This window comes from Nitrospira sp. ND1 (assembly GCF_900170025.1).
GTDB lineage: Bacteria > Nitrospirota > Nitrospiria > Nitrospirales > Nitrospiraceae > Nitrospira_A.
The window spans coordinates 788,642-903,984 of record NZ_FWEX01000005.1; the positions used below are offsets into that span (position 1 = coordinate 788,642).

110 protein-coding genes, 2 tRNA genes and 1 pseudogene (2 of these 113 running past the window's edge) are annotated in these 115,343 nt (G+C 58.5%); 38 read left to right on the forward strand and 75 right to left on the reverse strand.

Features of this window, described 5'->3' with window-relative positions; all coding sequences use genetic code 11:
* Nucleotides 1-762 carry the 3' portion of a glycoside hydrolase family 26 protein gene (locus NSND_RS03855; RefSeq protein WP_235000155.1) on the forward strand. Its footprint begins 249 nt before the window's first position, so 762 of the gene's 1,011 nt are visible here — the last part of the coding sequence; its start codon lies beyond the left edge, outside the window; its stop codon occupies nt 760-762.
* A gap of 153 nt (nt 763-915) precedes the next feature.
* Here NSND_RS03855 and NSND_RS03860 read toward each other — a convergent pair whose 3' ends face one another.
* From NSND_RS03860 to NSND_RS22050, 20 genes are all read right to left on the reverse strand, one after another.
* Complete coding sequence (locus NSND_RS03860; RefSeq protein WP_080877700.1) at nt 916-1,875, reverse strand: GDP-L-fucose synthase family protein; 960 nt, start codon at nt 1,873-1,875, stop codon at nt 916-918.
* Between the two features lie 2 nt (nt 1,876-1,877).
* Complete coding sequence (gene gmd, locus NSND_RS03865; RefSeq protein ID WP_080877701.1) at nt 1,878-2,885, reverse strand: GDP-mannose 4,6-dehydratase; 1,008 nt, start codon at nt 2,883-2,885, stop codon at nt 1,878-1,880.
* A 105-nt stretch (nt 2,886-2,990) separates the two neighbouring features.
* Nucleotides 2,991-4,001 (reverse strand): NAD-dependent epimerase/dehydratase family protein, encoded by a 1,011-nt coding sequence (locus NSND_RS03870; RefSeq protein ID WP_080877702.1) that lies wholly within the window; start codon nt 3,999-4,001, stop codon nt 2,991-2,993.
* A gap of 30 nt (nt 4,002-4,031) precedes the next feature.
* A complete protein-coding gene (locus NSND_RS03875) occupies nt 4,032-5,690 on the reverse strand; it encodes a GMC oxidoreductase (protein WP_080877703.1) in 1,659 nt (552 codons plus the stop codon).
* A complete protein-coding gene (locus tag NSND_RS03880) occupies nt 5,680-6,546 on the reverse strand; it encodes an aldo/keto reductase (RefSeq protein ID WP_080877704.1) in 867 nt (288 codons plus the stop codon). Before NSND_RS03880 ends, NSND_RS03875 begins: the two co-directional genes overlap by 11 nt.
* Nucleotides 6,524-7,675, reverse strand: coding sequence for a glycosyltransferase family 4 protein (locus NSND_RS03885; protein ID WP_080877705.1), 1,152 nt, complete (start codon nt 7,673-7,675; stop codon nt 6,524-6,526). Before NSND_RS03885 ends, NSND_RS03880 begins: the two co-directional genes overlap by 23 nt.
* Before the next feature lie 73 nt (nt 7,676-7,748).
* Nucleotides 7,749-9,089, reverse strand: coding sequence for a porin family protein (locus NSND_RS03890; RefSeq protein ID WP_080877706.1), 1,341 nt, complete (start codon nt 9,087-9,089; stop codon nt 7,749-7,751).
* Between the two features lie 54 nt (nt 9,090-9,143).
* Nucleotides 9,144-9,746: a polysaccharide biosynthesis/export family protein gene (locus NSND_RS03895; protein WP_159450622.1), complete on the reverse strand. Its 603-nt coding sequence runs from the start codon at nt 9,744-9,746 to the stop codon at nt 9,144-9,146.
* A 29-nt stretch (nt 9,747-9,775) separates the two neighbouring features.
* Complete coding sequence (locus NSND_RS03900; protein WP_080877708.1) at nt 9,776-10,780, reverse strand: glycosyltransferase; 1,005 nt, start codon at nt 10,778-10,780, stop codon at nt 9,776-9,778.
* Nucleotides 10,781-10,888: 108 nt separating this feature from the next.
* Complete coding sequence (locus NSND_RS03905) at nt 10,889-12,289, reverse strand: O-antigen ligase family protein (RefSeq protein WP_080877709.1); 1,401 nt, start codon at nt 12,287-12,289, stop codon at nt 10,889-10,891.
* The gene (locus NSND_RS03910; RefSeq protein ID WP_080877710.1) at nt 12,286-13,596 is read right to left on the reverse strand and encodes an oligosaccharide flippase family protein; all 1,311 of its coding nucleotides are present in this window, start codon (nt 13,594-13,596) and stop codon (nt 12,286-12,288) included. Before NSND_RS03910 ends, NSND_RS03905 begins: the two co-directional genes overlap by 4 nt.
* A 7-nt stretch (nt 13,597-13,603) precedes the next feature.
* Nucleotides 13,604-14,641 carry an NAD-dependent epimerase/dehydratase family protein gene (locus NSND_RS03915; RefSeq protein WP_080877711.1) on the reverse strand — a complete coding sequence of 346 codons (1,038 nt, stop codon included), beginning with the start codon at nt 14,639-14,641 and terminating at the stop codon, nt 13,604-13,606.
* A gap of 6 nt (nt 14,642-14,647) precedes the next feature.
* Entirely contained in the window at nt 14,648-15,436 is a 789-nt protein-coding gene (locus tag NSND_RS03920) for a TylF/MycF/NovP-related O-methyltransferase (RefSeq protein ID WP_080877712.1), read from the reverse strand.
* A 19-nt stretch (nt 15,437-15,455) separates the two neighbouring features.
* Nucleotides 15,456-16,688 carry a glycosyltransferase family 4 protein gene (locus NSND_RS03925; protein WP_080877713.1) on the reverse strand — a complete coding sequence of 411 codons (1,233 nt, stop codon included), beginning with the start codon at nt 16,686-16,688 and terminating at the stop codon, nt 15,456-15,458.
* 46 nt (nt 16,689-16,734) lie between these two features.
* A complete protein-coding gene (locus NSND_RS03930) occupies nt 16,735-18,120 on the reverse strand; it encodes an ArnT family glycosyltransferase (protein WP_159450624.1) in 1,386 nt (461 codons plus the stop codon).
* Between the two features lie 7 nt (nt 18,121-18,127).
* Nucleotides 18,128-19,402, reverse strand: coding sequence for a glycoside hydrolase family 26 protein (locus NSND_RS03935; protein WP_080877715.1), 1,275 nt, complete (start codon nt 19,400-19,402; stop codon nt 18,128-18,130).
* Nucleotides 19,395-20,189, reverse strand: a complete 795-nt coding sequence (locus tag NSND_RS03940; protein WP_080877716.1) for a class I SAM-dependent methyltransferase — start codon at nt 20,187-20,189, stop codon at nt 19,395-19,397. The genes NSND_RS03935 and NSND_RS03940 overlap by 8 nt, the downstream gene beginning before the upstream one ends.
* Nucleotides 20,186-22,414, reverse strand: coding sequence for a GumC family protein (locus NSND_RS03945; RefSeq protein ID WP_235000156.1), 2,229 nt, complete (start codon nt 22,412-22,414; stop codon nt 20,186-20,188). Before NSND_RS03945 ends, NSND_RS03940 begins: the two co-directional genes overlap by 4 nt.
* Before the next feature lie 5 nt (nt 22,415-22,419).
* A complete protein-coding gene (locus NSND_RS03950; RefSeq protein WP_080877718.1) occupies nt 22,420-24,153 on the reverse strand; it encodes a sugar transferase in 1,734 nt (577 codons plus the stop codon).
* A gap of 151 nt (nt 24,154-24,304) precedes the next feature.
* A complete protein-coding gene (locus tag NSND_RS22050; protein ID WP_080877719.1) occupies nt 24,305-24,580 on the reverse strand; it encodes a transposase in 276 nt (91 codons plus the stop codon).
* A 646-nt stretch (nt 24,581-25,226) separates the two neighbouring features.
* On the opposite strand from NSND_RS22050, the gene NSND_RS03960 reads away from it, so the two are divergent.
* On the forward strand, nt 25,227-25,901 hold the full coding sequence (locus NSND_RS03960) for a response regulator transcription factor (protein WP_159450626.1): 675 nt from the start codon (nt 25,227-25,229) through the stop codon (nt 25,899-25,901).
* 629 nt (nt 25,902-26,530) lie between these two features.
* Here NSND_RS03960 and NSND_RS03965 read toward each other — a convergent pair.
* The 8 genes from NSND_RS03965 to mtnA all read right to left on the reverse strand — a co-directional run bounded on the left by NSND_RS03965 (nt 26,531) and on the right by mtnA (nt 33,547).
* Nucleotides 26,531-26,605: transfer RNA gene (locus tag NSND_RS03965), tRNA-Gly, on the reverse strand.
* A 69-nt stretch (nt 26,606-26,674) separates the two neighbouring features.
* Nucleotides 26,675-27,892: a tyrosine--tRNA ligase gene (gene tyrS / locus NSND_RS03970; RefSeq protein ID WP_080877721.1), complete on the reverse strand. Its 1,218-nt coding sequence runs from the start codon at nt 27,890-27,892 to the stop codon at nt 26,675-26,677.
* Complete coding sequence (locus NSND_RS03975; protein WP_080877722.1) at nt 27,889-28,431, reverse strand: ComEA family DNA-binding protein; 543 nt, start codon at nt 28,429-28,431, stop codon at nt 27,889-27,891. The genes tyrS and NSND_RS03975 overlap by 4 nt, the downstream gene beginning before the upstream one ends.
* Nucleotides 28,431-29,852 (reverse strand): dihydrolipoyl dehydrogenase, encoded by a 1,422-nt coding sequence (gene lpdA / locus NSND_RS03980; RefSeq protein ID WP_080877723.1) that lies wholly within the window; start codon nt 29,850-29,852, stop codon nt 28,431-28,433. Before lpdA ends, NSND_RS03975 begins: the two co-directional genes overlap by 1 nt.
* 7 nt (nt 29,853-29,859) lie before the next feature.
* On the reverse strand, nt 29,860-30,246 hold the full coding sequence (gene gcvH, locus NSND_RS03985) for a glycine cleavage system protein GcvH (RefSeq protein WP_080877724.1): 387 nt from the start codon (nt 30,244-30,246) through the stop codon (nt 29,860-29,862).
* A gap of 95 nt (nt 30,247-30,341) precedes the next feature.
* Nucleotides 30,342-31,769 (reverse strand): tetratricopeptide repeat protein, encoded by a 1,428-nt coding sequence (locus NSND_RS03990; RefSeq protein WP_159450627.1) that lies wholly within the window; start codon nt 31,767-31,769, stop codon nt 30,342-30,344.
* Between the two features lie 139 nt (nt 31,770-31,908).
* Nucleotides 31,909-32,328, reverse strand: coding sequence for a nucleoside-diphosphate kinase (gene ndk, locus NSND_RS03995; RefSeq protein ID WP_013249257.1), 420 nt, complete (start codon nt 32,326-32,328; stop codon nt 31,909-31,911).
* Between the two features lie 187 nt (nt 32,329-32,515).
* On the reverse strand, nt 32,516-33,547 hold the full coding sequence (mtnA, locus tag NSND_RS04000) for an S-methyl-5-thioribose-1-phosphate isomerase (protein ID WP_080877726.1): 1,032 nt from the start codon (nt 33,545-33,547) through the stop codon (nt 32,516-32,518).
* Nucleotides 33,548-33,722: 175 nt separating this feature from the next.
* Between mtnA and NSND_RS04005 the strand changes: the two genes are divergently transcribed.
* Nucleotides 33,723-34,897, forward strand: a protein-coding gene (locus tag NSND_RS04005) for an IS3 family transposase (protein ID WP_143833382.1) whose coding sequence is annotated in 2 segments (ribosomal slippage) — nt 33,723-34,008 and nt 34,008-34,897 — 1,176 coding nt in all. Because the reading frame shifts where the segments join, the coding sequence is not laid out codon by codon here.
* A 109-nt stretch (nt 34,898-35,006) separates the two neighbouring features.
* On the opposite strand, the gene NSND_RS04010 is transcribed toward NSND_RS04005, so the two are convergent.
* From NSND_RS04010 to NSND_RS04080, 15 genes are all read right to left on the reverse strand, one after another.
* Nucleotides 35,007-36,068 carry a DegT/DnrJ/EryC1/StrS family aminotransferase gene (locus NSND_RS04010; protein WP_159450628.1) on the reverse strand — a complete coding sequence of 354 codons (1,062 nt, stop codon included), beginning with the start codon at nt 36,066-36,068 and terminating at the stop codon, nt 35,007-35,009.
* 195 nt (nt 36,069-36,263) lie between these two features.
* Nucleotides 36,264-37,445: a glycosyltransferase family 4 protein gene (locus NSND_RS04015; RefSeq protein WP_143833383.1), complete on the reverse strand. Its 1,182-nt coding sequence runs from the start codon at nt 37,443-37,445 to the stop codon at nt 36,264-36,266.
* A 426-nt stretch (nt 37,446-37,871) separates the two neighbouring features.
* The gene (locus tag NSND_RS04020) at nt 37,872-40,403 is read right to left on the reverse strand and encodes a DNA internalization-related competence protein ComEC/Rec2 (RefSeq protein ID WP_080877729.1); all 2,532 of its coding nucleotides are present in this window, start codon (nt 40,401-40,403) and stop codon (nt 37,872-37,874) included.
* Between the two features lie 26 nt (nt 40,404-40,429).
* Complete coding sequence (glmM, locus tag NSND_RS04025; RefSeq protein ID WP_080877730.1) at nt 40,430-41,779, reverse strand: phosphoglucosamine mutase; 1,350 nt, start codon at nt 41,777-41,779, stop codon at nt 40,430-40,432.
* Entirely contained in the window at nt 41,772-42,662 is an 891-nt protein-coding gene (gene folP, locus NSND_RS04030) for a dihydropteroate synthase (protein WP_080877731.1), read from the reverse strand. Before folP ends, glmM begins: the two co-directional genes overlap by 8 nt.
* A 198-nt stretch (nt 42,663-42,860) precedes the next feature.
* Nucleotides 42,861-44,675: an ATP-dependent zinc metalloprotease FtsH gene (gene ftsH / locus NSND_RS04035; RefSeq protein WP_080877732.1), complete on the reverse strand. Its 1,815-nt coding sequence runs from the start codon at nt 44,673-44,675 to the stop codon at nt 42,861-42,863.
* Between the two features lie 88 nt (nt 44,676-44,763).
* The gene (gene hpt, locus NSND_RS04040) at nt 44,764-45,315 is read right to left on the reverse strand and encodes a hypoxanthine phosphoribosyltransferase (protein ID WP_013249265.1); all 552 of its coding nucleotides are present in this window, start codon (nt 45,313-45,315) and stop codon (nt 44,764-44,766) included.
* A gap of 2 nt (nt 45,316-45,317) precedes the next feature.
* Nucleotides 45,318-46,802: a tRNA lysidine(34) synthetase TilS gene (tilS, locus tag NSND_RS04045; RefSeq protein WP_080877733.1), complete on the reverse strand. Its 1,485-nt coding sequence runs from the start codon at nt 46,800-46,802 to the stop codon at nt 45,318-45,320.
* A 3-nt stretch (nt 46,803-46,805) separates the two neighbouring features.
* Nucleotides 46,806-47,771: a bifunctional riboflavin kinase/FAD synthetase gene (locus NSND_RS04050; protein WP_080877734.1), complete on the reverse strand. Its 966-nt coding sequence runs from the start codon at nt 47,769-47,771 to the stop codon at nt 46,806-46,808.
* Nucleotides 47,768-48,751 carry a porphobilinogen synthase gene (gene hemB, locus NSND_RS04055; RefSeq protein ID WP_080877735.1) on the reverse strand — a complete coding sequence of 328 codons (984 nt, stop codon included), beginning with the start codon at nt 48,749-48,751 and terminating at the stop codon, nt 47,768-47,770. The genes NSND_RS04050 and hemB overlap by 4 nt, the downstream gene beginning before the upstream one ends.
* A gap of 7 nt (nt 48,752-48,758) precedes the next feature.
* Nucleotides 48,759-49,151, reverse strand: coding sequence for a CBS domain-containing protein (locus NSND_RS04060; RefSeq protein ID WP_013249269.1), 393 nt, complete (start codon nt 49,149-49,151; stop codon nt 48,759-48,761).
* A gap of 51 nt (nt 49,152-49,202) precedes the next feature.
* Nucleotides 49,203-50,768 (reverse strand): uroporphyrinogen-III C-methyltransferase, encoded by a 1,566-nt coding sequence (gene cobA, locus NSND_RS04065; protein WP_080877736.1) that lies wholly within the window; start codon nt 50,766-50,768, stop codon nt 49,203-49,205.
* Between the two features lie 5 nt (nt 50,769-50,773).
* Nucleotides 50,774-51,706 carry a hydroxymethylbilane synthase gene (gene hemC, locus NSND_RS04070; protein ID WP_080877737.1) on the reverse strand — a complete coding sequence of 311 codons (933 nt, stop codon included), beginning with the start codon at nt 51,704-51,706 and terminating at the stop codon, nt 50,774-50,776.
* Nucleotides 51,707-51,791: 85 nt separating this feature from the next.
* The gene (gene hemA, locus NSND_RS04075; protein ID WP_080877738.1) at nt 51,792-53,198 is read right to left on the reverse strand and encodes a glutamyl-tRNA reductase; all 1,407 of its coding nucleotides are present in this window, start codon (nt 53,196-53,198) and stop codon (nt 51,792-51,794) included.
* 1 nt (nt 53,199) lies between these two features.
* Nucleotides 53,200-54,006: a cytochrome C assembly family protein gene (locus tag NSND_RS04080; RefSeq protein WP_013249273.1), complete on the reverse strand. Its 807-nt coding sequence runs from the start codon at nt 54,004-54,006 to the stop codon at nt 53,200-53,202.
* A gap of 64 nt (nt 54,007-54,070) precedes the next feature.
* Here NSND_RS04080 and NSND_RS04085 point away from each other — a divergent pair, with 64 nt between their 5' ends.
* A complete protein-coding gene (locus NSND_RS04085; protein ID WP_080877739.1) occupies nt 54,071-54,823 on the forward strand; it encodes a 16S rRNA (cytidine(1402)-2'-O)-methyltransferase in 753 nt (250 codons plus the stop codon).
* On the opposite strand, the gene NSND_RS04090 is transcribed toward NSND_RS04085, so the two are convergent.
* From NSND_RS04090 to NSND_RS04100, 3 genes are all read right to left on the reverse strand, one after another.
* Nucleotides 54,824-55,084 carry a sulfurtransferase TusA family protein gene (locus tag NSND_RS04090; protein WP_080877740.1) on the reverse strand — a complete coding sequence of 87 codons (261 nt, stop codon included), beginning with the start codon at nt 55,082-55,084 and terminating at the stop codon, nt 54,824-54,826.
* A gap of 148 nt (nt 55,085-55,232) precedes the next feature.
* Nucleotides 55,233-56,015, reverse strand: a complete 783-nt coding sequence (locus NSND_RS04095; RefSeq protein ID WP_080877741.1) for a hypothetical protein — start codon at nt 56,013-56,015, stop codon at nt 55,233-55,235.
* A gap of 263 nt (nt 56,016-56,278) precedes the next feature.
* Nucleotides 56,279-56,365: transfer RNA gene (locus NSND_RS04100), tRNA-Leu, on the reverse strand.
* Nucleotides 56,366-56,544: 179 nt separating this feature from the next.
* On the opposite strand from NSND_RS04100, the gene NSND_RS04105 reads away from it, so the two are divergent.
* The 13 genes from NSND_RS04105 (at nt 56,545) to NSND_RS04165 (ending at nt 67,030) form a co-directional block, all read left to right on the forward strand.
* The gene (locus tag NSND_RS04105) at nt 56,545-56,826 is read left to right on the forward strand and encodes a Fe(2+)-trafficking protein (protein ID WP_013249277.1); all 282 of its coding nucleotides are present in this window, start codon (nt 56,545-56,547) and stop codon (nt 56,824-56,826) included.
* 226 nt (nt 56,827-57,052) lie between these two features.
* Nucleotides 57,053-57,508: a bifunctional nuclease family protein gene (locus tag NSND_RS04110; protein WP_143833384.1), complete on the forward strand. Its 456-nt coding sequence runs from the start codon at nt 57,053-57,055 to the stop codon at nt 57,506-57,508.
* A 2-nt stretch (nt 57,509-57,510) separates the two neighbouring features.
* Complete coding sequence (locus NSND_RS04115) at nt 57,511-57,999, forward strand: bifunctional nuclease family protein (RefSeq protein WP_080877742.1); 489 nt, start codon at nt 57,511-57,513, stop codon at nt 57,997-57,999.
* Between the two features lie 50 nt (nt 58,000-58,049).
* Nucleotides 58,050-58,481, forward strand: coding sequence for a 50S ribosomal protein L13 (rplM, locus tag NSND_RS04120; RefSeq protein ID WP_013249280.1), 432 nt, complete (start codon nt 58,050-58,052; stop codon nt 58,479-58,481).
* 42 nt (nt 58,482-58,523) lie between these two features.
* Complete coding sequence (gene rpsI / locus NSND_RS04125) at nt 58,524-58,916, forward strand: 30S ribosomal protein S9 (protein ID WP_080877743.1); 393 nt, start codon at nt 58,524-58,526, stop codon at nt 58,914-58,916.
* A gap of 112 nt (nt 58,917-59,028) precedes the next feature.
* Complete coding sequence (argC, locus tag NSND_RS04130; protein ID WP_080877744.1) at nt 59,029-60,102, forward strand: N-acetyl-gamma-glutamyl-phosphate reductase; 1,074 nt, start codon at nt 59,029-59,031, stop codon at nt 60,100-60,102.
* A 55-nt stretch (nt 60,103-60,157) separates the two neighbouring features.
* On the forward strand, nt 60,158-61,369 hold the full coding sequence (gene argJ, locus NSND_RS04135; RefSeq protein ID WP_080877745.1) for a bifunctional glutamate N-acetyltransferase/amino-acid acetyltransferase ArgJ: 1,212 nt from the start codon (nt 60,158-60,160) through the stop codon (nt 61,367-61,369).
* A gap of 229 nt (nt 61,370-61,598) precedes the next feature.
* On the forward strand, nt 61,599-62,372 hold the full coding sequence (gene rpsB / locus NSND_RS04140; protein ID WP_080877746.1) for a 30S ribosomal protein S2: 774 nt from the start codon (nt 61,599-61,601) through the stop codon (nt 62,370-62,372).
* A gap of 51 nt (nt 62,373-62,423) precedes the next feature.
* Entirely contained in the window at nt 62,424-63,020 is a 597-nt protein-coding gene (tsf, locus tag NSND_RS04145; protein ID WP_080877747.1) for a translation elongation factor Ts, read from the forward strand.
* On the forward strand, nt 63,017-63,742 hold the full coding sequence (gene pyrH / locus NSND_RS04150; RefSeq protein WP_013249286.1) for a UMP kinase: 726 nt from the start codon (nt 63,017-63,019) through the stop codon (nt 63,740-63,742). Before tsf ends, pyrH begins: the two co-directional genes overlap by 4 nt.
* 11 nt (nt 63,743-63,753) lie before the next feature.
* Complete coding sequence (gene frr / locus NSND_RS04155) at nt 63,754-64,317, forward strand: ribosome recycling factor (protein ID WP_080877748.1); 564 nt, start codon at nt 63,754-63,756, stop codon at nt 64,315-64,317.
* Nucleotides 64,318-64,343: 26 nt separating this feature from the next.
* Nucleotides 64,344-65,507 (forward strand): alanine racemase, encoded by a 1,164-nt coding sequence (gene alr / locus NSND_RS04160; RefSeq protein WP_159450629.1) that lies wholly within the window; start codon nt 64,344-64,346, stop codon nt 65,505-65,507.
* A 101-nt stretch (nt 65,508-65,608) separates the two neighbouring features.
* On the forward strand, nt 65,609-67,030 hold the full coding sequence (locus NSND_RS04165; RefSeq protein ID WP_159450630.1) for a DUF4403 family protein: 1,422 nt from the start codon (nt 65,609-65,611) through the stop codon (nt 67,028-67,030).
* 212 nt (nt 67,031-67,242) lie between these two features.
* On the opposite strand, the gene NSND_RS04170 is transcribed toward NSND_RS04165, so the two are convergent.
* Both NSND_RS04170 and NSND_RS04175 read right to left on the reverse strand, forming a co-directional pair.
* Nucleotides 67,243-67,551: an MTH1187 family thiamine-binding protein gene (locus NSND_RS04170; protein ID WP_013249290.1), complete on the reverse strand. Its 309-nt coding sequence runs from the start codon at nt 67,549-67,551 to the stop codon at nt 67,243-67,245.
* Nucleotides 67,552-67,600: 49 nt separating this feature from the next.
* Nucleotides 67,601-68,254, reverse strand: coding sequence for a precorrin-2 dehydrogenase/sirohydrochlorin ferrochelatase family protein (locus NSND_RS04175; protein ID WP_080877751.1), 654 nt, complete (start codon nt 68,252-68,254; stop codon nt 67,601-67,603).
* Nucleotides 68,255-68,428: 174 nt separating this feature from the next.
* Here NSND_RS04175 and NSND_RS04180 point away from each other — a divergent pair, with 174 nt between their 5' ends.
* Complete coding sequence (locus tag NSND_RS04180; RefSeq protein ID WP_080877752.1) at nt 68,429-68,881, forward strand: c-type cytochrome biogenesis protein CcmI/CycH; 453 nt, start codon at nt 68,429-68,431, stop codon at nt 68,879-68,881.
* Nucleotides 68,882-69,009: 128 nt separating this feature from the next.
* On the opposite strand, the gene NSND_RS04185 is transcribed toward NSND_RS04180, so the two are convergent.
* Nucleotides 69,010-69,555, reverse strand: a complete 546-nt coding sequence (locus tag NSND_RS04185) for an HNH endonuclease (RefSeq protein ID WP_080877753.1) — start codon at nt 69,553-69,555, stop codon at nt 69,010-69,012.
* A 198-nt stretch (nt 69,556-69,753) separates the two neighbouring features.
* Here NSND_RS04185 and NSND_RS04190 point away from each other — a divergent pair, with 198 nt between their 5' ends.
* Nucleotides 69,754-70,080, forward strand: a complete 327-nt coding sequence (locus NSND_RS04190; RefSeq protein WP_080877754.1) for a Rieske (2Fe-2S) protein — start codon at nt 69,754-69,756, stop codon at nt 70,078-70,080.
* Here the strand turns inward: NSND_RS04190 and NSND_RS04195 are convergent.
* Nucleotides 70,070-70,525: a hypothetical protein gene (locus tag NSND_RS04195; protein ID WP_143833385.1), complete on the reverse strand. Its 456-nt coding sequence runs from the start codon at nt 70,523-70,525 to the stop codon at nt 70,070-70,072. The genes NSND_RS04190 and NSND_RS04195 overlap by 11 nt on opposite strands.
* 190 nt (nt 70,526-70,715) lie before the next feature.
* Between NSND_RS04195 and NSND_RS04200 the strand changes: the two genes are divergently transcribed.
* From NSND_RS04200 to NSND_RS04210, 3 genes are all read left to right on the forward strand, one after another.
* A complete protein-coding gene (locus tag NSND_RS04200; protein WP_080877756.1) occupies nt 70,716-71,159 on the forward strand; it encodes a gamma-glutamylcyclotransferase family protein in 444 nt (147 codons plus the stop codon).
* Between the two features lie 43 nt (nt 71,160-71,202).
* Nucleotides 71,203-71,529, forward strand: coding sequence for a (2Fe-2S) ferredoxin domain-containing protein (locus tag NSND_RS04205; RefSeq protein WP_013249298.1), 327 nt, complete (start codon nt 71,203-71,205; stop codon nt 71,527-71,529).
* A gap of 150 nt (nt 71,530-71,679) precedes the next feature.
* Nucleotides 71,680-72,135, forward strand: coding sequence for a MogA/MoaB family molybdenum cofactor biosynthesis protein (locus NSND_RS04210; protein ID WP_080877757.1), 456 nt, complete (start codon nt 71,680-71,682; stop codon nt 72,133-72,135).
* A gap of 456 nt (nt 72,136-72,591) precedes the next feature.
* Here the strand turns inward: NSND_RS04210 and NSND_RS04215 are convergent, their stop codons facing one another.
* From NSND_RS04215 to NSND_RS04230, 4 genes are all read right to left on the reverse strand, one after another.
* A complete protein-coding gene (locus tag NSND_RS04215; RefSeq protein WP_080877758.1) occupies nt 72,592-73,026 on the reverse strand; it encodes a CBS domain-containing protein in 435 nt (144 codons plus the stop codon).
* A 50-nt stretch (nt 73,027-73,076) separates the two neighbouring features.
* The gene (locus NSND_RS04220) at nt 73,077-74,108 is read right to left on the reverse strand and encodes a zinc-binding dehydrogenase (protein ID WP_080877759.1); all 1,032 of its coding nucleotides are present in this window, start codon (nt 74,106-74,108) and stop codon (nt 73,077-73,079) included.
* Nucleotides 74,109-74,393: 285 nt separating this feature from the next.
* The gene (locus NSND_RS04225; RefSeq protein ID WP_080877760.1) at nt 74,394-75,323 is read right to left on the reverse strand and encodes a PhzF family phenazine biosynthesis protein; all 930 of its coding nucleotides are present in this window, start codon (nt 75,321-75,323) and stop codon (nt 74,394-74,396) included.
* A 228-nt stretch (nt 75,324-75,551) separates the two neighbouring features.
* Entirely contained in the window at nt 75,552-76,793 is a 1,242-nt protein-coding gene (locus tag NSND_RS04230) for a hypothetical protein (protein WP_080877761.1), read from the reverse strand.
* A gap of 82 nt (nt 76,794-76,875) precedes the next feature.
* On the opposite strand from NSND_RS04230, the gene NSND_RS04235 reads away from it, so the two are divergent.
* On the forward strand, nt 76,876-77,145 hold the full coding sequence (locus tag NSND_RS04235; protein ID WP_080877762.1) for a hypothetical protein: 270 nt from the start codon (nt 76,876-76,878) through the stop codon (nt 77,143-77,145).
* Nucleotides 77,146-77,360: 215 nt separating this feature from the next.
* Here the strand turns inward: NSND_RS04235 and NSND_RS04240 are convergent, their stop codons facing one another.
* Together NSND_RS04240 and NSND_RS04245 are read right to left on the reverse strand one after the other, a co-directional pair.
* Nucleotides 77,361-79,322, reverse strand: coding sequence for a B12-binding domain-containing radical SAM protein (locus NSND_RS04240; protein ID WP_080877763.1), 1,962 nt, complete (start codon nt 79,320-79,322; stop codon nt 77,361-77,363).
* 130 nt (nt 79,323-79,452) lie between these two features.
* Nucleotides 79,453-81,351, reverse strand: coding sequence for a B12-binding domain-containing radical SAM protein (locus tag NSND_RS04245; protein ID WP_080877764.1), 1,899 nt, complete (start codon nt 81,349-81,351; stop codon nt 79,453-79,455).
* A gap of 420 nt (nt 81,352-81,771) precedes the next feature.
* Between NSND_RS04245 and NSND_RS04250 the strand changes: the two genes are divergently transcribed.
* Together NSND_RS04250 and NSND_RS21610 are read left to right on the forward strand one after the other, a co-directional pair.
* Nucleotides 81,772-82,098 (forward strand): YnfA family protein, encoded by a 327-nt coding sequence (locus tag NSND_RS04250; protein ID WP_080877765.1) that lies wholly within the window; start codon nt 81,772-81,774, stop codon nt 82,096-82,098.
* A 1,074-nt stretch (nt 82,099-83,172) separates the two neighbouring features.
* Nucleotides 83,173-83,793 (forward strand): annotated as a pseudogene (locus NSND_RS21610) (AAA domain-containing protein); the annotation flags it as partial.
* A gap of 265 nt (nt 83,794-84,058) precedes the next feature.
* Here NSND_RS21610 and NSND_RS04260 read toward each other — a convergent pair.
* A protein-coding gene (locus NSND_RS04260; RefSeq protein WP_369974237.1) for an IS3 family transposase occupies nt 84,059-85,215 on the reverse strand; the annotation gives its coding sequence in 2 pieces (ribosomal slippage) (nt 84,059-84,951 and nt 84,951-85,215; 1,158 coding nt in all).
* Between the two features lie 338 nt (nt 85,216-85,553).
* On the opposite strand from NSND_RS04260, the gene NSND_RS04265 reads away from it, so the two are divergent.
* Together NSND_RS04265 and NSND_RS04270 are read left to right on the forward strand one after the other, a co-directional pair.
* Nucleotides 85,554-88,616, forward strand: a complete 3,063-nt coding sequence (locus NSND_RS04265; protein WP_235000160.1) for an AAA domain-containing protein — start codon at nt 85,554-85,556, stop codon at nt 88,614-88,616.
* A 253-nt stretch (nt 88,617-88,869) separates the two neighbouring features.
* Nucleotides 88,870-89,874, forward strand: a complete 1,005-nt coding sequence (locus NSND_RS04270; RefSeq protein WP_080877768.1) for a catalase family peroxidase — start codon at nt 88,870-88,872, stop codon at nt 89,872-89,874.
* Between the two features lie 71 nt (nt 89,875-89,945).
* Here NSND_RS04270 and NSND_RS04275 read toward each other — a convergent pair whose 3' ends face one another.
* From NSND_RS04275 to NSND_RS04290, 4 genes are all read right to left on the reverse strand, one after another.
* The gene (locus NSND_RS04275) at nt 89,946-90,362 is read right to left on the reverse strand and encodes a DUF1398 family protein (protein ID WP_080877769.1); all 417 of its coding nucleotides are present in this window, start codon (nt 90,360-90,362) and stop codon (nt 89,946-89,948) included.
* Between the two features lie 97 nt (nt 90,363-90,459).
* Nucleotides 90,460-90,873: a hypothetical protein gene (locus NSND_RS04280; RefSeq protein WP_080877770.1), complete on the reverse strand. Its 414-nt coding sequence runs from the start codon at nt 90,871-90,873 to the stop codon at nt 90,460-90,462.
* Between the two features lie 45 nt (nt 90,874-90,918).
* Entirely contained in the window at nt 90,919-91,182 is a 264-nt protein-coding gene (locus tag NSND_RS04285) for a hypothetical protein (protein WP_080877771.1), read from the reverse strand.
* Between the two features lie 21 nt (nt 91,183-91,203).
* Complete coding sequence (locus NSND_RS04290) at nt 91,204-91,506, reverse strand: hypothetical protein (protein ID WP_013249313.1); 303 nt, start codon at nt 91,504-91,506, stop codon at nt 91,204-91,206.
* Between the two features lie 192 nt (nt 91,507-91,698).
* Here NSND_RS04290 and NSND_RS04295 point away from each other — a divergent pair, with 192 nt between their 5' ends.
* Both NSND_RS04295 and NSND_RS21805 read left to right on the forward strand, forming a co-directional pair.
* A complete protein-coding gene (locus NSND_RS04295) occupies nt 91,699-92,217 on the forward strand; it encodes a hypothetical protein (protein WP_080877772.1) in 519 nt (172 codons plus the stop codon).
* A 112-nt stretch (nt 92,218-92,329) separates the two neighbouring features.
* The gene (locus NSND_RS21805; protein WP_255373841.1) at nt 92,330-92,452 is read left to right on the forward strand and encodes a hypothetical protein; all 123 of its coding nucleotides are present in this window, start codon (nt 92,330-92,332) and stop codon (nt 92,450-92,452) included.
* Nucleotides 92,453-92,561: 109 nt separating this feature from the next.
* Here NSND_RS21805 and NSND_RS04300 read toward each other — a convergent pair whose 3' ends face one another.
* Nucleotides 92,562-92,957, reverse strand: a complete 396-nt coding sequence (locus NSND_RS04300; protein WP_080877773.1) for a hypothetical protein — start codon at nt 92,955-92,957, stop codon at nt 92,562-92,564.
* 158 nt (nt 92,958-93,115) lie between these two features.
* Nucleotides 93,116-93,430: a hypothetical protein gene (locus tag NSND_RS21615; RefSeq protein ID WP_235000161.1), complete on the reverse strand. Its 315-nt coding sequence runs from the start codon at nt 93,428-93,430 to the stop codon at nt 93,116-93,118.
* Nucleotides 93,431-93,435: 5 nt separating this feature from the next.
* Between NSND_RS21615 and NSND_RS04305 the strand changes: the two genes are divergently transcribed.
* Complete coding sequence (locus tag NSND_RS04305; protein ID WP_235000162.1) at nt 93,436-94,524, forward strand: sensor histidine kinase; 1,089 nt, start codon at nt 93,436-93,438, stop codon at nt 94,522-94,524.
* 387 nt (nt 94,525-94,911) lie between these two features.
* A complete protein-coding gene (locus NSND_RS04310; RefSeq protein WP_080877775.1) occupies nt 94,912-95,946 on the forward strand; it encodes a methyltransferase in 1,035 nt (344 codons plus the stop codon).
* Nucleotides 95,947-96,037: 91 nt separating this feature from the next.
* Here NSND_RS04310 and NSND_RS04315 read toward each other — a convergent pair whose 3' ends face one another.
* From NSND_RS04315 to NSND_RS04325, 3 genes are all read right to left on the reverse strand, one after another.
* On the reverse strand, nt 96,038-97,213 hold the full coding sequence (locus NSND_RS04315) for a YncE family protein (protein WP_080877776.1): 1,176 nt from the start codon (nt 97,211-97,213) through the stop codon (nt 96,038-96,040).
* A 102-nt stretch (nt 97,214-97,315) separates the two neighbouring features.
* A complete protein-coding gene (locus NSND_RS04320; RefSeq protein ID WP_080877777.1) occupies nt 97,316-97,660 on the reverse strand; it encodes a carboxymuconolactone decarboxylase family protein in 345 nt (114 codons plus the stop codon).
* Nucleotides 97,661-97,691: 31 nt separating this feature from the next.
* The gene (locus tag NSND_RS04325; RefSeq protein ID WP_080877778.1) at nt 97,692-98,513 is read right to left on the reverse strand and encodes a class I SAM-dependent methyltransferase; all 822 of its coding nucleotides are present in this window, start codon (nt 98,511-98,513) and stop codon (nt 97,692-97,694) included.
* Nucleotides 98,514-98,710: 197 nt separating this feature from the next.
* On the opposite strand from NSND_RS04325, the gene NSND_RS04330 reads away from it, so the two are divergent.
* The gene (locus NSND_RS04330) at nt 98,711-99,736 is read left to right on the forward strand and encodes an AraC family transcriptional regulator (RefSeq protein ID WP_080877779.1); all 1,026 of its coding nucleotides are present in this window, start codon (nt 98,711-98,713) and stop codon (nt 99,734-99,736) included.
* Nucleotides 99,737-100,064: 328 nt separating this feature from the next.
* A protein-coding gene (locus NSND_RS04335) for an IS3 family transposase (protein WP_143833386.1) occupies nt 100,065-101,221 on the forward strand; the annotation gives its coding sequence in 2 pieces (ribosomal slippage) (nt 100,065-100,338 and nt 100,338-101,221; 1,158 coding nt in all).
* A 149-nt stretch (nt 101,222-101,370) separates the two neighbouring features.
* On the opposite strand, the gene NSND_RS04340 is transcribed toward NSND_RS04335, so the two are convergent.
* Nucleotides 101,371-101,817 carry an SRPBCC family protein gene (locus NSND_RS04340; protein WP_080877780.1) on the reverse strand — a complete coding sequence of 149 codons (447 nt, stop codon included), beginning with the start codon at nt 101,815-101,817 and terminating at the stop codon, nt 101,371-101,373.
* A gap of 242 nt (nt 101,818-102,059) precedes the next feature.
* Here NSND_RS04340 and NSND_RS04345 point away from each other — a divergent pair, with 242 nt between their 5' ends.
* Nucleotides 102,060-102,749, forward strand: coding sequence for a DUF2959 domain-containing protein (locus tag NSND_RS04345; RefSeq protein ID WP_080877781.1), 690 nt, complete (start codon nt 102,060-102,062; stop codon nt 102,747-102,749).
* A 66-nt stretch (nt 102,750-102,815) separates the two neighbouring features.
* On the opposite strand, the gene NSND_RS04350 is transcribed toward NSND_RS04345, so the two are convergent.
* On the reverse strand, nt 102,816-103,712 hold the full coding sequence (locus NSND_RS04350) for a LysR family transcriptional regulator (RefSeq protein ID WP_080877782.1): 897 nt from the start codon (nt 103,710-103,712) through the stop codon (nt 102,816-102,818).
* A 168-nt stretch (nt 103,713-103,880) separates the two neighbouring features.
* On the opposite strand from NSND_RS04350, the gene tmpT reads away from it, so the two are divergent.
* The 3 genes from tmpT to pyk all read left to right on the forward strand — a co-directional run bounded on the left by tmpT (nt 103,881) and on the right by pyk (nt 107,666).
* The gene (tmpT, locus tag NSND_RS04355) at nt 103,881-104,519 is read left to right on the forward strand and encodes a thiopurine S-methyltransferase (protein ID WP_080877783.1); all 639 of its coding nucleotides are present in this window, start codon (nt 103,881-103,883) and stop codon (nt 104,517-104,519) included.
* 2 nt (nt 104,520-104,521) lie between these two features.
* Nucleotides 104,522-105,988 carry an MFS transporter gene (locus NSND_RS04360; RefSeq protein WP_080877784.1) on the forward strand — a complete coding sequence of 489 codons (1,467 nt, stop codon included), beginning with the start codon at nt 104,522-104,524 and terminating at the stop codon, nt 105,986-105,988.
* A gap of 238 nt (nt 105,989-106,226) precedes the next feature.
* The gene (gene pyk, locus NSND_RS04365; RefSeq protein ID WP_080877785.1) at nt 106,227-107,666 is read left to right on the forward strand and encodes a pyruvate kinase; all 1,440 of its coding nucleotides are present in this window, start codon (nt 106,227-106,229) and stop codon (nt 107,664-107,666) included.
* A gap of 285 nt (nt 107,667-107,951) precedes the next feature.
* Here pyk and NSND_RS04370 read toward each other — a convergent pair whose 3' ends face one another.
* The 7 genes from NSND_RS04370 to NSND_RS04400 form a co-directional block, all read right to left on the reverse strand.
* Nucleotides 107,952-108,410: a HEAT repeat domain-containing protein gene (locus NSND_RS04370; protein ID WP_080877786.1), complete on the reverse strand. Its 459-nt coding sequence runs from the start codon at nt 108,408-108,410 to the stop codon at nt 107,952-107,954.
* Nucleotides 108,411-108,425: 15 nt separating this feature from the next.
* Nucleotides 108,426-109,742, reverse strand: a complete 1,317-nt coding sequence (locus NSND_RS04375) for a hypothetical protein (protein WP_235000163.1) — start codon at nt 109,740-109,742, stop codon at nt 108,426-108,428.
* Nucleotides 109,743-110,294: 552 nt separating this feature from the next.
* Complete coding sequence (locus NSND_RS04380) at nt 110,295-111,950, reverse strand: B12-binding domain-containing radical SAM protein (protein ID WP_080877788.1); 1,656 nt, start codon at nt 111,948-111,950, stop codon at nt 110,295-110,297.
* Nucleotides 111,951-112,108: 158 nt separating this feature from the next.
* Complete coding sequence (locus NSND_RS04385) at nt 112,109-112,342, reverse strand: hypothetical protein (protein WP_080877789.1); 234 nt, start codon at nt 112,340-112,342, stop codon at nt 112,109-112,111.
* Nucleotides 112,343-112,911: 569 nt separating this feature from the next.
* Nucleotides 112,912-113,466: a dihydrofolate reductase family protein gene (locus tag NSND_RS04390; RefSeq protein WP_080877790.1), complete on the reverse strand. Its 555-nt coding sequence runs from the start codon at nt 113,464-113,466 to the stop codon at nt 112,912-112,914.
* A 109-nt stretch (nt 113,467-113,575) separates the two neighbouring features.
* Nucleotides 113,576-114,349, reverse strand: coding sequence for a DUF1353 domain-containing protein (locus NSND_RS04395; RefSeq protein WP_080877791.1), 774 nt, complete (start codon nt 114,347-114,349; stop codon nt 113,576-113,578).
* Between the two features lie 113 nt (nt 114,350-114,462).
* Complete coding sequence (locus NSND_RS04400; protein WP_080877792.1) at nt 114,463-115,059, reverse strand: Tll0287-like domain-containing protein; 597 nt, start codon at nt 115,057-115,059, stop codon at nt 114,463-114,465.
* Nucleotides 115,060-115,301: 242 nt separating this feature from the next.
* On the opposite strand from NSND_RS04400, the gene NSND_RS04405 reads away from it, so the two are divergent.
* On the forward strand, nt 115,302-115,343 hold the beginning of the coding sequence (locus NSND_RS04405; RefSeq protein ID WP_080877793.1) for a thiol-disulfide oxidoreductase DCC family protein. It continues 393 nt past the right edge of the window; only the first 42 of its 435 coding nucleotides appear in the window; its start codon is at nt 115,302-115,304; its stop codon lies off the right edge, out of view.

Sequence of the window (115,343 nt, forward strand, 5' to 3'; positions counted from 1 at the left end):
AAGCGAGGCTTTGCGGAGTTTAACCCGTCCACGCTTCCCTACAGCGCTCTATACAGTGACATCGGAACCCCTCAAGTATGCGATGGGGTAGAACGCCTCAAAGCGGCCCAACGGTACTACTATGATTTTTTTGTTCGTCGGGAAGGTCTGAAATTTCTTACATTCGATTCGATGGGGTGGGCGGTCCACCAACTGAATCAGATCGATTATGACGTGGCGGATCTTCCGGCTACGGTCGACAAAACTTACGCGAAACAACTCCTGCAGAGCTGCCACTCCTTCGCCAATTTTTATCCGGGGGATCAATATGTGGACTGGGTCAGCCTCGACTTCTACATGATCGATTACTATGCGAAGGACTGGCCTGGGCTCACCCAAGACTATGTCATCCCCATCGACAATCACTTCGCGGCACTGGACTCGGTATTGCGAGAAGTAAAAACGGTGGCTCCAACCAAGCCGGTGTTCTTTATGGAGCTTGGATTTCCGGATGGAACTCAGCAGAATTCAAACTGGGCGGCACAAAAAATCGCCACCGGTTTGTCGCGTCTCATTGTGGGTTACCCGCAGATTAATGGGTTTACAATGTGGTCTGCACATCCGTCGTGGATGATCCCCGGGGTGTTTCCCTTCGATTGCCTGATCCGTCCAGGAACACAGCAGGCCACGGCTCTGAAAAACACGATCACAGCAAACCCAGCCATGTTTCACTCGTGTGTGTATTTGTCAGATGGGAAACTGCACCCGAACTGCGTCAATTAGCCGGCTACATTCATGACCGTGTTCGGTCGATCGCAGATATGGTTACACGGTGGCAGGTGAGGTCGTGCTTACGGCTTCACAACGAACCGCAGTCATATCCATGCTAAACGGGACGCGGCAGCTCCCGCTTAGCATGGATGCGAATCGTGAAAATTAGAACACCACCTCTCGCACCCGCGCCCGATTGGCTTGAAACCAGGAAACGGTCTTCTGAATGCCGTCCGTAAAGGCTGTAGTTGATTCGAACCCAAACAATTGTTTGGCGCGACTCACTTCCAGGCAGCGACGCGGCTGCCCGTTCGGCTTTGCGGTATCCCAGACGATCTCACCGGTAAACCCAACTGCATCGGCGATTAAATGAGCCAATGCCTGGATAGTAATCTCATGCCCGGTTCCCAAATTGATCGGCTCATTCCCGTTGTAATGCTCGGCGGCCAGCAAAATGGCGCGAGCGGCATCATCGACGTAGAGGAACTCGCGGGACGGTGAGCCGTCACCCCACAACACAACCCGGCCGTCACCTCGCTCCTTTGCTTCCATGCATTTCCTGATCAAGGCCGGAATCACATGCGAGGTCTGCATATCGAAATTGTCCCCCGGACCATACAAGTTTACCGGAAACAGAACGATCGCATTGAATCCATACTGCTGCCGATACGCCTGGGCCTGGACGAGCATCATCTTCTTGGCCAATCCATAAGGGGCATTGGTCTCTTCCGGATATCCCGTCCAGAGCTCCTCCTCACGAAAAGGTATCGGCGTATATTTGGGATACGAACAGATGGTCGCCAAGGCCACAAATTTCTCCAAGTTCCGTTGGCGCCCAACCTCCATTAACTGAGTTCCCATCATCAGGTTGTCGTAAAAAAACTGACCGGCATGGGTTTGATTCGCCCCGATCCCACCCACGCGGGCAGCCAGGTGCAACACCAAATCAGGGGTTGCGTCCGCATACAGCCGCCTGACGGCGCTCATGTCCACAAGATCATAGTCGATGCTCCGAGGGACCACGATGTTGCGACAACCCTGCTGCCGAAGCTGTGCCACCACTACCGCCCCCAAGAACCCGGCTCCACCCGTCACCACCACTCGTTTGTCCGTCCAATACGACATGATTAGCGTGCTCCCCTGGTGCCATTGAGAATGCCCCGTTCGGCGCGTAGATCACCCTCAACCATCATCACGATGAGCTCTTCGAAAGACACCTTCGGCTCCCAACCCAGGATCTTTTTCGCCTTCGTGGCATCGCCGATCAACAGGTCGACCTCGGTCGGACGGTAGTAACGCGGATCGATTTTCACGTATTGGTTCCAATCCAGGTCAAGGTAGCCGAAGGTGCGGTCGAGAAATTCCCGCACCGTATGCGTTTCGCCGGTCGCGATCACGTAGTCATCCGGTTGATCCGCTTGCAACATCATCCACATCGCCTGCACGTAATCGCCGGCGAACCCCCAGTCGCGCTTGGCGTCGAGGTTCCCGAGATACAGATCCTGTTGCACCCCCAGCTTGATTCGGGCCGCCGCTCGCGTAATTTTCCGGGTGACAAACGTCTCTCCTCGCCGGGGCGATTCATGATTGAAGAGAATGCCGCTACAGGCGAACAGGTTGTAGGCCTCACGATAGTTGACCGTAATCCAGTGTGCATAGACCTTGGCGGCGCCATAGGGGCTCCGGGGATAAAACGGTGTGCTCTCCCGTTGCGGAATCTGCTGCACCTTGCCGAACATCTCGCTGGAGGAAGCCTGATAAAACTTGGGCTGGATACCGGATTCGCGAATGGCTTCCAACAGACGGACGGTCCCCAATGCCGTCACCTCCGCAGTATATTCAGGCACATCGAAACTCACGCGCACGTGGCTCTGCGCGCCCAGGTTGTAGATCTCATCCGGCTGAATCGTACGCAGAATTTTATTGAGCGAACTGGCATCGTTGAGGTCCCCATAGACCAGCCGCAGTCTCGGTTCGGCAACATGTGGATCCTGATAGATCGCATCGATGCGGCCGGTATTGAAGGAGCTGGAGCGCCGGATAATGCCATGGACCTCATAACCCTTCGCCAACAATAACTCTGCGAGATACGACCCATCCTGCCCGCTGATGCCGGTGATCAATGCTTTCTTCACGGTGTTGCCTCACTTCATTGTTACAACTGGGATACTCGGACCCAGCCAGCCTGGGCCATCACACATTCAGTTCGCTGGATCTACCTGAGAGAACCCGGCCGCTTCCTACCGCCCTACGCTTTGAAAGACCTGGCGTTCACACCAGGCATAGGTCCGCTCAAGTCCTTCCTGTATACTCGTCGTGGGCGACCAATCGAGGATATCGCGCGCTCTGGTCCAATCGGCCGCTCGGTCGACATCACCTTCGGGCTTGCTGGTGTCGAACCGGATATCGATCTGCTTTCCAGAAATGGCACACACCAGTTCCGCGATCTCCTTGATCGAGGTGCTGTAATCGGGGCCAATCTGAATCACTCCCTGATTCATGCCTTTGGTGGCCACTGACACCAACGCGTCCACGATATCGCTTACGAACACGAACGCGCGGCGCTGCTTGCCCGATCCCCATACCACGAATTCCTCGTCGGGATGCCGGACGGCCTTACGGATCAGGGATGGAATCACCTGCGATTTTTCGGGGGACATTTCACAGTGGGGCCCGTAGACATTGTGGAACCGAAGAATTCCGATATCCAGCAGCTTCTCCTTGCGGGCCAAATCACAGCCCATTTCGCCCATCAGTTTGCTCCACCCGTAGGATGACTCCGGTGATGCGGGATAGACATCGTCTTCCTTGAAGGGCGGCGGGTTCAATTTGCTTTGGCGTTCAGCCGGATAGCTGCATGCGGTTCCCACATACACATAGGACGACACCTTGCTGGCGATGGCCGCCCGCAGCATATTGGAGTCGACGATCAGGTTCGTGTTGAACAGCGAGAACTGGTTGCCGAACACATAGTTGATGCCGGCGACCACATCGGCCAGGTGATAGACGATATCCTGCCCCTCTGTCGCCCGTTCGCAATTCCGATAGTCGCACAGATCCAGTTCCAAGAACCGGCTTTCCATGTCGATCACCGGCGCCCCGTCCTCACCGAGCAGATTCGACTTCTTTCCACGCCACAGATTGTCCACCACGGTTACCTGCGCGCCCGCAGCAGCGAGCCGCGCCACGAGATGGGACCCGATCTGACCCGCGCCCCCGGTGACAAGTACGCGTTTGTTTTTCCAATACATAGTGTTCCCCTTTCCCACAGAAATAATTTCTCAGACTCGCGTGACGCCGGAATGTATTGCCTTGAGATGATCGGCGAGCCGCAGCGCCATGGCGACGATCGTCAACGTCGGATTGGCGTGGCTGGATGTCGGAAACACCGAACTGCTGGCGACAAACAGATTCGCCACTCCATGCACACGGCACTGCTCGTCGACCACGCCCTGCGAGGGGTCTGCAGACATACGAGTGGTTCCGATGTGATGACCCAGCACCGCCTTCACGTCGCGCATCAACTGCGACACATCGTTCTCCAAATAGGTCAAGTACCCGCAATTCTGCCGGCGTAGTTCCTGATCGATAAGCTCATGCGCCCGTTGCACACTCTGCCGATCCTGCTCAGTGACTTCGAAATGAAGCCGCAACCGCGGCATGTCGAACTCGTCACGCGCATCATCCAACATCACGCGATTGTCCCGATGAGGCACCTGTTCACTCTGGAAGTAGAGGTAATAAGTGTTTGAGCGGGACCGCATGAGCAGCGAAGGAATCCGTCGACGCTGGAGCAGCCGCTTTCGACCGAACTTTGGGAGTACCGACAAGGCCTGGGGGGAACCCGCCAGGATATTTTTGATATGCCGCCAATAGAGCGAGTACTTCCCCTTCCCTAACTCCTCCTGCTGCCTCCCTCCCAACAAACGTTTGAGCAAAAACGCTGCAGAAAGGACCGCATTACCGTGGCCCGGATCCCCCACCAAGGGGCGGTCCAACAGCATGTACAGATTCAAGAGACGGTGCCGACGCTGAGCCTCTTCCGAGAACGCGATGCGACGTCTGCAGAAGACACCCTGCGGATCGGCCTCGTACCCGAACATGACATCCTGTCCTGCCGTGAGCGTGACACTCGCGATGACGCCGTGAATATGCGACATATACCCACGTCCCAACCAATCCGAATGGTTGCCGATTCCCTCCCGATGCACACGTCGAGAAGCCAACAGCAGTCGCGTCGTTTCCAACCCGCCGCCGGCCAACACCGTGGTGTGCGCGCGTACGGTAAAGCGACGGCCGCTAAAGGTTGCCACGTCGACCGAATCGATCCGCTTGCCGTCCGATGAGGGCTGTAATTCAACCGCAAGGGCGTGCAGCAGAACACGCAGATTGTCCGCACGTGTGAGAATCGGCCGATAGACCTTCCCGAATTGCGTCGGCGGACTCCATCGCTCGATGCCCGACGTATTCACATCCCCGTCCTCAAAACCAGGCAGCATCGAAGGTGGCGCACCGGGGAGCGCGGTCGACACACGGTAGTCGTACTCGCCACACTCACAATAGGAATGGGCACGTCGGTAATAGCCGTCGATCTCCTTCTGCGGAAACGGCCAGCCGCTGTGCGAGATCCACTCGCGTTGATCAAAATCGAGGGAATCGAACGGAATGCAGCGTCCACCCCACAGAGATGTCGTGCCTCCGAGTTGGCGATAACGAGCCTGATCCAACGGCAAGTGACGGACCGGATCGTTTAGCTCTCCCTGGTAGAGGCCCTGACTCGGTCCGGCTTTCGACTTCCCACCGGCTTCCAATACAATAATGGTCAGACCGGTGGCCAGCAGCTCCATCGCCAGGGTAATACCGGCGGCACCTGCGCCCACAATGCACACGTCGGCCGTGAGGGTCTCTCCGTCGGAAATCGATCGCGCATCAAGCAACATGGCTACACCTCATCGCGACGTCCATCGCACGCACATTCTCCTGCACATGCCGCCGGCAACTCATTCCCGCCAGCACGACGCCGATCTCCGCACGCTCCACCAGCGGACCTAATGCATCGGACACGGAGCCTTTGGCCAGTACATCATGCGCAAACACCTCCCGCGCGATCACGCCCACCTGTTGGGCCTGTGCGCGCTCCAACACCGGGATGGCCGCCTCGATTCGGCTGCGGTCGATCGGAATTTGGACACAAGTGACGTCCGGCTGTCCGAGCCAGACTTGGGCTTCGTCCAACGACCGACAGGACACGCCGAACTGCCGAAGTTTACCTTGCGCCATGAAACGGGTCAGCAGCTCGAACACCGCATCACGTTGCGGCACATCGACCGGGGGGTTGTGCAACAAGAACAGATCGATCCGATCCACGTTGAGCCGACGCAAGCTCCCCTCGATTCGTCCGGAAAGATAGTCCGGTTCAAAACACTGCCGTTCCTGCCGGCGACGCGCCTGCGTCGTCGCGACTCGTGCAGTCCGCCAACGCCGCAGGATTGAATTCACAACCGGCTTTGCCAGTCGTACCACAGGTTCCATCGAACCGACCGTCAACCCGGCCTTGGTACAGAGAATCATTCCTTCGCCCCCGCTCCGAAACAGCTTCCCAAGCAGGCGTTCACTATCACCCTGACCATAGACATCGGCTGTATCAAAAAACGTAATACCCGCCTCCCTGGCCTCACGAAGACTCGCCTCCACTTCGGTGCGCGAGTACCGTGTCGCCAGCGAAGCGATCATCGAGCATCCGAACCCCAGCACCGACGGCGTCAGGCCGGTGTTACCGAGCTTGCGATACTGCACAATCCGCTCCGATCCCTACGACGTCCGCGTACCGAGCCGCGGTAATCCGTGCAATCGCCTCCCACGAAATCTCCGCGGCTGCCTGCCGAACATTCGTGACCATGCGCGCATACAGCACATCATCGCGCAACAGTCGAACGATCGCCTGCGCCAGCACTGCCGGATCCTTCGGGGGCACGAGCAACCCCGTCGATTCGTCGCTCACGACCTCATCGAACCCACCCACTCGCGTGGCAATCACGGGTTTCCCGAATCCGAAGGCAGAAGCCAAGACACCGCTATTCCATCCGTTTTCGTACGGCAGCACCAAGAGCCGCGCGGCAGTAAAATAGCCGGCCATCTGCGCAAAACTCACGTACTGCGGCACCAATCGCACCCGCTCCTGCAAGCCCAAATCGGTGAGCTGCCGCTGCAACGGCGCAATGTCCATCAGCGGCTTCCCGACAATCAACAACAAGGCATCCGGCACCTGCCGAAGTACCTCCGGCGCGGCGGAGAGGAGCGTATGGATCCCTTTCCTCGGCTCAATCAATCCGAAACACAACACCACCCGTGACGCGGCAGGAATGTCCGGCGGCTCACCGGCCACGTGTTCCCGCACAAACGCCGTAAGATCGGCGATCGGAAGCACCGTGATCCGGTCACGCGGCACCGCGAAATGCTCGACGACCAGCGGCTGATTCTGTTTGGCATTGAGAAACACATGCCGCATGCGGGCATAGAGAAAACGGAACGCGCGGATATGATAGGGTCGTAATGAGTTGGGCAAGACGTCCTGGGGAGTATAGACGAACGAGGCGCTGCCCAAGAGCCGTAACATCGCCCATAGAAGAATGTACAGGGCCGGATGTTGCGCCCCCTGCAGATGGATAATCTGCGGCCGGAAAGTCAGGCAATGCCAGACAAACCGACAGAGCCGCAGCGGCCTGGGCCGATACCGATCAAAGACCTCCAACGCCTTATACTTTCTCGGATAGTCTGCCAATTCGAATCCAATACCTGTGACCAGCGTGACGCGATGCCCCCGTTCCACCAGCGCATTGGCCAAATTGTGGGTATATTGCACCGTCCCGGCACGCGGAGCCGGCGCGATAAAGAGGATACGAAGCTCGCCACTCACTGTTGCCATATTCCCTTCCACCTTACTGCTCTGCTTTCGGAGTCTCCCCGGGTTTCACCGATTCCTCAGCGTACGCACAACGTCAGAATGTCGCGATCATCCGCAGGCTGACCTTGTTCGCAAGGCGATTGGCAGACGTGCCCAAAATGTCTTCACGCTGGTCGAACATGTCGTACCCCAGTCTAGCCACAAGCCAAGATGCCGGCGTGTACGAAATGCCGACATTCCATTTCAGCGTGTGTACCGTCAAATCGTCAGATCTGGTGCTCGTGAGAATCCACGTCAGCCCGGCATCAAAGAGAAAATTATTCGCGAGGCGGATTTTGGTCGACGCGCGGATAAAATCTCCGACCAGCGGTTGACTCAGTCCCCCCGACGGAGGAAACACATCGCGCATATAACTCAGCTCATACAACGCGTCCCCGATCGACTTCTTGATTGACGCCTGTGCGAGAACTTCGACCGTCGAAGGGTTCGGCTCCACACGAACCGCGCCGATTGTTCCGCTGAGTACCAGTGTCTCCGACAGATCGATCTCCTGGGCAACCAGCGCGGAATGTGACTGAAAATCTCGCCCCTGCTGGAAATCGAAAAATCGAAACCGATACTTCACGGTGGTGCGCCCCCACTGCGTCTCACGAACTCTCGCCCCCACCTCGCCTTCATGGGTCATACTGTTGATGGCTCCCGGAGCATCGGTCGACCATAGAAAGTTGGCATAGTTAGCCAAGAGATCAACCGACGGTGTCAGACGATGGCGCATCATCAAGGCGCCGAGGTTGATCGAGGTTCGCCCGAATGCAGCCATGACTCCGGGTGTCACTTGCTCCGTAGGATCCTGAAACGATTCAAACCGCTCAAACAGCGTCAGCGTCGTCCGGTCGCTAACATTCCACAGTCCGAACAGTTCCCCGTTCTGCCGCGACACGGCTCGGTTCTGATTCGTGTTATTCGCGTAGACTCTGGACTCTACCGAATAGTCCATGGAAAGTTGTCCATCTCGTCCGAACGTCCGGTAACCCAGCCCCGGCGCAATCTTGGTGATGTAGTCCGTCCCACGATTCTGCGCCGTAAAGAAGACGTTGTCCGTATACTCTTCAGTGATGGTGAGTCGCGGCGTAAATCCCTCGCGGCGAATCGGCGCTCCTAACAATAACTTTTCCGAAACCGGTATCCGCTCATACCCCATCTGGTTCTGCCACGAGGGCAATTCGCCAAACTCACGCTGAGGCCGAACAAACTCTGCGTTGTCCGGTTCCTGCGCCGTCAAAATGGGCGGAGCCAGCCCTACGCCCGCAGCCAATGCCACCGCCGCCACCGGAAGACGCAACCAACGGAAGCCCGCCCCGGCCGGCGCTTTTCTCCCCGTCAGTCCGCTACCTCGCCCGCCCTTGTCCCCCACAGCTGTGAGCAGGCACTGCATTCTCTGTGACACGTGACTTCGCTTTCGTCCCGGATTATTAAGAGATTGCCTATGCTACGGAACGATCACGGTATCTCCCGGACGAAGCATCACATTTTGATTCGTATCTTCTCCTTGAACAAACTTGCTGTAACTGAACGGAATCCGCTGCTCGTTGCCGCGAGCGGGATTGACGATGAAAATCTTGTTTCGAGAGGCAAACGTGGTGAGCCCCCGCGCCATCGCCAAGGCCTGAATGACGGTCACTGGCCCCTTGAGATCGAAGACGCCAGGCTGCATCACTTCACCCAGGACGAAAATGCGAAAGCTGTGCGTCGCCTCCAAGATCACCGTGACTTGCGGATCCTGGATGTGCTGCTTGAGCTGCTTGTTGATCCGTTCCTCGATCTCACCCAGCGTGAGCCCCTTGGCCTCGATCTCGCCGATCAACGGATAGTTGATTTTGCCGTCCGGTCGAACGGTGACCATGGTCGACAGTTCTTTGTGCTTCCAGATGAACACATTGAGCACGTCGCCCGCACCCAATCGGAAAGGACCGCTCCAACCTGCCTCTGGGGATGGAACAGCGACCGGCTCGGTTTCGGATGCCTGCACGGCGGCCGCCAGGCACAGAACCATGAAACATACAGCCCAGCATGTGTAACGAATTCGTCGCATGACTCGCCTCCCTCTCGATAACATGAATCTTAGTTGGTCTTACTCATCAATAACGGCACGGTTCGCATCAACCCAGTTGCCATGACGGCGGCCCGGCACACCAACAGGAATGGTGCGGCCAGTCGCAATCCCGGATCCTCGCGAGGCAGTTGCCAGAGAAACGGCAACGCTGTGACCGTGAAGAGGCCACCGGCCAGTGCCGCCACATAGCTGGCATGTGGCACCAGCGGAATCAGCGCAAGCGCCCCCACACCGAGCACGACAGAGCCGATCTGAAGCTTGAGTGTTTGTGGAGTGTAGGAATCACGGATGGCCTTGCTCGGAAACCGTTTGTACACCATCACCCGCCAATAGGCCCGGCTATGTTTTTTCCGAAGATACTGTTTCAGTGTCGCAGGATGTTGATGATAGATAATCGCTGCCGGCTTGAACTTGATCTTGTAGCCGGCGGTCGCGACCCGGTAGGAGAGGTCTGTGTCCTCGTTGTCGGCGACAGGAAAACTGGTGTCGAACCCGCCGATCGTACGGAACACCTCGCGACGGAACCCCGCCGAGTAGGAAAAGACCACGTCCACATACTCGGCAGCCGCCAACTGGCGATACCGGGCCTCAAACTCGGCCTGCGCAAAGCGAGCCACAAGGCTGCGTTGTTTTGTCTTGTAGGCCCCTTTCACGGCGGCTATTCCAGGTGACTGAAACGGCGCCACCATTTCCTTAATCCAGTCAACGTGCGGCACACAGTCGGCGTCAGTGAACAGGAGAAACTCTCCTTGAGCCGCTTCTGCACCGAGGTTCCTGGCCGCCGCCGGCCCCCGATGAGCTTGGCGAAGTACGCGCACCCTCGGGTGCGCGCCCCCCCAATCCTTGACGTAGTGTTCGATATACTCTGGCGTGCCATCCGTCGATTCATCATCGACGATGATCAGCTCGACCTCGTCCGCCGGGAACGATTGCCGCGCAAATGAATCCAATCCGTCGTGAATCGTCTTCGTGGCGTTGTAAGCCGGTATGACTACTGTTACACGTATTGCCATGAGTACCTCATCTCCGTCCCGCCGCCACGCAAGCGGCTTGTACGCGTACGTCTCCGCACGTGGGACGTCCCCCCGCACCGACCCCCACTGTGCGACTTCGGCCCTATATCACGCCTCCGCCCTCGCCATGCGCCCAATCGCGATGGCCATGGGTAGCGTCAGCCAAATCTCGCGCACCATCGGTGTGATCATCAAGAATGCCATCTGCCCGAGAATGATGCTGCACATGAGGATGGCATAGGAGCGCAATTCCGGGTGACGCAGGGCGCGTTTGGCGGAGATCAAGGCCCAGCTCCACATCCCAAGAAATGCGGCGAGCGCAAACATCCCCAGTTCGCTGGCCACCTCCAGAAAGACGTTGTGAATCGTGGACGGATGGGAGGAATGGTTCGCCCACGCCGGCAAATATTTCGTATAGTGCCAAATCGACTGCCCGAACCCGACACCGAACCAAGGATTCGCAACAAAGAGCTTCCAGCCTCCGACGATCGACTCCAATCGGAATTGCCAACTCCCGCTCGCTTCATTCACATCGGCTTTTCCGAACAACCCTCCGCTTTCTACCGCCTGCACCCCTGTCGAGAAGGATTCCGAGATCGCCTGATAACTCAGGAAACCCGTAAAAACAAATACCGCCCCGATAAGCAGCAGTACACGGACGGCACGCGAGCGGAACGACAGGGCAACGACGGTCATCAGCGCAAACCCGATCATCGAACTTCGGGCAAACGTGTAAAACCAGGCGTAGCCCATCAACGCCAGGATGCCTCCCAGCAGGACCTGTATCGACGGACGTGACTCCGTCAGAAACAGAAAAGCCGTGCAGGGAATGGCCATGAGAAAGAAGCTCGCTAGCATGATCGGGTGCGAGGTCGTGCCTTCGGCTCGGATCTTGCCCTCCAGGACGGCGCTAAGAGTTCCATCCACGCCGCCTTCGCCAGGTTGCCCGAGATTCTTCCGCCAGTCGCCTGGCATCACGAATCCGTAGTGCACCTGCGCGGCAGTAATAAGCGCTTCCACGAGGCCGGTGAATGCGATGACCCAGAGCAGGCGGCGAAAGTCTTCAGGGGTACGATTGAATGTGAGGGTAAAATAGAAGAGAGCCCCGTAGACAGGAATTTTCGCCGCCTCTCCAGGCAGACCACGCAAGCCCTCAGCGAGCAGCAGGGACACTATGGACGTCAGAAAAAACATGCCGGCCAGATAACCGGCGGGCCATCGCATAATCACAGGCCAGGGGCCTCGATGAATCAGCGCATTAAAGGTCACCATCCCGATGGTCAAGGGCGTGATCAGTTTGGTAACGGTGATGCTGCTGAAGAGATCGACCTGCACCGGAATAGTCGCCACCAAAATGTAATAGGGAAACGCGACCGATGTGGCCATCGTCCCGAAGGCCGTCCCGGCGATCAGAATCGCCAACGCTTTCGTCGAGAGCGCGAGCACCGAAGCGCCCAGTGCCGCGCCGATAAGCGTGGGCGCCGCAACCGTGCCGAATGCCGGTCTCATATACCTCGTGTCCCTTCCGCCAAGGGGCTGACTCGAGGCTTAGCTGACCGCAGAAACCCCAGCGCGTGCCTCAGAATGGCGACGATGGCCAGCGATTGGAGCATACGGGCGATCAGGGTGGTCCATGCAGCTCCGAGAGCCCCGTAACCGGGAATCAAGAACCACCCGGCGATGATCCACCCGAGAAACGCCGATCCTTGGATCAGGCTGAAGAGGTGCGGGCGGTTCATCGTGTACAAGACCAAATACAAAGGATGCGTCACCAGGGTACCGAGCGTGCCGATGAACAGAATCTGAAATACCGGAATCGTGCTTTCATAAGCCGGGCCGAACAACGCAAGCACCAGCGGTCGGGCGAAGTAGAGAAAGGGAAGAAGCGCGACCGCGATGACGGCATAGACAGGGAAGGACCGCTGTACATATGACCGGCATTGTTCGAGTCCGGTTAACTGGCTGACCTTCGGGAGTAACGTCGTCAAGAGGCTGACCGTCAGGAAATCCACTCCCATCAGCAGAGAGGAACCGGCGCCGTAGAGGCCGGCCTCCCGGGCATCGGCGACATAATTCAAGACGGGGACACCCAGGTTGACTTGAAGAATGAAGAAAAGGCTGGCCATCGCCGGCCACTTACTAAACCGAAGGAGTTCGCGCAGCAATTCCTTGTCAAGCTTGAAATTTGATAGGTGGGGGCGCAGCAGCCATAGACCCCATGCGGTACACGCATAATAGAAAAAAACATGGAGACCCATAACAGGCCCCAAGGACAGCCACCCAGTCCACAGCAAGATAGGCACACCGATAACGCGTAGGAAATTGACCAACCCCACCATCAGCCCGTAGGTCCCGAACTCCTCCCTCGCCTGCCAGACCGAAAGATTGAAACTCCACAATGCCGCCCCGAATGAACCGACCATGCCCAACATCACGGGCGAGACGTACGCGTGGCTGGTAGACGCACGTTCGGCGAAATGAACTCCCACGGCCACACCTAACAACACGATCGGAATGCCGAGCAGAATCCGAAGCGCGAGCGCGTTGGTCAACACGGCAGTTGCCCTCGCGGGATCCGTCCGTCTATTCATGGCGTAGAACCGGACGACTCCTGGGTTCAGGCCGTCTCCAAGAACATCGTTGCCGAAGATGAGGATCACGATAAACAGCGAAAACAGACCGAATTCCTCAGGCCCCATCCAGCGGGCGACGATCAGGCTCATGACAAATCCCAGGCAGGCCCCCGTCATTTTCCCGGCAAACACGAGGGCGGTCTGCTGCGACAGCGCCTTTAGACCCGTCCATTTGATCTGCATGCCCGCTCTACACCAGCCCCTTCACCATTGGTTCTCCAACCCCGCCGCGCATCGCCTTCTCAGCGAATAAGGAGACGTCGGCCGACCAACGGCCCACACAATGTTCCACCCCTCTTGTGATGTCGCCCGGCTGATACGATACTAAATCCAGCAACAGCGACGTATCGGCCTGCCAGTGCTTGGGATCGCCCGGTAACTCCTTATTCAACGTCACAATGGCCTTGCGGCTTCCGACCAGACGAGTGACGATCTCCGCCATGGTTCTGACCGAGGTAGAACTCCCGGACGCTACATTCACCGCCCAGAAACCTTTCGGCTGCCGCTCGGCGATTCCAAGGAAGTATCGGCAAATATCGTCGATGTGAAGAAAATCACGCGTTTCTGTCCCTGTGCCTTGAATGGTCAGATAGGGATTGTCGTCGATCGCCTGCCGGAAAAGTTCCCACACCAGCAACCGCTGCTGAGCCGGGCCGATGGTGGAGAACAGTCTGGCGACCACGACATTCAGGCCGAAACATTGCGCATACTCCTGCGCCAGTTGCTCGCAAATGACCTTGTGAAACCCATAGGGTGATATCGGGCGCAGGCTCGCTCCCTCGGTGACCGGCAACAGGGTCGGATTGCCGTACACGGAGGCACTGGACGGAAATATGACCAACGGCTTCACGTCGGCCTTTCGAACCGCATCCAGCACCGCGCCCCACGTCTCGACGGCCTTTAAAAAATCCTCGCGGGGTTCTTGAAACGAATACCCGACCGAGGCGGAGCCGGCGGCATGCGCCACCACGTCCGGGCGGTACGCATTCACAGCGTCGATGAAATCCGGGTGCTCGAGCGCACATCGCTTGAATGCCATACCTTCGATGGGCATCCCCTGCTCCGAGCGCGCGACGCCCAAGACCTCGTGTCCGCTGCTGAGAGCGTATCGAGCCATACTGCTTCCGACGAATCCGTGGCAGCCTGTAACCAATAGTTTCATGACCGGTTCACTTCCTGTGACGAAGACCCGTCTTCCGGCGCGATCTTCAAATCGTCGCCAGACCATTCCCCATCATTTGATGATGAAGCAGCTCCCCATCGGCGTTTCATAAAAGACCGAACAGTCAGTGCCTCGCAAAAATTCATCCACGGCCCTCTTGGCGCCGGGAAACACGCTATACCCGTAGTCATCGACGACGATGACGCCGCCCGGCAACAGCCTGGGATAGAAAAATTTCAGGCTGTCCAGAGTCGGCTGGTACAAATCGACATCGACGTGCACGAAGGCAAACTTCTTACTCTCGACTTCTGGAAATCGATCCGGAATCCACCCCTTGTAGATTTCGATGAAATCGAAACCAATTAGGGCCTTCTTCAAATCGTCGATGGTGGAGGAAAACCAATTCTTCTCAAATTCGGCTTCTTCCTTGGTCTGCCGGGCATAATCGGAGACGTCTTCGCTGGTTTTGTCGGAGAGTCCGCCTTCGAACGAGTCGAAGATATGAAACGACTTCGAGAAACCATGCCGGGCGAGAATCGTCGAAATAATATAGGCCGAATGACCTTTCCAACATCCGCACTCCGCAAACTCCCCGTCGATGTTCTTGCGCGCGGCCGACTCGGCCATCTGTTGCAGGCTATACATGCGGCATTGCAGGGGGAAATTATCCACCCATTCCATGCCCGACTTGGCGAGTCCTTCCCGGTAAAGCACCATTCGCGGATGATCTTGCTGAAAATATTCCAGCGTGTTCTTGTCGAAGAAGACGATGTCGGTATCGCGTTTTTTTTTGTGAAACTCGGCTTGGAGCCCCAGCATGGAAAACCCCTTCACGAGCGATGTCTTAATGATCTGCTTCACAACAACCTCCCACCCTCATTCATAACTTACAGCCGATCTCACCGAGTTGGCGTCTGAAATGTTCCTGGACCGAGCGCGCCTTGTTCCTGTCCGGACGCATACGCACTAATCTTTCGTAGACCTGAAACGTTCGCTCAGCCATGGCGGCCAGGCTGAGGTCGTGAACGATTTTGTCTCGAGCACGCAGGCCGACTTCGGTAAGCTCCTGGGGGCTCTCCCTCAGGCGTAGCAACGTCTCCGTCAGAACCGGCACATCGTCCACAGGCACCAGGTAGCCGGTCCGGCCGTCAGTAATCATTTCGGAGGCGCCCCCTACATCCGACGCCACCACAGGCTTCCCCATAGCCATGCCTTCGAGCATCGTAAAACTGAAGCTTTCGGCAAAGGACGGCGCTACCAGTACATCCAAAGACGCAAACACGGCGGGGATCTCCGCCAAGGAGACATGCGCCATGAGAACGGCCGAACCCAGACCATGCTCGGCGATCCAATCGACAAGCGTTTGCCGATATGATTCGAATCCGGGAAGCACCGTACCGACAATCACAAATCGACTGCGAGGATAGCGATCCAAGATCGTCCTGGCCGCCTTGAGAAAGTTCAGGTGGCCTTTGACCGGATGAATACGCCCCACCATGCCGAAGACGTAGTCGCCGTCCGCGGCAAAACCGGTCACGGACGAGGGGGCGAGGGAGCGAGTGGGATCGAACCACGCCGTGTCGATTCCATTGCGAATCGCGACTACTGGGGGGTCCTGCTCGCGTAGTTTTAATTCTGCACCGATGGCCACCGAATCGGTGATCACCGCATCCAGTCGCCGGAGAATCATCCGATCGATCCAGGGATAGACCGTCGCCCGCCAGGAGCCTCTAGGAAAATTGACCCATCCGAGAAACGAGGCCAGCACTGGACGTCCCGTGAGTCGCGCACTGAGTATCCCGATCAGGTCCGAGCGATGGTCCAGAGCATGCACGACGTCGGCTTCATACGCTTTAATCAAGGAGGCGGCCTTATAGACATCGCTTAGATCGAAGGGATTCCCGATCGGAATCGTGACGTGCTCAAACCCGGTCTGCTTCAATTCCTTTAGCCAGGATGTTTCGCCTAGCGCGGGATTGACGATGCACACCAGGAGGCAGCGAACTTTCTGTGGGTCGAATCCCTTCAAGAGAGAAAGAAGATAGGTTTCCCCTCCCGTCATGCCGGTAATCCCACGGCAGTTGCGAATGATCACAACTCGAATCGGTTTCATCAGCGGTTCCTACTCTCGGCACAGCCAGTCAGCATCGCTGGCGCCGTCATAATCGAGTCTCTCGGTACGATCTTGCCGCCGCGCCGACCGGCACAGCCCGCAACCAGCGGACCCAGGACACTCCGAGCGACAAGCCCCATCGTTCGTTCAGTGTATGCACGATCGCTCGTAAGCCGGCCGCCAGCAGAATGCTCAAGACCGGAATGGTCGGAATGCTGTAGCGAATGGTGGAAAATGTCAGCGCATGAACGGCCGCAAGGAATACGACCGGCAGGATCAGCGGGAACACCGTGATCCCCTGCCGCTTCGCCTCCAGCATGCCCAGGACCGCCACGCCCAGGAAGAAGGTTTGAAACAAGACAATGTACGATTGCGCCCAGCGATTGTCGGGAAGAAAAATCCTGAGCCAGAACCTGAACAGTTTTCGGACCGTCAATAATGCAGTATCGAACGGATGGGAGCGCATTTCCCGCCAGGCGGCCAGGAAAAATGCATGATCGTCAGGGACCGAAATGTGAACCGGCTGCGTAGCCGATCGGATCGACGGATAATTCGCGACAGGAGCGAGAACCCGATCCGCCGGCTCTGTCCCCGTGATTACGGCGCCGCGCCGCTCGAACAGCTGCACCCGGGTCATTTCATCGACTTCCCAGTCCTCCTTGCCCTCACTTACCATTTGATTACCGAGCCAGAGGGCGTAGCCTCCCCCGGTTGCCACGGCCACCACTTCGCCCGTCTCGCGATAGTTCCGAAGAGCCCAGGGAGCCACCACCATCAGGCAGGCAAGGGTCAGCACAGTCGCCGCGGATAGTGCGCGACCCGGTTCGTCCCGCAACTGATATACGACGCATGTCGCAAGCAAGGGCCACAAGCCCAACGCCACCGGCTTCACCAGCGCTGCGACGGCGATCAATGCGCCTACGGCCAGGTAGGCCATGAGACGTCGGGTGGTCACCGCCGCGATCCAAGCCGCGATGACGGCCGTGAACGCCAGGGTAAAGAGCGGCTCAGACAGGAATCGGAGCGAGTAATAAGCGGAAAGTGGATGCACCGCAAAGCTCACGGCAGAGAGCAATCCGACGGTCTCACCGAACAAGCGCGTGCCCAAGTAAAAGATCAAAACGGCCGTGACCGCATCCAATGCGGATTGAGTAAGAAACACCCCTGTTTCATTCTGCTCCCCGAAGAGCGCGTAGACAGCCGCCAAAAAAGCCGGATAGAGCGGAGCGCGCCAAATGATGGGCTCACCGCCCGCTTCGGCGACAAAACCATGGCCACGCGCCAGATTCACCGCAATGTCCGAGTAAACATCCGCGCGTTTGACGACCGGCACCGTCGCGTCGATGACCCCACCGACGCCGATACGCAGGGTGAAACACAGGGCAAAAACCGCACAAAGACACAGCCATTGTGAAGATCGGTTCAGCGCCATTGCCGGCCTACTCTCCGCCCTTGAAGGAGGCTTGCTTGAGGTAACGAGGGTTCTCACGAACCGCCCGCTTCCAGGCCCCCGTTTCATCCTCGAAGGTGCCAAACCTGGGCACTTCGTAGTAATCTTCGGCAATTTTGAAATCAGCGAGCGTGATCGCCTGCACTCGAGGGAACTGCGGCAACACGTCGCGGAACACCTCCTCTATCACCCGGGCTCGACTACTTGTCTTATCTCCCAACACCCCGAACTCAGGGAGAAATAGAGGCCGATTAGTCACCGCCCCCCAGGCGGCATACCCGGGCCCCAATGCCTCCGCGACGGACGTGGCGAGTTCCTGCTGTCGAAGTTTAGGAACGGCCAGGGGATCGATGAAATACGCACTCTGCCCCACCCAGTCGATGTAGTCGTCGCCGGGATAGAAATACTGGGGATGCAGCCATGGGGAATAATCCTCATGACGGGGATTCATATAGTGAGACCCGGCGTACATGAACCAGGTCACGTTTCGCACCTCTTCTCTTCGAAACCTATCGATGACGTAAATGAAGGCGTCTCTGATGCGCTCCGGCCCGTCCGGCCATGTCGGATCCCCGTACAGCCGGCACACATGATCGACATCGTCCAACCGCGTTCCGCCCTGCTTACCGAACCCCATCATCCCCTGGTAGTTGAATTCGCTGAATAGGGTGAGCATGATCGGATGCCCGTACGCCTTGATCTGACGGGCCACGCTCGTGATGTATGAATCGAAATCACCCCGCAACAGGCGATCGACCGTCACCGTCGGTTTACGGAATCCGTACCAGAACAGGTGTGACTCCCAATCACAACACTGGATGGCCCAGGCCACCGCCAGCACGCCACCCTCGCTTCTGACCTGCTCGGCCAGCTGGAGCGGACTGAGCAGGGATGATTCCAACGGATCCGTGAAGGTCCTGAAATGCGGCGAAGATGCGGTCCAGTCGTCGTCGGAGACCCAATCGTGAAAGGTAAACACAATGGCGGGCCGATGCCCGCTCTTCGCCGTGAACCGTATCCGGTCTTCCGGGATCGTACCGATGCTGTACAAGCCGATGTAGGCACCGTTCGAGGGCGGAGTCAGGGTGACACCATCTACAGCGGAAGCACGATGGTGTTTCGGCGCAGGCGCCTCGGTCCGACAACCGGCCACCGCCTCGGTCGCCGGTGAAGACCGGGCGTCCGTCGCAGCCAATAAGAGCCCGGACAGGAGCAACACTCCACAACAAAAGCCCCGTCCGAATTTGGACGGCTTGCTACGCACGACCTGCTCCCTTATCCAGCTCGACGATCTGCAGATAGCCGTATCGACGCACGATCGGAATTGACCCGGCGAGTTGATCGCAATGTCTAAGTAGGGCCGTCATCCGTGACCAACGTTTCTTGAACACGTAGAAATCGAGCAACCGAAAGAAAAGGAAACTCGGAAAATGAATGGTGCAGGCGCCGGGAAAGACGCTCTGAAGCGTCGCAATATCGCGACGGGTAAGCGGATGCTCATGATCATCGCTGTATTGAGGCACGCCGAACCGTCCGCAGACCTTGCTTCTGGCCGCCATGAGCAACGGATTGAGCGCGGAGTTTTCGATGAACACCGCTTTCCCCCCCGGCTTCAAGACGCGAGCCAATTGCCGGCTGGCCTTGGGAAGATCCACGTGGTGCAAAACAAATGTGCCGAACACGACGTCGAAACTCTCGTCCGGAAAATCCAGTTCCTCGAAGGGCTTGCAAAGAAAGGTCACATTCACTCCGTTCGCCTTTGCCAGCCTTCGCGCCGTATCGAGTTGACCGTCCGCCGTATCGAACGCGGTGACGATCGCGCCACGTTTCGCCAGCATCACAGACGTGTGCCCGGGACCGCAGCCGCAATCCAGCAGCACCTTGTCCTTCACATCACCGAGCAGGGCCAACGCATAGGCATAGAGTTCATACAGGCCCCAGAGGGTGAGCCAATAGTCATAGGGCGCATACCAACCGTCTTCTCGAACGAACCCCTCCACCGGGGACGCCTTCTCATTCATCTGTAGTACTCCCGCGATCGAGTCACTCATACGCCCTCCCTCCCACCGGCCGCCAACCAGCGCCCGTAAATCCAGTCCGGAATGATGTATCGACGCTTGTTCAACACGAGTCCCAGCAAGTGCCCTCCTGCGGCCTCGATCGACATAGTGGTCCTGGCCGCCGCCACCGACACCGTCCGCTCAGCCTCGATCACCAGAATCGTGCCGTCGATTCCTGCGATGGCCACACGCATCTCAGGAAAGGAGGTCAACGCGGGGCCGTCGATCACGATTAAATCGAACCGATCGCGCATGGTCTTGGCGACTTCCGCCAGATGCTCGGCAAATTCCAGCGCGGTGCCTTCCTTGTGCCGAACCAGCAAGCGATGGAGGAGCGGGAGATCGGTCGACTCGGGGTCAGCCTGACGGAGCCGGCCGGCATCCGGCCCTTGCTTGTCGGCGGCAGCGCCATCGTCGGTAGTTGGCTTCCCGGAATCGGCCGCTTCAAAGGTGATGAGCAGTACGCGAAACTTCTGCTCGGCCAGCACTCGCGCGAGCGCCCCAGCTACGTGCGACCGGCCTTCACCGCGGAGGGCGCTCGTGGCAAGCAGTGTTCTCAGACCGCGCTCATGGTACGACCGAATGACCTGCTGCGCGGCCTGCCGTAACTCAAGATCGAAACTGACAGCATCGGACGTGCCAGGACGGACGAGCGGTAACGCCGCGAGCACAGGCCGCCTGAGAGCATCCTCCACCTCCTCGCGGGTGACGAAGGTCCGGCGCATGTACTCGGACACATAGGCTGAGCCGAATCCTCCGACCAATCCGATCAAGAGTCCAATCACCACGTTGAGCAACTTGCGGGGCCTGATGGGTTTCTGCGGAGCCGTAGCATGCTCTATCGCATTCACGTTCGAGATGCCTTTGCGGTCCAACACTTCATTGATACGCGACTCTTCTTCCTTCTTGAGGTAGATGTCGAAGGCTTCTTGCTTGACCTTGACCTCGCGCATCAGCCCCTGCAATTCCATCTCGCGCTGATCCAGGGTATTGAGAGAATCCCGGTAGGATTTAAATTGCTTGGTCAGCTCCGAGAGGCGCGGACGCAAGCTCTCGCGACGACCTTCCTCCATGACCAGGTTGCGCTTCAACTCCTGATAGGTTTGGTTAAGACCGGAGGTCGCTGCGCCGGTGACCTTCGCACTCTCCGCCTGCAGACGGGCACGCACGGCGGCAATTTCACGCACAAGCTCTCCGGCAGCGGGACTGTCCGGTACATACTGGGAATACTCCAACTCCATCTGCATCAACCGGTTCTTCAGTTGATCCAGCATCGGATTCCGCTCTGAGACATTCGTGAGCGGAATCGCCTCCTGTTGCCCTGCCAGCCGTTCCTTCAGTTTGGTGATGCGCACTTCCGTTTCTGCGACTTGTACCTGACTCTCACGAAGTGCGGCTTCGGTGTGCGTCACTTGCTGCAGGAGATGCCGCTTTTGATCTTCGATGGAGACGATGTTCCATTTGTCTTTGAAGGCCTGTAGCCGGAGTTCGGCCTGCTGCAACTCGCCGCGCATCTGCTTCGTCTGCTCGTCGAAGAATTCGCGCGCACCTTTGCCTTTACGGATGGACAGCTGGTGGTCCATGTAGATCCCCACCAATGCGTTGAGGGCATCGGCGGAAAAGTTCGGATCTGGCGAATCCAGACTGGCCACAAACACATGCGTTTGCCGCACCCCCTCCACATTCAAATGAGCCCGAATCTGCTGCACGGCTTGATAGTGCAAGTTCTCCGGCTTGGATTCATACCCGATCGTCGCCAGCACTTGAGCGACCGGCGGCAGACCGGCCAGCTGCTTGAAGACGAATTTCGGCAGGTCGGCAACCCAGTCCCAACGCCCCCGCATGGACGTCAACACCCGCTCATTCCCGAAGTAGTCGACCAACTTATCTAGTAGAATCGGGCTGGTGAAGATTTGCACCTCGGTCGCCACATCATCTTTCTGGGTGATGTCGGAAGGCGTGAATACCTGACCCGTCAACGGGGTGCTCATGCTGAAGGGAGTCCGCGCGTTCTGAATGAGGAGTCGAACCTCGGCGCTGTAGATATTGGTCATCAGAAACGAGCCCGGACCGGCCACCATGGTCGCCACTCCGATAATTGTGAGCAGCATGCGCTTCTGACGGAACACAGTAATCAGATGTTCTCTTAGACCGAACGCGGATCGGTTTGGAACGGCGGCGGATTTCGCTTCGGGGAGCCCAGTCGTGTACGGCACGTTCATCACACTCCTTTCAGCAACACCCGTGCGGTCCGGATGAGAATGTACAGGTCCAGTAACAGTGAATGCGTGCGGACATATTCAAGGTCGTATCGAATCCACTCCGCGAATCGATTCCGATTGCGCGCCTTCACCTGCCAGAGACCCGTCAAGCCGGGGGACACACTCAATCTCGCATCGCGCCATGTCGGGCAGAATTTCATCTCGTCATAGGCCAGCGGGCGAGGTCCGACAAGACTCATTTCGCCGCGTAAGACATTCAACAGCTGCGGCAACTCGTCGAGGCTCGTTTTGCGGAGAATCTTGCCCATGCGGGTAATACGGGGATCTTCCTCTAACTTGAACATTGGTCCGTCGACACTGTTTTGTGCCCGCAACTCTTTCTGACGCTTCTCCGCATCCGGCACCATGGTTCTGAACTTATGCATCCAGAATTCCCTGCCGTTTTTCCCGCACCGCTTTTGGGAGAAAAACACCGGGCCCGGAGAATCCAGTTTGATCGCCAAAGCGATAAGCGCCATGAGCGGACCTACGAGAACCATCCCGAAAGCGGCGGCCACGAGATCAACGACGGATTTGACTAGGCCATACATCGACCGTTGACCGTTGCCTCTCTGCGCCTTTCCGGACGACCGTTGAGCACGCCTCGTCCGTTGCGCCGGCTTGCCCGGAGGAGCCTGGGAAGACGGTCCATGCGGCTCATACATGGCTGGCTTCGCCTTGGTCCAGAATGTGCTCCGAAGGCGCATGCCCTCGGGTACGGCCTCGTCGCCGGCCACCACGGAATATTCCACCCTGGCATTCCCCTGTACCCGCGTGCCGGACCGGAGCACACTCTCGCGAACGAGACTTCCCTTTTCCAAGTGAGAGGTCGGACCGATCACCGCGGGCCCGATCAGGTGTACATAATCTTCCACCACACAATTGGGGCCGATCACCAAGGGGCCCAACAAGAACGAGCGCGGCGAAATATCCGAATTTTCACCGATGACAATGTCGTCCATGCCACCGTGGCGACTGTCGCCACGCGCGCCGGATTGGATGTCTTTGAACAGAATCTCGCGATTCAACCACAGAAAGTCCTCCGGCCCCGTGATCGTACACACGCCGCCTTGGATTTGGTGGGCGCGAATCGAGCCGCCACGGCTTCGTAGCAACGGTACCAGTTGCTCGTTCACATCAAAATATTCGTCCCGAGGGATGAGCGGCAGCACCTCACGGTTGAATACGTATACCCCGCAAGGCGTCAGCTGACTTCGACGGTTCCTCGACCAATGTAGAATATTGACCCGGGAGACGAGCCCGGTCTGGTCCACTTCGACACTTTCCAGGTCATCGTCGTTGCCTGCCATGCGCTGAGTGACCAACGTAATGCCAGCATGATGTGATTCATGGGCGTCGAGGGCAGCCTCCAGGTCCACGTCGCGCAAATACACATTGGCATGAATGGCCAGAAAGGTCGGCGTGTCGAGAAAGTCTTCCACCGCCTGCAAGCCACCAGCGGTTCCTCGATAGACGGGCTCTGTCCGCCAGAACACGGTCATGCCGCAGGCACGACCGGCTCGACACACGAGTTCCCGCACATACGGGTCTTGCTCACACGACACAACCGCTACCTCGCGGACACCTTGTTGCTTGAGAGCCAGCAGCAGGTGGTCGATCAAGAGCTCGTTTCCGACTGGAAACGCCAGCATTGTTCCGACCCATGGAGCACTTTCCATGATCACGGCTTTCATGCGATGGCCCTTGTTATCAAGAGAAACACGCCTGACCCTACATCCCGGGACAAGACCCTCCAAAACGATGAAGAGGCTGCAAACCAGACTATTCGGCACACACCCTTCACTGCCGGGAGCGGCACAGACACACCCCTAAATACGTGAACCGCTAACATTCACTACCTCGGTCGTTGACCAGTGCGGACCGGAGAATGCTGTAGTCCAGGGACAATTCGGCGACACGATGCTTCAGGCGCCGATTCTCAAGCTGCAAGGACCGCAGGTGCCGGGCAGGATCCATGTCGCCGGGGAGGTGTTTGGCGCGCCAGCGATAGAATGTGCTGACCGAGATCCGGTATTTCCTGCACGCACGTGTGACCCCTCCCTCGGCACTTCCTTCCCTCAGGATCTGCAACTTTTTTTCTTTACTGAATCGAGACGGCATCCGTCGACGTTTCCCGTGTGCGACCTGCTTGGGTAACCGCGTACATCCTTCCGTGGACAAGACTCGGTTAACTCCTCTTCGTCATATCCGCAGAACGTGCATCCTAACGGGGGACTCTTATACAGCGGGGAAGCCCGGCGCACATCGGCTATTGGTGCCGTTTACTCGGCAAGGCGATGGGGGGAATGCTCGTACGTTTGTGCTGGGTCGGATGTGAAAAATAATCCGCAAAACGGAGGGCACAAAATACCCGCATTAATTCCGCTGTGATTCTGCGGGTCTATACCACGCGATAAAATCGTAACCTCGTAAGCACACGAGCAGAGCCCCTCGTATACCTGGCTGTGCACACTTATGTACGCTAGAATTTATCTGTAATAAAATGATCGTCGATCCTCGCAAAATGTTTATCAGCAAGGCTTTTTGACCTATCGATGATTTAAATTTCGCAATTGATTGGAGCGGGGCTGGTGTGAGAGTATGCGTCCATGCATGAGCGATCCATCACGTGTTTAACCTAGAACTGAATGCGTAATATTTCGATTAACTCTACAGAGACGTATTTGGGCACGTTACATGTCGTTCAGGGAACGTGTATCAGTCGGGAGGATTGATGAGGGGAATAGAAGAAGGAAGAGCCGCGACCGTGGTGGCGATCGTGAGCAGCAACTATCTTTTGCGGCTCGGTCTGCAGAAGATCGTCGAAGATGAGAAGTGGATTCGCCTGACCGGGCAGTCTGCGCACGGCGTGAATCTCGACGACTTACTGAAGTCCGAGCACCCGCACATCGTGATCTTGGATACGGAGAGTGAGCACACGGTGCAGGACATGATCCGGACCATCAAGGAAGCCGTCCCGGCAATCAAAATCATCCTCCTGGCCGGTATCGATGAGTCCGAAAGCACCCGTCAGGCATTGGCATGCGGCGTAGATGGCCTGGTACTAAAGATACAACCCTCTCCGGTCTTGATCGCCACAATCGATTACCTTGCCCACGCCACAATGCCCGTCACGCTGCCGATCGAGCTCAGCGCTTCGCGAGTGAAAAGAGGGCTTACGTCCTCCCTGCCGGCTTCACCCCCTCACACTTCTGCCCCAATGAAGTGGCCGGAAGGCTTAACGGAACGAGAGCGCGAGGTTGTGCGCTTGATCAGCGAAGGCCTTTCCGATAAAGATATTGCCGACCGACTCTGCATCTCCAGCATCACGGTCCGTCATCACCTCACTAATATTTTTGACAAGCTGGGCGTGTCCAACCGCCAGAAGTTGCTGATCCGCGCACACCAGCATGGGCTTGTAGGGCCACCGGCTTTAGCATAATACCCGCACTTAACGCCGAGCACGAGGCTCCGAAGAGCTGGCATCGCCACTACCCGTAGACCAGACTCCACGGATTCACCTCAACAGACTCGATGCCCTGAAGACAACCCGGAAGTGCAGTTCGTGTGATCGACACCTGCCCCCTTCGCTTTCAGGCCTGCCCTGCAAGCTGCTTCCCGTAGGTAAGTAGCCGTCGATCCGCCGCCCATTTCTCAGTGAACGTCTGCCCACCTCGCCAAAAGCGGCATTCAATCCACTCGCATGCCTGCGATGGCTCCACACGAGCCTGGAACAGCGGGGCGCGAAGCACGTCACTGGATGGCTTACCAACTAAAACAAAGATGGGTGACAGCCTGAATGGCCACTAGTATCGACAGGACACCAAGAAAGGATTGTTGGACGACCATGTCCGTTCGCCACGAATATGAGGCTGCCCGAAAAAGGCTTGCGAGGGAAGAAGCGAAGGTAGGAACGGGCCATCACAGCCGTGGTTTATCCGGCGACAAAAATGAGAGAGGCTGCGCCTGAAAACCCGCCGGTACGCACAAGGACGTAGGAAAGGACTACTGAAGGGGTTTATCCCGTCGCCAAAAACAATGAGAGAAGCTCCGGGTCGGGAAAGATTTGTTTGGAGCGGGCGATGGGATTTGAACCCACGACAACTTGCTTGGGAAGCAAGGACTCTACCACTGAGCTACGCCCGCCCCTTGCAGAAGAGGAAACGAATCCTACGCCGGAGCCGCTGCTAAGTCAAGGCAACCGGCGAGGGCCACTTACACCGTATACTCAGCCACCGCAAACTTACGGCGGCCGACACGCATATAAAGCGGCTTCCCGGCCGTTAACGGGATCGCGGCATTGGCATCCGTGAATTTCTGCTCATTGATCTCCACCCCACCCTGCACGATCAAGCGCCTGGCTTCACTTTTACTCGGCACCAAGCCGGTTTTCGCAATCAAATCGACCAATCCGATTGAAGGGACGGCGGGATCCTTCACATCGGAGGGCGTGAGGATCACACGGGCGTCCGGCTGCTCCGGAAATTCCCGCGATTGAAACTTTTGCTGAAACATGGCCTTGGCTTCTCGACCGGCCTCAGCCCCGTGGTAACGGGCCACAATCAGCTCCGCCAACGACTGTTTGGCATCCATGGGGTGAGCCGTCTTCACGCGTTCCAAATCTTCCGTCGTCAGCAGTTCGTAGTATCGGTGCATCAGCGCATCGCTGATCGACATGACCTTGCCGAACATCTCGTCAGGGTTGTCCTCCAACGCAATATAATTGCCGAGGCTCTTGCTCATCTTACGAACGCCGTCGGTTCCCTCCAGGAGCGGCATGGTGATGACGACCTGCGCGTCTTGCCCATAGTCACGCTGCAGGTCCCGTCCCATCAGAAGGTTGAATTTTTGATCGGTACCGCCCAATTCAACGTCGGCCTTGAGCGCGACGGAATCATACCCCTGGATCAAAGGATACATGAACTCATGGATGCTGATCGGCTTCCCCTCCGTATACCGCTTGTGAAAGTCTTCCCGCTCCAGCATGCGAGCCACGGTGTAGTGCGCGCTCAATTCAATCAACCCATCGGCCGTCATCGCACTCATCCAACGACTGTTGAACTCCACCTGTGTTTTTTGAGGGTCCAGAATCTTGAAGATCTGGCGCTCGTACGTCTTGGCGTTCTCCAACACCTTTTCCTTCGACAGCGCAACACGCGTCTCCGACCGCCCCGTCGGATCGCCGATCATACCGGTGAAGTCACCGATCAGAAAGATGACCTGATGCCCGAGGTCTTGAAAGTGTTTCAACTTGTGGATCAGGACGGTGTGACCGAGATGCAGGTCCGGAGCCGTGGGATCGAAGCCCGCCTTGACCCGCAGCGGTCGCTGTTCCTTGATCGCGCGAGCCAGCTTTGATTCCAGCTCGGTCGGATTAATAACCTCAACGATCCCTCGAAGTATAAGGTCCAACTGTTGCGCTACGGAAGTCACAGAGTTCCTTTGTGTCGAGCCAGTGATCGGGTATTGGTGACGAGCACGTGGGGACGAAGCCGGTCGAACTTCTTTCGACCGATGCCTTTCACCTGCTGAAGGTCTTCGATTTTTCCAAATGGTCCACGTGCGGTCCGGTGATCGATCACTCGCTGGGCCAACTTGGGGCCAATACCGGGCAGGGCCTGTAAATCCGACGCGGTGGCGTGGTTGAGATCGACTTGCCGCGCCGCCTCGCGATGAGCCGGACGCAGGCCGCTTGCCGACCGTTCCTGTCGCACAGGGGTTTCGGATTCCTCGACTGTTGGAGCGACAGTAACATCGGGTAGCTTGACGACAAGGCTCGACCCGTCGGCCGAAAACACAGCCTGCGGGGGCGCAATCGAAACCTGCCGTACGGTTGCTGGAACCGGAACCTCAGCCGCAGGCCGAACGGGATGCGACGGTATCTGCCTGACCGGCGTGACTGAACCGATCCAGATCAAGGATCCCAAGGTCACCGCCAACATCGCAACCTTGATGAGAAGTGAGCGCAGCATTATGACGAGGGTTTCCGTGCGAGATGAATGGCATGGCCATGGACGTCTTCCATGGCCTCCATGAGGCCCTCGGCCAAGGTCGGGTGCGCGTGAATCATTTCCGCCACCCGCGAGACTGTGGCGTCTAGATGCATCGCCAGCGCGGCTTCATGGACGAGATCGGCTGCATGCGCCCCGAGAATGTGCACACCGAGAATCCGGTCGCTCTCCGCATCGGCCACCACCTTCAACAACCCTTGAATGTCACCGGTGGCCTGCGCTTTCCCCAACCCGCCGTAACGGAACCGTCCGACCCTCACCCCCTGTTGCGGATCCTTTTCGGCTGCCAGGCACCGGTCACGGGCCTGTTGCTCCGTGAGCCCCACCCGCCCGATTTCAGGTAACGTAAAGATGCCCGTCGGGATGACATCGTAGTCGATCGTCCGGGGACGGCCCATAAAATTCTCGACGGCCACCTTTCCCTGCGCCGACGCGACATGCGCCAGCATCGCCTTGCCGACCACATCGCCGATCGCATAGACCCCGGGCACATTCGTCTCCATCCGGTCGTTGACCACGATTTCGCCGCGCGTCCCGACCTGTACTCCTGCCTTCTCCAATCCAATGCCACGTGAATTGAACCCCCGCCCTACCGACACCAGCACCTGCTCAACATTGAGCGACAGGCCGTCGCGAAGATGGGCGGTGACGAGATCCGGCTGACGAACGATCTGGTCGACCGTGACGCCGGTCCGGATGTCCACGCCGCGCTTCTTCAGCTCGCGCTCCATCATCTGGCTGATCTCTTCATCCTCCAGTGGCAACAGGCGTGGCACGAGTTCGACCAGCGTCACCTGCGTACCCAGCCCGCTGTACAGCGAGGCGAATTCACAGCCTTCCACCCCCCCGCCGACGATCAACAGACTCGTGGGGATCTTGCTGAGGTCCAACGCCTGCTTACTGGTAATGATTTGAGTTCCGTCGATGGGAAATAGGGGGAGATTCGGCCAGGACGAGCCGGTCGCAATGATCAGGCCGTCGGCCACGACCCGGGTTTCTGTGCCATCCGGTTTCGTCACACGGACCGTACGTGCATCGAGCAACTCACCCGTGCCTTCCACATGTTCGATATTCCACGTCTTGAATAACGTGGCGATGCCTTTCACCAGCGTGGCCACGACTTTATTTTTTCTGGCCACCATAACGGCGGGATCGTAGGTGACAGGCCCGCCGAGCTGGATACCGAAGTCCTTGGCCTTCTTTGCCTTGTCGCCAAGCTCCACGACCGACAGCAACGCCTTGCTCGGGATACAGCCCCAATTCAGGCAGACTCCGCCCAAAGCTTGATTTTCGATGACGGTGACTCGCGCACCAAGTTGAGCCGCGCGAATCGCCGCCACATACCCGCCGGGACCGGCGCCAAGAATTGCAAGGTGGTTCACGACGCGCCTAATGTTTCTGTTTGCTCAGAAACGTTTCGTACTGGGCGGCCGTCATCAACTGATCCACTTCAGCCGGGGCCGTGAGGTCGATAACCGCCATCCATCCCTTGCCGTACGGATCGGAATTAACCACCTCAGGATGATCCTTGAGGTCGCTATTGATCTTCGCAACGGTTCCGCTGACCGGGGTATAGATCGTGGACGTGGTTTTGGTCGATTCCACTTCGCCGATCTGTTGGCCGGCGGTGACTTTCGCGCCAACCTTCGGAAGGTCGATAAACACAATATCGCCCAGCGCATCCTGGGCAAAATGACTGATGCCGACTGTCGCCTGCGCTCCTTCAGCACGGACCCATTCATGTTCCTGGTGGTAGCGAAGATTGGACGGTATCATGACTCTCCTCGTGACGGCCGCTGCACGAGCGGCCTACGTGAATAAAAGCGCACAAGAAACGGGCTGCGCGATCGTAAAAGCTGCGAAAAACTTTGTCAAGGAATCACCACGGGCGCGTCCGGCACAAACACCAGGTGACGAATGTCGGGCGTGCGGAGTTCATCCGCCTGCTGCGCGAGCCCCGTGAACATGCCGCCCCCGTGCTCTGCGGGTGTGCGGAGCAACACCCATCCCTGTGGAAGGGTTTGTGGCTCGCCCTTTTCCGATTGAATGACATCGCGACTCCAGCCCTTGAACGCACCGCCAAACGACCGGACATCCGAAGCCTCGCGGGACGGGCCACCCAGTAAGAGATCGAATCCGCGGCGACGCGCTTCGGCCGCATCTTCCCCGTAGTTCACCAGGGCGGACGTCGGATTCGACAAGGCTTCCGGATGAATTTCGATCACCATCCGCAGACGCGGGACAGCCTTCTGCAAGTATTTCTTGAACCGGGCCAGCGTATCGAGCTCCTGGCGCGCCTTCCATCCGACCCACCGCCAGAGGGTCTTGTCGGAATTCGGAGCCGGCTCGTTCGGCCGGAGTGCCATGCGATCGCGAAGGGCCTGGGCCACCTCGGAGGACGGCTGATGGACCTGCGTTTCGAACTGGCGCAACACGCCGTCGCTCACCTCATAGGCAAAACTATTCTCGGCGCGGCTGCGGAACACCAGGCCATCGACACCGGTCTTCAGCAGATCCGCCAGCAGCTGCGCCATTTGTTGCTGAACGGCCGGAGCCAGGAGATCGAACTGCGTCCAGGGATGCACCTTGCGCCGCGTCGGATCGTAGAGCAGCATCTTGGATTCCGGTCGATGGTCGGACAGCGGCGCATGGTACAGATCGAGCACGGCATAGACGGAAATCCCCAGCTCATGGGCCTGCGGCACCATGACCCCGTACCAGTCCGTGAGCACGGGCCCACGCGACGTGGCAAACAACGCTCCACCGGGCAGAGTCGGCAGCGGGCTGCTCGTGGGTGGGCTCGTGGGGATCAGCGGCCTGGTAAAGGACGACTCCAGACTGGCATCCATCAGGATGGCACTGATGCCCTGCGCGCTCAGCTGCCTGATCCAGGCTTCAACCTGGGACATCGGCGGCAGATTGCTGAAGGAGACATACAACGCGGTATGACCGGATCTCGCGCCGGCCGACGAAGCCGGTTGGTTGCGTAGAGCATCGATTCGATGCTGGGCGCGTTCGGCGTAGGAATTTTGCGCGGAAAGGGGCGCGCCCTCCGGACCGGCCAACGTCCGGTACTCTTTGATCGCCGCCGTCACTTCACCCATTTGTTCATACGCCTGCCCCAGATCCCAATGGGCCTCCAGCGCGCGACGGGATTTCGGATAGTTCGTGAGATATCGTTCGTAGAGATGAATGGCGGCGGAATACCGTCCATCGGAGAACGCGGTGGAGGCTTGGTACCAGAGGCTGGTCTCCGCCGCGACTGTCGGGGTTTCCGTCGGAGGCACGACAGCAGGCATCGAGGTCGGCGGCGAACCGGCACAGCCAGCCACGAAAACCATGAGCAGGATAAACGAAAGAAGTGGCGACCCGGCTCGACGGCCCGGCAAGGACCGTCGAGCAGAGATCACATAAGACTTGGCTGCGCTCAACGTGCGCCTACCCGACCAACTCCATTTCGGCAAAGAAATACCCGATCTCGAACTTGGCCGTCTCCGGCGCATCCGAGCCGTGCACCGCGTTGAATTCAATATTGGCCCCATGGGCCGCACGGATTGTCCCCTGCTCGGCCTTGGCGGGATCGGTTGCGCCCATCAGCTCGCGATTCTTCTTGATGGCATTGTCGCCTTGCAGCACCAGCACCACGCAGGGGCCGGACGACATGAACGTACAGAGGCTGTCGAAGAACGGACGCGCCTTGTGCACGGCATAAAATCCCTGCGCCGTGGCTTTCGACATATGCATCAGCCGCATCGCCACAGGCCGCAATCCCGCTTTTTCATACCGATTGATAATGTCGCCGATCGCGTTTTTCTTCACGGCATCCGGTTTCACAATGGCAAGCGTTCGTTCACTCATGGATCGTCAGGCTCCTTCAGCTAAAAAATCGACATTCATTGAAGCGTCAGACACAGTCTCGGAGCATTATAAAGAAGCGGCGGAAGGGCTGGCAAGGTAAAGGACTACTAGAAATGCCGGATAACCATTCGCAGATCCGACCACCCACTCACGTTCAGCGACGCAAGATACAGGCGCAGCCCGCCTCTTACGATCGGAAATGCGCAGCCAGTTCCCCCGGCTTGAACACGCCCCGCTCGGTGATGATACCGGTAATCAACCCGGCCGGGGTGACGTCGAAGGCAGGGTTGAGCACCGCCACGCCGGCCGGAGCGATCGGGTGGCTGCCGTGAATGGCAGTGACTTCCAGCGGATTGCGCTCTTCGATGGGAATCTCGGCGCCCGATTGCGTCGTGAGATCGATGGTGGAGTACGGCGCTGCCACATAGAAGGGAATGTTGTGCGCCCGCGCGAGGACGGCCACGGAATACGTGCCGATCTTATTGGCCACGTCGCCGTTGGCGGCGATCCGATCCGCTCCGACCACGCAGAGCTGAATCTTCCCCTGGCGCATGAGCGCACCGGCCATGTTGTCCGTGATGAGCGTGACAGGAATGTGATCCTGCATCAACTCCCATGCCGTCAGCCGCGCACCTTGTAATACCGGCCTGGTTTCATCGGCAATGACCTGGATCTGCTTCCCCTGCTCCCACGCCGCCCGAATAACACCCAGGGCCGTTCCATACCCGGCGGTCGCAAGGGCGCCGGCGTTGCAGTGCGTCAGAATCGTCTGACCACTCTGGATCAACGCGGCCCCATGCTGCCCCATGGCCTTGCAGAGGGCGATATCTTCATCCAGGATCGTCTGCGATTCTGTGATGAGCTCGGCCTTGATCCCTGCGACCGGGTGATTATTGAGCGCCGCCAGCTTCTGCTTCATCCGGCCGATGGCCCAAAACAGATTGACGGCCGTCGGGCGCGATGCCGCCAGATGGTCGCAGATCTCCCCCACCTGCGTGGCAAAGTCGCGGTACTCGGTGGCCGTCATTGCCTGCGCACCCAGCGCCACACCCATGGCGGCCGTGACACCGATCGCCGGCGCGCCACGGACTTTCAAGTCCCGGATAGCCTGCGCCACCGCGCGATAATCGCGACAGTCGAGGAATTCGACGTGCATCGGGAGGCGGCTTTGATCCAGCAGACGGACCGCTCCGTCTTTCCACTCGACGGTGGGCACCATAGGCATGTCCTCCGGTTGCGTAAGGGGGAAGGAATTTGCCGTCATCTCAGGACGACTGAAAAATCGTGCCATCATGACGATCAGCAGGGCGCGGGTCAAGGGTATGATGGCAGGGTGAGGTAAGCTCGAAAAAGTGGACGCCTTCAACCTACAATAAGAGGGCTGGAGGTGTGAGATGGAACAGGTCCCGCGACAGCAGTATACGAAGGAGTTCCGGGAGCAGGCCGTGCGGCTGGTCTTGGAACAGCAGGTGACGATTCCGGAGGCCGCCCGACGCCTCGCCATGTCGGGCAGGACGCTCGAGCGCTGGGTGGGTCGAGCGCGGCAGGGCCAGCTCACCACGCTGGGGGAGAGCCGACGACCCGTCACGGAGCTGGAAGCAGAGCTATCCCGGCTCAAGCGGGATCTCGCTGAGGCCCGGATGGAGTGCGACATCTTAAAAAAAGCCACCGCGTACTTTGCGAAGGCGCAGCTGCCCGGTACGCGCTGATGAGGACGCTGCGCCTCCAGTATCCTCTGCGTGTGTTGTGTCAGGTGCTGGAGGTGTCTCGAAGTGGCTACTATGCCTGGCTGCATCGACGTCCGTCAAAACGAGCGCAGGAGAATGCGCGGCTGGAAGTGGCGATCCAGGCCGCGCATGTGCGCACCCGACAGACCTATGGTCCAGAACGGCTGCAAGCCGAACTGCGGGAGGACGGTTTTCCCGCCGGGATCGGCCGCATCAAGCGGCTGCGCAAGAAACTGGGGCTGCGCTGTACACCGGTGCGCCGGTTCACCACCACCACGGATTCGACGCACGCCCTGCCGGTCGCGGAGAATGTCTTGGCCCAAACATTTGTTGCCACACGCCCGAATGAGACCTGGGTCACCGACATCACCTATGTGCCGACTGCGGAAGGCTGGTTGTATCTCGCTGGCATCAAGGATCTGTTCACCTGTGAGGTGGTCGGGCATGCCATGGGAGCCCGGATGACGACGGCGTTGGTGAGCCAGGCGCTGGGCGCGGCGGTGTGGGCGAAGCGCCCACGCCCGGGACTGATCCACCACTCCGATCGTGGCTCGCAGTATTGTGCCCAGGCCTATCAGGATCGGCTGCGGGAATTCGGCCTGATTCCGTCCATGAGTCGGAAGGGGAACTGCTATGACAACGCCCCGATGGAGAGTTTCTGGGGGACGCTGAAGAATGAACTGGTGCATCATCGTCGCTACGAAACCCGTGAGCAGGCTCAGCGCGAGATCACGGAGTACATCGAGCTGTTTTATAACCGACAGCGGCGGCACTCCCGACTGGGAAATTGCTCGCCCGCGGCATTTGCCCAGCAGTGGGCCCGTCAGCAGTCGGCGGCGTGAGGCTGCACTTCATGGCGTCCACTCTTGACAACCGGGGTCAGGGTGCCCAACCATACGCGGTGCGGGACCACGCGGGTCGGTCGAGAGAGCGATCAATACGAAGGCGGCGTTACCGGAGCTCTTCCTGCAGGATCTGCGATGCCAGCTTCACATCATCGTCACTCAACGATGGATAAATCGGCAGCGAAATGGCGACATCATCGGCCTCGTCACTGGCAGGAAAATCAGCCAACTCGAGATACCGATGCAAGGGCCGGAAGACGGGCTTGCGGCACTGCAGACCGCGATGCGCCATACGCGAGAGATAGGCCGTGAACTCATCGGACGACTGCAGCCCTTTCTGCAACCGCACGACAAATCGATAGTAGACATGGGTTCGTCCTGCCGGAACCGAGGGCGGAGTGAAGAGTTCGGCAGGCAGGCTGTCGCGATAGACCGCGGCCAACGCTGCTCGCTTCTCGAGAAATTCTCCCAGCTGGTTGAGCTGCGTGACGCCGATCGCGGCTTGCAGATCCGTCATCTTGCAGTTGAACGCCGCCGCATTGAGTGACGGCGCTTGATCGTACTCGCGAAGTGCCCGCACCCGCTCCAGCAACGCCTCATCGTTCGACAGCACCATGCCGCCCTCGCCGGTGCAGAGCAGTTTCGTGGCGTAGAACGAGCAGACCGTGAGCAGACCGACGCTGCCGACTGCGCGGCCCTGTTCCATAGCACCGAGGGTCTGCGCACAATCTTCGATCAGTGGAATCCCGAGGGATTCCAACATCGTCAGATCAGCCGGTAACCCGAACAGGTGCGGCACGATCACCGCCCGAGTGCGTGACGTGCGGGCCTTGCGGACTTTGTGCGGATCCAGATTGTAGGTAACCGGATCGATATCGACGATCCTGGCTTGTGCACCGACTCGCTGGACCGCCAGCCAGGGCGCCGGACAGACATAACTGGGCAGGATGACATTGTCGCCATGCCCGACTCCCATGGCACGCAATGCCAACTCCAGGGCCACCGTGCCTGAGCTGACCGCCACCCCGCCCTGCACCCCGAGATACGCGGCCATACCACGTTCGAATTGCCCGACGACGGGTCCCCCGGCGATCAGACCGGATCGGAGCAGCTCGGTCGCCGCACGAATGTCGTCTTGTCCCAGGGAAGGTTTTGAATGCGGAATCATCGTCATCGCGTCAGGAGCCGCTTGTCGCGCCGGGCCAGCAGGGAGCAGTCAGAGCCTGAAATCGTGCCGGCAGGAAATTTTACGTGGAGGCTCCGGCACAACACAACAGATTCCTGTCGTGCCGTGCCGAACTGGGGTTATAGCGAGATCGTAGAGCTGTCACCGGTGTGATTCGCAGCCGCCCGGTGGCAGCGCTCAACAGGCCACGGCCTTCGGAATGAGAAGATTCTGATAGAGCGGCTCCAGGGGCCAGAGACAGCGGCTCCAGTCATACCAGATCTCCGCCATATGGCGCGCCGCATGGCCGAACCGCTCGCGATCGGGCTGACTCATCAGCAAGGTGTGGATCGACTCAATCATGTCGACGGGCTGATCGGCCACCAACACATCCCTCCCCGGTTGTACCTTCATCCCTTCGATCCCGACTGACGTGGTGATGATCGGAAGGCCCGCCGCCATGGCCTCCAGCATTTTTGTCCGGGACCCGGTGCCGGTACAAAGAGGCGCGACATACATCGTCGCGGCTCGCAGATGAAGTTGCATGTCGGGAACCGCGCCGGTCACCTCGATGCCGGAGCCTGCCAAGCGGCGCACTCGGGGGTCCGGGTTCCTCCCGACTAATCGCAATTCCGCCTTGGGAAAATCCCGTCGAATCGCAGGAAACACTTCCGTGGCCAGGAAGAGCGCGGCTTCGACATTCGGTTCCGCCCCCATATCACCTGTAAACAGCAACAGAGGCGACGTAGCGGCATGATCCGGCTTGGGCAGGATCGTCCGGCAATCGACGCCGTTGGGAACCACCAGCACCCGCTGGCCCGGATGGGCACGTTCGCAACGGATTCGGTCCTCTTCGGATACGACCGTCACACAATGTGCCATGGGCCAGCGGAACCGGTCGAAGATCCCCACCTTGATGAACCGGACCAGTTGTCTCGACCGACCGGTAGCTCCGCCTATGCCCCTGAGTATCCGCAACGGACTCGTCGAGCTGTAGGACCAGACATCCAGCACCACCGGCACCGACACATGGGGCGGGAGATAGGGAATCATCGCGGGCTTTTCTAAGTGCACTGCCCCGTATTGGCCGCTCGCCAGGCGTTCACGGACGACGGCAGCCAACGCCCGATCTTTGACATAGGGACTCACCTGGCCGATTCGATCGAGGAAACCGGGCCCTTGCTGCGGAACAAACATCGTCTCCGCGCAGACATCCTTCAACAGTCGTTGCGCATCCTCCGCGCCGTCGAGCGCCGGAGCAATCAGATCCACCTGAAAGCGACTCCCCAGGAACCGCAACAGGTGCAACATGCGCAAGGCTCCCCCACCCTGCCGGTCGGAGGGCGGCGCCGGAGCCAGAAACAAGAGACGCTTCGTCATGGTCTTGCTTTTTTTCCCAGAATCATCCGGATCAATCCCCCAGTCTGATGTACCGCCGGCCGGGGACCGCACGGACCATGCTTTTGGCTGTATAGCCTGACTGCTTCAGCCCATCGAGTCGAGTCTTTGCTGCTTCCGGTATCCGACTCAAGAATACGGATGCCATTCGACCTGCTGTGGCCTGTGATAGACAGCATGACCGGACAGTGCAGCACGTCTGCATGTGCTATGCCCTGCCGATGCTCTGGGGGCTCTTACACAATATTGACGACTTACGCGGTATAGGTATCCTGCCTGTCGGCAAAATTGACAGCCTGCTGCCATCCAAGACGGCTAAATCTGCACAGGAGGGAGATCGTTGAGCGATGGGAAGATGTTCAGTGACGGCACGGAGAGCATGAACGGCCGACAGCAAACACGCCTGGGCTACGTCCAATTCCAACGGCGCCATAAGCGGCGCAGATTGTCCTGCTCCACGGACCATATGTCCGCCGAGGTCAGGGCGGGTTGCAGTATCCATTCTCTGGTGCTGTGCATGGAGAGTTGCTGTCGAGTGAGATCGAGTTCGGCCCAGATGGCGCCATCCCGGTCCGTCCTCCAGATCTGCGTCTCGACCGCCTGATAGGCCGCCAAGACCTCTCCGGCCGGATGACCATAGGGATTGCCTCGACCGGCAGACACCACAGCGACGGCCGGCCTGATCGCTTCAAGCCACCTCCGCTCCAGCGAACTCTTTGCCCCATGATGCGGAACCTTCAAGAGGGCAATGTGAGCGGAATTCCCGGAATGGGTGAGACGGGTCAAGGCTTCCCGTTCAATATCTCCTGTAAACAAGACACGCTGCTCGCGACAGACCAATTCAGTGACGACCGACAGGTTGTTCAGCGACTCGCTCTTTGCGGAGATCGACGACTCCGGCCTGGGCTGAGGATTGAGCACCACCATGCGGCAGGCAGGCCCTTCGGAAATCAATCGGCCTTCCGTCGCCACCGTGGCTTCGAGCTTCCGCTGCACCATCGCTCGCTCGATCCTGCGCCAGAATTCTTCCTGCCGCTCCGCCCCGTTGGTCCAGAATTTCTCTACCTGAAAATGAGCCAGGATCCAGGCCAGCCCTCCGACGTGATCCAATTGCGGGTGTGTCCCGATGACATGATCGATGCGTCGAATCCCTCGATTCCACAGAAAAGGCGCCACCACACTCCGCCCCATGTCAAACCGCTCATAGGTCGCACCTCCATCGATCAGCGTGACCGTCCCATCGGGCAATTCAATGACCGCACTATCACCCTGCCCCACGTCGAGGAAGGTCACGCGCACCATCTCCTCACCACCGAAGGGACGTGGAGACCAAAGCCACCAGAGCAGGATACAAGCAAGGCCCGAGGCCATGGACCTTCTGAGCAGCGGCGCAGCATGGGCCGGCCACCCCGCCAACAGCGCCCACCCCAGCACATAGAACAGCAGCATCATGGGAATCGTCGGTGCGGCCACGAACCATTCCGCGCCCGGCAAACCGGCCAGCACATGTGTCGAAGCAATCAGCCCTTGCCCCAACGAATCGATGAACGCAGCGCCAGGGAGCGTGCTGCTGTGCGTCACAATCACCCAGACGGCCGACAACAAACTAGTCGGCAAGAAGATGAAACCGACGAAGGGCACCATGAGAAGATTCGCGAATAAACCCATCCATGACACTTGATTGAAGTAACAGGCCACCAGGGGCACGGTGGCAAGCGTCACCAACGCCGTCAGTCGCAGCGACTCGCGAAACCAGTACACCATCCGTCCGGCAGGGGATTGCTTCGGAAGCGGCAATTCATCGACAGGCGTCTCGCGCGACAGCGCCAGGGCCAGCGCCCAGACCGAGACGTAAGACAGTTGAAAGGAAATATCGAACAGCGCCGCAGGATGGACCAACAGCGTCAGACCGGCGGCGGCAGCGAGTGCGTGAAGGAGATAGTGCGGTGAGCCGAGCCATACGGTCCAGAGCGCAACGGCAATCATGATGGCACTACGAATCGTGGCGGTCTCCGCACCGGCCAGCACCGTATAGGCCAGCACCGGAACCAGTGTCAGCAACGCGGCCAGTCTCGTCGCCGTGAGCCACCGCGAGAGGCTCAGCAGAAGTATGGACGGCAGCAACAGACACGCCTTCCTGACCAATGCGAACGAGAGCAAGGCGATGAGACCGAGATGCGAGCCGGAGATCGAGAGAATGTGCACCGTCCCGGTCGTCATGAACCATTCACGGACTTCCGGTGCAAGAAACCCCTGTTCACCGATGGTCAGACTGAGAAACAGGCCCCGACTGGGCTGGGGAAGCGTCTCGGCGGCGGCTCTGACCCGGCCGCGCCATTCTTCGATGAGGGAGGCGAACAGGTGAAGCGGCGCCTCCCGGTCTGGATCAAGCACCTCGATGACGCCGGCTCCTGAGACCGATCCGACGGCATCGACACCCAACGCATCCAGATAGGCCGCATAGTCGAATCCTCTCGGATTCAGAGTTCCCGAGGGTGCATGGACATGGATGCGAGTACGAATCTGCAACCCGCGGTGGAGATCGCGGTCCGGATCTCGCCACGTAAGACGCAAGTGAAACGGTATCGGCAACTGGGGGTCGTCGCTGCCCGTCACCTGCACCATAGCCGTGAGACGGCCCGGCGCATGGCGAACGGCCTCCACAATCGTTCCGGTCAACCGGACAGGAAGCGCCCGGGCACTATCCTGCAGCAGCACGTGCGGAGTGAACGATGCACACAGGGTCCAATGCAGACATCCGCCGAACAGACAGGCCAGGAGCACGTTGCTCTGTTGTGACGTGAGGCGATGCTGACGCTCCAGCCACACGCAGCCGGCAGTACAAGCCAGCAGGACGATCGCGATGCTGAGTGGAAAATACGTGAGGTAGGAACCGAGAACGAGGCCGAGCACAAAGATGATCGTAAGAGTCGGTAACATCCGGCGCCTACGGCATCGGCCCGATGCTATCCGATGCGGGCACGCACGATCTCCGCAAGATGATCGGCGACCTCACGGATGGTGGAATCACGTTCGCCTTCGACCATGATGCGGAGCAGCGATTCGGTGCCGGAATACCGCACAAGCACACGGCCGCTCCCGTTCAGGGTCACTTCGGCTGATTTAATGGCCTGCTGGATATCCGGGATTTGGTTGAGATCCGGCTTATGCTTCACTTTCACGTTCAACAGAATCTGCGGGACGGCAGTCATCGCCTTCGCCAATTCAGACAGCGGCTTCCCGGTACGTTTCATCAGCGAGAGAATCTGCAACGCCGAGATCAAGCCATCGCCCGTGGTGTTGTGGTCCAGGAAAATAAAGTGGCCGGATTGTTCTCCTCCGAAGTTGTATCCGTCGGCCAGCATCCGCTCCATGAGATACCGGTCCCCCACGGGCGTGCGCATCAGCTGGATTCCGGCCTTCTTCATGGCAATTTCCAGCCCGAAATTACTCATGACGGTTCCCACCACGGTCGCGCGGGCAAGTTGGCCCTGCGCGTGCGAATCGAGTCCCAGCGCGGCCATGACATGGTCGCCATCGATGATTTTTCCCTGTTCACAGACAAAAATGGCCCGGTCGGCGTCCCCGTCCAGCGCAATACCGATATGGGCGCCATGCCGACGCACGGCCTCCTGCAGGCGCTCCGGATGCACGGCTCCGCAGCCGTCATTGATGTTCATTCCATCCGGAGTATTTGCGATCACTTCAATTTCTGCGCCGAGTTCGCGGAAAACGGCTGGAGCGACCTTATACGCGGCACCGTTGGCACAGTCCACCACCAGCTTGATCCCCTGAAAATCGAGATCTCTGGGAAGCGAGCGTTTGACGAATTCAATATACCGGCCTTCGGCATCATCGATACGATAGGCCTTTCCGATCGCGTCCGCCGTCGGGCGAAGATGTTTGATCTCGTCGGAAATGATCAGCTGTTCGATGCGCGCCTCTAGCTCATCAGGCAGCTTGAATCCCTCGTTGGAAAAAAACTTGATCCCGTTGTCCTGATAAGGATTATGCGACGCAGAGATCACGACTCCGGCGTCCGCCCGCAGACTTCGCGTGAGGAAGGCAATCGCCGGAGTGGGCAAAGGCCCGACTAGAAGTACGTCGACTCCCATGGAACAGATCCCGGACGTCAGCGCCGATTCCAACATGTATCCCGACAACCGCGTGTCCTTTCCGATGACCACCTGGTGTCGGCCTGCGCGCCGCATGAAAATATGGGCGGCCGCTCGCCCCAATTGCATGGCGATTTCACTGGTCATCGGTTCGAGGTTGGCCACCCCGCGAACACCGTCTGTGCCGAACAATTTACGCATTGGATACCCCTACATGAGAACGCGCGTGACAGGAAATGGCTGACACGACGGATACGGTATCTCGCATCGATCGCACGTCGTGGACACGAATGATCCGGGCCCCTTTAAGGACGGCTACTGCCACCGCGCCGGCGGTGCCGTACCCCCGTTCCTGCACCGGCTGTTGAGTCAGGTTCCCGATAAACTGTTTACGGGAGACCCCTGCCAGAACCGGATAACCGAGCTTCGTGAAGGCGTCAAACTCAGCGAGCAATTGAAGATTATGCTCTTGGAGCTTACCAAAACCGAAGCCGGGGTCAAGGACGATCTGACTTCCCTTGATGCCGTGAGCGATCGCGACCTGCACCCGTTCGCGCAGGAATGCAAGCACCTCTTCCACAACATGGCCGTACCGTGGCGCCTGCTGCATAGATTGCGGAGTCCCCTGCATGTGCATCAACACCACGGCCGCGCCGGTTTCAGCCACCAGCGAGCCCATCAAGGGGTCACCGCGCAATGCGCTAATGTCATTCACGATGGTGGCACCGGCACGAATCGCTCGACGGGCCACCGCGGCTTTAGTCGTATCAACGGAAATAGGAAGCGGCACTGCGTCATGGACCGCTTCCAGGACAGGAAGGAGGCGACGTAATTCCTCTGTTTCGTCGATCGGCTGAGCCCCTGGCCTTGAAGACTCAGCGCCGATGTCGATGATATCGGCACCTTCGGCCTGCATCTGTCTGGCGTGCTGCAGGGCATGCTCGACCGTGAGATAGGCACCGCCGTCTGAAAATGAATCGGGGGTGACGTTGAGCACCCCCATGAGGAGTGGACCTGATTCAAAACTGAACGTCCGAGAGCCAGCAGTTAAGAGGAGAGGGCTTGAGGATGAGGTCGTGGTCACAATCAGGCAGGTCCTTCTCTCTTCCGGATCAGGAACAGGACATCAGTCTGCGACATAACGCACCTGCGGGAGGGAAATCAAACCGACGGCGGTCATGTATAGGAGCGGCTTCCCGACCCGTGGCACGAATTGTATAGGAAGCGCCGTCGTCGCAGGGGCAACACGAATGAAGCCCCTGCGACAACAGCGATACAGAGCTTAGGCGGGAACCGTCTGCGACGAGGATCCTTGAATGAGGATCTGATCGATCTCCAACGCGTCCAGCACTTCTTTTTCCAACAACGCCTCAGCAAGCGCCTTCAGGCTCGTCATATTATCGGTCAAAATGCGCTTCGCACGTTCATAATTTTCCGTAACCAGACGTCTGACTTCGTGATCGATTTCGAGCGCAACCTGTTCGCTGAAATCACGCTTCGACCCCATCTCACGGCCGAGGAATACTTCCTCTTCTTTCCTGCCGAACGTCAGAGGTCCTAACTTTTCACTCATGCCCCATTCACACACCATTTTTCTGGCGAGATCTGTGGCCCGCTCCAAGTCATTCCCTGCCCCGGTCGTCACATCGTGTAGCACCAATTCTTCAGCCACACGACCGCCCATGAGAATCGCGAGATTGTTGTACAGAAAATCCTTCGAGTAATTATGGCGATCGTCGGTGGGAAGCTGCATCGTCACACCGAGCGCCCGCCCACGGGGGATGATCGTGACCTTGTGAACGGGATCCGTCCCCGGCAGCAACTTGGCCATCAGTGCGTGACCGGCTTCATGATAGGCCGTAGTGCGCTTCTCTTCGTCGCTGAGCACCATGCTCTTGCGCTCGGCCCCCATCAGCACCTTGTCTTTCGCCATTTCGAAGTCGATCAGCTCGACTTCTTTCTTGTTCCAGCGCGCCGCCCACAGCGCCGCTTCGTTGACCAGATTTTCCAGGTCGGCGCCGGAGAATCCGGGCGTGCCCCGCGCAATCTTCTCCAATTCCACGTCGGCAGCCAGCGGCACCTTCTTGGTGTGGACTTTCAGAATCTCCGAGCGGCCTCGCAAGTCCGGCCGGTTGACCACGACCTGGCGGTCGAAACGGCCCGGGCGCAGCAACGCCGGATCAAGCACGTCAGGACGGTTCGTGGCGGCAATCAGAATGACGCCTTCCGTCGTGTCGAACCCATCCATCTCGACCAGCAGCTGGTTGAGCGTCTGCTCGCGTTCATCGTGGCCGCCACCGAGACCGGCGCCACGCAAACGACCGACCGCATCGATTTCGTCGATGAAGATGATGCAGGGAGCATGTTTCTTCCCCTGCTCGAAGAGATCTCGGACTCTGGAAGCACCGACTCCGACAAACATTTCCACAAAGTCCGATCCGCTGATACTGAAGAACGGAACGCCTGCCTCGCCGGCAATGGCCTTCGCCAATAACGTCTTTCCAGTTCCCGGAGGACCGACAATCAGGACACCTTTCGGAATGCGCCCGCCCAGTTTTTGAAATTTTCTGGGATCCTTTAAGAACTCAATGATCTCAAGGACTTCTTCCTTCGCTTCTTCAATACCGGCGACATCGGAGAACGTCACCTTTTTGCGCTCTTCGGTCAGCATGCGCGCGCGACTCTTTCCGAACGAGAGTGCTTTATTTCCCCCGATCTGCATCTGGCGCATGAGGAAGAACCAGAGACCGAGGAAAAGGATAAAGGGTCCCCACGTCACCAGGAAGGTGATGTACCAGGGGCTCTCGTCAGGGGGCCGGGCTTCGATCTGGACATCCTTCTCACGCAAGTGCTTGACCAATTCAGGATACTCGGCCGTGTAGGTCCGGATCCGGCTTTGGTCCTTTAAAATTGCGCTGATGTGGTTGGCCTTGATCGTCACCTTCATGACCTCGCCCTTGTCGAGCTTGGCCATGAAATCGCTGAATATGACTTCATCTTCCGGCGCGTGAGTCGGCACGCTGAACAGGTTGAACAGCAAAATCATGAAGAGGCCGACTACGACCCAGAACAGCAAATTCTTTACACGTGAATTCATCCACCTCTCCTTTGAGGATATTAGGCAGACCGAAAAATTAGCTAACCCTGCAGAATGTTACCATACGTTCCGCAGGGGGAACAACCTTTCATGCAGACTCCTGCTCCTGTTCATCCCCCTGATCGAGCGCCGCAAGGTACGGCAGGTTGCGATACTCCTGCCGATAGTCGAGGCCGTACCCGACCACAAATTTATTCGGGATCTTGAATCCCACGTACTCGAGATCCACCTCGACGGTTCGACGATCGGGCTTGCTCAGCAGCGTGCAGACCTTCAACGATCGGGGCTTTCGACGGGATAATGTCTTCATGAGATATTGCACCGTCAGGCCGGAATCGACGATATCCTCCACCAGCAACACGTCTTTGCCCGCAATGGGCTCCGTCAGGTCCGACACCAGCTTGACCTTGCCGGAACTTTTCTTGCCGGCGCCATAACTGGTCACCACGATAAACTCCACCCGCATCGGAATCCGGATGGCCCGCGCCAGATCGGCATAGAAGGCATATGCGCCCTTGAGCACCCCGACCAGCACGAGATCTTTTCCGGCATAATCAGACGCAATTTGCCGGCCGAGTTCACGGATGCGAGTCCGCATCTGCTCTTGCGTCACAATGGGGCGACCAAAAATGCGTTCCATTCCTAGAAGACTCCTTTCCGGCGTAGAGGCTGCGTGACACGGGCCAGGACAAATCGGATGGTCGAACCGGTGGCGGCAAACCGGGCATCGACCCGCTGCCCGACGATCCAGGCAATGCCCTCACCCGACAACACCAGTGGGATCCGTTCTCGCATAGACCGACCCAGTTTTGCATCTGTGAAGTAATCTTGCAATTTCTTTCGTCGCCCTGCCATGCCGGTCGGAAAAAACCAATCCCCGTGGCACCAGGGGCGAATCGTCAGCGGCCACGACAATCGGTCGGCATCCAGCAGAGCCACGGAAGACGATGGCTTCTCCAGGAGGACCAATCCCCGCTCGCGCGTCACCGCGCGCAGACGAATCACCGCTCCCGTCAATGGCCAGGAAACGGCCGAAGGGAGGGCGGCTATCGTCACAACATCGGGGACTGGAGCCGTATGGATCGGTTGAAGAACTGTCCCACCCGCCGGAGGCACTGGGGAGACCGCCGTCAACCTCACCTGATCCAGTTCGCAGGCCACCGTCGCAGCACCCGCGTTCCAGATGCCTCCCGAATGTGAGGCCAGTGATGCCAACATCGACAGCAGGACATCGCTTCGCGGCGCGCCGGTTGACGGCGCCACCGCCTGGATCGCCTGACGGAGAATCCGGCGCTGTAGGGCCGGCGGCTGTTTGAGCAACACTGTACGATCGAGCACGATCGTAGCCGAATCGCGGCTCCGAATGGTCCGCTCGAGACGGTGTGCGGCCAGCGCATCCAGCAGCCGATCATCGTCCCGTAGGAGATCAGCCTGGCGCGCCAGGATGCGGGCTGCAGCCGGGGCTAACGACTGCATCACCGGGAGCAATTCGTGCCGGACACGATTGCGAAGATAGATCGATTTGGCGTTGCTGGAGTCGGTCCGATAGGACAATCCCACGGCCTGGAGATAGACCAGGATCTCCTGGCGCGAACGACTGAGGAGCGGCCGAACGAATAGGCTCTCCCGGATATGCGGCATGCCGGCCAATCCTCGCAAACCGGCCCCGCGCAACATCCGCAAGAGCACGGTTTCGGCCTGGTCATCCGCCGTATGCCCGAGCGCCACACGATCTGCGCCGAGTTCGGCGACCACGTCACGAAACAGCCGATAGCGAGACTCCCGGGCTCGCGCCTGCAATGAGCTCGACTCCCCTGTTCCACTGCGGTCTACCGTGAGCCGTCTGATATGACACGGAAGTTCGAGGCGACGGCAGAGTGCCGCGACAAACGAGGCATCCCCGTCGGATTCGGCGCCCCGCAACCCGTAGTTGCAATGGACGACGGTCAGCGAAAAATTCCAGGCCGGTGCGAGCTGGTGCAGAATGGAGAGCAGTGCAACCGAGTCTGGCCCCCCGGACACGGCCACAAGGACCTTCTGCCCCGGTTGCAGGAGCCTCCGCGCACGAATAGCCCGGGCGACCTGCTTATGAAGCGGGTGATGGAGATCTGACTGGGAACCTGTCATGGCTCATGACCGGGGCTGGAGGGCCGAGAGCGACGCGGTGATCCCTGCATCGCGCAACTGTGCACGGGCCGCATCCACATCCAACGCAATTTGCCGGGTCAGGGCTTCCGCTGAGGCAAAGACGCGATCCTCACGAATGAAACCGAGCAGGTCTACTCGAATCACTTCTCCATACAATTCGAGTCGCTCATCGAGGATCGAGACTTCCAGGAGTCGCTCGCCGGCGCCGAAGGTCGGCCTGGTCCCGATGTAGACCACCGCATTCAAGCCACTCCCCTTCCAGGAGACCTGTGCCGCATACACGCCATCCGGCGGAATGACACGCCCCTCAGGGAGGCGGAGATTCGCCGTCGGCCAACCGAGTTCCGTTCCGCGATGGGCGCCTGAAATCACGGTCCCTTCGATGCTGTAGGGACGTCCCAGCAGGCGAACGGCCTTCTGCAGCTCCCCCGCCTGGATCAGCTGACGAATACGCGTGGAGCTCACGACCTCGCCGTCGATGGTCACAGGCGCCATCGGATGAACGCGAAACCCGAGCTGGGCGCCGAGCTCGAGCAGATCCGCAATGCGTCCGGCACGGCCCTTTCCGAAGGCAAAATGTTCCCCGACATACAACTCCCGCGTACCGATCCCGTCGCACAAGACCTGCTTCGCAAACTGAGCCGGGCTCAGCGCGGCAAAGGCCGTCGTGAATTCAAGAAAGACGACCTCATCGATACCGGCGGCCTCGAACCGGGCCAACTTCTCTTCCGGTGTCGTCAGAAACATGAGATTGACCTGCGGGGCCAGGATCTTGACGGGATGGGGATCGAATGTCAGGACGAGCGCCGTCCCGGCCTCGCGACGGGCTGTCGCCACCACCCGGTCGAGGAGAGCCCGGTGACCATGATGGTGACCGTCAAAATTTCCGATGGTCACAACCGAATAGGGTCTGGACGTGGACGGGGTGAGACCGCGGGAAATCTTCATGCGGGCCGTGACTGGAGAAGCCTGGCGGCCTCTTTGGCAAAATAGGTCAAGATGATCTCGGCGCCCGCTCGCTTGATCGAGAGCAGCGACTCCAGCATCGCGCGGCGCTCATCCAACCAGCCGGCTTGTGCCGCCGCTTTGATCATGCTGTATTCCCCGCTCACCTGGTAGGCGGCAATCGGCAGAAGCGTCCGTTCGCGCGCGGCGCTGATGATGTCCAAATACGGCATGGCGGGCTTCACCATGATGATGTCGGCCCCCTCCTCGATATCCAGGTCAATCTCCCGCAAGGCTTCCCGCTTGTTCGCCGGATCCATCTGATAGGACTGGCGATCGCCGAATTGCGGACTGGAATTGGCGGCATCACGAAACGGTGCGTAAAAACAGGACGCGAACTTGGCCGCATAGGCCATGATGGGTATATCGACAAATCCGGCGCAATCCAACTCATCGCGAATCGCGGCCACGCGGCCGTCCATCATGTCGGACGGCGCGACCATGTCGGCCCCCGCCTGCGCATGGGTCTTCGCCATGGTCCTCAGACAATCCAGCGTCTCGTCGTTGAGAATTTTGCCGTCCCGCACGATGCCGCAATGGCCGTGACTCGTGTACTCATCGATGCAGACATCGGTGATCAGCACCAGATCCGGCACCTGCGCCTTCACTGCACGAATGGCGCGTTGCACGATTCCCTCGGGGTCGAACCCGGAACTGCCGCGCTCGTCCTTTCGATCGGGAATCCCGAAGAGGATCATGGCCGGAATACCCAAGGCCTTGACCTCGTGCGCTTCCTTGACCAGCAGATCGATCGACAATCGCGATTGTCCCGGCATCGAGACGATCGGTTCACGACGTCCCTGCCCTTCGGTGACGAACACGGGATAGATGAAATCGTTCGGCGTCAGGCTCGTTTCTCGAACCATCCGCCGAAGCGGCTCCGTCTCCCGCAGACGACGCAGGCGCTGAATCGGAAATGCCATGGTCCGCTCACTTCCTCGGCAAGTTGGTCAGGAACACCACCAGATCGCGCACCGAAATCATGCCGACCAGCTGCCCGTCCTTCGTCACGCCGAGGTGGCGAAGATGGGTTTGCGCCATCAAGTCGTTCGCGTCCAGCAGCGTCTTATGTTCTTCGATCGTCACGAGGGGGGCGGACATGATCTGCTCAACGGTCGTCTTGGTCATGTCGGCCCCGGTGGCGACCACCCGCCGTACCATGTCCGTGTCTGTCAGAATGCCGATGACATCTTTTCCGTTCGTGACGAACAGACTGCCGATGTTGCGATCGCGCATGACCCGCCCTGCAGAGCGCACATCCATGTCACGTTCAACCGTGATGAACTTGTCTTTCGGAACCATGAATGACTTGACTGGAACCATCAGAATCCTCCCCTCTTGGTAAGAAACATCTTCACGATCACTGCCATCCGGTCAATGGATCACCGCTGAAGCGGTTCGGCCATCAATCGGATTCACAACAAAATCCACGATAGCGTCGGCGAGCGCTGGAACGGTGTTCTGTCCGGCCATCACCTGAACGGTGAGACCCGCCTCGCGGGCGGTCGCCGCGGTAATAGGTCCGATGCAGGCTACGGTCGCTTTCCCGACCGACCTCAACAACTCGTCCTTCGTCGGAAACAACTCGACGAAGTTCCTCACCGTCGAGGAACTCGTGAAGGAAATCACGTCGATCCCTCCGGTACGAAGCTGCTCCATGAGGCGATCCGTCGCGACTGCAGGCCTGATCGTGCGATACACCGGCACCACATCCACGTCCGCCCCCTGGGTACGTAGCTGATCCGGAAGCAGCTCCCGGGCCACCAATGCACGCGGAATCAACACGCGAGCCCCGCGCATCTGCCGGGCGGCCAACACCTCCAGGATTCCCTCGGCTTGAAACTGTTCCGGAATCACGTCGGCACGCAAGCCATAGGCGGCCAGAGCCTCAGCGGTGCGCGGCCCGATGCAACAAATGGTGAGGCCGGACAATGCACGAACGTCACGTTGCGTCTCCAACAGTCTGGTCATGAATGGGGCGACCCCGTTCACACTGGTGAAGATCAACCAATTGTAGGTCGACAGACGAGCCAGAGCACGATCCAGCGGAGCCCAGTCCTCGGGGGGCACGATCTCGATGGTCGGACATTCCACCGGTTCTCCACCTTGGGCCGCGATCAAATCGGAAAACTCCACCGCTTGAGGCTTCGGCCTCGTCACTAGAATCCGTTTTCCGAACAGAGGCCGGCGCTCGAACCAATTGAGTTGCTCCCGAAGACGCACCACCTCGCCGACCACGATGACCGTGGGCGGTTCCATATGAGCGGCCGCCGCCTTCTCCACAATATCGTCCAGGCTCCCCACCACGGTTCGTTGCGAGGCTCGCGTCCCCCACCGGATGAGGGCGACGGGTGTGGTGCCCTCTTTACCTTCGGCTCGAAGGCATTGAACGATTTTCGGAAGGTTGGTCATGCCCATGAGAAACACCAGCGTGCCGTGTACGGTCGCCAGGCGCCGCCATTCGACCCCACTTCGATCTTTCGTGGGGTCTTCGTGTCCGGTGACGAAGGTCACGGTAGACGCCATCGTGCGATGGGTCACCGGAATACCCGCGTACGCCGGCGCCGCGACGGCGGCCGTCACACCAGGAACAACTTCAAATTCCAGCCCGGCAGCGGCAACGGCTTCCGCCTCTTCCCCGCCCCGACCAAAGACGAACGGATCGCCGCCTTTCAAGCGGACCACGCGCTTCCCCGCTTGAGCGTGATCGATCAGCAACCGATTGATCTCCGCCTGATCGCGATACTGGCCGCGCCCGCGCCGGCCGACGTACAGACGTTCAGCCGTTGGAGACACATGCTGCAAGAGCGCTTCATTTGCGAGATAGTCGTACAGCACCACATCGGCCTGCTCCAGACATTCCTTGCCGCGTATCGTGAGCAACTTAGGATCTCCGGGACCGGCCCCGACCAAATATACTGTTCCTGCTCGCGTCGTCATACCACTCAGGCCTGCCCGTAAATCTCCTTGAGGATCACATCACCCCCATCGGCCAACAAACGCTCCGCAAGCTTCGTCCCCAGAGCCTGGGCTTCACTCGCCGGACCCTGGATTTGATGACGGATCACCCGACGGCCGTCGACGCTGGCTACCAGGCCATCGACGGTAAGACGATCTCCGTCAAGCTCGGCATGCGCCGCGATCGGCACTTGGCATCCGCCTTCGAGGCGATGCAACAGCGCACGTTCTGCCGTGACGGTGATCCGGGTGGGCCGATGCTCAAACCGGCTCAACAGTTCGCGCACAAAGGTGTCGTCGCTGCGGGCTTCGATGCCGAGGGCACCTTGCGCAATAGCCGGCAAACTAAGATGCACGGGAAGATATTCGGTAATTTCCGCATCCCAGGCGAGCCGCCGCAATCCTGCCGCGGCCAAGACAATCGCGTCGAATTGCCCCTCACGGAGTTTCCTCAGGCGTGTATCCAGATTGCCGCGCAACATCTCGATGGTGAAATCAGGGCGGTAATGCAGCAACTGGGCTTGCCGGCGCAGACTGCTGGTGCCGATTCTGGCACCGGGCTTCAATTGGTCCAGCCGACAACCGTCGCGCGTAATCAACGCATCCCGCGGATCTTCTCGCGGCGGCACGCACAGAATGTCCAACCCCTCCGGCAGAGCCGTCGGCACGTCTTTCATGCTGTGCACGGCCAGGTCGATCTCTTTGCTCAACAGCGCGTCTTCGATTTCCTTTACAAACAGTCCTTTGCCGCCGATTTTTGCCAGCGGAACGTCGAGGATCTTATCGCCCGATGTTTGGATGCGCTGCAGCGAGATGGTCAGGCCAGGCGCGAGTTCCTGGAGACGGGCCTGCACCCACTGGCTTTGATGCACGGCCAGCTTGCTGCCGCGCGTACCAAGGATAAGTGTTGAACGACTCATGAGTGACCGTCACTCGCTCGAGCGGCCACGGATACCCGATCACATGTGGAAACGAATCTGACCATGAAATTTCTCAGCGGCGGTGTTAGCTCACCCGCCGGCCTTGCTCCTTGCTCGTGTGCTGGACCAGCGACGCCTCGGGCAGGCGACCAACTCCGTTCCCGGCGATGTTCTCGCCCCGAAGCTCCGAGACGTCGGCTTGTCCGGGCGGATACACAGCGGGTGTCTCTTCCAGATTGAAAAACCGGCGAGCCGCATCGACATACGCCGCGCCGCTCGAGGACTTGGCCTCAGCTTTCAACGTCACCATTGTGCCATGAACCATCTTATTGACGATGGCGGACGCCAAGGCTTCCACCGCGGCTCGATCCTCGGACGACAGATGCGCCAACCGCGCCAGAATCTTATCGACTTCCCGCCGTTTGAGTTCTTCGGTCCGGCTGCGAAGTGCCACGATCGTCGGCGTCACCTCCAGTGACTGCAGCCACTGCCCAAGCACCGCGACTTCTTCAACGACCATTTGCTCGGCCTTCGCCGCTTCCCGCAGACGGTCTTCTCGGTTTTGCTCCACTCGCATGTGCAGGTCGTCGATATCGAACAGGAACGCATCATCGATGGGCCGGACAGCCGGGTCGATATTGCGCGGCACGGAAATATCGATCAAGAACATGGGACGACTCATCCGCTGTCTCATTGCGCGCTGCACATCGTCGGCCGTCACCAGGTAATGCGAGGCCCCAGTGGACACCAGCACGATGTCGGCCCCAGCCAGTTCCGTCTTGTAGTCCTCGAACGGCACGGCCGTACCGTTGAACCGTTGAGCCAATTCCAACCCATGCTGGAAATTACGGGTGGTAATGCGCACCTGGCGCACGCCGTTGGCGATCAGATGCCGCGCCGCCAGCTTGGCCATTTCCCCGGCCCCGATCAGCAACACGGTCTTCTCGGTCAGGTTTGAAAAGATCTTCTTGGCCAACTCCACCGCCGCATAGCTGACCGACACAGCCGTCTCGGCAATCTTGGTTTCGGTGCGCACGCGTTTGGCCACCGAAATAGCCTTCTTGACGATCTTATTCAGCAACAGGCCGGAGGCTTTATGCGTCAACGCGACTTCGAACGCATCCTTGATTTGTCCGAGGATCTGAGATTCACCGACAATCATCGAATCGAGGCTGGAGGCCACACGGAACAGATGACCGATGGCGCGATCGCCGGCATGCCAATAGAGGTGAGGCGTCAGATGTTCGGAGGAAAGGGAGAGATGGGTGTCGGCCAGAAATTCCTGCACGCGACCATACCCAGTTTCCAACTCTTCGACGACCGCGTAGACTTCCACCCGGTTGCACGTCGAAAGTAACAGCCCTTCGCGCACACCGGGATAAGAACAGAGACGACTGAGGGCTTCCCTGAGCCGGCTTTCAGGCACGGCGAGTTTCTCGCGAATCTCGACCGGGGCAGTTTTATGGCTGAGCCCAACAACGATGACATGCATGTCAGGACACCGACCCGTGACTTTTCAACACCACACCGATCAGGGTCAGAATCACGCCGGCGAACCCGATGATCGTCAGATACGCGGCTCGTTTGGCCCGCCATCCGATGGTCAAACGTCCGACCAGGACGGCAAAGTAGAAGCCCCAGGTCACCATGGCCCACGTCTGTTCCGGGTTCCAGTTCACATAGGTGCCACGGACGATCTCCGCCGAGAAGGCGCCGCTGATGATCCCGAGCGTCAGGAGCGGAAACCCCATCACAATTGACTGCTGATTCAAGTGATCGAGATAATCCAGCGCGGGCAGTTTTGCGTAGAGCACGTTGAAGCGCTTCGACTTGAGAAGACCATCCTGAATGAGATACATCACCCCGGCGACGAATGCGACGGCAAAGCCGACCGTGCCCAACATGCTGAGGGTGACGTGAACCCACAACGTTTTGAAGACCGGCTGAAGACTGGACGCCTCGTCGGAGCGGAACGCCGCGGCGGTGACCAACGACACGAGCGCCAGTGGTACGATGAAGGAACCAAGGACATGCAACTGGCGGCGAAATTCGACGGCGAGAAACACGAGAATCAGCATCCAGGAGAAAAACGACAGGGCTTCGTGAAATGTCGGTAGCTGCGCCTGGGCCGTGTCCGTCATCCGGGCGACCAAGGCCACCGTGTGGGTGGCAAACCCGACAGCCGTGATTCCGAGGGACACCTTCGACAGGGTTTCCGCCCGCCGGAGCAGATAGGCCAGATAGCAAACCGTGCTCACGAAATACAGGCCCATCGTGAGCATGAAAAACACCGAAGACATTGTGCTCTATCCTCGCAACATTTCAGCGCAAAGCCACTTTTTCCGGTAACTGGAAATTATATCGATGGGACGAGAACGGAGTCAAGGAAAGCGCGCGCAATCTGCCCCCCCGGCAGGAACGTTATTCATCGTCGGCGTGCCGATCGGACATCCTGACGATCTGACGGTCCGAGGTCTCGCGACTCTTCGGCAGGTTGATCTCATTGCCGCTAAAAATCCGCAGGCCACGCACGCCCTCCTGGCCCACCACGGAATCCACACCACGATCACGACCTATGATCGGAACAATGCCGCCGACAAAGTTCCACTATTGTTGGAACGCTTGCGACAGGGATGTCGAGTGGCGCTGGTGTCGGATTGCGGAATGCCGGTTGTCTATGATCCGGGTCGATTGCTCATCACAGCCGCATCGAGGGCGCAGATTCCCGTCAAGGTCATCCCGGGAACTTCCGCTGTGGTGGCGGCAACAGCCCTCGCCGGAATGGACGGCAATGCCTTCGTCTTTGACGGGCGTTGGACCGGTGGCACTAAAGCACTCACGGGCCGTCTTCAATTATTACAATCCGAGCCACGCACGATGATTTTCTTCCCACCGGCACAGAGCCTCCGACAATTTCTCACTCTGCTACGACGGACGCTAGGCAATCGGAAAGTCGTGATGGCCATCGACATGACTCGGAGTACGGAGCAGATCATACGAGGACGAGTTCAGCAACTGCTCTCGAACAAGCCGAGCCCCGAAAACGCGTCACACGTCGCTCTAGTGGTAGAAGGCGCCAGATTGAGGAGGAAGAACAGCGTGAAGCAGTCGCGATAACTACTCGTCGAAGCGCTTACGGATCACAACCCGGTAGGACTGATCGGCACGTTCCTGCGACACCACATCATGCCCGTCGTCGCTCACACTGCGGGGCACATTTCGAATCGGATCACCATCGTCGAGATGAACTAACAGCAGTTGCCCAGGAGCCATGCTCTCAAGCTTGAGTTTCGTCTTTACGAAATTGTAGGGGCAGATGACACCGCGAAGATCCAGCTCTTCATCGGGTACATGTATGTTAGACGGCACTTCAGACATGGCAATCCTCAATTGAGGTGATGACAGATGGTACCAACCGAACCGTTGCGTTGCAACGGGCGAGCATGAAATCGTGCGAACAAAAGAAAAGCGGGGTGCCTCTTCCGAAGCACCCCGCTCAAAACCTGCCACAGTCGTGGCGTAAGTCTTAGTTGCTCAAACCCTTCTGCAAGTTCGGCTTGGCACCATCAGTCCCGTAGTCAGACTTGTTCTGCACTTTGGTTTCCGGAGCGACAGTCTGGTAGCCCCATCCCGGCTGTGGTTCGCAGTTCCAGCAGGGTGCCTGTCCGGTAAATTCACCGACAGTTGTCGTGACCACACCGCCGGTCACCGTTCCAGGAAACACACCACCGACCGGCCCGCCGACCACAGTACCCGAGTTCGTCTCAAGTCCACGCTCGGTCGCAGGGTTCGGACGCTGTCCCAGGCCGCCAAAACCAGCCAATTTCTCGTTACCGCGGAACAAATACACCTCACGGACGAGCTTGCGTCCGGTTCCGTAGACCCCCTGATCCGCTCTCACATTTGGGGATTCTACGACCTGGACGGAGATATCGTCACCGGCGTTCAACACTCTTATCTGGTCCATGTTGGTTTGCCCGTCAATATAGAGCGTCAACGAGGACATCGCGCCCGTACCAGCACGACCTTCGTCGTGCGAGCTTCCACCTGTTTCCAGGTGCAATTTTTGGCCAGGAACATCAACGGCGAGGACACGACCAAACACGGTTTCTGCCTGAGCAAGCCGGTCCATGAATGCGGTCCGGTCAAATGCTGCGGTCCGTCCGGAGTTACCCGAGACGTCTCCGACTCCGGTGCCAACACCGAAACCTGATCCCGACGAGGACTGTGGCAAACGCTCTTGAGCGCCTGCAACACCAACGGAGCTGATGAAAAGCACCGCAGCTCCAAGTGCCAACACGTTACGCATGTGCTGCCTCCTTAGTGAGTTGGAATTGATAAGAGAGTAATGATGAACGGCGATAAACTGAACAGGCCATAGTAGTTCCAAGCAAATTCGGGCGAACTATAGGCTAACACCCACATCATGTCAAGATGTTTTCGGCCACGACATCCACTATATAGTGTTGTGTCGAAAAGCATCGTCTATTTATTCGCATCGCATCAACACCGGACGGCAATGTCTGCATGAGCGCACTGGTTGTCGAGACCATGGAAGGGGTGTCGAAATGATGGTGCCCAGAGGGAGGGTCGAACTCCCACTCTCTTGCGAGAACCGGATTTTGAGTCCGGCGCGTCTGCCAGTTCCGCCATCCGGGCACGTGTGTCATGCGACGTCAATTCCTTGGCTTGCCACTCGGCTCTTTGAAAGGACGCATTTTTAACATGAACCCGAGTAGGCGTCAATTGGCACGGCACACTCTTTTTTCTGCTGCAGGCGAATGCTAGAATGCCGCGCGAAGGACAAGTGAAGATCAGGCAGACTTACGGAGGCAACCATGGCAGATGTGCAATGTGTCACCTGCGGACAAGCAGGCGAAGCGATTACGGATATGCTGTTCCTCGGAAAACTCGAAGCCGAAATCAAGGCCAAGGTTTGCAAGCCCTGCTGGAAAAAATGGGAAGGGATGCGGGTCATGGTGATCAACGAGTATCAAGTCAATCTCGGCGACGAGAGCGGCCGCGAACTCGTTAAAAAGCAAATGAAGGCGTTCCTCAAACTGGGAGAACAAACCGACACGTCCAAACTGGATCAAAACTTTCGTCCAGCCGGTTCTTAAGGTTACGACTTCCAATCTGACTGTGGTATCAGGCAGAACCGTTTATGATCGGCGCCTGCTCGTCACACAGTTGAGGTCCAGTCGAACCTTGAGGCCTCACAGTGGTGACCCGTCGGCGTTCTCTTCAACCGGTGCCCGATCGAATTCATTGACACTCTGATTTCGGAAGTGCTAGAGTGCCCTATTGTTGAGGTTTTTGGCCGACATCGGGAAGGATACTCCCGCCGTGATTACACAAATGCGGGTAAAGGGTCTGATCTTCGACCCCTACAACAACGCCTATATAGTGGTGTTGCGGGACGAAGAGAATTCGGACATGCTCCCGATCTGGGTCGGAAAATCAGAAGCCAGTGCCATCGGCCTTGCGCTGGAGAGTGTCACCGCACCGCGTCCCATGACCCACGACTTAATGAAGTCGTTCCTGGAAACGTTCGATGCGAAGATTATCAGCGTGGTGATTACAGATTTGAACGAGAACACCTATTTCGCCACGATTCACCTGATGTACGAAGACTCGGAATATACGGTCGATTCTCGCCCCAGCGACGCCATCGCGCTGGCGCTTCGGACCAGCGCGCCGATTTTTGCCAGCGAGAAGGTTATTAAGAAACAGTCTTCCGAAGAACTTGAACAGTGGCTTGAAAATTTGAAGCCGGAAGATTTCGGAAAACTGGACACCTAGCCATGGACTCGGCGAATCAGCAGCATGAGCCCTCGGAGCTCGTCGCTTTGACCGTCAAGCAGGTGCTGGACGACGGCAACACCGATACCCGCATCGTCGTGCTGAAAAATGATGACGCGACGGTCACGCTGCCTATCTGGGTTGGATCTGCGGAAGGTAACGCAATTCGTCTCGCCATGGAGCGGGTGGTGACTCCCCGCCCTATGAGCCACGACCTCATTCGGAGCTTTGCGGATCATCTTGGCGTGCGGATTGAACGGGTTGTGATTACGGATGTGAAAGGCAGTACCTATTACGCCAGCGTGGCCTTTGCGTCGAAGGGCGTGCATCGTACCCTGGATGCCAGACCAAGCGACGCGATCGCCCTCGCACTTCGCGCGGACTGCCCGATCTATGCCACGCAAGATGTGCTCAACCGGCGCACGGCCGTTCACCTGGATGCGTGGATCAATAAACTCGACACTAAGAATATCGAACCCCAACAGGCGTGAGGCCTGATACCTCACATTAGAATCCTTTCGTGCAGGAGTAGATGGAGACCATGACAAAAACGTATCTTGAGAAGCCAGCTGATGTGAAACGGAAATGGTTCTTGGTGGATGCCGACGGCAAGACGCTCGGTCGCCTTGCGGCGAAGGTGGCCACCTTGCTTCGAGGCAAGCATAAACCGACGTTTACCCCCCACGTGGATACCGGCGACCATGTCGTCATCGTCAATGCGGAGAAGATCCGGTTGACCGGCAACAAGATGGAAGACAAGACCTATTCGTACCACACGGGATATCCAGGCGGACTCAAGACCCTCACCGCCGAACATATCCACAAGAAGGACCCGACGAAGCTCTTGACGCGCGCCATCGAAGGCATGTTGCCCAAGAATCCCCTTGGGAATCAGATGGCCAAGAAACTGCGCGTGTACGCAGGTTCAACCCATCCACATCACGCGCAGCAACTGGAATCACTTTCGCTGTGATCATTATTGTTCGGATTCGATCTGTGAAGGAGGCCGCCTGATATGGCAGCAATTACGCAGTACGCAACTGGGAAGAGAAAGAGCGCGATCGCTCGTGCATGGGTGACCGCCGCTGCTGGTGATATCGTCGTCAACGAGAAGCCGCTGGAAAAAGCGTTTCCTCGCATGACCTTGCGGAATGTCATTCAATTTCCGTTTGAACTGGCCGGCGTGGCCGGTAAGTATTCCGTCCGGGCCACCGTCTATGGTGGTGGGCCTGCGGGTCAGGCTGGAGCCTTGCGGCATGCCATCTCGAAGGCGCTGGTCGTCATGAGCGCTGCATTCCGAAGCCCGCTCAAGAAGGAAGGTCTTCTGACCCGTGACTCCCGCGTGAAAGAGCGCAAAAAGTACGGCCAGAAGGGCGCCAGAAAGCGCTTCCAATACTCGAAACGATAAAGAAACACTGGAGCGACAAGGTGTCAAAAGGGAAGGCTCCGCAGCCTTCCCTTTTTTTATGTGTGCGCTGAACTGATCGAGCAACAATTCGCGATAGGCCGGGAGGGGTGACATGACGTCGGTACGAGTAGCAGTGGCAGGGGGCAGCGGATACACCGGAGCGGAGTTGCTACGGCTGCTGTCGCAACACCCCAACGTGCAATTGACTGCGGTGACTTCCGAAAAGTCAGCAGGAACCCCCGTCTCCGCCGTGTATCCCCATTTGCAGGGCATCGTGCCGCTGACCTTCGAAGCCCTGGCGCCTGAGGCCCTGGCAGAACGCGCCGATGTACTCTTCCTCGCCCTTCCCCATACAAAATCCATGGGCCCGGTAGCGAGTTGCATGAAAGCCGGCAAGCGCGTGATCGACCTGAGCGCAGACTTCAGACTCAAAGATGCTCGCACATACGAAACCTGGTATCAGACCACACACGCGCATCCCGACCTGATCGGAAGCGCCGTCTATGGCCTGCCGGAACTGCATCGATCCGCCATCGCACAGGCTCGACTTGTCGCCTCCCCCGGCTGCTACCCGACCGCCGCGATTCTGCAACTGGCGCCGTTGATCGCCCATGGCCTCATCGTGCCGGACACCATTGTGATTGATGCAAAATCTGGCGTGTCGGGCGCAGGAAGAAGTCCTGCCCTGCCCTACCACTTCCCCGAAGCACACGAATCACTGGAGCCCTATAAGATCGGCCAGCATCGACACATCCCGGAAATCGAACAGGAACTGAGCGGGCTGGCAGGAACTCGTGGACAGGCAGTCACAGGAGAGACCGCCGGTGTCACCATTGCGTTCACGCCGCACCTGGTTCCGATGAATCGAGGCATCTTGAGCACCGCCTATGCGCGCATGAAGGGTAAGCTCGATGTCGTCGAACTGCGGGCGCTCTATCGGGACTTCTACAAGGGAGAACGATTCGTGCGACTGCTCGAAGGCGCGATGCCGAATCCCCGACATGTGCGAGGCGCCAACTACTGCGATCTCGCAGTCCACACCGATACGCGAGCCGGCTGGGTCGTGACCGTGTCGGCCATCGACAACCTGATCAAGGGAGCAGCAGGACAAGCGATTCAGGCTATGAATCTCATGCTCGGCTATCCGGAAGAGACGGGCCTGGTGGCGCCGGGTATCTATCCATAATTTGAGTCCTGGGCGACTCCGCGCTACGGACCATTTCTCACCACACAGGATCACTATGAAGATCATCACTGGAGGCGTCACTGCACCGATCGGCTTTCGGGCCGCCGGGATGTATTGCGGCATCAAGAAAAAGCAGAAGAAACAACTCGACTTGGCCCTGCTGGTCTCCGAGCAGGAGGGACCCGTCGCCGGCGTGTTCACCACCAATCAGGTCGTGGCTGCTCCAGTTGTGCTCGATCGCCTGCATCTGAAGAAGGGCATCGGCCGGGCCATCCTCGTCAACAGCGGGAACGCCAACGCCTGCACCGGACCCGACGGAATGCGAGTGGCCAAGGAGATGGCGCAGCTGGTTGCCACGGCCGTCGGCAGTGCGCCCCATACTATCTTCATCGGATCGACCGGCGTGATCGGCCAGCCACTTCCGATCGACTGCATCAAGAACGCCGTCCCGTCCCTCCTCGCTCGCGTCACGCGCCGCGGCGGAAACGAAGCGGCCCAGGCCATCATGACCACGGACCTCAAACCCAAACAGGTGGCGGTGCGCGCCCGCCTCGGAGGGCGGATGGTGACGGTGGGAGGAATGGCCAAGGGTTCCGGGATGATCCATCCCAACATGGCCACCATGCTGGGCTATCTCACAACCGATGCGGTCATCGGCCGGTCGGCGCTTCAGACAGCACTGAGTCAGGCAGTGGATCAATCGTTTAACTGTATTACCGTCGACGGCGATACGAGCACCAACGACACCGTCCTTTGCCTTGCGAACGGAATGGCAGGCAATCAGACACTCAAGCCAGGCTCTGCGGACTTTCGACGGTTCTGCGCCATGGTCGAAACAGTCTGTCGCACCCTTGCCTTAAAAATTTGCTGGGACGGCGAAGGCGTGACCAAGGTGGTTCGGGTGGAAGTCACACGCGCTCGATCCACGACGGCGGCCAAACAGATTGCCCAAACGATCGCCACCTCCAACCTGGTGAAGACCGCGCTCTTTGGCGGTGACGCCAACTGGGGGCGTGTGATGGCGGCCCTCGGACGCGCAGGGGTACCCATCGATCCCAGCCGGGTCAGCCTGCAATTCGGGGATGTCCCGATGGTCCGGAACGGTCAAGGACTGGGCCGCGTCGCCGAGCAGAAGCTGACCAAGGTCTTCCGCGCGAAGGAGTTTACGATTCGTGTCGACCTCGCACAGGGCCAAGCCGAGGCGCACATGTGGACGACCGATTTGTCCTACGAATACGTGCGGATCAACGCGAGTTACCGATCGTGAGCAACCTCGCGAGGTTGCAAAATACTGGGGATTATGCTAGCGTTCGTCCGTTTTCGTGCAGTGAATGGTCCGTCCCATCGTTCACATGTTCGCATCCAAAATCAGGGACGTCTTATTTAAATCCACACCAGCGTGATGCGCACGCTGCGCAGCCTGAGAATAAGGGGGACATCCCCCTCGTCGTTGGCGTTCGCCAGGCGCTCTGCAGGCTTCGGAGGGAGGTGAAGGTATGGGAGTAGTTGCGATTAAGGAATTACTGGAAGCGGGCGTCCACTTCGGACACCAGACGAATCGTTGGAACCCCAAGATGAAGCGATTCCTGTTCGGGGAACGAAACGGCGTCTACATTATCGACCTTCAACAGACCGTCGAACGCATGGAACAAGCCTATGCCTTCGCGCGCGACACCGTGGCGGCCGGTGACTCCGTCTTGTTCGTCGGTACCAAGCGCCAAGCGGCGGAGATTTTAGAGGAAGAGGCCAAGCGGGCCAACCAGTTCTACATCAACCAGCGCTGGTTGGGCGGCATGCTGACCAACTTCCAGACCATCCGCCGTAGCATCGACAAAATGAAAAAAATGGAAGCGACCCTCGCTGATCCGGCGCATCAGGGCCATACGAAGAAAGAGCTCGGACAGATGCAGAAGGAAGTCGTCAAGCTGCAGAAGAACCTGTCGGGCATCCGCAACATGCGCGCCCTGCCCGGCGCGGTGTTTATTCTGGATACCCGCATCGAGCACATTGCGATCCTCGAGGCCAGCCGGCTGGAAATTCCGGTCATTGCCATCGTCGATTCGAACTGCGATCCCGATCACATTCAATACCCCATCCCGGGCAACGATGACGCCATCCGTTCCATCAAACTGATTATTTCCCGGATCGCGGACGCGTGCCTTGAAGGGGCGCACCTCCGTACCCAGCGAGAAGAAACAGAGTTTGCATCGGCACCAGCCGGTGGCGGCGCTAAACCGTCGGCAAATTTGGCCGGCGTGGCCGCCTCCTGACGGCCGCGTCTCGCGTGATGGCATTGTTCTATTCGACCAACTGAGGAACCCATGGCAAGTTTGAGTGAGCTCGTCAAAGAGTTACGTGAAAAAACAGGGGCCGGCATTCTGGATTGCCAGAAGGCCCTGACTGAGAACGGGAACAGCATCGACAAAGCGATCGATTATCTCCGGCAGAAGGGCTTGGCGGCGGCCCAGAAAAAGGCCGGTCGTGAGACCAACCAGGGCTTGATCCATGCCTATATCCATGCCGGTGGAAAGATCGGTGTGCTCATCGAAGTCAATTGTGAAACCGACTTCGTGGCGCGGAATGAGCAGTTCAAAGCGTTTGTGAACGATCTGGCGCTGCAGGTGGCGGCCGCCAGCCCGTCCTACGTCCGACGGGAAGAGATTGCCGAAGATGTCGTCGCGAAAGAGCGCAGCATCTACGAAGGGCAAGCCAAGGAACTCGGCAAGCCACCGGCCGCCTGGCCGAAAATCATCGAGGGCAAGCTCGAGAAGTTCTACCAGGAAAATTGCTTGCTCGAACAGGCCTTCATCAAGGATCCATCCGTCGTCATCAAGGATCTGCTGGCGCAACAAATCGCCAAAATCGGCGAGAACATGAATGTCCGCCGATTCACACGATTCCAACTAGGCCAAGCATGAGTTCTGCCCACTACCGCCGCATCCTGCTGAAAGTCAGCGGAGAAATGCTGGCCGGTGAGCAGGGCTATGGCGTTCAACCCTCGATTCTCGAAGGGCTGGCAGAAGAAATTGCCGACGTCGTCGCGATGGACGTCGAAGTGGCCGTTGTCATCGGCGGCGGCAATATCTTCCGCGGCTTGGCCGCCAGTGCGCGCGGCATGGAGCGGGCCTCCGCCGACTACATGGGCATGCTCGCCACGGTGTTGAATGCACTCGCCCTCCAGAATGCGCTGGAAGGCAAAGGCGTCAGCACCCGCGTCCAGTCGGCGATCGAGATGCGGCAGCTGGCCGAGGGCTACATTCGCCGCCGCGCAATCCGACATCTGGAAAAAAAGCGCGTTGTGATCTTCGCCGGAGGCACGGGAAACCCCTATTTCTCCACCGACACTGCGGCCTCCTTGCGCGCGATGGAAATCGGCGCGCAGGTCATCATGAAGGGCACCAAGGTCGACGGCATTTACGACAGCGACCCGGTCAAGAATCCACAAGCCAAGAAGTATGCAGAGATTCCGTTCCTGTCGATTCTCACCCAGAACCTCAAGGTAATGGACTCCACGGCCATCAGCTTGTGCATGGATAACCGGTTGCCATTGATCGTCTTCAATTTGAAAGAGAAGGGAAACTTTAAACGTGTCGTCCAGGGCGAACCTATCGGGACCCTGGTCACCGTAGAAAGTCGCTAAGGGAGAGGCTGATGTCGACGGCGCAAGAAGTGAAACAACGCGTAACCGAAAAGATGGACCACGCGATCGAACATTTGAAACGCGACCTGGCTGGACTGCGTACCGGTCGCGCATCCGTGGCACTGGTGGACGGCATTAAAGTCGACTACTACGGAACCATGACACCGCTGAAGCAGGTTGCCAACGTTGCTACCCCCGAAGCCCGGCTCATTACCATCCAGCCCTGGGAACAGAACCTCATCAGAGAAATCGAGAAGGCGATCCAAACCTCGGACCTCGGCTTGACGCCCTCTAATGATGGCAAACTCATCCGCATTCCACTTCCACCGCTCACTGAGGAGCGCCGGAAAGAACTTATTAAGGTCTGCAAAAAACACGGCGAAGAAGTGAAGGTGCAGATTCGCGGCTTCCGCCGGGATGGCAACGAAGAACTCAAGAAGCTGCAGAAAGACACGAAGCTGACCGAAGATGAACTGCGCAAGTCGGAAGCCGAAATTCAAAAACTCACCGATCAATATGTGCAGAAAATCGACGACGTGATGAAGAAAAAAGAAGGCGAGATCCTGGAAGTCTAGCGCCCTATTCTGACGCCACAAGCTGCGTGTACACGCCGTCTCAGTTCCCCCCAACCTCCGTCTCAGTCGATCTGAATGCTCTCGCGCAGAATCTCGCTCACGTGCGTCGTCTTGCGCCGCGTTCCGAGGTACTGGCTATCGTCAAGGCGAATGCCTATGGCCATGGCGCCCTCGAACTCACACGCACGCTGCAACAACTAGCCGTCCATCGGTTCGGTGTTGCTACAGTGGATGAGGGCATCGCGCTTCGCCAGGCGGGCATTCATGATGCCATTTTGGTCATGGGCCCGACGGTACCGGCACAATTTCCAGACCTGATCGCGCATCGTCTGACTCCCGTGCTGTACCGGTCCGATATGGTCCAAGTTTTTGCCGCAACCATTTCGCCCAATGCCGCGCCCTACTCCGTGCATGTCAAAATCGAGACCGGCATGGGTCGCTTGGGCGTCCTCCCTCAAGAGGTGCCCGACCTCGTCGCCATGCCGGCCTTTTGCGCCACGCTACGGCTCGAAGGCCTCATGACTCACCTGGCTGATGCGGACAATACCGAGACCACACACACGGAGAAGCAACTCGCGGAGTTCCAGCAGACACTCGACACGTTGCGCCAACGCGGGATCTCCTGTCCCCTGACACACGCCGCCAACAGCGCCGGGATCATCAAGTATCCCGCAAGCCTCTATTCCCTCGTGCGACCCGGAATCATGCTGTATGGCTACCATACCCTGTCTAACGCAGCCGCCGCGCCTGAATTGAAACCGATCCTCACCTGGAAAGCGACCATCGCACACCTGCACAACATCCAGCCGGGCGACAGCGTCAGCTACAACCGGACCTTCGTCGCCTCGCGGCGATCGCGGATCGCGGTCCTCCCGATGGGCTATGCGGACGGCTACAATCGCCTCCTGTCCAATCGAGGCATGGTGTTGATCGGAGGACGAAGGGTGCCGGTGGTCGGACGTGTCTGCATGGACATGACGATGGTCGATGTGACAGACGTGCCCGGCGTGCAAGTCGGCCATGAAGCCATCCTCATCGGACAGCAGGGACAAGAGCGCATCACCGCAGCCGATCTCGCCGCCTGGCAGCAGACCATTCCCTATGAAGTGCTCTGCGCCATCGGCCAGCGTGTGCCTCGCCACTATCTCCCGCTGCTATCAGCCGACAAAACGTCCTCACCGAAGAAGTGACGGCTTGCCTTCCGTTTTTGCTTCCCCCATAGTCGACCGATATGTTCAAAGTAAGTTCGGGTGGCGGCCACCCTCTGTGCCACCAGCATGAGGATAAGACGATGGGCGGACGACGCCGGTTCGATCGAAATAGCCTGGTTTGCTTCTCTGCGGCCATTCTGAGTCTCTGCGCCACAGCACCCGCGGCAGCGGCAGGAACCGGCACGGCCCGGCACCAGCAGATGGAAGCCTCCAGCATGACGATTCATGTGCCGATTCCCATGACCGCCCTGGCCGAGCAGTATGCGAGCATTCACCAGTCACTCGCCGCACATCGACACACACACCGCGACTGGGTAACGCTGGGCGGAGGTACCGGATTTTTGAAGTACCGGATCTGGCCGGGAGAGCAGAGTTCGACGACGACCGAAGGTCGCCTGCTGTCCCAATCCAGCTTTCCATTCGGCGTGGAATACGCGAAGCAAATCAAAGGCACGGTGACGAAAATCGCCGACTGCGGCCAACAGGATGCCACAACCGGCACAGGCCGGTTATCGGTGACGCTGGCAACCACCTTCAGCCAGGCCCGCGCCTATACCCTATTGCCCATCAGTAGCGTTACCGCGGTGGAAGCGAACCGACCCTGCCTGCTGTCCGAACAAGGCGTCGATACGGCACCCCTGATGGCGCAGGTCTATCGAAGTGAGTTGCAAGAGATGCTGCCGACGGTTGATCGTAAGGCTGCCACCCTCGTGACGCTGAAGCCCGCCGTCACTCACATCTGGAACGATCTGCAGGAACCCTTGCTGTTGGATGAAGCGGAAGGCCTCTGGCTCCAACTGAATCCTGAAGCCATCGGTCCCGCCGGAGTCGAGTCGCTGTCAGGCACACCGGCTGCCGGATACGGCGTCAGGGCCAGACCGACCGTCGTGCGTGGCACCAAGCCCTTGTCACGACATCTCCCCCTCCCCGAGCTGCAGTCTCAGTTTCATGACGAGGGCTTTCATGTCGCCTTCGCGCTCCAGGTCCCCATCGAGGAAGCGAATCAGCGATTGCGCGAAGCAGTGGTCGGGCAGGAATGGTCGCTGGGCGTCGGCACGATCAAGATCGTGGGGGCAACATTGTACCCCCTGGGCAATCAAGTGGGAGTGGAACTCACCCTGAGGGGGCTGCTCCCGCTCACACTCCGTTTAAAGGGAACACCGGCGTACGACGAAGCGGCGGGGCGGATTCTGTTTCGGGATGTCGACTACACGATCAAGGAGCGCACGCCGGCCACCGACTTGGCTGAAGAATGGTTACATGAACCGCTACGTGATGAGTTGGCCGGAAGATTGGTGCTCCCCATTCGAGAGGAACTGGACCTGATGCGACAGGCGCTGGAGAAGGGACTGAACAGAAACCTGACAGGAGGGCGCTTGCGCGGCAGGGTTCACAAGCTGTCCCTCGAAGCGCTGACGGTGCAGACCGCCAACCTCTCGGTGCGATTCAAAACCGAGGGAACACTTCACTACGACGCCCATGCGGACATCGGAGCCCCGTAACGCGCACCTTAGCAGGATGCGAAAAAAGTCCGCCAGCGGCGTTCTCGCGTCGCTTCGAGGCTCACCGTACCGCATGAGTACGATTCGCCTCTTCGCTCGCTGCGGCCTTGCTGGACGGCCGTTTTGCACATCCTGCGGGTTATGGTGATACCGACACGGCACATAAGTTAATTGTAGCGTACTGCGCAACAATCGAGCTTTTCCGCAGCCTGTTAGACCTTCAGCTTTCGTTTCAGCTGTGATTCCACACTCGACACTTTGCTCGACAAGCGCCCCTTCGGTCCCTTGCGGTAGTCGATCTTGATGCTGCAGGACACGCGATTGCAGTCTTTGCGCATGCGCATGTAGCACTTCTTGACCACCGCCATGACCTCGTCCCATTCCCCTTCGAGTACCGTGCCCATCGGATTCAGCCGATAGTCCACACCGCTCTTGTCGATAATATCCAACGAGCGTGACACGTATTTGCTCACGCTCTCTCCCTTGCCCAGGGGCGACATACTGAATTCCAGCAACACCATAGTGGGAATCTCCTGCTGATAACTGTCGGCCGATAACGAACGACCGGTCCTACGATCCGCGCTTTTCCCCTGCCCCAACGGCCGCCCGTTGATCCAGCCACACCTTCGGGTACTGCACTTTTCCCAGAAGTCGGAATCCATCCAGCGCCTCACGCAACAGCGCGCGACGTTTCTCCGCGTCCGGTTCGTTGGCCTTGGCCTGCTCGCGAAGCTGCCCGAGCCAATCGACGAACGCGACAAACTCGTTGTCCAAAATACGCTCGAGATCTTCCTTCATGAATCCGGAAAGCGCCGGCGCCTGCCCGCTCGAGCTGATCGCCACACGAACATGACCGGAGCTGACGACGGCCGGCATCACCACGTTCGACACGTCGGGCTGGTCGACGGACCAGATCAAAAATTTCTGTTCGCGAGCCAATCGCATGAGTGAGTGGGAGAGTTCACGATCATCGCGAATCGTGTTCAAGACCAGGATGACCGCCTCCAGATCGTTCGCGCGGAAATGCCGCCCACGATGAATGATTTTCGCCGAGGCCGCCAGTTTACGAAGCACTTCATGCAGGGTGGGACTGATCACCGTGACCTTCGCGCCTGCCTCTAGGAGCCGCTGCACTTTATCTGCCGCTTCCTCATCACCACCGATCACCAGGACCGGCCACCCACGCACATCGAGTGAAATTTGAAACCCGGGATTTGCAGCCATTGAGTTCATCCTCCAACAAATCGACAACGACGTGAACGCGTATCATACAACAGCCGATTTGACAGGGTAAACCCGCTCCGCCATTCCCCTTTCTGGCAGGAGCTGGGTATAATGCGCCCGCTGGATGACGGGCGAGCCCGTCGCACACACCGCGAGTCAACAAAGGAGTCTATTGTGGCTGGATATACAGGACGATCCCTGGCGATGGCCGGAGGGATCATCGGCATTGCGGCCGTCGCGGCCTATTTCGGCATCGCCCACATCGGGGAGCCGGATCAAGGCGGCGGATCGATTGCCGGGCAAGTGCAGATCGCGCCCAACCTGGCCGACCAGGTCAAACCGACCGATGTGCTGTTCGTCATCGTGCGGCGTCCGACCGGACCACCGAGACCCATCGCGGCCAAACGGATCGACGCGCCGAAATTTCCGGTGCAGTTTGAGATTACGAGTGCCGATGTCATGGTCCAGGGCACCGAATTGAAAGGCATGGTGGATGTGATTGCGCGTCTGGATCGAGATGGCCAGGCCGGCCAGGCGCAACCGGGTGACATGGAGGGACGCTACCCGAAGAATCCGACGTTACCGGGCGGGAAAGACGTGAACATTACCATCGACAAGGTGTATTAGCTGCGGCAGGCTGTCTGAATCGGTGATTCGGTAAGGCTGCAACCAGCGAGAGGCCGGGCGCACTTGGCTTGTGCGTTGAAGTGGTGAGCACCGCGAGTGCGACGCCGAGAACCCGTTTCAACAGCCGGCTAGGTTTCAGCCGGGTCCGCGTCCAGCTCGAGGTTCCAGTACAGATAGTCCCGCCAACTTTCCGGCGTGTTCCGGATCCCGATGGTAATCGTGACGGTGGGACTCCAGCGCGGCTTTACGGGCCTCTTGATCAAACGCATGTTGGCTTCTTCCGGGGTCCGGCCGCTCTTCCGGTTGTTGCACCGCCAGCAGGCCGTCACGATGTTCTCCCAGGTCTTCCGACCGCCTTTCGCGATCGGCACGACATGGTCGAACGTCAGTTCCTCCGTGCGGAACTTGTGCTTGCAGTACTGGCAGCAGTAGCCGTCACGCGTAAAAATGTTGATGCGGGAAAACTTCACCGCGCGATGGCTATCCTTGAGCTTCACCAGCTTCAGGAGGCGCATCACCGAGGGGAGCTTGATCGAGATCGAGATACCGTGGATTTGGCGATCGTAGACTTCGAGGACTTCGACCTTCCCCTGCCAGAGCAGAGTAATGGCCTTTTGCCAATGCAGGACACGGAGCGGTTCATAGGTGGAGTTGAGCAACAAGGTCATTTCCATAGTGGCTCCGGCGATCTCCTATGAGTGCACTATTTACAGAATAGCAAATGACGGCGCTGTTGTGACCCTTCCCTGAAAAATGCCTGCTCAATCTATGCCATATGCGGCCAATGAAATCAAGCGCTTAGGCAATACCGCACACAATGTCACGCAATATTGAGACGACCTGTACCCCGCTGTAACTTGCAGAGGACGCTTATGGATTCGAAGCCCGACTATATCACCGTCGCCCAGGTGGACCAGGTTCCTCCTGGCACCTGCCGCACCGTTGAAGTCGAGGGAATTTTTCTCGCCCTCTGTAATGTCGACGGAACCTTTCATGTCGTCGATAATACATGCCCGCACGCAGGGGGACCGCTCGGCGAAGGATGCATGGATGGTGAACTGGTCGAATGCCCCTGGCACGGGTGGCGATTCAACGTCCGTACCGGTGAGCGGCCTGAAAATCCGGAGATCCGCGTGGCTTGCGTGGAAGTGAGGGTGCAAGGCACAAACGTGCAGGTGAAAACGCCCCTTACATTGTAGGCGGGAACGAAGGGACTTCGCCGCCCGGTGCGCGCGGTCGTCCACTCTCCGGGCCTTCCGGCATCAACCCGTCGGCCGGCAACGAGGCCGCGTTGACGCGCTTCGTCGCCAGATCCACGTGCCAGATGAAATCCCGTTCGAACCACTGGGTTGTCCCCTGCTCGCGCATGTAGATCCGGACCTCATAGCGTTGACCGTCCTGCTTGATCACTTTCCACTCTCCCAAGCGCAAGCCCAACTTGCGGGCTTCCTGAATGCGGGCCCGTTCGTTGAACGCCTGAAGAATCGTCGGATAACCGGCGGCCCGATGGGTTTGCACCAGCGCGAGGGCCTCGGCAGCCTGCGAGTCGAGCATCGGGTTGAGGCCGGGCGGTTTCATCCACCAATAGGCCAACCCTCCGGCCAGGAGAAGCGCAAGCACCGTGTAATGGATCACTTTACTCATAGGTCGTCACAATAAACTGGGGTGGATGATTGATCAGCTCGTCATCATAGGTGGCGTGTGAATTCACTGTCAATCGTCGCATGCGTTGAAACCGGCGACGCGCAGGAGCCCCCGCGCTTGACAAGGTCGCGCAACGCTATGGTACAAGTACCGGTCAACCTTCGCGACATAATCGGAGTCTCACTGTTCAATGAAGTTCTTCTTTTACGCGGACAATTTGAACCCGTCTCAACTCAAGCGTCGCGCCCCGGAACACAAGTTTCTTTTCACGGCGTACCTCCCCGACCATAGCATTCAGTTCTGCCGCTGGTCGACGCAATGGCGATGCGGCCTGGCGAGCGTGATTCCGTCGCCGGGGGAAAAAGTCTGGGGAGCCGTCTTCGAAATCACCGACGAAGATCTCAAGATCCTCGACGAATTCGAAGGTGACGTGCCGCAGGGCGCCTACCGCCACCTGCCGGTGACAGTGATCACGGAAGAAGGCGAAAAGTTATTAGTCACCACCCATGCGGCCAATCCCATCGGCAAATTCAAGCCGAAGGAACATTACATCGATTGGGTCCTCAAAGGCGTCAAGCAGTGGAAGTTGCCTGAGGAATCCACCGAGCAGTGGAAGGCGTATAAACCAGCCTGACGAACTCACGCAGTCGTCACTCACCCCATACATTGAGGTCACGATGCCAAAACCGAAATATCATATCCTTGTCTGCACAAACGCCCGTCCGCCGGGCCACCCGAAACCCTCCTGCGGCGGCCAGGGCTCTGCGCAACTGCTGATGTCCTTTAACATGGGCCTCATGCAGCGCGGCATCATGCCTGGCGAAGTCCTCGTCACCGGCTCCTCCTGCCTCGGCCCCTGCGAGCAGGGACCGACCGTCGTGGTGTACCCGGACAACACCTGGTATTCGAAAGTCACTGAAGCCGATGTCGCTACGATTCTCGATGAGCACATCAAGGGCGGCAAACCGGCGGCGAAGCTGAACCCGGATTCGGTCTGGAAGTAGCGCGCGAACGCCAGCGCGGAGATGAATCAAAAAGGCCGCCCAGCGAAACGAGTTCGATGCTGGCGGCCTTTTTAACCTTCAGCGGATATCGATGTGAGTAGCCCCACAGCCCACGAACATAAACACCACGCACCCCGCTCCATCGGATGCATGGTTATCACCTGCAGCGACACCCGCACGCCTGAGACCGACACCAGCGGCCAATTGATCCAGCAGTTGCTCAAGGACAAGGGCCATCACATCGCCGCCTACCACCTCGTCAAAGACGAACCGGCAGAGATCAAGGCGCGGATCGCCGAAGCCATCACCAATGAGTCCGTGCAGGCCATCGTGATCAATGGCGGAACAGGGATCTCCCGGCGGGACTCGACGTTTGAGGCGGTGGATGCGATGCTGGAAAAACGGCTGGATGGATTCGGCGAAGTGTTTCGCTATCTGACCTATCAGGACATCGGCTCACCGGCCATCATGAGCCGGGCCACCGCCGGCATCATCAAGGGCCGTATCCTCTTTTCGACTCCGGGATCAGAAAACGCCGTCCGCCTGGCGATGGAAAAACTGATCCTCCCCGAACTGGGCCACCTCGTCAAAGAACTCACGAAGTAAGAACGACACGTGAGAGGTGAAACGATCACCTCTTCACATCCTACGTTTGACGCTCTATCCCCGGCCAGTCACGAGTGCTCCAAACGGTCATCCAATGAGGCCGCAGGGACCACGGCGACTGAGGCCTACCCTTAGGGGTACGTTGAAGATTTGATGAGCCGAGAACAAAGTTGGGGACCGTTTTCAGCATCCGCAGGGTGAAGGATGTTCAAAACGGCCGTCCAGCAAGGCCGCAGGCGAAACAAAACCGGAAGCGTACCCTCAGGGGTACGTTGAGGATTTTGACGAGCCGAGAACGCTGCTGGAGGCCGTTTTCAGCATCCGCAGGGTGAAGGATGTTCAAAATGGCCGCCCAGCAAGGCCGCAGAAAGAAGGGCGACTGAGGCGTACCCTTGCGGTACGTCGCAGGGAGCCGTGCGACTGAGAACGATGCTGGAGGCCATTTTCAACATCCGCCTAGTCTTGCCCGATTTTCGGTTCAGAGTACACCTGCTTATCCGCCAGTCTCGATTGCGCGTACCGTTTGTAATGCATCAAGAGATCGCGCACCGACACCACGCCGACGATCGAGCCCCCCTTGGTCACCGCGAGGTGGCGCACCCCGAGATCGCCCATCATATCCTGCGCGTCATCGACCGCCTGATTGCTCTCAATGGTGCAGAGCGGAGTGGTCATGATCTTTTCCACCGTGAGTTTCGATACGTCCTGGCTGGTCGCCAGACCCTTGCGGACGAGATCCGTATCGGTCACGATCCCCACAAAGTTCTTCCCCTTCTTAATCAGGAGTGAACCGACCCGCAAGTCACGCATCTTCTTCGCCGCACCGCGAATCGACGTCGTCGGACCAATGCTCTGGGGTTTCTTGTTCATGATCTGCGCAATACTCGCCATGTCACATACCTTTCTGCCCGTTGGGACAAGAGAGCCACTAATGAAACCGGTTATGAAACGCTCAGCACGATCTTACCAAAAAATTTTCGATTCAGAAGATATTCTTGCGCCGCCTTCGCTTCGGAGAGTGGAAACGTCCGGTCGATCACAGGCTGCAACCTGCCTTGGCCGACCAACTGAGCAGCCTTGAGCAATTCACTCTGCGACCCCATGTACGAGCCCCGGATCGTAAGCTGCCGTGAATAGACATACCGGAGATCGAGCTTCACCTCCGCGCCCGTCGTGGCGCCGCAGGTAATCAACCGGCCGCCTTTGGCCAATGCATCGATACACTGTGTCCACACCTCCGGGCCGATGTGTTCGATCACTACATCCACGCCGCGGCGGTGCGTCAACTCGCGCACCCGCTGGTTCACCTGCTCGCGGATATGATTGATGACCTCGTCGGCGCCGAGGGTCTTGGCCTTCGCAATCTTGTCATCGCTCCCGACGGTGGTCAGCACACGGGCACCAGCCAGCTTGGCCATCTGGATTGCCATGTGCCCCACCCCGCTGCCCGCCCCCATGATCAAGACGTCTTCACCGGGCTGCACCGCAGCCAACCCGAACAACATATGCCAAGCGGTCACAGACACCAGCGGAAACGCCGCCGCCTGCTCGAAACTCAACGCGCCGGGAACCGGGAACACATTCCGCGCCGGCACCTTCACGTACTCGGCATATCCGCCATGGCACATCGCCCCGATCAACCCGTAGGACCGGCACATGTTGTCGCGACCGGCCCAACAGTGTTCGCAGCGACCACAGCCGACGCCGGGCGACACATACACGCGCTCGCCCTCGGCAACCCCTTCCACGTGCGAGCCGATCTGGTGCACCACGCCGGAGATGTCGGACCCGAGGATATGCGGAAGCGGCATCGGATAGGCGGGACTCCCCTGCCGAATCCAGATGTCGAGATGGTTCAACGCGCAGGCCTTCACCCGCACGAGCACCTCATCGACGCCGATGGTCGGCATCGGCATCTCTTGATACTGCAGCTTCCCCGGCCCGCCATGTTCGTGGAACACCACTGCGTTCATCTGATTCCTCTCACACGATTTCTAGCTACATTGCGCTCCCCTCTCAAACGTCTTTTCCTGGGGTGCGACTGCCTATGATTTCCCATAGAATGATCAAAACGCCATATAACAAGGCCGCAGGGAGTGCGGCGACTGAGGAGGTACATACCAAACTTGTTTGACCCGTTCGCCAACCAGATGCTCTTGGCGAACGGATAAACCCTTTCAGCGCGCCCTCTTATACTGCTAACGTCGCAAGGAGACGTACGACTGAGAACGCAGTGAGATGGCGTTTTCATCATCTTGCTAGAAGGTGAGCGTCCCCTCCACGACCATCATGGCCTGTCCGCCGACCGTCACGCCCTGAATGACATCGTCGTCTGAGTCCACCTGGATCAGAATGCGGGAGGGGCGATCGATCTCATACCCCTGCTCGGCGGTAATCTCGGTCGATGGCCGGATGTCCACCACGCCATGCTGGACTAGATAGGCACCCAACGCCCCGCTCGCACTTCCGGTCGCGGGATCTTCCACGATGCCGATCAACGGGGCGAACATCCGGGTATGCACGCTGGAGGACTGTTCGACGGTCATCGTGCTGAACACCATGATGCCGTTGGCGCCATACTGCTGGGACAGGTCCGCGATGGCCGCGACGTCGGGAATGATCTGCCGCACCGCCGTAAGCGTCCGCACCGGCACGATGATGACCGGCAACCCCGTAGAAACAACCTGCACCGGGAAACGGGTCTCGGAAATCACAGCCTTGGTAATGCCCAAGGCGCGGGCAATCGCAAACAACGCCTCCGGCTCGTCGATGACATCCAGAAACTGCGGGCTCGGCTGCGCCATGACCACGCGCTCGATGACGCCATTGCAGGTGTGGATGTCCACAGGGAAGAGGCCGAGATTACATTCTTGGAGCACCCGTGTAACCGGCTCCCGAAGCGCGAGACGGTCCAAGGTGGCCAGCACAAAAAACGTCCCGATGACCGGATGCCCGGCAAAGGGAATTTCCTGCGTCGGGGTAAAGATGCGCATCTTCACGACGGCGGCCTTGTCGGTCGGGGGAAACACGAACACGGTTTCGGAAAGATTCATCTCGCGAGCGATCTGCTGTAATTCCACGTCGGTTAGGCCATCAGCATCGGGAAACACGGCGACGGGATTCCCGCCGAACGGCTGATCCGTGAACACGTCGGCTTGATAGAACTGCAATCGCCTGGGACCGGGCATAGATTCCTCACGAAAGATGTTGGCGGCATGTTGCCCCGAGCGGGTATTTTTTGCAAGAGGGCGACTGAGCGAAGCAGGTGAGCGAGTAGGAATTTGGCGGCTGGTCAAAACGCTATGTGCCTAGGCCGCAGGGAGCATGGCGACTGAGGCGTACCCTTGCGGTACGTCGCAGGGAGACATGTGACCGAGAACGACGGGAGATGGCGTTTTCACCAGCCGGCTACCCTGCTAAACCGGGCGCGGCATAGCCTCATACGCACCCCTCAACGGATTCTTGAGGTATTGCTCGACATAGTTCTGAAGCGATCCGTTGCGGTAGAGCTGCTGGTTGGCGAAGCGGGTATCGATCTTGTGCAACACCTTCACCCGCACACCGGTCTTCTTGGTGAACTGTTCCAGTGTGACTCCGGTGATGTCGGTATAGGGCCCCCGCCCCGACTGCATGATGCACTTGGGCACATGGATCACCTTCTCCTTGGTCAGTCGCCGCGCGATGTCGTCGAAGGTCAGGAGCACCGTGCAGTCGGAGTCTCCGCTCAACAACGCATTGGGCACATAGAGAAACCGCGCGCGGTGCTTCCGGTACATGGTCAGGATTTTGTGGACGCTGCCCGCCATCACGACCGTGTCTTTCTTCTCCAACTCCAGCGAGTCGAACAGGCTGACGATACGCCGGCGACTCAAGAAGGCGGTGGTGTACGCCTCCGTGTGGATCGTTTGGAGATTGGGCAGCGCCAGATCATAGACGTGGCTGGCTTCCTCCGGCAGGAATGTTCTCCCCTGCCGCATCAGCGCCGCCGTCTCCTCCTTGAGCCCGCGCACCGGAGTGAGCGTCCCCATCCACAAGACACACTGCTGATTCACCTTGGAGATCGTCGCCGCATCCTTCGACATCGTGTCCTTGTCGAACGCGTAAAAATTCGCCGACGACACGGCAGGACCGTCCAGCACCTTCATGAGATGTTTCACGGAAGGCGCATGCGGCATCAACCGCTGCCGGTAGTCGCTCAGTGTGATGACCGACAGTTCGAAGTTGATCCGGCCAGGATACTGCGCCACCAGCTGATGGATCTTCGGCACATGGACGAACCCGACCGTGAAAAACTGAATGCTCTTGTCCGTCTCACGGAGAAAATCCTCCACCCATTCCATCGCCTTGGGATGCAGGAACAGGTCGGTCCATTCCATGAACTCGTTGCCGCCCAGGCACCAGAATTGTGTGGGATCGGTGGGTTTCTTGCCGATGTAGTTGAGGATGAACTTCCAGTCGTCGTCGCTGGTTTTCGGCGGGTCGAGCGTTTCGCGGTAGGAGTGGTCGAGTTCGTAGCAGAACTCGCATTTGACCGGGCAGTCCCGGCCCAGGCTCAGGGGAATTTTCCCCGCCTCCATTTCTTTGATGAGCACCTGTCGATAGTCCGTGCGATCCTTGAAGATCGGGGTGGGCTGAAAAATCGGGAGTGCAGTGGCCATGGTGGAACACCTTGCCTGTTGCCGCGAGGGGCAACGCCTGCTAGATTGACAGCGTCATTATCGACTTGCCAGACTCCGTTACATGACCGAGGAACTCCTCACCAAAGCCCTGGAACTTTTCACCCTCACGCAACCCTATACCCGCGAACAACTGGATCAGAAGCGCGAGGAACTTCTACACACCTGGACGCCCCGCCGCTTCGCCAACCTGACCAACAATCCCAAGAAATACATGCAGGCCTACACAAAAGCCGAAGAGATGACCCGGCAGATTGAATCGTCGTATGCCCTACTCGAAGCGATCCTCGCTCGGGACGAGGGGCGGAACCCTGACGTGAGACGTAAAACGTGAAAGGTGAAACGTTTGCCCAACACCTGATTAAGATTTCTTAAGTTTCACCTCTCACGTTTAACGTCTGACGCCCTACATCTTCCTCATCCCGCAGGATGCTCAAAACGGCATCCCACTAGACCGCAGGCGAGTCACAACCGCAGGCGTACCCTCAGGGGTACGTTGAGGATTGTGACGAACCGAGAACGACGTGGAAAGTCGTTTTCAGCATTCTGTTATCCCACCCCGTGAGAGACGACGCGAGACATCCCCTCTTTCCCCTCATCCCCTTCAGCAATGGCCATCGGCCAGGTCACGAGACCAGACACACCTTCTGCCGTCGTCGCGCCGTCCTTCGTCGCCGCGTAAATCTGCGGCAACTTGTTCGTCCCGAACTTGGAGATATAGAGGAAGACGTGCTCGCGGCTATTCACCCGCACGGCCCAGGGACTGAAGTCGTTCTTATAGAACTCTTCGCAGAGCTGCATCGCATCGAGGCAGGAAATACCCACCGGCTCGTTCAGCGTGTAGTAGTAATCCAGCGGCAGGTCGTACTCCTCCTGCTTGTGGATCGTGATGCCGAATTTATCCGGGTTGCGCACCATCGGCGTGTGGCGGTAGGCCACGAAGTAGAACAGCTCCACGGAATGAATCACCGGCTGGTTCTCGATGACGAACTGCCGCGTCTCCAGCGCCTCCTCCCGCGTCTCGCCGGGGAATCCGTAAAACGCCATCACGTGGTTCCAGATGCCCGCCTTCGCCGCCTGGTGGAGATTGTTCTGAATCACGCTCTTCTTCGCGTGCTTGTCCATGAGATTCAGCACGCGCTCGTTCGCCGACTCCATTCCATAATAGAGCGTGCAGCAGCCCGCCTTCGCCGCCAGGTCCCACACCGCCTGGTCCTGGAGCGTCTCTTCGAAACGGATCAGCGTCGTCCACTTGATGCCGACGTTCCGGTCCACCAGCAGCTGCGACACTTTCTTGAACAGTGCGGGCGGATAGGATTCATCGGAGAACAGGAAATGTCTGCACTGGTATTTATCCCGTAGCGCCGTCACCTGCTCGACCACGTGCTGCGCCGTCATCCCGCGGTATTGATCGAAATAGCCCTGGCCGTGATCGCAGAATGTGCAGCGGCCCCAATAACAGCCCCGCGTCGCGAGGTAGGGAATGATCCGCTCGGGAACGAAATAGTGATCCAGCGGCAAACCGTCGAAATCAGGCAGCGGCAGCGCCGCCGTCTTCTCCGTATAAACTTCCTTGCTCTGCTGCACCGCGCCGGACTCGTAATACATGAGATTGGGCACCGACCCGATCGCGCGCTGCCCGTTCACCGCCTCGATGTACCAAAGCAACGCATGCTCGCCCTCGTAGAGGATGGCCGCGTCGAAGACTTCAGTGAAGAAACGCTCATGCTTCGCCCACTCTTCCTGCAACCGCGTCACGACGTTGCCGCCGACCACGACGTGGATGTCGGGAAAACTTTCCTTGATCATCTTGCAGAACGTGAGGCCGGCCATCAGCTGCATCTGCGTGCCGATGGAGATGCCGATCACCGTCGGCTTTTCTTTGCTCACACTGGGCAACACGAGCTGATTGCAGATGTCGCGGTAGACGTTCACCTGTTCGTCGTCGAGGCAGGCAAAGACTTCCTTGGAGACCCCGGGCCGATAGCCCAGGTTACTTTCCATTGGATAGAACACCAGCGAGGCCGGATAGTAAGCGGCGGAGATGTACTGCATGGCTTCGCGGAACGTGTTCAGCGCCCGCTCCAGCTTCTCCGCTTCGTAGAACCGTTCGCCGCGCACAATGAGCTTCGCGTCCTCCGAACGCTGCGCCAAGTCGAACACGTCTACGGCATAAGCCTCTTCCAGCACCGCCTTCTGACCGGCTTCCTGCTCCGTCAGCCTCCCCGCCTTCTCCTTGTCCTGGAGCGGCTTCAGCTGCATGCCCAGGCGACCCTTCACCCAGATCAGAAACTCCATGGTAAAGAAGTGATCGTACATCTCGATGTTGATGTCACGCTGAACCACCGTATGCCCGGCCTCCCGCAACACGGCAGTCAACGAAGGCAACGCGAGATAGGGTGCCGTCGGCACCCACTCGGGCGGGAACAGGAGCATGACCTTGGAAGTCTTCCGCTCCTCGTTCTTGATCGGAGACAAGCCGTCGATTTGGACCAGACCGGAGCTACTCATAGTCGTCTTCCGTGAAACACAAAACGTAAAAGGTGAGAGGGCCTAAAGAGGGCTACCTGCCGTTCAACATTCGATTCTCGCATGTTACGTTTCCCGTTTGACGTTTCGCCTTTCACGTCTCACGCCTTCGTTACATCTTTCCGGCTAAGGACGGCGGTACCGTGGCGACCCTCGCCGAACGGAACTGCAGGTCCGGCAGTTTCTGCAACCCAAACTGCGCGATGTAGAGGAAGATGTATTCGCGGATGAAGAGCCGCAGGTCCCAGCCGGGATTGTGATTCCGTTCGAATTCTTCAAACACCCGCTCGGCCTCCTCGATGCTCAACCCCTGCTTCACGGTGAAGTAATAATCGAGCGCCAGATCCCACTCGGGATTCTTGTAGGCGGTCACGCCGAACTTCTCCGGATGTTTCGCCACCGGGTTATGCCGGCCGAGGTCGAACGTGCCGAACCCCAGCGAATGCACATAGTCCTTGTTCTGCTCCAGAAACTCCACCGACGACCAGGCTTCCTCCCGCGTCTCGCCGGGAAAACCGAAGAAGCCCATGCAGTGGTTCCAGATGCCGGCCTCGGCGGTGTACTTCAGGTGTTTCGTCATGATCTCGGTCGTGGTCGCCTTGTCCATCAGCTTCAGCACGCGCTCGTTCCCCGACTCATAGCCGAAGTGGAGATATTTGCAGCCGGAGGCCTTCGCATCCTGCCAAACCTGATCCTCAAGCAAGCTCTTCTCGAACCGCATGTGCGTGGTCCAGGCGATGCCCATCTTGCTGTCGATTAGGCCGCGCGTCAGCTTGCGAAACAGGGCCGGCGGGTACGACTCATCGGTGAAGTGAAAATGCCGCGCGCCGTACTTGTCCCGCAGATAGGTCACCTCGGCCAGAATGTCCTGAATCTTCTTCGTGCGGTAGCCAGCCGTGTAGCCTTCGCCGTGGTCGCAGAACTCGCAGCGGCCCCAGTAACAACCGCGCGTCGCCAGATAAGGCAGAATTTTGGTCGGCACGAAATACTTGTCGAGCGGCAGGCCGTCGAAGTCCGGCGGCGGCAGCGCGGCCATGTCCTCGGCGAAACTCGTCGCGGAAACATGCACCCCGGTCGCGTCCTTATAGATGGTGTTCGGCACATCGGCCAGGCTTCGCTTCGCCCCCACCGCCGACACCAACTGCACGAACGCCGTCTCCCCTTCATAGACCACGGCACTGTCGAAGTACTGAAACAGCGGCGACTGCGGGAGCACATCGCGCAGACGCGTGACCGTGTTGCCGCCAATCGTCACATGGATGTTGGGAAAGTGCTGCTTGATGAGGGCGCAGAAGGTCATGGAGGAAAACATCTGCTGCTGCAAGACGATCGAGATGCCGACCACGTCCGGCTGCTCCGCCTCGATCGCCGGCTTCACCAGATGCTCGAACACGTCGCGGTAGATGTTCACCTGGGTGTCGTTCACCGCGTCCATCACTTCATGCGACACGAAAACTTTATAGGAGAGGTCGGTCTCCATCGGCGGCATGCAGATCCGCGCCGGGGCATAGACCATCGAGATCACCGATGTGACCTCACGGAATACATGAATAGCCCACTCTAGCTGATCGATTTCGTAGAAGACTTCTCCGCGAATGATCGCCTTCGCCTTCTCCGCCTTCTTGATCAGGTCATCGATCCGTTGGCGCGTTAAATCGCAGAGAGTGAGCTGGAGATCCTGCTCCCATTCCTCAAGTTCGCGTTTCTTCGCCAGCTTGCGGAGCCGGTCGAGCTGCTGCGGCACCCGGCGCAAGACCTTCTTCAGAAAGTCCTCGCTGAAGTACCAATCCCACATCTCAAGGTTGATGTCTTTTTGAACGACCTGATGACCGGCCTGGCGAAGCACGGCGGTGAGGGACGGGAGACTGAGATAGGGTTCGGAAGGAAACCAATCGGGCGGGAAGATCAACATGACCTTCATTTTCCGGCCGCTGGTGGCTTCGAAACTTTGACGATTGAGGAGGATCAGCTCTTTGGAAGCCCGTTCGCCCTTCGTATACTCGATGCGCATGAAGGCGGCTCCTGTATCGGTCCGGCACTCCGAAACAGTCAGAATGCCAAGGGGTTGGCTTGGAGTTCGTCATTGTACGAGGGGAAAAGATGGAGATGCAAGAGTGGCTTGATTGCCCTCTTGCTCGCGCAACGCGCGGCCTCGGAAGGCCCTCGTTGGACGCGCACGTGAAGCCGTGCTGGTCCCATGCGCGAAGTTGAAGGGTAACTCGGCTATTCCGGTGAGGGTGCGTGGAAAGCGCACCGCGCGGTCGCAGACTCCCCTCGTTGGACGCGCGCAGTTAGGAGACCACACAGGCCGCCCCCTGGGAATGGGAGAGTGAAGTATATGACGTAAGCGTCAGGCAGTGCGGCTGCATTTGTCTCCTTCGCTCCACCGTGCTATGTGAGCACGAGTCGATCCCCTTTATTGGAGAATCGCATGCTCATCACACAATCGATCGCCTTATTCGTGCTGGCAGGTCTGTTCGAAATCGGCGGCGGATATTTAGTCTGGCAATGGTGGCGGAACGGCAGCCACTGGAGCGTCGGCCTCCTGGGCGCGGTCATCTTGATTCTGTACGGCATCGTGCCGACCTACCAGCCGTCGCACTTCGGCCGGGTCTATGCCGCCTATGGCGGCTGGTTCATCATCCTGTCGATTCTGTGGGGGTGGCTCGTCGATCACGTGGAGCCGGATCGATTCGATGTCATCGGCGCGATGGTCTGCCTGGTGGGAGTGGCGGTGATGATGTATTGGCCGAGATAGAAAGACGGGAAAGAGGAAGAGGCTGACCTGGCGGTTCCCCATGCTCGCGCAACGCGCGGTCGCAGACTCCCCTCGTTGGACGCGCGCACGTAGGGAACCCGCCAGGCCACATTCCATCTCTCTGACAGCCATTGGCCTACAAAAAATGGATACAATTCCACAGACACTTCAGCCAACATTTTACGATTGATTTACTACCTTGCAAGGCGTAGGAAGGAATGCCCTGTTCTGCTGAGCTCATTGATTTCACAAGAAAAGACAACGCCCAATAGGGTGCCCCAAGAGACGAGCCAAAGCGACGCCCTCTACTTATCCGCTTAGACCAATAAACCCACTGGCACAGGTGACCTCTTGAGCGACCAGCAGGTGTGCAGTCCAGAATCGCAGAAGGCGATTCGCCTTCTCGATTACCTATTAAGGCTGGCGACACTTCGGACAAAGCTGATCCGCGACATTTCCGAATACGAGAACGTTCTTTGGATCTCAGACGTTCCGCAGGAACGAGGCTGCTACACGCAGGCATGGGGACGTGATGAGGAACATGAACCGGACGAGTGGATCGAGGTGCAAACTCGGCGCGAGCCAGAACTGCCGGCGGTCCCGTCTCAATGCAAAGACTGGGTGAACCCTTCAGCACTTCGAAACAAACACAATTTACCGGAACTCCGTCCTGAGATCACACGCCAAATCCATAATCCTGACTGGTCTGAAGGATCTGACCAGCCGGAAACGATTCCACACACGGAACGCCTTGAAGATCAGTTCGTTGTTCAGCAAGCATGGGATCGCTACCTTCAAGGCAAGTGGTTACCGTGGATCGAAGAGCACAATGCCTGGGAAAAGATACATAAAGTATATTCTGCACTTTTCGCTATTCATCAAGCGCAACTTCGCCTTGGCGAAGAATACGAGCTCGTACTAGGCCTGGGCTTACTTACCTGGCAAACGCCCAATGGGCAACGAGTCCGACGGCACTTAGTCGTTGCCGACGTCATTCTGGAATTTGAAGCTGGCTTGGGGAAATTTACCATCCGCCCCCACACTGAAGGTGCCAACCTGCGGCCCGAGCTCGATATGCTCGACATCGAAGACCAGCCAACTCGCGCGGAAGAAACCGCGAAAGGTTCATTGACCAGAGCCGCTGAAGACCCTTGGGAAACAGATTGCATAGAAGGCGTACTTAAGGCCCTGGTGCATTCGATCAACTCGCAAGGTGTTTACGACGATTCATTGGGACCCAAAACCGTCCGCACATCGACGAAACCACTCGCCGAATTTGCACCCGCCGTGATTTTACGCAAACGTTCCGCCAAAGGCCTCACCGAAACCCTAAAACGGATCAAGGAGCAGATTGAAAACGGCCAAGACATTCCCGGTGAATTCGCAGACCTTGCGGAATGTCGTCCCAAGAACGATCGCGAAACGGGCGATGGCCACGAAGCCCCAAACAATAGCTTTGATGGAGAGGTCTTTTTCCCCAAACCATCGAACGATGAACAACGCCGCATTGTGAATAAAATTCGATCGGCGAGCGGTGTACTGGTGCAAGGACCGCCCGGTACCGGAAAATCCCATACCATCGCAAATCTTATCTGCCATCTGCTGGCGACTGGGAATCGCATACTTGTAACTGCAAAGACGCCGAGAGCATTGCAGGTCCTTTTGGGTGAAATCGATGAAAAGGAAGGCATCCAGAGTCACGAACCGTATAAAGAACGTCAAAGAGATAACGGCCTGATCCCAAAAGAAATCAAGCCGCTGTGCATCAGCCTACTAGGCAGCGGGCAGGAGGAAAGGAAGTCGCTAGAAGCGAGTGTCGGAGGCATACTTCGCAAAAACGAAGAGTGGAAACCGGCCGACACCGACCATCAACGAGAGGAACTTGAGAAGCGCCTCAGGGAGCTCCGCGAAGAGAAGGCTCGTGTCAACCTGATCTTCCCCCGATTTCGTGGACACGTGGTTACGCGACTGCCGCCCTCGCTTCAAACTCGACTGGAGCGTGATAGCCGAGGGTCGAATGCTGACGCTGCCGATTGTAGAACACCTCGATGTATTCGAAGATGTCCTGCTTGGCTTCGTCTCGGGTGACATACGGTCGCTGGTGTACCAGCTCACGCTTGAGCGTCCCGAAGAAACTTTCGACGCACGCGTTGTCCCAGCAGTTGCCTTTGCGACTCATACTGGGGATGAGGCCATACTCCGTGAGTCGCTGCTGGTAGCTCGTGGCGGCATACTGACTGCCGCGATCCGAATGGTGCACGAGCCCTGCCCTGGGGATTCGATTGACCAAGGCCATGGTGAGAGCCTGCTCGGCCAACTCACCCGTTAAGCGGGGGCCCATGGCCCAGCCGACCACCCGGCGTGAGTACAGATCCAGCAGGACCGCCAGGTAGAGCCAGCCCTCCATGGTCCACACGTAAGTGAGGTCTCCGGCCCACACCCGATTTGGAGCCGCAACCGTGAAGGCGCGATCAAGGGTGTTCGCGGCCACGGGGAACCGATGCTGGGACTGGGTGGTGGCGCGCCACTTCGTCACGGTCTTCGCCCGAATGCCGCCGTGGCGCATCAGCCGGGCCACGCGATGCTCGCCAACGCGGTGCCCCTGTTTGACCAGGGCGTTCCAGATGCGGGGACTGCCGTAGGTCTCCCGCGACTCTCGGTGAATCACCCGAATGGCCGAAAGGAGTGTACGCGTCTGGCTCGACCGGGCACTCTCCGGCCGTGACCGCCATGCGTAATAGCCTGCCGCCGCAACGGCGAGGGCACGGCACATCACGCGGATGGGATAGCGACGGTCGTGCTCCTGGATCACTCGATATCTCATCGCGACTCCTTCGCGAAGAACGCCGCCGCACGCTTAAAAAAATCCCGCTCCTGCTTCAAGGTGGCATTCTCTCGTCTCAACCGGGCGAGTTCCGCCTGTTCGGCTCGTGCCGATTGCCGTGTCTGGCCCTGCCCCTCCGCCTGCTGCTGTTCGGCCCTCCAGCGGTAGAGCAGATGGTCAGCAATACCCAGGTCCCGGGCCACGTGTGTGACAGGCCGTGCCGAGTCTCGGACCAACCGGACCGCTTCTGCCTTAAACTCGTCCGTGTACTGCCGTCTGGTTTTCGTGGTCATTCCTTCCTCCGATCTCATCACATTCCTCCTTATACAGGTGTCTGTGAAATCGGGGGAAGGTCAACCGCCGCCTCCGCGACATCCGGGAATCCGAAACTCATACGCACTCGATAGCAGCGAGTGCGTATTGTGGAACAGCGGCCAGAATCGCTGAAGCCGTAAACCGCGACCGATTTACCCATGACTGGTTTGTAGATTCCGTTCCTTTTGACAAATCTTGCCAAGTGTCCACAAGCGCCATGCGAAGCATCCTAGCGGCTGTACGCCAATTCACGCCGGCAAACCGCAGAGAATTGGAGCTTACATGGCCAGAGGGACTGCCATCAAGTGAACGTTTTGTGGACCTTGTAAAGAGTGAGGCCCGTGCCATAGAGGATGAACGGAACTCGGAAAATGGCGCCGATGTACGCATCGCAAATATGTTGCTAAAAAGCAGTTCCGTGACCATCGAGTCGATTTGCGACGCGCTGTCCGCTTTTCGCGATACTCGGAAGCGATTGTTGACGAGCTCTCATTCTTGGATGAAAGAGGCCTTACGCGATATCTCGAGCAGCAGTTCATCCCTGTGGCGTGAACTTCTGCGCGCTATGCGAGACGTTATTCCGGCAATCGAGAAACACGTTGCGGTCGCGGACAACACCAACCTCGAATTCCCAGATGCTACTGACATGCGAACGTTGCTTGACGACGCTCGTACTCTGAACGAACACTTGGAGAATGGCGGCAGTTTGGGTTGGGGCATCTTTCGACCCAGGCTAGTGAAGGAGCGGTTGTACGTCGTTCAGTCTGTCAAGATAGGTGGGCGTCTTTGCTCCACCGGCGAACATTTCTCAACTCTTGCCGACGCGCTATATGTACGCATCGAATTCGAGAAAGCATGGGGATTTTGGAAAGGACGAAGTGAACAAATTCAAGGCCCATACACTCTCCAACTAGCAACCCTCAAAGCGCTACGTGAAGCGCTCGAAAGTGCCTTGGCTCTGGAAGAACTCATTGCCCAATCCCGTGAAACGCTGAGACAATGTCCAGAACTGGGCGAGCCCGTATGGACCGACGAAATCCACCTTGATAGGGCGGTCTCATCATGTCGCCTCGCTTTAGCTCGTATCCGCAAACGGCTTGCCACAGAGGAAATACAGACTATCGAGACTGCGATTTCACGCAGGGCTGCTACAAACGATGCACATCCTGCAAGCAGTGATTTGCTAAAGGCCGTTCGCGGTCGCGACGGAGATGGATTTGCTCGTTGCGCAAATATGATTCAGGATTTGAACAGGCAACGAGAACTGCTTCAGCGGGTGGATAAAGATCTCTCTGAACTACGCCAATTGTTACCGAAGCTTACAAAGTCCTTGGAACACACTTGCACCGAACCCCACTGGGAGGAACGACTCCAACATATTGACGCTGCCTGGCAATGGGCGCAGGCACGCTATTGGATAGAAGACTACATTCGGCAGGAAGACGCACCGGCGCTCGCCAAGCGCGCAAAACAGATCGAGGAGGAAATCAACAGCGTCGTTGCCAAGCTCGCGGCACTTCATGCGTGGTCTTTCTGTTTTAAGCGAATGGAAGAGCCTCATCGCCGACACATGGAGGCCTGGTGCAAGTACGTCAATTCGCTGACCAAAACCGGCAAAGGCAAACGCGACTTTCGTAATCGTCAGGCAGCTCAGCAAAGCCTCAATAAGTGCAAAGATGCCGTTCCCGCATGGGTGATGCCTTTGCACCGCGTCTGGGACACGGTAGACCCAACGCCAGGCATGTTCGACGTAGTCATAGTTGATGAGGCTTCGCAGTGCGGGTTTGAAGCATTACCACTTCTTTATCTCGGGAAAAAGATCTTAATCGTCGGAGATGATAAACAGATCAGTCCCGGTGGAGAGTTTCAGGATGCTACGCCAATAAGCAAATTGTTGGACGAATATTTATATGATTTCAGCTTTAAAGAATACTTCGATATCAACGTTAGCCTTTTTGAACATGGAAAACTCCGCTATGGAACTCGACGTATTACGTTGCGGGAGCACTTCCGCTGCATGCCGGAAATCATTCGTTTCAGCAACGATCTTTGCTACTCGGACACACCACTGATTCCCTTAAGGCAGTATGGCCCGAATCGGCTACCACCGTTGGAGCACGTTTTTGTGGACGGTGGATATCGCGAAGGGTCGCATAACAGGACGATTAACCGCCCAGAAGCCGAGACGATCGTCGAAAAGATCGCCCAACTGTGCGAAGACAGCCGGTACGACGGCAAGACAATAGGAGTAGTGGTGCTTCAAGGTGAGGCACAAGCGGCATTGATTGAGCATCGATTGCTTGAGCGATTGGGCGCTGAGGAGATAGAGCGGCGGCGCCTGGTCTGCGGCAATCCCTACAACTTCCAGGGCGACGAGCGCGATATTATACTCCTGTCGCTAGTCGCGGCCACCAACGAAAGAATTGGCTCTCTCTCCAAAGCCCCGGATGAAAGACGCTTCAATGTTGCAACCAGCCGTGCTCGCGATCAGATGATTCTCTTCCATTCAGTGACATGTAACGACCTCAGCGCGACTTGCCTTCGGCGGCGATTGCTGGAGTTTTTTGAAAATAAGCAGCCACGACAAATTGCCGGACTGGAGAGAAACGAACTTGAACGGCGAGCAGCACAGGACAATCGGCGCCTTGTGAATCCTCCCCCACCATTCGAAAGTTGGTTCGAAGTTGACGTTGCCCTTGCACTCCTGCGCAAAAACTTCACGGTGCTTCCCCAATACGAATTCGCAGGTAGGCATATTGACCTCGTCGTTGAAGGCGGGCGGGCGCGCTTGGCTGTGGAGTGCGATGGCGACCAGTGGCACGGGGCAGACCGCTACGAGGCCGACATGCAACGCCAGCGACAGTTAGAGCGATGCGGTTGGGAATTCTTCCGTGTAAGAGAAGCAGCTTTTTATGCCAACAAAGAGAACGCGCTTGCAGGGTTATGGGGAGCGTTGGAAGAAAGAGGCATTTCCCCGAACATACCTGATAGGGAGCCAGCCCATGAAGAGAATTCAGAAAAAGGGGATTGGGGCACATCGCAAATGGATAATGCTGCAAATGACGATTGCCTAGACGACGAAGATAACTTTCCATCGGAGAGTCCAAGCACTGACTTCACGCCATCTGGCCGGAAATCCGAAGACATAACCCCAGGGGAAATACAAGAAGCTATTATTCAGGCTCTAGGTAAGTGCCCCAATCAGTCTTGCACCTTACATTCGCTTACCGCTCGCGTCCTTAAAGAGCTCGGCGTGTCAACGCGTGGGAAGCCCCGTGAAGCATTTGAGAAGCGAACCATGCGCTCCGTCAGCATCCTTGAGACGCGTGGCCGCATTGAGACTTACAAAGCAAAAAATCGAAGGTTGAGGCTTCTCTAACAGGAAACGACATGCGCCAATGAAATGGGGTCAGGTTTGCAATCACATATTTTCCAATGCGCGGCGGATCACTCCTTCCCCTTCCCCTTCCACCTCATTCAGTCTCGTTGCCCGATTGACTCACTCGGCATGGAGGAGTAGGGTTTTCACCGCGCTCCCAACCAGCCTCGCCATTGGTCTTCAGATGTGATTGGGTGAGCGTGCGTACAGCTGTACGTCGACGAATCCACAACCTTCGAGGAGGGACACACCTATGTGGAGATCACTCGCAGCCACCGCCGCGCTCACCGTTACACTGACTCTCCCCGCTCTTGTCGTGGCGCAAGAGGCGCCCGCCACTCAGAAATCGCTGCCTGAACAACTCGTCGACGCCTTCAACGGCGTGTTCGGTGTCCATCCTGGAATGCGCGCCAATCACCCGAAAGGCGTCGCCCTGGAAGGCACGTTCACTCCTGCCGCTTCGGCGGCCTCGGTGAGCAAAGCCGCTCACCTGCAAAAGAAGAAGACTCCGGTTCCGGTCACAGTGCGGTTCTCCGCCGGATCAGGGCAGCCGAACGTTCCGGACACCAGCCAGATGCCGCGCGGTATGGCCGTTAAGTTTTCACTTCCCGACGGGTCCAAGACGGATCTCGTGGTCCTTTCGTTCAACGGATTTCCCGTGGCCACGGCGGAGGAGTTCAAGGACTTTCTGCTCGCGGTTGGGGCCAGCGGACCCGATGCTCCAAAACCCACAGCTATCGAGACGTTTCTGGGCGCCCATCCGGCTGCCAAACATTTCGTGGAGAGCCCGAAGCCACAACCGGTGAGTTACGCCACGCTGCCCTATTTCGGGATCAACTCCTTCAAGTTCACGAACGCGAAAGGCGCCGTCACATTCGGTCGTTATCAACTCCGACCCGTGGCGGGCGAGCACTTTCTCACCCAGGAACAATTGGCCACGGCGGAGCCCGATTATCTGACCACTGAGATACGTGAACGGGTGCGCCGAAGTCCCGCCAAGTTCAAACTAATGCTGCAGGTGGCGGAGAAAGACGACCAGATCGACGATCCCACGATCGTGTGGCCGGATACTCGCAAGCAGATCGAATTGGGCACGATCACCATCACCAAGGCCGTGGCGGACAGCCAAGCCGCCGAGAAGAAGTTATTCTTCATGCCGGGAGCATTGGTTCCCGGTATCGAAGCTGCCGATCCGATGATCGCTGCCCGTTCAGCGTCCTATATCGTGTCTCTGTCGCGACGAGCCCAGGCTCAATGACGCCAGAACAATAGCTGGATTGCGCCTGATGGTATCGCCACCCGGTTGCGGATCATGAACCGGGCGTGCTTTTAATCGCGAACGCGTGATTTCGGCTCCGCGCCGGGGAACCACTCGGTGTGCTGATCCCCTTGCCTGCCCAAATATGTCACGCGCGCGCCCTTCAGAAACGCAAAGTAGCCCTGCACTCCGGCTCGCATGGCCCGTTGTGAGAACTCACGAAACTGCTGCCCGTCCTGCTGACTATCCAGAATCGTCTGGCGCAATGCGGCCACATCAAAGTCCTTCGCGACAGCCGGCAACCCTTCGAAGGTCAGCGGAGCGACGACGCTTGCGGCGTTCGTCCCGTAGAATGTGAACTGCAGCAGGATGTAATCCACATGGTAGTACTCGACACCGGCCTGAATAAGATTCCGCACGATCTCCGGAAACGGCAGCGAGCCGGTGAGGCTGGCACGAGCGGCTTGAAGTACAAGGTCGGAATTCACGCGGCCTCCTTCTCAGAGCAAAAAAACTCTCCAAATCGGGTCAGGTCTTGCAATCACACATTCTCCCTACCGCCGTAGAAACTCACACCAGGCACAGTTATCTCGTCCTTGCCCGGTTCATTTTCCAAACGAGAACGGCAGCAACTATCGTGAGCGGCACCAGGAGCAAGAGCCCGATTGAGAGGCTGTATACGGGCGCGCCGAGCAAGCCGGAGTTTCGGGAATCGTGATAATCGACCCCGTTGGCAGCGATAAACGAGGCGACCAGCAAGCCGACAGACGAAACGACCACCACGCGCAGGAGCCACCACCAGCCGCCCCCTCCCGGCAGATAGGACGTCAAAAATGTGAGGGGAATCCCGGCCAACGGAATCGCAAGCCAGAGTGTCTCGAGGAACTCGTTGCCTGCAGGTGTCGAAGGTTCATTCCCCGCCGCAACGAAATAGACCACAAGGCTGATGGCGATCCACAGTCCTTCGGGCCCAAGCAGTATAGAGACGACAGGCCGCATCACCACCTCGGGGCGGCACCCTGGCTCCGCGACGAGGACACTCGTCTAGCGTCGTCCGGCCTTCCGGAGCAACTCTTTCTTGCCGCGCGGCAGGTGAAAGTCGCACTGCAGCCGGCGGAAGAACTCCACTCCTTCCAGCCTTGCGAGGTCCGCCGGTATCGCGACTTCTTTCAACGACTGCCCTTTCATCGGCTCGATCCGGATATGCACCGGCTTTCCCTTGTGATCCTTACCGGGGATGAGCACGCCTCCCCCCAGGATCGCACCCTTCTTATCTGTCAACACATGCATGGTCCGTTTGGCTTTCACTGGCGACCTCCTTCGGAACGTCTATACGTTGCCCCCGCCTTGAATCGTAAAATGGGCCAATTCCTCCCCGATGTTCGTCACGGTCACCGAATAGACGATGGGGCTTGGCGAACCGGGATGCAAGCGAATGGGCTTCTTCTCTTTGGTGTGCTGGCTGACCATGAGCCGCACCGGATTGATCCCGACGCCGTCGGCCATAATCCATTGTGCACCGAAATCATGCCCGCCCCATTCCGCCTCGTTCACCAGGCCCCCGAGGGCGATATGAACACGCGTGGATTGACCGGGCGCCAGCCAGAAATCTCCGACCTGATTAAATGCCATAAAGCACCTCCCTCCAAGAGTTCGGGCGCATTATAGCGAACGGGTATGCGCAGGGGAATCCGAATTCCCGTCGGACATGATCGTTCCGACTCTGCAGCGATCTTCCGTCATTGGGAACGTCGCGAAGTAGCCTCGTCGTGAGGCCTCCGACTATAATGAGGTCGCGGAAAGTCCCGTGAGGAAAGACAGCGCATGGATATCATCTCGCATGGTCTCTGGGGAGCGTTCGCGTTTGGACGTCGCAACCGCACAAGCTTCTCCCTCGCCTTTGCGATTGGGATGGCGCCGGATCTGTTCTCGTTCGGCATCCTGTGGGTGGCGGCCACACTGGGTCTGTCGCCGACGCCTGATTTCAGTCACGGCACACCGCCGGAATCCACCATTCCGCCCTACGTTCATTATCTCTACAATGTCACCCATAGTTTCGTGCTGTTTCTCGCCGTCTTTGCCTTGCTCTGGCTCTGGACGAAGCGGCCGGTCTGGGAACTCGGCGCCTGGGGCTTGCACGTGTTGGTCGACATTCCCACCCATTCCTTCGCCTTCTTTCCAACGCCCTTTCTCTGGCCTCTCTCTGATTGGAAATTCGACGGGTGGCAGTGGAATCAGTCAGCCATTCTCATCCCGAACTTCACGGTGCTGTTCCTGCTCTATGCCTGGTTCCTCCTGCAGCAGGGACGTCCCGCCCTCAGGCCAGAACGGGTGCGCGAGTGAACTGACCTGATTCCGATCCCACGTCCCAGCCAGCCATTTCCCTCCTTCGCATCGACCACAGATCCGCAGACCGAACCTCTCGCTCGCACTCATTTCGCCGGACTGGAATGACGTGGTGCAAGCGCTCTCGACGATCTCAGATGTAGAGCGGGTAAGGCAGTATCAGAAGCTGATCGAGCTGGAACTGCTCAAGATGAACACGTTCGTCGCCGCTGAAATGACGCCCAACCTGTGAGCTGCCGGTGTGACGATGCCCGGACTCATGATGCGAGTGCTGAAGGACGCCCGGACGAGACATCCCGAGAACGCGCAGCGGACGATTGCGGGGCCCCACCGATGAAGCGCTAGGCCGGAGTCGGGTCCGCCTGGGACGGCTTACGACGCCGTCTGGCAGCCACGAGGTGCGCACCGAGCACACTCATCCCAAAAGCCGTCACAAGGAGGGCCGGCCATACTAAGGACTTCAGCCAACCGGAGCTTGAGATGGTTGCGGGCCACAACCAGGCCACCCAGGGTAACGCCGACCCCACGAGGGAGAACGCCGCATGAATCGGAGGCAGGCGGAAGAGCCACACGAGGAGCGCTCCCGATAGCGCATACACAGGAGGCAGGAAAAGCAGGAGAACAAACACGCCGTTAAACATGGCCGCGAAACTGAGAAAAAACCAGAGGAAGCCTGTCAGAAACCCGGCGAACATTCCCACGCCTGTCCGCCCGCCCCGCTGGTGCCGGCTGTCCATGGGCACAGTGTAGCTCCGGACCGGAAGAGCACCAAGGAGTTTTACGTTCGACGCCTATTTCTTCGCATGCGCGCGGCCTGACTGTTTCGTTCATCCCGTGCCTTCGACACTTCGCGCCAGGCAGCGGCTGCCGGCGAGGCCCTGGAGGGAGGCTTTGGCTACCGCATCGAAGCACGTCCGCCGTGCGACCTGACCGATCCTTCGACGTCCATCACCACATTATGCACGGCGAGTTCCTGCAAACAGGACTCCAACGCCCCTCCAGCGCCAATGCGGGAACCTTGCCTCTCTGCCTGAGCAGAGACGTCTTGCACGACTGTAGCGGTTTCACTAAGATCCGCCCATGACGCCACCGTCCCTACCTCTCCCGCATGACCATCCAGAACGGCCGTCGACTCACGGTGCACCCGCCCCCCATCCCGATGCGCCTCGGCCGAGCGAGGCAGAACTTGATCGATTTTTCGAGCTGTCATTGGACATGCTCTGCATTGCGAACGCGGAGAGCTATTTCACTCGCCTGAGTCCCGCGTTCACGCGCACATTGGGCTGGAGCCTCGAGGAATTGATGAGTCGACCGTTCCTCGACTTCGTCCATCCCGACGACCGGGCCAACACGCTCCAAGAGGTCGAGCGTCAGATCGGCAGGGGCGAACCGGTCCTGGAATTTCAGAACCGCTATCAGCACAAAGACGGCTCCTGGCGATTGCTGTCGTGGAAGTCCTCCCCGCACCCGGATGGCAGGCTCTATGCCATCGCGCGAGACGTCACCGACCGTGAGCTGGCAGCGCAGGCGTTACGACGGTCCCATGAAGAGTTAGAGCGGCGCGTGCAGGAGCGCACGGCAGAACTCCAGCAGCGCAATCGTGATTTGGAAACCTTGCTGTACGTGAGCTCTCACGATCTGCGTGAGCCCCTGCGCTCGATCTCGAACTTCTCGCAACTGGTACGCGAACGATACGGCACCTGCCTGGACGCAAAGGGCCTCGATTACATCGATCGCGTGATTCGGGCGGCACAACGGATGTATCAGCTCATGGAGGATCTGCTCACACTCTCGAGGGCACAACGCATGGAGATGCCCTACGAAGAGGTCCGTGGCGAGGACTTGGTCAAGGCAGCATGGGCACAACTCGATGAGACGATTCGACGCACGAGAGCACGCATCCAGGTGGCCACCGACTTTCCCTCGTTCCGCGTCAATAAAACCTGGGTCACGCAAGCGCTCTACAATTTAATTGGGAATGCGTTGAAGTTTCATCGGGCCGGCGAGGCCCCTGAGATCGACCTGGCCCCTTACAGCCTCATGGAGGGCTCCGACCACAGGGTCGGCCTCGTGGTGCGGGACCGGGGGATCGGGGTTGAACCGGAACAGGCACAGCGGATCTTCCATCTGTTTTACCGGGCGGTGGGGCGCGAGGTGCACGGCACCGGCGCGGGACTGGCCATTGTCCAACAAGTTGCGCATCGGCATGGAGGCCGGGCCTGGGTGCAACCACGGGAAGGCGGCGGATCTGAATTTGTGCTGCTGTTCGGCAGCCACTCGACCATCGACACCAAGCCTACGTAATGCACACCAAATCGGGGTCAGGTCTTGCAATCACACATTCCCCGGCGCACCGCAGGCCACTCCTCCCCCTTCCACCTCATTCGGTCTCGTTCCCCGATCGACTCACTCGGCAGCTCGGCCTATGGTTTCCCCTGCTCGCCCGCCTCATCTCCCGGTCCATCCGCTGCTTGAACAACTTGTCGGCGCATGGTCCCGTCCCATTCGATCTGCTTGCGACTGTCCGGCTGCCTTATAGAACGGCAACGTAGCCCGGCACGAGTTCTGAAATTGGAGCATCGTCCTTTCTTGAAAGAAAAGAAATTTAATGAGGCGCCCATACCGTGTATAACGTTTTCCCGAGGACAGGGAACATCGGCTTCATTCACATCATACCCGGAGGAACCCGGCATGCCTGAGAACAATCACAGCAACGCTCCGCTGCCACCCCCGCACGTCCAATTGATACAGATGGCCATGGCCCACTGGGTCTCCCGCATTGCCTACGTCGCCGCCAAACTGGGATTGGCCGACCACCTCGCGAGCGGGCCGAAGACTGCCGACGACCTCGCCGGGCCCACGGGAACCCATGCCCCTTCGCTTTATCGCCTGATGCGGGCACTCACGAACCTCAATATCCTCACCGAGGACGCCACGCACCGCTTTGCCTTAACGCCGCTCGGGGAGGCGCTCAAGACCGGCGCGCCGGGATCGGCACGGCCTTCGATCCTGACACTGGCCAGCGACTGGATGTCGCGAGGCTGGGAGCAATTGCTCTATTCGGTGCAGACCGGGGGCTGTGGATTTGAGCAATCGCTGGGGATGCCCCTGTTCGACTGGCTGGCCAAGCATCCCGAGGATGCGTCGTTGTTCAGCGAAACGATGATGGGGTTTCATGGCGCGGAGCCGGCAGCCATCACCGCCGCCTACGATTTTTCCGGCTTATCGACCCTGATCGACGTGGGCGGGGCCACGGGACATCTCCTGACGACGATTCTCACCGGCAATCCCGCATCACGCGGCATCCTCTACGACCTGCCTCATGTGGTTCGCGACGCACCGGCGCTGATTCAGGCCAGGGGCCTGGCTGACCGCGTGACGATCGAGGCCGGTAGTTTTTTTGATCGTGTGCCGGGCGGGGGCGATGCCTATCTGCTGTCGCACATCATCCACGATTGGACCGAGTCGCAATGCCTCACCATTCTCGGCCACTGCCGCCGCGCGATGACACCCGGCAGCCGCTTGTTGATCATCGAGATGGTGCTGCCGTCCGACAACGCTCCGCATCCGGGTAAGATGCTCGATATGATGATGCTCGTGGGTCCGGGCGGACAGGAACGCACGGAATCTGAGTACCGTGAGCTGCTCGGCAAAGCCGGATTCCGTCTCACCCGGCTCGTGCCGACGGACACAGCCGTGAGCGTCGTCGAAGCGGTGCTCGCATAAAGTCACATCTGACGTGAGCGAAGAGCACGGCGGCAGACAGGGCTCCCTCCGTACTCCTGGCGCTTTCTCGACTCAGGACGTCCCCGCCGGCTCAGTCGATGATGCGACTGGCCCGCAGGTCGCCCGGCTGATTGGGCAGCAGCATGATGCAGTTCGGGTTGAACCCCTGCGCCTTCAGCGTGTCGATGTTCCCCAAAACCTTATCCGCCTTCAAGTCGATCACTGTGATGGACCCATCGTTCATGCCGTCCAGATTGAGGAAGCTGTTCTGGACGAACAGGTAGCGCTCGTCCGGCGACAGGACGCTGTGGTGCGCACCGCCCGCGGCGGCGATCGTCTTGAGAAACTTCGGTTGCCGGGGATCGCTGTTGTCGTACAGATTGACGAAACCCGGTTTGGCCGTCGTGACGAACAGGCGGTCCCCCTTGGCGTTGTAGAGCATTTCGAGCGGCATGCCCTGCTGCCGGGAGCCAAAGTCATCGGCCTGATGGAACGAAAAGGTTCTGCTTGCCGGGTCCCACACCCCGGCCCACAACGTTCCTTCGAGCATATTGGTGATATGCACGACAGGAGGATTCGCATTGGGACTGAACATCACTTCCACGGGAGCGGCTTTTGCCGGAGATGGTTTCGACGAGACCTTGTGCGTTGAGAGCACCTTGCCGCTGGCGGCCTCCAGCACCGTGATCGAATCACCCGCATCGGACATATCCGGCTTGACGGTACTGGTCACGAGCAGGCGATCGATGCCGTTGTGAATCGCAATGCCGTGCGGATACTGAATCGTCGCCAGGGACGGCTTCGCGGCGCTGACCGTTTTGATCGGCGTATCGAGGAGCGCGTCCCCCATGATGACGTTGTCCGAGCCCATGCAGGTCAGGTACCAGGTCCGGTTATCTTCCGACACGGCGAGATCCTCCCCCATCTGACAGTCCGGCACGTCGATCGCCTGAAGCCGATAGGGAAACGTCCTGAGATTCACGACATGCAGAATGCTTTTCCCCAGCGCCGTGATATAGGCTTTGCTCCGATCGCGATTGAAGAAAATATGGTGCGCCACGAGATCGGGCGGCAGTGGAATCTCCATCAGAATCTTCCCGAAGTTCCCGGACTCGGGATCGATGTCCATGATGGCAATCCCCTCCCGTCTCACCGGCTGGTCCGGCTTACTCTCATAGTTGAGCAGGGCCAGGATTTCCGCCGATGCGAGGGTGGAGCACGAAAGCAACAACCCCAGGGTGAACGCGAACAATTTATATGGTTTCATGGTGGCCTCCTTTTCGATTGTCGAAATTGGACTCACTTTGGCTGAGTACGTTGTCCAGGCGTATGCACGGCCGGCTCTCTCGGCCCGCCGCCCCCCTCACATTCACTTCATCGCATGGGTGCCATGCGTGATGGCCCCGCCTGCGCGCAAGGCCGCTGCCACGAGCACCGATTCGGCGATCTCCGGGTCCGACGCGCCATACTCTCTTGCCTTGTTCGTATGCAGTTCGATGCAGTAGGGACATTGCGTGGTGAACGCCACGGCCATGGCCATCAATTCCTTGTACTTCACCGGAATCGCGCCGGCTGCCAGCGCGGCCTTGTCGAAGGCCACGAATGCCTTCATGGCCTCGGGGGCGTGCGTCCCCAGATCCTTCATCTTTTCCAGATTCGTCATGTCATACAGGCTCGTCGTCTGATCCATCTCGGTTGTGGTCGCGTTCGTCATGATGCATCTCCTTTGTATGGGCAATCGAGGCTCACGCCCGAATGCCGATAACTTCTAAATATTCGCCGTACACCGTCGTGCAGTCCGGCCCCGCTTGATTGTGCGCTGTCCAGAGCGCTTCCAGATCCCGGCGCAAGTGCGCTTGCCCCTCGGCGTCGAGGGACGCAAAGGCCCGGTTGGTCGGTCCATAGTAGAGACGGAAGAATTCCACCACCTCTGATGGAGGAAATGGATAGCTGAACAGATACTGACGCCTGATCAGGCTGAGCGTGGACAATCCGTGACCAAGGCGTTCTTGAACCGTAGCTTCATTCCCCCAGAGCACCGGCGACGGCATACCCGACGGCCCGATGAATTTCGCGACGTTCTTGAACATCTGTCCGACGAACCCCTCCGCCGTCCAGTTGGCCATCGCGAGGGTTCCCCCTGGTGTACACACCCGCAACAATTCCTGCGCCACCAGATCAGGACGCGGAGCAAACATCGCGCCGATCAGACTCACCACGACGTCGAAACTGGCCGCCTCAAACGGCAGCGCTTCGGCATCGGCGACTTCGAATCGGGCAGTCACCCCTTCGGCCCGAGCCCGCGCTTGCGCCCGCTCGACCCAATTGGCGGCGATGTCCACCCCCGTCACCTCCACCCCATCCTTGGCGGCCAACAACGCGAGTTGGCCCGAGCCGCATCCCACATCCAGCAACCGGCATCCCGGCGCGATCTGGAGACGTTCGTAAAACTCCCTGGCGCCGCCCTCCATGTATCGTGAGAATCGATCGTAGTCCCCTGCTGTCCAAATGGTATTGAGACGGGTTTTTAGACCGTCCATTTCCGGCACCACCGTGTTCGTCGTCATGGCCTCCTCCTTCCCGTGTGTGTTCTCTGTCCTGGCTTCCGTCGCTGCGTCCTGTCTGGTCGCACTATAGGACAGAGGCCGTTTCGAGTCTTATCAGGGCGTCTGGCTCTCTTATCAGGAGCATGCTAAGCTGCAGTTCGTTTATCCGGGCGTCCGGATGGCTTTGCTCAGGCTCCGGCCTTGCCGAGGAAACTCCTATGGACGTGCTGTCCGAAGTGCTCAAGGCCGTGAAACTCGACGGCGCGGTGTTCTTTCACGGTGAGTTTGCCGCGCCCTGGTGCGCTCGAGAGCCGGACTCCGGCACCATGGCGTCGTATCTGCCTACCCAAGCCGGCCACATCATTTTTTTCCATCTGCTGCTCGAAGGACGGGGGTATGTCCGCCTGGAGCAGGAAGACCGTGCCGTGCCGCTGACGGCGGGCGACATCATCGTTCTCACGCACGGGGATGCGCACTTTATGGGTAACGGCCCGCCCGTCACACCGGTGGACACCTCCCAGCAAATCCGGCAGATCCTCTCGGAGGGACGCATGCTGTCCCAACTCGCCGGAGGCGGTGAAGTCACGAAACTGATCTGCGGGTATTTGACTTGTGACGCGCAGCTTTGCCGGGTCGTCCTGGCCGGTCTGCCTGCCATGCTCAAGGTGAATATTCGAGATACGCCGTCGGGACAGTGGCTGGAAAATACGCTCCGCTATTCAGTCGATCACGCGGAGGCCTCCGGTCCCGGAGGCGCGGCGGTCATCGCCAAGTTATCCGAAGCATTGTTCGTGGAAACGTTGCGACGTTATATCGCGCAGTTGCCGCACACCCAGACCGGATGGCTGGCCGGAGTTCGCGATCCGGAGGTGGGCAAAGCGCTGGCGCTCTTGCATCAACGGCCGGCCCAACCCTGGACCATCGCCACACTCGCTGCTGAGGTCGGGGTTTCGCGGTCCGTCCTTGCCGAACGGTTTCAGCATTTCCTCGCGAACACACCGATCGGTTACCTCACCCGTTGGCGGTTGCACCTCGCCGCGCAACTCCTCACCTCCACGTCCAAGAGCGTGGCCGAAGTCGCAGGCGATATCGGGTATGAGTCCGAACCCTCCTTCAACCGTGCATTCAAACGCGAGTTCGGGCTTCCGCCTGCCCGCTTCCGCACTCAGGCCAAATCGCCCAAACAGCCATCAGTCGGTCGTGAGTCCACAACCGCCGAGTTGAAGCCCATCCAGACGACATGACCGGTAATCGCCGGCCTTCGTCCGACGCACACCCGGCCGGCTCCGTTCCCACTGAAACATTGTGCGACAGTTCTGAGTTCGATCGCGGATGCAGGCCGGATGGCGCGCCCGTGAGTTAAGCGCGAGATAGATCGACGTGTTAGGCCTGGATGTGACTGCTCAACTAATTGGAGAAGCTCGGGAGGCAGGGGGCAGTGACTTTAGCGTCATTTCTTGTGAGAACATCGCTGCCGGACGATTGAAGGCCTCCGTGGGTCAGGCTGTCTGACCTTCCCCCGATTTCACAGACACTTCCATACGTGGGAGAATGAGGAAATCGGAGGACAGGATGAGCACGAAGACACGACGGTCGTATACGGAGACGTTCAAGGAAGAAGCGGTGCGGTTAGTCCGGGAGTCAGGGCATCCCGTCGCCCAGGTGGCGCGGGATCTGGGGATTGCCGATCATCTCCTCTACCGATGGCGAGCGGAGCAGCAGCAGGCAGAGGAGCGTGGACAGACCCGGCAATCTCTCCGGGCCGAACAGGCGGAACTGATCCAGCTCCGGCGTGAAAATGCCGTACTGAAGCAGGAACGAGATTTTTTAAAACGTGCGGCGGCGTTCTTCGCGAAGGAGTCGCGATGAGATACCGAGTCATTCAGGAACACGACCGTCGCTATCCGATCCGCCTCATGTGCCGAGCACTGGCGGTTTCCCCTGCGGGGTATTATGCGTGGCGCGGACGTCCCGAGAGTCGGCGGGCCGCCGCCAATCGGACGCTCCTGGTCACCATCCGCGTGCTCCATCAGGACAGTCGCCAGACCTACGGCAGTCCGAGCATCTGGCGGGCGCTCCGCAAGCAGGGCCACCAGGTGGGAGAGCATCGCGTGGCGCGGCTGATGCGCCACGATGGCCTCCGGGCCAAGACCGTGAAGAAGTGGCGGGCCACGACGTACTCGTCGCACGGCTTGCCCGTGGCGGCAAACACGCTTGACCGCCAGTTCAGGGTGCCCCAGCCCAACCAGGTCTGGGCGGGCGATATCACCTACGTCTGGACGCTGGAGGGCTGGCTGTATCTGGCCGTGCTGCTGGATCTGTACTCGCGTGCCGTCATCGGCTGGGCGATGGGCCCGCGCTTGACCGGAGAGTTAACCGAACAGGCCCTCCGCATGGCGCTCGCCACGCGGCAGCCCTCAGCAGGACTCCTGCATCACTCCGATCGCGGGGGGCAATATGCGGCAGGGGCCTACCAGCAGTTGCTCACCACGTATGGCATCACGGCCAGCATGAGCCGCACCGGCAATTGCTGGGACAACGCCTGTGTCGAGAGCTTCTTCGGAACATTGAAGCGGGAACTCGTGTACCATCGGCACTATGCCACACGAGCGGAAGCGAAACAGGACATCTTCGAATACATCGAGGTGTTCTACAATCGGACGCGTCGGCACTCGACCCTCGGCTATGACTCCCCCGCCGAGTACGAAGCGAGGACCGCAGTCGCGTAACCTGGTGTCCATGAAACTGGGGGAAGGTCAGTCTGCAACTTCGCGCTGCTGGGAAAGAGTCGGTCGCTAACCTGCTCCTCGCGATTCCCTCACTGCTGAACGACCGAGGAGCACGTGTCGTCCAAGCCCTCTATCCGGTCAAGCCACTTCTACTCAGGAATCTCCGCTTCGACAAGTTTCGCGAGGAGGATCAACGATTCCTGCCAGCCTAGATAACAAGACTCAACGGGGATCACCTCGGGAATCCCTTCCTGCACCACCGTCATCTCAGTCCCGCATGATACTTTCTTCAACGTGATTGACACCTGAATTTCTCCGGGAAGGTTCGGATCGTCGAACGTATCCGTATAGCGCAGCCGTTCGTGTGGCACCAGTTCGAGGTACTTCCCGCCGAATGAATGACTCTGACCGGTGGTGAAGTTGGTAAACGACATTCTGTAGGTGCCGCCCACCTTGGCATCCAGCTGATGCACTTTCCCGGTGAATCCGTTCGGTGGAAGCCACTTCGCCATGGCATCCGCGTCCAGGAATGCGCGGTACAGGCGTTCTGGTGTTGTCCGAAAGACCCGGTGAAGGCGGACGGTATTGTTCGGCATCTCTCACACTCCTTTCCTCTGAGCACTAATGCAATCAGAACGCCAGATGGCAGAAGGAATGACTGTTCAAGGATGACGGATTCATTCTCCCATGTCCAGGCGTCAGGCTGACCATGGCGCTCCGTCTGGAGTAGATCCATATGACCTGACGGCCGACAGAAGGAATAGCGGAAGCTTGGTCGGTCTGTTAGAGTAGCGGCAGTCAAGTCGTCTGGATGAACCGCTTAGACAAGGATGGCATCATGCACGTTCAGTCCCCTCGCCGCTTTCACAGACTCTTGCCGCTCGCTCTGACCTGCGGACTTGTCCTGATCACGCTCACCGCGTCCGGCTGCCAGACCGCCTATTATGAAACGATGGAAAAACTCGGCTATCACAAGCGCGACCTGATGGTCAGCGACGTGAAAAAGGCCCGTGACGCCCAACAGGACGCGAAAGAGCAATTCAAATCGGCCCTCGATCGCTTCACCAAAACCTTGAATATCCAGGGCGGCGAATTACAGGACAAGTACGATGCGCTGAACGAGGAATATCAACAGAGCGAAAAGAGAGCGCAAGCCGTTCGGGATCGCATCGCGTCGGTGGAGAACGTGTCCGACGCGTTATTTGATGAATGGACCGCTGAATTGAAGCAGTATTCCAACGCCACGCTGCGCCAGAAAAGCCAAAAGCAACTCACCCAGACGCGCAGCCAGTACGCGCAATTGATCAAGGCCATGAAACGGGCGGAAGCAAAAATGGATCCGGTCCTGGCAAAGCTGAAAGACCATGTCCTCTTTTTGAAGCATAACCTCAACGCGCAGGCCATCGCCTCGCTCAAGAGCGAATTGGTCACGGTCGAAGGCACCATCGACTCACTGATCAAGGATTTGAACGCCTCAATTCAGGAAGCGGATTCCTTCATCTCGTCCATGGAGAAGGATAACGCGTGATTGCGGGAGATGGACGCGCTGCCAGCCGCTCGTTCGGTGTTGATCGACGACGGCAGGCTATCAGCGTCAGGTCGTCGCCGCGCAGATCTTCCGGACATGGCCCCGCAGCCAGCGATGCGCGAGATCAGCGTCCAGCCGTGGGTGCCAGAGCAACGATACCGTGAACTCCGGCGTGGAGACCGGGAGCGCAAAGCTGTGCATTCCTGCTCGCAAAATCCCCGTATGGCGTTCAGGGACTGTGGCGATCAAATCTGAAGCACGGGCCAGAGCAATCGCCGTCGCGAATCCGCCGACGATCGTGACAATGTCCCGTTCCAGTCCAAGCCGCTGCAAGGCTTCCTCAATCGGCCCCTTCTCATGCCCCTGCCGCGAGACAGAGATATGCCGTCCGCCGGCATAACGGGAAGGCGTGATCCTGCCTTTTGACAGGGGGTGCCCCGTTCGCACGGCGCCGATCAGACGGTCCCGGAACAAGGCTTGAACCCGCAACTCCTGCGCAGTGGTCTTCTCAATCACCCCGGTTTCCAGATCGACGGTACCGTCGCGAAGCGGCGCACTGTCCTTATTGGCCTTCTGAAGGAAATGCAGCCGCACGCCGGGAGCTTCCTCGCCGACCAGCGCAATGAGATCCGGCCCGAAGTTCTCTACGAATCCTTCGCTGGTCCGCAATGTGAACGTTCGGACGAGCTGTGTGAGATTGAGCTTCTCCGCAGGGCGCAGAACCGCTTGTCCCTCTTCCACGACCTGACTGACCCGTTCACGAAGTTCGACCGCTCGTGGTGTGGGGACGAGACCTCGGCCGGCCCTCACCAGGAGTGGATCACCGGTCGTCTCACGCAATCGCGCCAACGCCCGGCTCATTGCAGACGGGCTCAGACGCAGCCGTCTGGCGGCGCGGGCCACGCTGCCTTCCGCCAATAAAACATCCAGGGTGATCAGCAAATTGAGATCAGGTGTGGACATGCACCGACCATACCATAGCTTGACCGTGATGTGGCGTCTCACGCACGAATACAGTGCAGATGATGCGCCTTCCGCCATGTCACTGAGAAGGCTATACTCCCGACAGTTCTAACCACGATCAGCTGGAACAGGAAACATCTCAGCCACTTAACAGAAAGGTCGCACATTGTGGAACCACAATTTTGGCATGACAGGTGGACAAAAAATGAGATCGGGTTTCACAAGAGTGACGCCAACCCGCTGCTGGTGAAGTATTTCACCGAGCTCGCTCTGCCGAAAGGCAGCCTGGTTTTTGTGCCCTTGTGCGGGAAGACGCTGGATATTTCGTGGCTGCTGTCGAACGGCTACCGGGTTGCCGGAGCCGAATTGAGCTCAAACGCCATTGAGCAACTGTTCGCGGAGCTCGGGGTGAAACCGACGATCACGAGGAACGGTGAGATAGATCGCTACCATGCGAACGACATCGACATCTTTGTCGGCGATATCTTCGATGTGACGAGAACGATGCTGGGTCCGGTCGATGCGATCTATGACAGGGCTGCGCTGGTCGCCCTTCCGGAGAACATGCGGAGTCGCTACACCTCGCACCTCACAGCGATCACCGATCACGCGCCGCAGTTGCTCGTTTGTTATCAATACGATCAACGCGCGGCGGAAGGCCCCCCTTTCTCAATCAGCCACGAGGAAGTCCGTCGACATTATGGAGAGCGATACCACTTAACGCTCCTCACCAGCGCAGATGTGTCCGGTGGACTCAAGGGAAAATGTTCGGCAACCGAGCATGTGTGGCTGCTACGAAGGGGCTGAGGATGATCACGCGATTTATGCCAGGACGAGATGTGGTACAAGCAGGAACGACGGATCTGACGCCTTCGATTCGGTGGATACTCGCCGGCCTGTCGTTATCCATGTTGTTGTCCTCGATCGGGACGAGCATCGCCAATGTGAGCTTGCCGACGTTGGCACAGGCGTTCGATGCCTCGTTTCAACAGGTCCAGTGGGTCGTCATCGCGTATCTGGTGACCATCACCACCGGGATCGTCAGCGTGGGTAGGCTCGGCGACATGACCGGTCGCCGACGGCTCCTCCTGGTCGGTGTCTTCCTGTTCACCGTCGCCTCGGTCTTGTGCGGTGTCGCTCCCACGCTCTGGCTGCTGATTGCCGCTCGCGCGGCGCAGGGTCTGGGAGCCGCCATCATGATGGCCCTCACTATGGCATTCGTCGGCGAGACGGTTCCCAAGTCACAGGTCGGCAGCGCCATGGGACTGCTTGGCACGATGTCTGCGATCGGCACCGCACTCGGCCCATCGCTCGGCGGCATGCTGATCTCCGAATTCAGCTGGCGGGCAATCTTTCTGATCAACCTGCCGCTAGGGCTCCTGATTTTTCTTCTCGCGTATCGATTCCTACCCGTTGATCGTCCGCGACAGCAAGTTGATCGGCTCGGGTTCGACCATGCGGGTACGCTGCTGCTTGCGCTGACGCTTGCAGCTTATACGCTCGCCATGACGATTGGACGCGGCAGCTTCGGACCGCGCAACCTGGCGCTGCTGGTGGCCACCCTACTTGGAGCCGGCCTCTTCCTGTTTGCCGAGACAAGGGCTGAATCACCTCTGATCCGATTGACGATGTTCCGCAATCCTCTGCTGAGCGCAAGCCTTATCATGAGCGCACTCGTCTCGACGGTGATGATGGCGACGCTGGTGGTCGGGCCGTTTTATCTCTCGCGTACGCTCGGGCTCCACGCGGCACTTATCGGACTGGTGTTGTCGGTGGGCCCTCTTTGCGCCGCGCTGACCGGTGTGCCGGCCGGTCGCCTTGCGGACCGCCTTGGCCCCCAGCGCATGACCGTCCTTGGGCTCATCGGAATAGCCGTCGGTGCCTTTCTCCTGTCTGTAATACCGGCGACGCTCGGGATCTATGGCTACACCGCCCCCCTCATTGTCATCACCGTCGGTTATGCACTGTTCCAGACAGCCAACAACACTGCTGTCATGACGGATACTCGTCCGGAGCAGCGGGGCGTCATTTCCGGCCTGCTCAACCTGTCCCGCAATCTCGGGCTGATCACCGGGGCTTCCGTCATGGGCGCTGTATTCGCGGCTGCGTCATCGACGATCGACATCACAACGGCGCCTCCCGATGCCGTTGCCATCGGCATGCGGGTCACGTTCGCAGTCGCGGCGGTTCTGACCCTCGTCGCGCTCGCCATCGCCGTGGCAACGTACCGCCGTGAGTTGTACGGGTGGGCGATGGCTCCGACCGCAGAGTCATAGGCGGACAGCAGGATTCCGGCAGCACCGCTTGCCGCTCGTCATCCGCAAGTGCCTGTGGCACAGGTTGCGAACCATGCTGCACGAGACATGGATTGCATCCCTTTGCGCCACGATGGACTCGACCGGCGAGACCAAGTAGAATGACCCCGTTCTTCTCGTCTTCCCCGCGCGACATCGTCATCATTTCGTCGGGTGCAGCTCAGCCTGCAAGGATCGTCCATTACCCCAAGGGAGCTACATGCAAAAGACTCGCATCATCTGCACGATCGGTCCCGCCACAGAATCCTACGAAATGCTGCACAAGCTCTACGAGGCCGGGATGAGTATCGCCCGTCTCAACATGTCCCACGGCGACCACGAGTCTCACGCCAAGGTCATCCAGCACATCAAGTCGCTCAACCGGAAGGTGAAATTTCCTATTCCCATTCTCCTGGACACGCAAGGTCCGGAGATCCGCACCGGCGATCTTTCCAACGAGCTCGACCTGCGGCAAGGCGACATTGTCTCCGTCACCACACGCGGTCCGATGAACGTCGAGGAAAGCTCCATCCACATCAACTATGCGGACCTGCTTGAGGCGGTCAACGTGGGGGACCGGATCACCGTGGACAACGGGCTGATCAATTTTGAGGTGCTGGAGAAGCACGAACGCCACATGCGGTGCCGTGTCTTAGACGGCGGGCTTCTGAAGAGCAAACGCCACGTGAATCTCCCCGGCGTCCGTGTCAATCTCCCGTCGATTACGCAAAAAGATATCAAGGATATTCTTTTTGGTCTGGAGCGGGATGTGGACTTCATCGCCCTGTCGTTTGTGCGCGAGGCCGGAGATATTCAGCAGCTGAAGGATTTGATGGGCGACAAGGTCGGGAAGGTAAAGATCGTCGCGAAGATCGAGGACCAGGAAGGAGTCCGGAACCTTGAAGCGATCATCAAGGAATCGGACGGCATTATGGTCGCGCGCGGAGATCTCGGGGTGGAGATCAACCTGGAAGACCTGCCGAATGTCCAGCGCACGATCGTGCGGCTATGCGCCGAGTACGGCAAACGCGTGATCGTGGCGACGCATCTCCTCGAATCCATGATCCACAACCCGCATCCGACCCGGGCCGAGGTCACCGACGTCGCCAACGCCATCTACGAAGAAGCCGATGCCGTCATGCTGTCCGGCGAAACCACCGTTGGGAAGTATCCGGTGAAGTGCGTCGAGTTCCTCCGCAGGATTGCGCTGAAATCCGAAACGATACCCGGATTGCAGTTTGCGAAACATTTGCGTAACGCGGAGAACAAGCAACAACTGGCGGCGGCGGCCGTGCAGCTGGCCGAGGGGGTCAAGGCCAAAGGCATCGTCGTGATCACCAGACGAGGGCTCATGGCCGATCTCGTCGCAAACTGCCGCCCGTTCGCCACCACTATCTACGCCTTTACCAACATGAGCCAACCGCGACGGACCATGATGCTCAATCGCGGCGTGCTCCCCTTCAAGATCGATTTCAGTTCGGACCCCGAAAAAACATTACAAACGGCGTTCCGGATTCTAAAAGACCGCGAGGATTTCAAGGTTGGGGACAAGGTCGTCATCATCTCGGACGTCCTTGCTCAGCAACGGGTCGACTCGATTCAGATTCGCGACGTCCCCTCTGACGACATTCTGCCCGACCTATCCGCGGTGAGTCATTGAGCGAACTGCCTTCGGAAGACGTATGTGAATTGCCTCATCCGGTGAATGATCGTGGACTGGTGGCGGGCATGAAGCGACGCCGGGCATTGAACTCACGCTGCGGCCCGGTCACGCACAGCTGACAGCTAAGAAACCGGCGCCGGCACTCCCCCACCCCACTCTACGGGGAGTTGCGCCGCGCACAATAGCGGGACAGATTCTCCTCCTGGCCAAGGCCCTTTGGGATACGCGTTGTTGCCTCTCCCCCACCCCGCATCACGCAGGGCGGAGGAGAGGATGGTCTGCCTACCGAACCTCCAACTTCTTTGCCGCCACTGACGCAGCCTTTCGCAGATGCTCTTCAGGATCGCCCTGCGCGATGGCCGTAATCCGCTGCTTGAAATCAGCCCGATTTAACTTCCCTGCCGTCATCAGCGCCAGCTTCCGGACACCCGAATCGTGGTCATTGAGCGATTTCATGACCAAGTCGGTGGGAGCAACCGCGGCCAGATTCTGCAGCCCTTGGGCGACCGCAATACGAACCTGCGGATCATGGTGATCGGCGGCCTTCCTTAATACCTCAACCGCGCCTGCTCCGCCGATCAAGCTCGCGGCATAGACGGCCTTGGACGATTTCAGCGGATCGTCGGCCTCGGCAATCAATTGTAGGTGCGGCAACGCCTCCGGCCCCAGCAGAGCCAGCGCTTCGTAACTGGGCTCGTCTTTGTCGATTTCAGCTAATACCTGCTGCATTGTGATTGGCATGTTCTTGTCTCCCGGCTAATTCGTAAAGGAGCTCGCCAACATCGTCGTCTTCTCTGAGGCAATAATGTCCGGCGGAGGGTTAGTAATATTGTCGGTTCCCAGTCCGGTCATCAGCCGGTTGTTATCACTGACGTGCGACAGCCCCAAGACGTGGCCGATTTCATGCGCCAAGGTCCATGCGCTGGCCCCGCTGGCGACCACGGCCCCGGGCCGGTTGGCCGGATGACTGGCGCAGCCGTTGAACGGCGGCTGCGTGCTGCGAACGAAGTAGGCAATCACATCCTTCGCCGCTGCGTTATTCCGGTTGGCAAATAGCTGTGTTTGTTCCGCGGTCACCGTCCCCATCGTACAGGCACCGACATCAATATCGTTCAGCGCCGGCAGATTCAGCACTTCAAACGACACATATTTGAGGCCGACTTGCGCGGTCGCATAGGTCAGACGCATATTGGAAATCATCTGGTTAATCGTAAATCGAGTGGGCGCCGTGAGACACTTGACGTGCAATCGCACCGTTTCACGGCAGGCCAGCGCCCCTGTCCCCGGGCTCCAGTAAATAGATCCATGCTGGAATTCGCTATATCGCCCGGTACTGTCTTCCGTACTCAATTCATCGCTGGTGGGGTATCCCAGAAAACTGCGCTCCCATCCCATGCTCGCCCATAGAGCCCGAATGGCGCCATGCACCTCATGGGCACCGGTCGCCGGCGTCCAATAGACTGACCCGCCTTGAAAATGATTGTACCGCCCGACCCCATCCGGCGTCGTCGTCTCATCCGTCAACGGGTAGCCCAGAAAGCTGCGTTCCCACCCCAAACTCGCCCACTTACCCCGAATGGCGCCATGCACCTCATGGGCACCGGTCGCGGGCGTCCAATAGACTGACCCGCCTTGAAAATGATTGTACCGGCCGATGCGATCCGGCGTCGTCGTTTCATCCGTCAACGGATAGCCCAGGAAGCTCCGTTCCCACCCCAAACTCGCCCACTTACCCCGAATGGCGCCATGCACCTCATGGGCGCCGGTCGCCGGCGTCCAATAGATCGATCCCCCTTGAAAATGATTGTATCGCCCGATGCGATCCGGCGTCGTCGTTTCATCCGTCAGCGGGTAGCCCAGGAAGCTGCGTTCCCACCCCAAGCTGGCCCATCTGTCACGGATGAGTCCGTGGACTTCATGAGCTCCGGTTGCCGGCGACCAATAGATGGAGCCGCTTCGGTAATGCCGGTAATGGCCGATCCCGTCAGGGGCGACGAGTTCAGCGGTCGTCGCCGGGCCCAACCAACCAGCGGGCCCCCCAAGAGCCGCATACTTCACATCAATATCTGACATCTGCATTCCCTCCCTCATCAAAATGGTTGTCACTAACTGCGCACGGAGCAGCGAGCGTCGGGCGGAGTCTTACGGTACTGTCGATTTCATCACTTCTTGTCCCGGTCAGCCTGGATTGCATCTGATGGCAGTACCCAGTCTCTACCCGTTCAGGCGCTTGCTCGTTGAACTCTCAACTTGTCATAGAGCAAGCGGAATGCCCACGTAGAACAGGCGCAGGACAGTTTCTCAAACTGAACAATTTCAGGGCCGTACCAGTTGTTGAGCAGCGCCGCCGTGCGAATCATCGCCTTCTTCTGCTGAGGCTTGTATCGAAAAAGATTCACGACATGTATCCGAACTGGTTCATGATTCGGCTGACGAAAGAACTAGTGGGAGAAACACATCCACGGTTGAGAGTTCCACCGGAACGGCGACGGCTCACAACCGATGCTGGAATGCGTGCAGATCACACAGGAGAGGAGAGATGAAGGGGGTCAGCGCTGACGCATTCCTGTCCGAGGTTCCTCAGAACCATCGGGCCGTCTGAACCGCGCAGGTGATGCTGTCGACTTAGGCAGTCACAAGCGTTTGCTTCGAGATCCCTTTCAACAACCAGGACTGGTTCTCATAAACATACCGGTTTCGCTGCTGTACCAAGGTGGCCAGAATCTGCTCCCGGATCTGTCCCAGGCCTGAGTACTGTTGACACTCACCCCCGCCCTCCCGAAAACCGTCGCAAATTTCTTCTACCACTGAGAACAATATGTTGTTGCTGAATTTGGTCACGGCACTCAGTGCAGTTTTGTATGCGACAAGGTCTGCACCGGGCTCGAAAAGCCGCTCCATTACAAAGACCTCATGCCACGCATGATTGATCATCGCGGCCACACAATCCGATCCCCTGACCCATTCGCCGACTGTTCGTCCTATTGCCTCGTAGCAACGCGCAATCCGGGGATCGAGAAAATCGTAGTCCGGGTTACACACGTCGCCGTTGAACCGTCCCTGGGCCATCAGCGTCTCCTTGATAGGCGTGCCGTCATAGGGCAACATTTTGCAGAACACCGCCGCGACACTCCCATCGTCGACAATCCGGCGCAAAAACCCCACATTCGTTTCAATCGATTCGAACGTGCTGGATGGATCAAACAGCATGAAGCCGAATTCCCACATGAGGCCCAGCGACTTCAGCGTCTCAACGGCTCGCAGATTTTCCGCCACGGTAATTTCCTTGTGAAGCACATCGAGTCCATCGTCCGATCCCGACTCCAGCCCCATGTACACCAGGTACAACCCGGCATCCCGCAAGGTCGCAAACAACTCCGGCTCAACCGCATCGGCCCGACAACTGATTTTCCAGATGACTTTCCCGACCAGGTCCTGGCGATACAGTTCATCGACCAGACTGAGCGCCCACCGACGCCACGACGGGCCGAAGAGGGGGAAATCATCATCTTGGAACAGGAACAGGGTAATCCCCCGGTTCTGATAAAGATCCTTCATTTCGCGGACCACTTCGGTTACTTTCCGAATCCTGACGACCCGTCCCGGAGCGGCCCGATAAAACATATGAATGGAACAAAAGGAACAGGTCCGGGAACAGCCGCGTGACGCCAGGATGGGCATTGTTCGCTGACCGAGGATCGCCGTCGGCTCATACTGCCGGTAGGGAAAGGGCAACACATCGAGGTCGTCCAGGAGATGCCGAAGAGGATTTGACACGAATCGCCCGTCCCGACGATACGCGAGGCCATCGATCCTGCGCCAATCCTGGTCATGAATGAGCGATTCCACGAGCTCGAGCAGGGTCACCTCCCCTTCGAATCGAACCACGCTGTCCACCTCTGGAATCAACTCAAGCGTTCGCTCGTGACTCAGACTTGGAAAGTGCCCGCCGATTGTGAAATGACACCGGACGCCATGGTTCCGCAGGTATTGCATCAACACACGGAAGCGAGGCAGATAAAATTGAAAGATGAGCGAAAACCCGACCACCACCGGGACTTCAGCTTTAATCGTCGCCAAGATCTGCTCCGCCGCATCTTCGAAATCGAGAACCTTCACACGATGCCCTCGTCGCATCAGCGTTGCGGCCAGATACCCGATTCCAAGGTTGCCCTGCTTCTGAAATCCGATCAAGACCACGGGTCTGGTCGCGTCCTGTTCGCTCAAGGCCTGCAGAGGGGGCATGGCCCCGCTCTCGTCCAGCAGAGTGAGTGATCTCATAGCCTCCTCCCAAGGAATGGCCGCAACAATGCGTGGCAACACCAGGCCCGATCATTGCCATGTCGAACCCGCTTCCTGCACAGCGAAATCCTCTGAAAAGGAGCGGCATAGGGCCGGGGGCGGCGTCCACTCCCTTCCACTGAGGATTTTGCACGTAGCTATTTGCCGCCGAACTTCTTGACCATTTCCATCGACTGCTCAATCGCTTTCATGTTCTGCTGCATGATCGCCCGTTGATTCTCCAGCTGAATCAACGCCAGCTGACTCAGCGCTTCCTTCGGAAGGTTTGCACGTTCGAAGAACCACCAAGGCACAGGATCCCAATTGATCGGCACTCGCCACTTGAATACCTCCGGCAATGGCAGTTCCGGATTCATGATGGGCTTTTCCATTCGGTCCTCCTTTGGTGAGTACGCTCAATATTGCGATCGTCGTGATCGCGGTGTTCCCCCGGCCACGCAGCACACAATGAGTTCCAACGTGTGTCCTCACCAGCAGAGGAACAAGCAAGATATCGGCCACATTGCAGCGGTCATGTCATTTACCTACTTCCAATGATTTGGACGGTCTGCAGTCGGAAAAGGATCAGGCCTTCGTGTATACGATGCGATACTCACGTATCCAAATTGATACGTAGACGAATCAGGGAAATGGTTGTTTAAGAGAAGGCCTAATGGCAGGGTGTCACACCGACGACTTCGATTGGGACGTTCCGGATTCGCCGACGATGTGCCTCTCGCAAGCCGTCAAGGTGATTTCAGGTGAGCTGCTGGTTGTTGTAGGCTTCGAGTCGATGGGGCGGACAGATCCAAATCAATCGGGTGGACAGGCCCGGGACCAGTACATTCTGGAGCGCCAGCAGGTGTGCCGGAGATCGCCCGTCACGTCATCATCGCACATGAAATCGCGACGGGTAAACCTCGAAAGACACGCTCACGCGTATACAAACGATCACGAGGCCCTACCCACGCGGAACACGGTATCGCAACTCAGCGAAGCCGGGCCCGATCGCGCGAACCGACTCAAGGATGAGGGAAGGCGACGTGGTCCGGCGAGGCAGGAGCGGCTTGCCTGATCCGAGGGTGACCGAACCAACCTGCACGATCAGTTCGTCGAGGAGTCCGGCGTCATAGAACTGTCCAACAAGTTCGCCTCCCCCGACCAGCCACACGTTCCGGCCACGCGCCGCTTTCTTCATGTCAGCATGAACCGGGCGAACGTCCCCGCTTACAAATCGGATGTCTGTACCTTCCACGGGGGGAAGGCGACGCCTTGAGAACACCCAGGTGGGTTGAGCATAGGGCCAGGCGACCGGTTCGCGCCCGTCCGGACGGATGACGTGGCGCAGCATCCACTCATAGGTGGCAGACCCCATCGCCAAGGCGCCGACCTCCTTGATGAAGGACGGATACCCCGTCTCGTTGATATCACCAAGGGGAAAGAGCCAGTCGAGAGAATCGTCGAGCGTCGCGATGAATCCATCGAGGCTTGAGGCAGTGTAGTACTGGGTGGTCATGAGCGATACATCTCCTTGCCGGCACTCACCTATTCAGCTTGTTCGGCAACACGAGGCTGGCAGAAGAATTCGTCGGACGGCGCACCTTGCGATCTCACAATTCACACGCTCACCCTTGTCGCCAGGATGACCCGCCGAACGCGCGGACTGCCAGATAGGCCACGTTGCGCTTCCAATAGGCGACCTTGCTTCGCGTCATCAATTCCAGAAAGAGGTCATCGGCCTCCTTCCGATCAAAGCGCTTGTCGGCGGGCGTGACTTCGCCATCAGGCAATGCCACGGTTCCGGCAGAGCCATAAATCAAATCGTGCACGATAGGCGCAACCAGCGAGAGTTCAAATGACGCGATGAAGCCCCATAACAAACGTGGAATACTTGCCAAGTCGGTCTTGAAGCCGCGCTTGGCCGTCACAATGAACCCATCCAATGCCGCACACCGACAATCGTCGAGCAAGACCCATTCGGCGTTGTTGTACGTCACAGCCGGTTCGGGCAACTCCAGCACCCGGCGCAGATTCGCCCCGGAGCCGACGGCTGGTTTCGCCGCTGTCGTGTTCGAAATATGTGACTGAATCTCGCGGGCGGAAATCTTCCGATTTCCTTCGCCGATGTCGAAGCTGAACGATTTGGTGAGAGCCGCCACGAGACTGTCGTTGTCGGCCAACGCCGGAGCCTTGCCCGTCGCGGGCCGCTGCGGTGAAGTAGCACGCTCAACGACCTTGTCACGACTGACCGTGAGGGACATCGATCGGTCGCCGTCGCACATGTTGATGGTGATCGTGTCCCCATTCTCGATTTGCTGGTCGATCCGGGTAAATTGCTCGATGAGTTGCGTGAGGTACGCATTCGTGTGCGTAAATTGCGCGTGGACGATGTCCGGCATAGAGTCTCTCCTTAAGATATCCTCAGCAGGCTGCCGGCTCGTTCCGACGCACTGCCGGCCCACTCCTCCCCCGTTCGCACGACCGGAGAGGCGGCCTGTCCTCGCTGCGCGGGCTAGTGGGGAAGCGGAAGGGTCAGCAGGATTCCCCCCATCACGTCATGCGGCTTGAAATCTTTCTTTGGACTGTTCGGATGCGCGTTGTGGCAACTCACACAGGTCTGGGACAGGGCCTTGTCCGGGTAGAGAGCCTGGAAGACGGGTCTGCCTCCCTCGGTCGTCACACCGGTGTGGGGACGATCGGGATCGATCAGGATCGCGGTCAGACCGGCCCGCTCGAAGTCGGTGGCCGGACGATTCGTCTTATTGATCGCCCAATTGCTGATGAGCCGGAATCGAATTCCATTGCGTTGCTGCGCAACGAGCCGACCCGATTCGAGCAAGAACTGAGCAGGAAGGGGAAGCCTGGAGGTCTCTCTCCAGTTTTCTGCGGCAAAGACGATTCCCCGCAACTGCATCCGCTCCACGATGTCGGTGGTGTAGAACTCCCGATCGGCCTGGATCACGCTATGCACATAATCCGCGACCATCTCGGCCGGCAAACAGGGGGCCATCCCCGCCTCCTTGCTCGCGGCACTCATCGTCCACTGACTCAACAGAACGGTGGCCACGATGCCGACTACGAGGCCGGTGAAAAATCCTGCACCCTTCATGCTGCACCCACCTTTTTTGTCCGCGCGTGGTTGCCTTGCTCCCCAACCGCAGCCATAAACCCGCCCGGCCAGAACTTGCGGGTCGCCTCCCGCAAAAGCATACGCCGACACAGCGGAGAAATCGAGATTATGGACCGGCCTGTTTCCGAACCGGTACAATACTGGTGGTGATGTCGTCTGAACAATGTGATTCCAATCCGTGGAGAGAAGAATCAGCAGTCGCTTCAGCGGGAATGCAGCCAATGACAGGAAAATTTGATCCGGAATCCCATGAGTGGGCCAGG

Bases quoted from the DNA above. Each gene is read 5' to 3' on its own strand.
- NSND_RS04385 (WP_080877789.1), bottom strand. From the start codon at position 112,342: ATGGAAAAGCCCATCATGAATCCGGAACTGCCATTGCCGGAGGTATTC.
- NSND_RS03990 (WP_159450627.1), bottom strand. From the start codon at position 31,769: ATGCCTGCTGTCGTGCCTCCGACGGAAACCCCGACAGTCGCGGCGGAG.
- NSND_RS03870 (WP_080877702.1), bottom strand. From the start codon at position 4,001: ATGTATTGGAAAAACAAACGCGTACTTGTCACCGGGGGCGCGGGTCAG.
- NSND_RS03895 (WP_159450622.1), bottom strand. From the start codon at position 9,746: ATGCGACGAATTCGTTACACATGCTGGGCTGTATGTTTCATGGTTCTG.
- NSND_RS21615 (WP_235000161.1), bottom strand. From the start codon at position 93,430: ATGACAGCTCGAAAAATCGATCAAGTTCTGCCTCGCTCGGCCGAGGCG.
- NSND_RS04300 (WP_080877773.1), bottom strand. From the start codon at position 92,957: ATGGACAGCCGGCACCAGCGGGGCGGGCGGACAGGCGTGGGAATGTTC.
- argC (WP_080877744.1), top strand. From the start codon at position 59,029: ATGACGTCGGTACGAGTAGCAGTGGCAGGGGGCAGCGGATACACCGGA.
- NSND_RS04165 (WP_159450630.1), top strand. From the start codon at position 65,609: ATGGGCGGACGACGCCGGTTCGATCGAAATAGCCTGGTTTGCTTCTCT.
- gcvH (WP_080877724.1), bottom strand. From the start codon at position 30,246: ATGATACCGTCCAATCTTCGCTACCACCAGGAACATGAATGGGTCCGT.
- NSND_RS04390 (WP_080877790.1), bottom strand. From the start codon at position 113,466: ATGACCACCCAGTACTACACTGCCTCAAGCCTCGATGGATTCATCGCG.
- NSND_RS04245 (WP_080877764.1), bottom strand. From the start codon at position 81,351: ATGCGCATCGAGTATACGAAGGGCGAACGGGCTTCCAAAGAGCTGATC.
- NSND_RS04330 (WP_080877779.1), top strand. From the start codon at position 98,711: ATGGACGTGCTGTCCGAAGTGCTCAAGGCCGTGAAACTCGACGGCGCG.
- hemA (WP_080877738.1), bottom strand. From the start codon at position 53,198: ATGCATGTCATCGTTGTTGGGCTCAGCCATAAAACTGCCCCGGTCGAG.
- NSND_RS03910 (WP_080877710.1), bottom strand. From the start codon at position 13,596: ATGCAGATCAAATGGACGGGTCTAAAGGCGCTGTCGCAGCAGACCGCC.
- NSND_RS04270 (WP_080877768.1), top strand. From the start codon at position 88,870: ATGTGGAGATCACTCGCAGCCACCGCCGCGCTCACCGTTACACTGACT.
- NSND_RS04235 (WP_080877762.1), top strand. From the start codon at position 76,876: ATGACCGAGGAACTCCTCACCAAAGCCCTGGAACTTTTCACCCTCACG.
- NSND_RS04200 (WP_080877756.1), top strand. From the start codon at position 70,716: ATGAAGTTCTTCTTTTACGCGGACAATTTGAACCCGTCTCAACTCAAG.
- rpsB (WP_080877746.1), top strand. From the start codon at position 61,599: ATGGGAGTAGTTGCGATTAAGGAATTACTGGAAGCGGGCGTCCACTTC.
- NSND_RS22050 (WP_080877719.1), bottom strand. From the start codon at position 24,580: ATGCCGTCTCGATTCAGTAAAGAAAAAAAGTTGCAGATCCTGAGGGAA.
- pyk (WP_080877785.1), top strand. From the start codon at position 106,227: ATGCAAAAGACTCGCATCATCTGCACGATCGGTCCCGCCACAGAATCC.
- hemC (WP_080877737.1), bottom strand. From the start codon at position 51,706: ATGAGTCGTTCAACACTTATCCTTGGTACGCGCGGCAGCAAGCTGGCC.
- NSND_RS03950 (WP_080877718.1), bottom strand. From the start codon at position 24,153: ATGAAAGCCGTGATCATGGAAAGTGCTCCATGGGTCGGAACAATGCTG.
- NSND_RS03890 (WP_080877706.1), bottom strand. From the start codon at position 9,089: ATGCAGTGCCTGCTCACAGCTGTGGGGGACAAGGGCGGGCGAGGTAGC.
- tsf (WP_080877747.1), top strand. From the start codon at position 62,424: ATGGCAAGTTTGAGTGAGCTCGTCAAAGAGTTACGTGAAAAAACAGGG.
- NSND_RS03860 (WP_080877700.1), bottom strand. From the start codon at position 1,875: ATGTCGTATTGGACGGACAAACGAGTGGTGGTGACGGGTGGAGCCGGG.
- NSND_RS03930 (WP_159450624.1), bottom strand. From the start codon at position 18,120: ATGGCGCTGAACCGATCTTCACAATGGCTGTGTCTTTGTGCGGTTTTT.
- NSND_RS04115 (WP_080877742.1), top strand. From the start codon at position 57,511: ATGGACTCGGCGAATCAGCAGCATGAGCCCTCGGAGCTCGTCGCTTTG.
- NSND_RS04395 (WP_080877791.1), bottom strand. From the start codon at position 114,349: ATGCCGGACATCGTCCACGCGCAATTTACGCACACGAATGCGTACCTC.
- ndk (WP_013249257.1), bottom strand. From the start codon at position 32,328: ATGAGTGAACGAACGCTTGCCATTGTGAAACCGGATGCCGTGAAGAAA.
- NSND_RS03940 (WP_080877716.1), bottom strand. From the start codon at position 20,189: ATGAGTGACTCGATCGCGGGAGTACTACAGATGAATGAGAAGGCGTCC.
- NSND_RS04315 (WP_080877776.1), bottom strand. From the start codon at position 97,213: ATGAAACCATATAAATTGTTCGCGTTCACCCTGGGGTTGTTGCTTTCG.
- NSND_RS04290 (WP_013249313.1), bottom strand. From the start codon at position 91,506: ATGGCATTTAATCAGGTCGGAGATTTCTGGCTGGCGCCCGGTCAATCC.
- NSND_RS04220 (WP_080877759.1), bottom strand. From the start codon at position 74,108: ATGAACGCAGTGGTGTTCCACGAACATGGCGGGCCGGGGAAGCTGCAG.
- NSND_RS04370 (WP_080877786.1), bottom strand. From the start codon at position 108,410: ATGCCAATCACAATGCAGCAGGTATTAGCTGAAATCGACAAAGACGAG.
- NSND_RS04215 (WP_080877758.1), bottom strand. From the start codon at position 73,026: ATGGCGAGTATTGCGCAGATCATGAACAAGAAACCCCAGAGCATTGGT.
- NSND_RS04310 (WP_080877775.1), top strand. From the start codon at position 94,912: ATGCCTGAGAACAATCACAGCAACGCTCCGCTGCCACCCCCGCACGTC.
- NSND_RS04380 (WP_080877788.1), bottom strand. From the start codon at position 111,950: ATGAGATCACTCACTCTGCTGGACGAGAGCGGGGCCATGCCCCCTCTG.
- NSND_RS04060 (WP_013249269.1), bottom strand. From the start codon at position 49,151: ATGGTTCCAGTCAAGTCATTCATGGTTCCGAAAGACAAGTTCATCACG.
- NSND_RS04240 (WP_080877763.1), bottom strand. From the start codon at position 79,322: ATGAGTAGCTCCGGTCTGGTCCAAATCGACGGCTTGTCTCCGATCAAG.
- tilS (WP_080877733.1), bottom strand. From the start codon at position 46,802: ATGACAGGTTCCCAGTCAGATCTCCATCACCCGCTTCATAAGCAGGTC.
- NSND_RS03885 (WP_080877705.1), bottom strand. From the start codon at position 7,675: ATGGCAACAGTGAGTGGCGAGCTTCGTATCCTCTTTATCGCGCCGGCT.
- frr (WP_080877748.1), top strand. From the start codon at position 63,754: ATGTCGACGGCGCAAGAAGTGAAACAACGCGTAACCGAAAAGATGGAC.
- NSND_RS04050 (WP_080877734.1), bottom strand. From the start codon at position 47,771: ATGAAGATTTCCCGCGGTCTCACCCCGTCCACGTCCAGACCCTATTCG.
- NSND_RS04175 (WP_080877751.1), bottom strand. From the start codon at position 68,254: ATGGCTGCAAATCCCGGGTTTCAAATTTCACTCGATGTGCGTGGGTGG.
- NSND_RS04350 (WP_080877782.1), bottom strand. From the start codon at position 103,712: ATGTCCACACCTGATCTCAATTTGCTGATCACCCTGGATGTTTTATTG.
- NSND_RS04325 (WP_080877778.1), bottom strand. From the start codon at position 98,513: ATGACGACGAACACGGTGGTGCCGGAAATGGACGGTCTAAAAACCCGT.
- NSND_RS03875 (WP_080877703.1), bottom strand. From the start codon at position 5,690: ATGTTGCTTGATGCGCGATCGATTTCCGACGGAGAGACCCTCACGGCC.
- ftsH (WP_080877732.1), bottom strand. From the start codon at position 44,675: ATGAATTCACGTGTAAAGAATTTGCTGTTCTGGGTCGTAGTCGGCCTC.
- NSND_RS04170 (WP_013249290.1), bottom strand. From the start codon at position 67,551: ATGGTGTTGCTGGAATTCAGTATGTCGCCCCTGGGCAAGGGAGAGAGC.
- NSND_RS04090 (WP_080877740.1), bottom strand. From the start codon at position 55,084: ATGTCTGAAGTGCCGTCTAACATACATGTACCCGATGAAGAGCTGGAT.
- NSND_RS04250 (WP_080877765.1), top strand. From the start codon at position 81,772: ATGCTCATCACACAATCGATCGCCTTATTCGTGCTGGCAGGTCTGTTC.
- NSND_RS04375 (WP_235000163.1), bottom strand. From the start codon at position 109,742: ATGTCAGATATTGATGTGAAGTATGCGGCTCTTGGGGGGCCCGCTGGT.
- glmM (WP_080877730.1), bottom strand. From the start codon at position 41,779: ATGCGTAAATTGTTCGGCACAGACGGTGTTCGCGGGGTGGCCAACCTC.
- NSND_RS04015 (WP_143833383.1), bottom strand. From the start codon at position 37,445: ATGACGAAGCGTCTCTTGTTTCTGGCTCCGGCGCCGCCCTCCGACCGG.
- pyrH (WP_013249286.1), top strand. From the start codon at position 63,017: ATGAGTTCTGCCCACTACCGCCGCATCCTGCTGAAAGTCAGCGGAGAA.
- NSND_RS04085 (WP_080877739.1), top strand. From the start codon at position 54,071: ATGGGACGAGAACGGAGTCAAGGAAAGCGCGCGCAATCTGCCCCCCCG.
- NSND_RS03905 (WP_080877709.1), bottom strand. From the start codon at position 12,289: ATGAGACCGGCATTCGGCACGGTTGCGGCGCCCACGCTTATCGGCGCG.
- argJ (WP_080877745.1), top strand. From the start codon at position 60,158: ATGAAGATCATCACTGGAGGCGTCACTGCACCGATCGGCTTTCGGGCC.
- NSND_RS03915 (WP_080877711.1), bottom strand. From the start codon at position 14,641: ATGGTCTGGCGACGATTTGAAGATCGCGCCGGAAGACGGGTCTTCGTC.
- NSND_RS04105 (WP_013249277.1), top strand. From the start codon at position 56,545: ATGGCAGATGTGCAATGTGTCACCTGCGGACAAGCAGGCGAAGCGATT.
- NSND_RS04195 (WP_143833385.1), bottom strand. From the start codon at position 70,525: ATGAGTAAAGTGATCCATTACACGGTGCTTGCGCTTCTCCTGGCCGGA.
- NSND_RS04225 (WP_080877760.1), bottom strand. From the start codon at position 75,323: ATGCCCGGTCCCAGGCGATTGCAGTTCTATCAAGCCGACGTGTTCACG.
- NSND_RS04185 (WP_080877753.1), bottom strand. From the start codon at position 69,555: ATGGAAATGACCTTGTTGCTCAACTCCACCTATGAACCGCTCCGTGTC.
- NSND_RS04205 (WP_013249298.1), top strand. From the start codon at position 71,203: ATGCCAAAACCGAAATATCATATCCTTGTCTGCACAAACGCCCGTCCG.
- NSND_RS04295 (WP_080877772.1), top strand. From the start codon at position 91,699: ATGGATATCATCTCGCATGGTCTCTGGGGAGCGTTCGCGTTTGGACGT.
- rpsI (WP_080877743.1), top strand. From the start codon at position 58,524: ATGGCAGCAATTACGCAGTACGCAACTGGGAAGAGAAAGAGCGCGATC.
- rplM (WP_013249280.1), top strand. From the start codon at position 58,050: ATGACAAAAACGTATCTTGAGAAGCCAGCTGATGTGAAACGGAAATGG.
- cobA (WP_080877736.1), bottom strand. From the start codon at position 50,768: ATGACGACGCGAGCAGGAACAGTATATTTGGTCGGGGCCGGTCCCGGA.
- hpt (WP_013249265.1), bottom strand. From the start codon at position 45,315: ATGGAACGCATTTTTGGTCGCCCCATTGTGACGCAAGAGCAGATGCGG.
- NSND_RS04095 (WP_080877741.1), bottom strand. From the start codon at position 56,015: ATGCGTAACGTGTTGGCACTTGGAGCTGCGGTGCTTTTCATCAGCTCC.
- NSND_RS03975 (WP_080877722.1), bottom strand. From the start codon at position 28,431: ATGCTGCGCTCACTTCTCATCAAGGTTGCGATGTTGGCGGTGACCTTG.
- NSND_RS04305 (WP_235000162.1), top strand. From the start codon at position 93,436: ATGCTCTGCATTGCGAACGCGGAGAGCTATTTCACTCGCCTGAGTCCC.
- NSND_RS04190 (WP_080877754.1), top strand. From the start codon at position 69,754: ATGGATTCGAAGCCCGACTATATCACCGTCGCCCAGGTGGACCAGGTT.
- NSND_RS04230 (WP_080877761.1), bottom strand. From the start codon at position 76,793: ATGGCCACTGCACTCCCGATTTTTCAGCCCACCCCGATCTTCAAGGAT.
- NSND_RS03900 (WP_080877708.1), bottom strand. From the start codon at position 10,780: ATGGCAATACGTGTAACAGTAGTCATACCGGCTTACAACGCCACGAAG.
- NSND_RS04400 (WP_080877792.1), bottom strand. From the start codon at position 115,059: ATGAAGGGTGCAGGATTTTTCACCGGCCTCGTAGTCGGCATCGTGGCC.
- NSND_RS04210 (WP_080877757.1), top strand. From the start codon at position 71,680: ATGGTTATCACCTGCAGCGACACCCGCACGCCTGAGACCGACACCAGC.
- NSND_RS04010 (WP_159450628.1), bottom strand. From the start codon at position 36,068: ATGATTCCGCATTCAAAACCTTCCCTGGGACAAGACGACATTCGTGCG.
- mtnA (WP_080877726.1), bottom strand. From the start codon at position 33,547: ATGGTGCCCACCGTCGAGTGGAAAGACGGAGCGGTCCGTCTGCTGGAT.
- NSND_RS04080 (WP_013249273.1), bottom strand. From the start codon at position 54,006: ATGTCTTCGGTGTTTTTCATGCTCACGATGGGCCTGTATTTCGTGAGC.
- NSND_RS03925 (WP_080877713.1), bottom strand. From the start codon at position 16,688: ATGAAACCGATTCGAGTTGTGATCATTCGCAACTGCCGTGGGATTACC.
- NSND_RS04340 (WP_080877780.1), bottom strand. From the start codon at position 101,817: ATGCCGAACAATACCGTCCGCCTTCACCGGGTCTTTCGGACAACACCA.
- NSND_RS04280 (WP_080877770.1), bottom strand. From the start codon at position 90,873: ATGCGGCCTGTCGTCTCTATACTGCTTGGGCCCGAAGGACTGTGGATC.
- hemB (WP_080877735.1), bottom strand. From the start codon at position 48,751: ATGGCATTTCCGATTCAGCGCCTGCGTCGTCTGCGGGAGACGGAGCCG.
- NSND_RS04345 (WP_080877781.1), top strand. From the start codon at position 102,060: ATGCACGTTCAGTCCCCTCGCCGCTTTCACAGACTCTTGCCGCTCGCT.
- NSND_RS04320 (WP_080877777.1), bottom strand. From the start codon at position 97,660: ATGACGAACGCGACCACAACCGAGATGGATCAGACGACGAGCCTGTAT.
- NSND_RS04020 (WP_080877729.1), bottom strand. From the start codon at position 40,403: ATGTTACCGACTCTTACGATCATCTTTGTGCTCGGCCTCGTTCTCGGT.
- NSND_RS04360 (WP_080877784.1), top strand. From the start codon at position 104,522: ATGATCACGCGATTTATGCCAGGACGAGATGTGGTACAAGCAGGAACG.